General features: G+C 47.3%; 85 protein-coding genes and 1 pseudogene (1 of these 86 running past the window's edge). 45 read left to right on the top strand and 41 right to left on the bottom strand.

What is annotated here, in order from left to right; all coding sequences use genetic code 11:
- Positions 1–204 carry the final stretch of a peroxiredoxin family protein gene (locus tag ACVA6Q_RS00430; RefSeq protein WP_446646078.1) on the top strand. It extends 336 nt beyond the left edge of the window, so only the last 204 of its 540 coding nucleotides appear in the window; its start codon lies off the left edge, out of view; the stop codon is at positions 202–204.
- A gap of 66 nt (positions 205–270) precedes the next feature.
- On the opposite strand, the gene ACVA6Q_RS00425 is transcribed toward ACVA6Q_RS00430, so the two are convergent.
- Positions 271–639 carry a winged helix-turn-helix transcriptional regulator gene (locus tag ACVA6Q_RS00425; RefSeq protein ID WP_446646077.1) on the bottom strand — a complete coding sequence of 123 codons (369 nt, stop codon included), beginning with the start codon at positions 637–639 and terminating at the stop codon, positions 271–273.
- Positions 640–755: 116 nt separating this feature from the next.
- On the opposite strand from ACVA6Q_RS00425, the gene ACVA6Q_RS00420 reads away from it, so the two are divergent.
- A complete protein-coding gene (locus ACVA6Q_RS00420) occupies positions 756–1400 on the top strand; it encodes a DsbA family oxidoreductase (RefSeq protein WP_446646076.1) in 645 nt (214 codons plus the stop codon).
- A gap of 63 nt (positions 1401–1463) precedes the next feature.
- Here the strand turns inward: ACVA6Q_RS00420 and eat are convergent, their stop codons facing one another.
- From eat to ACVA6Q_RS00405, 3 genes are read right to left on the bottom strand one after another with little or no spacing between them, the layout of a single operon-like run.
- Positions 1464–2864 (bottom strand): ethanolamine permease, encoded by a 1401-nt coding sequence (gene eat, locus ACVA6Q_RS00415; protein WP_353500100.1) that lies wholly within the window; start codon positions 2862–2864, stop codon positions 1464–1466.
- 11 nt (positions 2865–2875) lie between these two features.
- Positions 2876–3742, bottom strand: coding sequence for an ethanolamine ammonia-lyase subunit EutC (gene eutC, locus ACVA6Q_RS00410; protein ID WP_446646075.1), 867 nt, complete (start codon positions 3740–3742; stop codon positions 2876–2878).
- 10 nt (positions 3743–3752) lie between these two features.
- On the bottom strand, positions 3753–5147 hold the full coding sequence (locus ACVA6Q_RS00405; RefSeq protein WP_446646074.1) for an ethanolamine ammonia-lyase subunit EutB: 1395 nt from the start codon (positions 5145–5147) through the stop codon (positions 3753–3755).
- 195 nt (positions 5148–5342) lie between these two features.
- Here ACVA6Q_RS00405 and ACVA6Q_RS00400 point away from each other — a divergent pair, with 195 nt between their 5' ends.
- A complete protein-coding gene (locus tag ACVA6Q_RS00400; RefSeq protein ID WP_446646073.1) occupies positions 5343–6284 on the top strand; it encodes a helix-turn-helix domain-containing protein in 942 nt (313 codons plus the stop codon).
- Positions 6285–6401: 117 nt separating this feature from the next.
- Here the strand turns inward: ACVA6Q_RS00400 and ACVA6Q_RS00395 are convergent, their stop codons facing one another.
- The 3 genes from ACVA6Q_RS00395 to ACVA6Q_RS00385 all read right to left on the bottom strand — a co-directional run bounded on the left by ACVA6Q_RS00395 (position 6402) and on the right by ACVA6Q_RS00385 (position 8783).
- Positions 6402–6986: an NAD(P)H-dependent oxidoreductase gene (locus ACVA6Q_RS00395; protein ID WP_446646072.1), complete on the bottom strand. Its 585-nt coding sequence runs from the start codon at positions 6984–6986 to the stop codon at positions 6402–6404.
- A 168-nt stretch (positions 6987–7154) separates the two neighbouring features.
- Positions 7155–8000 carry a phytanoyl-CoA dioxygenase family protein gene (locus ACVA6Q_RS00390; RefSeq protein ID WP_446646071.1) on the bottom strand — a complete coding sequence of 282 codons (846 nt, stop codon included), beginning with the start codon at positions 7998–8000 and terminating at the stop codon, positions 7155–7157.
- Positions 8001–8060: 60 nt separating this feature from the next.
- The gene (locus ACVA6Q_RS00385; protein ID WP_353500109.1) at positions 8061–8783 is read right to left on the bottom strand and encodes a TetR/AcrR family transcriptional regulator; all 723 of its coding nucleotides are present in this window, start codon (positions 8781–8783) and stop codon (positions 8061–8063) included.
- 270 nt (positions 8784–9053) lie between these two features.
- Here ACVA6Q_RS00385 and ACVA6Q_RS00380 point away from each other — a divergent pair, with 270 nt between their 5' ends.
- From ACVA6Q_RS00380 to ACVA6Q_RS00355, 6 genes are all read left to right on the top strand, one after another.
- Positions 9054–10127, top strand: coding sequence for an efflux RND transporter periplasmic adaptor subunit (locus ACVA6Q_RS00380; protein WP_446646070.1), 1074 nt, complete (start codon positions 9054–9056; stop codon positions 10125–10127).
- Positions 10127–11185, top strand: a complete 1059-nt coding sequence (locus ACVA6Q_RS00375) for an efflux RND transporter periplasmic adaptor subunit (RefSeq protein ID WP_446646069.1) — start codon at positions 10127–10129, stop codon at positions 11183–11185. The genes ACVA6Q_RS00380 and ACVA6Q_RS00375 overlap by 1 nt, the downstream gene beginning before the upstream one ends.
- Positions 11185–14241: an efflux RND transporter permease subunit gene (locus tag ACVA6Q_RS00370; RefSeq protein ID WP_446646068.1), complete on the top strand. Its 3057-nt coding sequence runs from the start codon at positions 11185–11187 to the stop codon at positions 14239–14241. The genes ACVA6Q_RS00375 and ACVA6Q_RS00370 overlap by 1 nt, the downstream gene beginning before the upstream one ends.
- Positions 14242–14549: 308 nt before the next feature.
- Positions 14550–14783 carry a hypothetical protein gene (locus ACVA6Q_RS00365; RefSeq protein WP_353500113.1) on the top strand — a complete coding sequence of 78 codons (234 nt, stop codon included), beginning with the start codon at positions 14550–14552 and terminating at the stop codon, positions 14781–14783.
- A gap of 122 nt (positions 14784–14905) precedes the next feature.
- Entirely contained in the window at positions 14906–15391 is a 486-nt protein-coding gene (locus ACVA6Q_RS00360) for an Lrp/AsnC family transcriptional regulator (RefSeq protein WP_042499897.1), read from the top strand.
- A 290-nt stretch (positions 15392–15681) separates the two neighbouring features.
- Entirely contained in the window at positions 15682–35604 is a 19923-nt protein-coding gene (locus ACVA6Q_RS00355) for a VCBS domain-containing protein (protein ID WP_446646067.1), read from the top strand.
- A gap of 63 nt (positions 35605–35667) precedes the next feature.
- Here ACVA6Q_RS00355 and ACVA6Q_RS00350 read toward each other — a convergent pair whose 3' ends face one another.
- The 7 genes from ACVA6Q_RS00350 to ACVA6Q_RS00320 all read right to left on the bottom strand — a co-directional run bounded on the left by ACVA6Q_RS00350 (position 35668) and on the right by ACVA6Q_RS00320 (position 42864).
- Positions 35668–36750, bottom strand: coding sequence for a YjhT family mutarotase (locus ACVA6Q_RS00350; protein WP_446646066.1), 1083 nt, complete (start codon positions 36748–36750; stop codon positions 35668–35670).
- Positions 36751–36762: 12 nt separating this feature from the next.
- On the bottom strand, positions 36763–37914 hold the full coding sequence (locus tag ACVA6Q_RS00345; protein ID WP_446646065.1) for an N-acetylneuraminate epimerase: 1152 nt from the start codon (positions 37912–37914) through the stop codon (positions 36763–36765).
- Between the two features lie 168 nt (positions 37915–38082).
- Positions 38083–38916 carry a MurR/RpiR family transcriptional regulator gene (locus ACVA6Q_RS00340; protein WP_446646064.1) on the bottom strand — a complete coding sequence of 278 codons (834 nt, stop codon included), beginning with the start codon at positions 38914–38916 and terminating at the stop codon, positions 38083–38085.
- 156 nt (positions 38917–39072) lie between these two features.
- A complete protein-coding gene (locus ACVA6Q_RS00335) occupies positions 39073–39963 on the bottom strand; it encodes a dihydrodipicolinate synthase family protein (RefSeq protein ID WP_446646063.1) in 891 nt (296 codons plus the stop codon).
- 54 nt (positions 39964–40017) lie between these two features.
- A complete protein-coding gene (gene siaM, locus ACVA6Q_RS00330) occupies positions 40018–41301 on the bottom strand; it encodes a sialic acid TRAP transporter large permease SiaM (protein ID WP_042500360.1) in 1284 nt (427 codons plus the stop codon).
- Between the two features lie 9 nt (positions 41302–41310).
- Positions 41311–41820 (bottom strand): TRAP transporter small permease, encoded by a 510-nt coding sequence (locus tag ACVA6Q_RS00325; RefSeq protein WP_042500613.1) that lies wholly within the window; start codon positions 41818–41820, stop codon positions 41311–41313.
- A 78-nt stretch (positions 41821–41898) separates the two neighbouring features.
- Entirely contained in the window at positions 41899–42864 is a 966-nt protein-coding gene (locus tag ACVA6Q_RS00320; RefSeq protein ID WP_446646062.1) for a sialic acid TRAP transporter substrate-binding protein SiaP, read from the bottom strand.
- Positions 42865–43113: 249 nt separating this feature from the next.
- Here ACVA6Q_RS00320 and ACVA6Q_RS00315 point away from each other — a divergent pair, with 249 nt between their 5' ends.
- Genes ACVA6Q_RS00315 through nagA form a run of 3 tightly spaced genes read left to right on the top strand, consistent with a single transcriptional unit; the run spans position 43114 to position 45866 of the window.
- On the top strand, positions 43114–43830 hold the full coding sequence (locus tag ACVA6Q_RS00315; RefSeq protein WP_446646061.1) for an N-acetylmannosamine-6-phosphate 2-epimerase: 717 nt from the start codon (positions 43114–43116) through the stop codon (positions 43828–43830).
- Positions 43811–44698, top strand: coding sequence for an N-acetylmannosamine kinase (locus ACVA6Q_RS00310; RefSeq protein ID WP_446646060.1), 888 nt, complete (start codon positions 43811–43813; stop codon positions 44696–44698). Before ACVA6Q_RS00315 ends, ACVA6Q_RS00310 begins: the two co-directional genes overlap by 20 nt.
- A gap of 31 nt (positions 44699–44729) precedes the next feature.
- Positions 44730–45866, top strand: a complete 1137-nt coding sequence (nagA, locus tag ACVA6Q_RS00305; RefSeq protein WP_446646059.1) for an N-acetylglucosamine-6-phosphate deacetylase — start codon at positions 44730–44732, stop codon at positions 45864–45866.
- Between the two features lie 101 nt (positions 45867–45967).
- Here the strand turns inward: nagA and sstT are convergent, their stop codons facing one another.
- The 4 genes from sstT to ACVA6Q_RS00285 form a co-directional block, all read right to left on the bottom strand.
- Positions 45968–47185: a serine/threonine transporter SstT gene (gene sstT / locus ACVA6Q_RS00300; RefSeq protein ID WP_446646058.1), complete on the bottom strand. Its 1218-nt coding sequence runs from the start codon at positions 47183–47185 to the stop codon at positions 45968–45970.
- A gap of 270 nt (positions 47186–47455) precedes the next feature.
- Positions 47456–47854, bottom strand: coding sequence for a MaoC family dehydratase (locus ACVA6Q_RS00295; protein ID WP_353500124.1), 399 nt, complete (start codon positions 47852–47854; stop codon positions 47456–47458).
- Positions 47844–49604, bottom strand: coding sequence for a class I poly(R)-hydroxyalkanoic acid synthase (gene phaC / locus ACVA6Q_RS00290; RefSeq protein WP_446646057.1), 1761 nt, complete (start codon positions 49602–49604; stop codon positions 47844–47846). Before phaC ends, ACVA6Q_RS00295 begins: the two co-directional genes overlap by 11 nt.
- Positions 49605–49759: 155 nt before the next feature.
- Positions 49760–50104 carry a phasin family protein gene (locus ACVA6Q_RS00285; RefSeq protein WP_446646056.1) on the bottom strand — a complete coding sequence of 115 codons (345 nt, stop codon included), beginning with the start codon at positions 50102–50104 and terminating at the stop codon, positions 49760–49762.
- Between the two features lie 698 nt (positions 50105–50802).
- On the opposite strand from ACVA6Q_RS00285, the gene ACVA6Q_RS00280 reads away from it, so the two are divergent.
- The 7 genes from ACVA6Q_RS00280 (at position 50803) to ACVA6Q_RS00250 (ending at position 58167) form a co-directional block, all read left to right on the top strand.
- Positions 50803–51465 (top strand): TetR/AcrR family transcriptional regulator, encoded by a 663-nt coding sequence (locus ACVA6Q_RS00280; protein ID WP_446646055.1) that lies wholly within the window; start codon positions 50803–50805, stop codon positions 51463–51465.
- A gap of 5 nt (positions 51466–51470) precedes the next feature.
- Positions 51471–53759, top strand: a complete 2289-nt coding sequence (locus ACVA6Q_RS00275; RefSeq protein ID WP_446646054.1) for an acyl-CoA dehydrogenase — start codon at positions 51471–51473, stop codon at positions 53757–53759.
- Between the two features lie 79 nt (positions 53760–53838).
- Positions 53839–54276, top strand: coding sequence for a PaaI family thioesterase (locus ACVA6Q_RS00270; protein ID WP_446646053.1), 438 nt, complete (start codon positions 53839–53841; stop codon positions 54274–54276).
- A gap of 184 nt (positions 54277–54460) precedes the next feature.
- Positions 54461–55144 (top strand): spondin domain-containing protein, encoded by a 684-nt coding sequence (locus tag ACVA6Q_RS00265; protein WP_446646052.1) that lies wholly within the window; start codon positions 54461–54463, stop codon positions 55142–55144.
- Between the two features lie 8 nt (positions 55145–55152).
- Positions 55153–55848, top strand: a complete 696-nt coding sequence (locus tag ACVA6Q_RS00260; protein WP_446646051.1) for a spondin domain-containing protein — start codon at positions 55153–55155, stop codon at positions 55846–55848.
- Between the two features lie 65 nt (positions 55849–55913).
- A complete protein-coding gene (locus ACVA6Q_RS00255) occupies positions 55914–56738 on the top strand; it encodes a response regulator transcription factor (protein ID WP_446646050.1) in 825 nt (274 codons plus the stop codon).
- 55 nt (positions 56739–56793) lie between these two features.
- Positions 56794–58167 (top strand): histidine kinase dimerization/phospho-acceptor domain-containing protein, encoded by a 1374-nt coding sequence (locus ACVA6Q_RS00250; RefSeq protein ID WP_446646049.1) that lies wholly within the window; start codon positions 56794–56796, stop codon positions 58165–58167.
- A gap of 71 nt (positions 58168–58238) precedes the next feature.
- Here the strand turns inward: ACVA6Q_RS00250 and rsgA are convergent, their stop codons facing one another.
- The 4 genes from rsgA to ACVA6Q_RS00230 form a co-directional block, all read right to left on the bottom strand.
- A complete protein-coding gene (rsgA, locus tag ACVA6Q_RS00245) occupies positions 58239–59294 on the bottom strand; it encodes a ribosome small subunit-dependent GTPase A (protein WP_446646048.1) in 1056 nt (351 codons plus the stop codon).
- A 283-nt stretch (positions 59295–59577) separates the two neighbouring features.
- Entirely contained in the window at positions 59578–60030 is a 453-nt protein-coding gene (locus ACVA6Q_RS00240) for a copper chaperone PCu(A)C (RefSeq protein WP_042500419.1), read from the bottom strand.
- A 62-nt stretch (positions 60031–60092) separates the two neighbouring features.
- Positions 60093–60704 carry an SCO family protein gene (locus ACVA6Q_RS00235; protein WP_446646047.1) on the bottom strand — a complete coding sequence of 204 codons (612 nt, stop codon included), beginning with the start codon at positions 60702–60704 and terminating at the stop codon, positions 60093–60095.
- Complete coding sequence (locus ACVA6Q_RS00230; RefSeq protein WP_446646046.1) at positions 60701–61162, bottom strand: hypothetical protein; 462 nt, start codon at positions 61160–61162, stop codon at positions 60701–60703. Before ACVA6Q_RS00230 ends, ACVA6Q_RS00235 begins: the two co-directional genes overlap by 4 nt.
- A gap of 255 nt (positions 61163–61417) precedes the next feature.
- Here ACVA6Q_RS00230 and ACVA6Q_RS00225 point away from each other — a divergent pair, with 255 nt between their 5' ends.
- Complete coding sequence (locus tag ACVA6Q_RS00225; RefSeq protein ID WP_446646045.1) at positions 61418–61984, top strand: EndoU domain-containing protein; 567 nt, start codon at positions 61418–61420, stop codon at positions 61982–61984.
- 54 nt (positions 61985–62038) lie between these two features.
- Positions 62039–62359 carry a hypothetical protein gene (locus ACVA6Q_RS00220; protein WP_446646044.1) on the top strand — a complete coding sequence of 107 codons (321 nt, stop codon included), beginning with the start codon at positions 62039–62041 and terminating at the stop codon, positions 62357–62359.
- A gap of 27 nt (positions 62360–62386) precedes the next feature.
- On the opposite strand, the gene sigZ is transcribed toward ACVA6Q_RS00220, so the two are convergent.
- The gene (gene sigZ, locus ACVA6Q_RS00215; RefSeq protein WP_446646043.1) at positions 62387–62932 is read right to left on the bottom strand and encodes an RNA polymerase sigma factor SigZ; all 546 of its coding nucleotides are present in this window, start codon (positions 62930–62932) and stop codon (positions 62387–62389) included.
- Positions 62933–63257: 325 nt separating this feature from the next.
- On the opposite strand from sigZ, the gene ACVA6Q_RS00210 reads away from it, so the two are divergent.
- Positions 63258–64097, top strand: coding sequence for a helix-turn-helix domain-containing protein (locus ACVA6Q_RS00210; RefSeq protein WP_446646042.1), 840 nt, complete (start codon positions 63258–63260; stop codon positions 64095–64097).
- A gap of 69 nt (positions 64098–64166) precedes the next feature.
- Positions 64167–64751: a GNAT family N-acetyltransferase gene (locus tag ACVA6Q_RS00205; RefSeq protein WP_446646041.1), complete on the top strand. Its 585-nt coding sequence runs from the start codon at positions 64167–64169 to the stop codon at positions 64749–64751.
- 163 nt (positions 64752–64914) lie between these two features.
- Here the strand turns inward: ACVA6Q_RS00205 and uvrB are convergent, their stop codons facing one another.
- The 4 genes from uvrB to ACVA6Q_RS00185 form a co-directional block, all read right to left on the bottom strand.
- The gene (uvrB, locus tag ACVA6Q_RS00200; RefSeq protein WP_446646040.1) at positions 64915–66888 is read right to left on the bottom strand and encodes an excinuclease ABC subunit UvrB; all 1974 of its coding nucleotides are present in this window, start codon (positions 66886–66888) and stop codon (positions 64915–64917) included.
- 240 nt (positions 66889–67128) lie between these two features.
- The gene (locus tag ACVA6Q_RS00195) at positions 67129–69402 is read right to left on the bottom strand and encodes an alpha-galactosidase (protein WP_446646039.1); all 2274 of its coding nucleotides are present in this window, start codon (positions 69400–69402) and stop codon (positions 67129–67131) included.
- A 32-nt stretch (positions 69403–69434) separates the two neighbouring features.
- Positions 69435–70433 carry a substrate-binding domain-containing protein gene (locus tag ACVA6Q_RS00190; RefSeq protein WP_353498750.1) on the bottom strand — a complete coding sequence of 333 codons (999 nt, stop codon included), beginning with the start codon at positions 70431–70433 and terminating at the stop codon, positions 69435–69437.
- 138 nt (positions 70434–70571) lie between these two features.
- Positions 70572–71660: an ABC transporter ATP-binding protein gene (locus ACVA6Q_RS00185; protein WP_446646038.1), complete on the bottom strand. Its 1089-nt coding sequence runs from the start codon at positions 71658–71660 to the stop codon at positions 70572–70574.
- A 328-nt stretch (positions 71661–71988) separates the two neighbouring features.
- On the opposite strand from ACVA6Q_RS00185, the gene ACVA6Q_RS00180 reads away from it, so the two are divergent.
- The 7 genes from ACVA6Q_RS00180 (at position 71989) to galM (ending at position 81844) form a co-directional block, all read left to right on the top strand.
- Complete coding sequence (locus ACVA6Q_RS00180) at positions 71989–72909, top strand: carbohydrate ABC transporter permease (protein ID WP_353498752.1); 921 nt, start codon at positions 71989–71991, stop codon at positions 72907–72909.
- On the top strand, positions 72909–73760 hold the full coding sequence (locus ACVA6Q_RS00175; RefSeq protein ID WP_446646037.1) for a carbohydrate ABC transporter permease: 852 nt from the start codon (positions 72909–72911) through the stop codon (positions 73758–73760). The genes ACVA6Q_RS00180 and ACVA6Q_RS00175 overlap by 1 nt, the downstream gene beginning before the upstream one ends.
- 100 nt (positions 73761–73860) lie before the next feature.
- Entirely contained in the window at positions 73861–75090 is a 1230-nt protein-coding gene (locus tag ACVA6Q_RS00170; protein ID WP_353498754.1) for an ABC transporter substrate-binding protein, read from the top strand.
- 101 nt (positions 75091–75191) lie between these two features.
- Entirely contained in the window at positions 75192–78293 is a 3102-nt protein-coding gene (locus tag ACVA6Q_RS00165; protein WP_446646036.1) for a beta-galactosidase, read from the top strand.
- Positions 78294–78499: 206 nt separating this feature from the next.
- On the top strand, positions 78500–79552 hold the full coding sequence (locus tag ACVA6Q_RS00160; RefSeq protein WP_418642656.1) for a UDP-glucose--hexose-1-phosphate uridylyltransferase: 1053 nt from the start codon (positions 78500–78502) through the stop codon (positions 79550–79552).
- A 59-nt stretch (positions 79553–79611) separates the two neighbouring features.
- Positions 79612–80778: a galactokinase gene (gene galK, locus ACVA6Q_RS00155; RefSeq protein WP_446646035.1), complete on the top strand. Its 1167-nt coding sequence runs from the start codon at positions 79612–79614 to the stop codon at positions 80776–80778.
- Positions 80779–80809: 31 nt separating this feature from the next.
- The gene (gene galM, locus ACVA6Q_RS00150; protein ID WP_446646034.1) at positions 80810–81844 is read left to right on the top strand and encodes a galactose-1-epimerase; all 1035 of its coding nucleotides are present in this window, start codon (positions 80810–80812) and stop codon (positions 81842–81844) included.
- A gap of 6 nt (positions 81845–81850) precedes the next feature.
- Here galM and ACVA6Q_RS00145 read toward each other — a convergent pair whose 3' ends face one another.
- Entirely contained in the window at positions 81851–82513 is a 663-nt protein-coding gene (locus ACVA6Q_RS00145; protein ID WP_446646033.1) for a cupin domain-containing protein, read from the bottom strand.
- Positions 82514–82633: 120 nt separating this feature from the next.
- A pseudogene (locus ACVA6Q_RS00140) lies at positions 82634–82891 on the bottom strand (hypothetical protein); the annotation flags it as partial.
- A gap of 151 nt (positions 82892–83042) precedes the next feature.
- Between ACVA6Q_RS00140 and ACVA6Q_RS00135 the strand changes: the two are divergent.
- Positions 83043–83324 carry a hypothetical protein gene (locus ACVA6Q_RS00135; protein WP_446646032.1) on the top strand — a complete coding sequence of 94 codons (282 nt, stop codon included), beginning with the start codon at positions 83043–83045 and terminating at the stop codon, positions 83322–83324.
- 19 nt (positions 83325–83343) lie between these two features.
- Here ACVA6Q_RS00135 and ACVA6Q_RS00130 read toward each other — a convergent pair whose 3' ends face one another.
- Positions 83344–83580, bottom strand: coding sequence for a hypothetical protein (locus ACVA6Q_RS00130; protein ID WP_446646031.1), 237 nt, complete (start codon positions 83578–83580; stop codon positions 83344–83346).
- A gap of 408 nt (positions 83581–83988) precedes the next feature.
- On the opposite strand from ACVA6Q_RS00130, the gene ACVA6Q_RS00125 reads away from it, so the two are divergent.
- Positions 83989–86613, top strand: a complete 2625-nt coding sequence (locus ACVA6Q_RS00125) for a cellulose-binding domain-containing protein (RefSeq protein WP_446646030.1) — start codon at positions 83989–83991, stop codon at positions 86611–86613.
- A gap of 76 nt (positions 86614–86689) precedes the next feature.
- On the opposite strand, the gene ACVA6Q_RS00120 is transcribed toward ACVA6Q_RS00125, so the two are convergent.
- Entirely contained in the window at positions 86690–87565 is an 876-nt protein-coding gene (locus tag ACVA6Q_RS00120; protein ID WP_446646029.1) for a DMT family transporter, read from the bottom strand.
- Positions 87566–87657: 92 nt separating this feature from the next.
- Here ACVA6Q_RS00120 and ACVA6Q_RS00115 point away from each other — a divergent pair, with 92 nt between their 5' ends.
- Complete coding sequence (locus ACVA6Q_RS00115; protein ID WP_446646028.1) at positions 87658–88545, top strand: LysR substrate-binding domain-containing protein; 888 nt, start codon at positions 87658–87660, stop codon at positions 88543–88545.
- Here ACVA6Q_RS00115 and ACVA6Q_RS00110 read toward each other — a convergent pair.
- On the bottom strand, positions 88542–88946 hold the full coding sequence (locus ACVA6Q_RS00110) for a PPC domain-containing DNA-binding protein (RefSeq protein WP_353498769.1): 405 nt from the start codon (positions 88944–88946) through the stop codon (positions 88542–88544). The genes ACVA6Q_RS00115 and ACVA6Q_RS00110 overlap by 4 nt on opposite strands.
- 140 nt (positions 88947–89086) lie before the next feature.
- On the opposite strand from ACVA6Q_RS00110, the gene ACVA6Q_RS00105 reads away from it, so the two are divergent.
- Positions 89087–89659 carry an acyl-CoA thioesterase gene (locus tag ACVA6Q_RS00105; protein ID WP_446646027.1) on the top strand — a complete coding sequence of 191 codons (573 nt, stop codon included), beginning with the start codon at positions 89087–89089 and terminating at the stop codon, positions 89657–89659.
- 47 nt (positions 89660–89706) lie between these two features.
- Here the strand turns inward: ACVA6Q_RS00105 and maiA are convergent, their stop codons facing one another.
- The 6 genes from maiA to ACVA6Q_RS00075 form a co-directional block, all read right to left on the bottom strand.
- Complete coding sequence (gene maiA, locus ACVA6Q_RS00100; RefSeq protein ID WP_446646026.1) at positions 89707–90345, bottom strand: maleylacetoacetate isomerase; 639 nt, start codon at positions 90343–90345, stop codon at positions 89707–89709.
- Between the two features lie 10 nt (positions 90346–90355).
- Complete coding sequence (locus ACVA6Q_RS00095; protein WP_446646025.1) at positions 90356–91366, bottom strand: fumarylacetoacetate hydrolase family protein; 1011 nt, start codon at positions 91364–91366, stop codon at positions 90356–90358.
- A 1-nt stretch (position 91367) separates the two neighbouring features.
- Entirely contained in the window at positions 91368–92501 is a 1134-nt protein-coding gene (locus ACVA6Q_RS00090) for a homogentisate 1,2-dioxygenase (RefSeq protein ID WP_446646024.1), read from the bottom strand.
- Positions 92494–93579 (bottom strand): 4-hydroxyphenylpyruvate dioxygenase, encoded by a 1086-nt coding sequence (gene hppD / locus ACVA6Q_RS00085; RefSeq protein WP_446646023.1) that lies wholly within the window; start codon positions 93577–93579, stop codon positions 92494–92496. Before hppD ends, ACVA6Q_RS00090 begins: the two co-directional genes overlap by 8 nt.
- 403 nt (positions 93580–93982) lie before the next feature.
- Positions 93983–95404: an anaerobic C4-dicarboxylate transporter gene (locus tag ACVA6Q_RS00080; RefSeq protein WP_353498775.1), complete on the bottom strand. Its 1422-nt coding sequence runs from the start codon at positions 95402–95404 to the stop codon at positions 93983–93985.
- Between the two features lie 192 nt (positions 95405–95596).
- Positions 95597–97450, bottom strand: coding sequence for an ABC transporter ATP-binding protein (locus ACVA6Q_RS00075; protein ID WP_446646022.1), 1854 nt, complete (start codon positions 97448–97450; stop codon positions 95597–95599).
- 577 nt (positions 97451–98027) lie between these two features.
- On the opposite strand from ACVA6Q_RS00075, the gene ACVA6Q_RS00070 reads away from it, so the two are divergent.
- Entirely contained in the window at positions 98028–99011 is a 984-nt protein-coding gene (locus ACVA6Q_RS00070) for an arginine deiminase-related protein (protein WP_446646021.1), read from the top strand.
- Positions 99012–99218: 207 nt separating this feature from the next.
- On the top strand, positions 99219–99392 hold the full coding sequence (locus tag ACVA6Q_RS00065) for a hypothetical protein (RefSeq protein WP_446646020.1): 174 nt from the start codon (positions 99219–99221) through the stop codon (positions 99390–99392).
- Between the two features lie 38 nt (positions 99393–99430).
- Here ACVA6Q_RS00065 and ACVA6Q_RS00060 read toward each other — a convergent pair whose 3' ends face one another.
- Positions 99431–100126 carry a pirin family protein gene (locus tag ACVA6Q_RS00060; protein ID WP_446646019.1) on the bottom strand — a complete coding sequence of 232 codons (696 nt, stop codon included), beginning with the start codon at positions 100124–100126 and terminating at the stop codon, positions 99431–99433.
- A gap of 173 nt (positions 100127–100299) precedes the next feature.
- Between ACVA6Q_RS00060 and ACVA6Q_RS00055 the strand changes: the two genes are divergently transcribed.
- From ACVA6Q_RS00055 to ACVA6Q_RS00020, 8 genes are all read left to right on the top strand, one after another.
- Positions 100300–100902 carry a class I SAM-dependent methyltransferase gene (locus ACVA6Q_RS00055; protein ID WP_446646018.1) on the top strand — a complete coding sequence of 201 codons (603 nt, stop codon included), beginning with the start codon at positions 100300–100302 and terminating at the stop codon, positions 100900–100902.
- A gap of 99 nt (positions 100903–101001) precedes the next feature.
- A complete protein-coding gene (locus tag ACVA6Q_RS00050; RefSeq protein WP_446646017.1) occupies positions 101002–102258 on the top strand; it encodes a hypothetical protein in 1257 nt (418 codons plus the stop codon).
- Positions 102259–102532: 274 nt separating this feature from the next.
- Positions 102533–103108: an aspartyl/asparaginyl beta-hydroxylase domain-containing protein gene (locus ACVA6Q_RS00045; protein ID WP_446646016.1), complete on the top strand. Its 576-nt coding sequence runs from the start codon at positions 102533–102535 to the stop codon at positions 103106–103108.
- Positions 103109–103155: 47 nt separating this feature from the next.
- Complete coding sequence (locus ACVA6Q_RS00040) at positions 103156–103686, top strand: GNAT family N-acetyltransferase (RefSeq protein ID WP_446646015.1); 531 nt, start codon at positions 103156–103158, stop codon at positions 103684–103686.
- Positions 103687–103698: 12 nt separating this feature from the next.
- A complete protein-coding gene (locus ACVA6Q_RS00035) occupies positions 103699–104007 on the top strand; it encodes a DUF6916 family protein (RefSeq protein ID WP_446646014.1) in 309 nt (102 codons plus the stop codon).
- Positions 104008–104027: 20 nt separating this feature from the next.
- Positions 104028–104597 (top strand): phage tail protein, encoded by a 570-nt coding sequence (locus ACVA6Q_RS00030; RefSeq protein ID WP_446646013.1) that lies wholly within the window; start codon positions 104028–104030, stop codon positions 104595–104597.
- Positions 104598–104628: 31 nt separating this feature from the next.
- Positions 104629–105141, top strand: a complete 513-nt coding sequence (locus ACVA6Q_RS00025) for a phage tail protein (RefSeq protein ID WP_446646012.1) — start codon at positions 104629–104631, stop codon at positions 105139–105141.
- Positions 105142–105151: 10 nt separating this feature from the next.
- On the top strand, positions 105152–105691 hold the full coding sequence (locus ACVA6Q_RS00020) for a phage tail protein (protein WP_446646011.1): 540 nt from the start codon (positions 105152–105154) through the stop codon (positions 105689–105691).
- Between the two features lie 9 nt (positions 105692–105700).
- On the opposite strand, the gene ACVA6Q_RS00015 is transcribed toward ACVA6Q_RS00020, so the two are convergent.
- The gene (locus ACVA6Q_RS00015) at positions 105701–106771 is read right to left on the bottom strand and encodes a TIGR03032 family protein (protein WP_446646010.1); all 1071 of its coding nucleotides are present in this window, start codon (positions 106769–106771) and stop codon (positions 105701–105703) included.
- A 38-nt stretch (positions 106772–106809) separates the two neighbouring features.
- A complete protein-coding gene (locus ACVA6Q_RS00010) occupies positions 106810–108144 on the bottom strand; it encodes a S8 family peptidase (RefSeq protein ID WP_446646009.1) in 1335 nt (444 codons plus the stop codon).
- 158 nt (positions 108145–108302) lie between these two features.
- Here ACVA6Q_RS00010 and ACVA6Q_RS00005 point away from each other — a divergent pair.
- The coding region (locus ACVA6Q_RS00005; RefSeq protein WP_446646008.1) for a tandem-95 repeat protein at positions 108303–115343 on the top strand (7041 nt) is incomplete at its 3' end.

The raw sequence follows: 115343 nt of genomic DNA, 5'->3' as shown, positions 1-115343 counted from the left end.
TCATTGCCTCGCTCAGAGCAGGAAACTGACCACAATTTTGCAGAGCCTGGGCTTTTTGTGGTGAATGAACACGGTAACTTACATGTTGTCGATATCTCAAACAACCCGTTTGTTAGGCCAGAATTAGGCGCGTTATCTCGCGGCCTCGCTTGGATCCGAGACCCGAATAACCACTATCCAATTCGTGGAACGCTAGACTACTAATTTCCCTGTACGAGAGATGAAACAAAGGGGAGCATCATGCTCCCCTTTGTGGTTCAGGTGTTTGTATTACGAGCGGATTTGAATGTCGTAGGTCTCAGACCATACTCGTAGGTCATCAAGTATTTTCAGCGCAGTGCGGCCAAACTCAGTCAGCTCGTAGCTTACGGCAATGGGCCTGTCACTGATGACCTTACGGTCTACCATGCCTTCGAGTTCAAGCTCTTTCAGTCTCTGGTCGACCATTTTCTTACTGGCACCACCTAAAAGGCGCGTTAGGTCATTGAAGCGCACCGGACCATCTTTGAGATGATAAATAATCGAGCCTTTCCACTTCCCACCAATCAGGCGCATGCCTTTCTCTATTGCACAGGGCTCTGAACAGGCATTTTCAACAGACTTTCGGCCACGATTATCAACTTTGATCTGGCTTTCCATGATAGAGCTCCTAGGTCACCAAATGGTAACTGGTTGAAACAGATATTTAGGTCACCATAATATACCTAGTCACTAAAATTTCAATAAAAGAAAGCATCAACAAAGAGAAAGTCATTATGAGCCAAACAATCAAACTGGATGTAGTATCGGACGTGGTGTGCCCATGGTGCATTATCGGCTACAAGCGCTTGGAACAAGCGATTCGAGAGCTGGGTATTGAGGATCGTATCGAACTTGAATGGCAGCCGTTTGAACTCAATCCCCATATGCCATTGGAAGGTCAAAACCTGCGAGAGCACTTAGCAGAAAAATATGGAACAACGAAAGAAGACAGCATTCGCGCTCGCGAGCAATTGACCCAGTTAGGTCAAGAGGTTGGGTTCACCTTTGACTACAGCGATGAGATGAGAATGCTCAACACCTTTGAGGCGCATATTTTGCTTGAGTATGCGAAAGAGCAAGGTAAACAAACAGACTTGAAACTCCGCCTGTTCAGTGCGTTCTTCGGAGAGGGGAAAGATATCAGCAATCGTGACGTGCTGGCGAATGAACTTGCTGCGGTGGGGCTAGACAGTGGAAGTGCAATTAGACGTCTTGATGAGCCAAGTGCACGCCTTGAAGTCCAGCAAGCGGAAGATACTTGGAAGAATTTGGGAATCAGTTCGGTGCCAACGGTGGTGTTTAATCGTCAAAGTGCATTGACAGGGGCGCAGCCGGTAGAGGTGTATAAGCAGGTATTGCAAGAGTTGCTTGCTCAATAAGTAGCGGGCTAAATGAACTGAAAGGGTCAGGCATTGCGGATGCGATGTCTGACCCTTGTTACATTAACCTACATCAGTATTGAGTTCCTGCTCTGCGACTGACAGCATCGCAAATTCTTCTTCAGCGCTAGAGGCCACCAGGTTGTTGCGGCTATATAGCCCATAGTAAACCCCACCAATGACAAACAGTCCAAATGTCATATAGAACGCCGATGGGTCAAACGCATACACACCTGTAAGTGCGACTAGCGATAAAATGAGTGAAATCGCAGAGGTGACAATCCCGCCTGGAGTTCGATACGGACGCGCAAGTTCAGGCTGTTTCACTCTCAGTAAGATGTGGCTAAGAGACATTAAGGCATAGGACACTGTGGCGCCGACAACGGCCATGGCCAAAATCAAGTCTCCCTCGCCAGTAAGCGACACAGCAAATCCAAAAATGCCCGGGACAATTAAAGCGCGAGATGGCACTTTGTTTTTACTGGTTAAAGATAAGCTTTTCGGCAGGTACCCGGCTCTCGAGAGTGCAAAAACCAAGCGGCTGTAGCCGTAAACAATCGAGAAGAACGAAGCGATAAGGCCAGCAAGTCCGAGCATGTTGACTAAAGTTGCAATCGTTGGGTTGTTCGTCACTTTTAGCGCATCGACCAACGGTACTGCACTCGCGCCAATCAGCTCTGAGCCGGCTGCGCCTGCAAGTAGAAAGACGACTAATGCTGCAGTCACGAGTAAGAAAATCATCGCGCCAATAATACCTTTTGGTACATCTTTCGCTGGGTCTTTGGCTTCTTCTGCGGCGAGAGGTACTCCTTCAACGGCTAAGAACAGCCACATTGCAAAGGGGAGTGCCGCCCAAACACCATACCAACCAAAAGGTAGGAGTTCAGTTGCTTCAGCAGTGGCTGGTGCGATGTCAAATAGGTTACTGGCATCAAAGTGACCTATGAGCGCAACCGCGGTTAGGATGATAGCCAAAACCGCCAGACCGCTGATCACCATCATAACTTTTAACGCCTCGCCGACACCAAACAGATGAATGCCAATAAACGCCGCATAAAACAGGGCATAAACGACAGGACCATCAATACCAATCAGTTCATTCACCGCCGAGCCAATGAAGATGACGATGGCAGCTGGCGCTAGTGCATACTCGATCAAAACCGCCAGCCCAGTGACAAATCCTCCGGTTGGCCCCATGGCTTGTCTTGCGAAACTGTATCCCCCGCCAGCGGCAGGAATGGCTGCGGACATCTCGGCGAGTGATAGCACCAGAGTAATGTACATGACGGCCATGGCAATGGCGGCAATAAGAAATCCAGCCCAGCCGGCTTGCGCGATGCCAAAGTTCCAGCCAGCGAAGTCGCCAGAAATAACGTAAGAGACCCCAAGGCCGGCAAGTAAAATCCACCCTGCGGTGCCTTTTTTTAACTGTCTTTTAGACAGGTACTCCTGATGTTTTGTCATAGTAAATCCTTCTACAAACGGTTGATAAGAAAGTTGTTGGAGCTAGTTTGATTCAGTGTTGAACTGCTTTCATCGTCAATCTCAGAGCGGTCTTTGAGATCGACACCAGATAGGTGCAATCGCCTGGCTTCTTCAAGTAGGTACAGGGTTCGCTGGCAAGCGTCGTCGTAACTCAAGCCGTCAGGCCTGACATTTGAGATACAGTTTCGTTCAGAGTCTTTTGTGCCTCGCCTTGCGCCCCAAGTTAGGTATAAACCCATGCTATCTGGGGAGGATAATCCAGGTCTTTCGCCGATCAATATCAGCGCCATACGAGCGTTAAGGCATTCAGCAACATCATCGGCAATGGCGACTCTCCCTTGCTTGACGATAGTAATAGGTGCAAGGTGCCATGATTTGCTTTTATCCAGTTTTTGAAGAAGTCGCTCTAAAAAGGGAGCCGCGTGATTTTGTATCGCCGTTGATGACAATCCGTCGGCGATGACGATAGCGAGATCGGGTTGGGTTTGAGAGGTGGACGCCTGTTTTTTCAGTTGTGCCCAAGACGCGTCACTGAGCTGTCGACCTAAATCGGGTCTTTGAAGGTACATTAAGCGATCGGTTATTTTGCTTTCGACAACTTGAACTTCACCTGACGCAACGGACTGAAGCATTGGTAACTGTTCAAGCTCGATTTTTAAGGCTTGGATATCTAGTGCGCAGTGCACTGCATCCATCGCTTGGGCGTGATCAAGCTGAAACGACAAGAGAGCGTCGGTCGGAATGCTGTTACCAGTTCTGCCTAGTGCGATTCGTGCTGAGGTCAAACTACGCAGTTGTTGCCAAGGACTGGTCACTACAGAGTTTGATGCTTTGTTAATGTTGACTACCTTTGTCATGTCACTTTCCTTAGCTGACCTGTTTTATGGCTTTGGAGAAGGGAGAGGCGAGTTGGTCGTTTAAACGTACCTTATCGACATCGTTAAAAATCTTCGTTTCTACCAGCCACTGCTCGAATTCGGGAGCAGGTCGTAAGCCAAGCACTTTTCGAGCGTAGAGAGCGTCGTGGAATGATGTGGTTTGATAGTTAAGCATGATGTCGTCAGAGCCAGGAATCCCCATAATGAAGGAGCATTCGGCGACGCCGAGTAAAGTGAGCAGATTGTCCATGTCATTCTGGTCGGCATAGGCATGGTTGGTGTAGCAAATGTCACAGCCCATCGGTAACCCCAGCAGTTTTCCGCAGAAATGATCTTCCAACCCCGCCCTAATAATTTGCTTACCATCAAACAGATATTCCGGGCCGATAAAGCCGACAACGGTGTTGACTAGCAAAGGGTCAAATTGGCGTGCCACCGCATAGGCTCTCGCTTCACACGTTTGCTGATCAACACCATGAAAAGCGTTAGAAGACAGCGCGGTACCCTGACCTGTTTCGAAATACATGACGTTGTTACCAACCGTGCCGCGTTTGAGTGATAGCGCGGCCTGCTGCGCTTGTTCCAAAATAGAAAGATTGATGCCAAACGTGTCATTGGTGCCTTGGGTTCCGCCAATCGACTGAAACACTAAATCGACAGGCGCTCCTAGCTCAATGGCTTCGATGGTATTGGTGACATGAGTTAAAACGCACGACTGAGTCGGTATCTGATATTGCTGGATGACCTCATCCATAAGTTGCATGAGCTTTATCGCCTGAGGAACATTATCCGTTGCCGGATTGATGCCAATGACGGCGTCTCCATTGCCGTACATCAGGCCATCGAAAATACTCGCTGCGATGCCATTGAGTGAATCTGTAGGATGATTAGGCTGAAGGCGAGTGGAAAGGCGGCTCGGCAGTCCAATGGTATTTCGAAAAGCAGTCACAACCTGACACTTCTTAGCCACCAAGATGAGATCTTGATTGCGCATGATTTTGCTCACCGCCGCCACCATTTCTGGCGTAAGCCCCGGCCTTATTTGTGCCAGTGTTTCCGAGTCAGCCTGATCGCTAAGTAGCCAGTTTCTAAAGTCACCTACCGTGAGGTGCTCGATGAGTGAGAAGGCTTGTTTGTCATGGCTATCAATGATCAGTCGGGTAATTTCATCATTCTCGTAGGGGATCACGACGTCATTGAGAAACGTTTTGAGCGGCAAATCCGCAAGCGTCATCTGTGCCACTACGCGTTCTGCAGCAGATTCTGCACACACTCCAGCTAAGGTATCTCCAGAGCGTTCTGGGGTCGCTTTTGCCATTAGTTCCGCAAGTGAACTAAACGTAAATACATGGTTTCCCTGTTGTCGACGATACGTCGCTGTCATGACGACTCCTTCAATGGTTCGATTCTTGCTGCATTTTTTGTTGAACGTGCAGCGCAGCTAATTTATCAACTTGCGAATAGCGTTCCATATGCTTGTCAAAAAATGGCAATTATTAAATGTGTTAATAAACAATGCCTTATAGAGCTCCTGCTCCATAGTTGGGCGCCGAAAATCCCTTTAGAAGGAGTAGTAGTGATGGATGAAATTTGCAAGTTTGCGCCAGAGTTGTGCATCCGTCCCTCTAATGATGCAAATCAACAAGCAGACAACCTGTTGAATTGGATTCAGGCTTATGATCAGATCACCGACGGTGGGTATCATGGACGAATTATTGAGCGTTGTTTTTCCAATGTTCATGTGTTTCGTGAAGAGAGCAATCGCGGTTTAAGGCAGGATTGCCAAGTCACTAAAGGTGGGTTGTGGTTGGGGTTAAGTGCGACCGATAAGTCTCTTTATCTCAATCATCACCAGAAAGGCGCTGACGATATGTTGCTTCGTGCGAGCGGACTGGACTTTGAACTGGTTACGCCGGAAGACTTTTCTATTTACGGCGTGGTGCTGGACCAGCAAGCTTTAGGCTCTATTCTCGACCAGATGGATATCGAGATAGACAGTTTGGCAATGCTCAACCAAGTGGTATCGACGCCTCATGCTTATCAATTGAAAGCCTATCTATCGATATTACTATCGAATCAACCGGTGCGTTGGTCTTGCGATACACATGAATCATTACTTTTGGATTTTGTCGCGGATGTAATTGACTCGTCTAGCGGTGGCAACGATTCAATGGAGCCTTTGTATCAACGCGCCAAAGTCATGAAGCGGGTGAAGCAAACGTTAGAGAGTCGTGATTGGTCTCATCCAATGACCATCAGCGAGCTTTGCAGTGCCGTACATGTGAGCCGCCGAACGTTGCAAAACACGTTTCACTCTTGTTGTGGCATGTCGCCCCACCAATTTCTGTTGCGAGTTAGGTTGAACCAAGCTCGCAGGGCTTTACTCACTAGTGACGGCGAGCTCTCCGTCTATGAGATCGCGTTCAATCATGGCTTCTTTCACTTAGGACTTTTTGCCGGTAATTACAAAAAGCTGTTTGGTGAGAGTCCGTCAATGACGCTCGTACGATGGGATAAGTAGGAATCTAGTTGAGTTGCCACTGCTCCCCAATCTATCGCAGTCTTGTGAAGAACGATAGATCAGAGAAACAGCAGCTTGCTTAACTCAGTATGCCAACTATTATTTGGCTCTTCTTCGTTAGAAGTGCTGATTCAGGTGCGCTTCAAATCGAGCAAAGTCCTTGTCGATATCGCCATTTTTCATCACGTCATAAGCCGCAAAGGTTGGCATGGCTTTCATACCAAAGAAGCGGAAGTTGGCGTGCATGTGGAACATGAGGTCATCAACACTTTTACCTTGGAAAAGGTATTCAGACTCATCATTGAACGACTCTTCCGGTGCGTTAAACGTTAATGACAGCATGTACTTAGAATCAGTTTGCGTGCCACCTGTGCCGTAGTTCTTCTTAGGCTCAGCTTCTGAGCGACCATCAAACAAACACAAGTCACCACCCATACCCGCAGTAAATACGTCGTCCATGTACTTTTTAAAGCTCCAAGGTACGGTCATCCAGTTCACTGGTGATTGAATGATCACTCGATCTGCCCATTTGAAGTTCTCCAATTGTGCCGGTACATCAATTTGTTCTTGCATCGTCACTACGCGAGTCTGGTGGCCTTTCGCCTCCAATAGCGTGACCGCTTTGTCGACCAGAGTGGCGTTAAGTTTGCCCTCAGAGAATGGATAAGGCTGGTGTGCATTGATAATAAGTACATTGCTCATGGGTGTTGACCTCTAAATTTCACTATGGCTTGGGAACTGCCCCTAGCGCCTGAGTGGTATATTAAAGTAACCTGGAATGTGTTTGCAATTAGTATACTTTTAGTAACCTAAAAATAGTGTCAATGGCTCTATCTGAAAACGGCGGGCGTTCCTGAGTTTGGTGACTGTTTAGTCTAACGGTAGCGCAAAGCAGTATTCTGCAGATTCATAACGTACTTGCTGTTTATAGAGGTCTTGTAATTTGCGCTTACTATCTATTGTTGAGGTTGGCGAGTGACTCCAAAGCTGGCAAGCGTAACGGTTTAGCGCTTGGCGTTGTTGTATCCACGATGCGGAGAAAAGTGGGTTGGCTTGGGAGTGCTCAAGAGAGCGAAACTCAAAGTAAACAGTGCGGCGTTGTGTTTGTTCGGTAAGGGGGGATGAGCGATGCATAAGCATAACGTCGTGAATGACGATGTCACCGGCTTTGGCTGTGACTTCGGTACTTGCTATGTCGTTTTGTTGCCAACGACGCGTGATTTCACAAACGGAATCGGAGCTCAGATGCGAGTGTGGGATGACTTGCAATGCACCTTGCTTGCGTTTGGAGTCATCGAGGTACAGACCAACAGTAAAGATTCGAGACTCTCTTTGGTAATTCATGTCTCTGTGCCAATTAATGTTCTGGTTATCACCTTTGTGTTTGATGAGCAGTGATTCGTAGATAGGAATGGCCTCACCTTCAACTAGGGTTTGTACTGTTTGTTGCAGAGTTGGAAGCCCAAGTAGCTGAACGAAGGAAGGTGTATCGAAAGAAAACAAGTTGTTTATTCTGGTGATAAAATTTTGGTCGCCTTGATGGAGAGTGGCAACGTTGTTCACCAAACCATCAAATTGCGCATTCTCCAGTAGCTGTTGCTGCAAGGTGTCGTAGGACTGACGTAAGTCTCGAAGCAGTGAAGTAGGAATGGCATTTTTTAGCACCAAATAACCGCGCTCGTCGAAGGTTGCTACTTGTTTGCTTGAAATGGTCACTGTGATAGTCCTTTAGTGCGTAAAAAAAGCAGCGTTAGGGCTGCTTTTAAAAGGTTCTGTTTACATTGGGCATTCGCCCCAATCGCACTTAACATGGTAGACGAGATCAGACACTTTGCTTGGTTTGAGCCGATCTTGCTCTGTTATTTGTAGCTTGTGTGCGGTCAATTGCTCGAAAAGTTGCCAGTGTTTGAGTAGGCACTCATCATCGACTTGAGTCACTTCCGACCAAGCTTCTTTTAGCATTGGCATCATGCACGCAGAGCCATACGCATAGAGCATCATTTGCCATTTGAGCTCATGCATATTGAACTGCTCGCTTTCACTGCGACCTTGGTTGTATTCACTCACCAATGCCATCACGATACATTCAATTTCCCCTTTGCTATCAATAAAGTAGTCGAAGAACTCGTTTTCTTGACGCATCGCATCGGCGATTAATTGCATTGGCTGGCGGTTGATCAGCAAGTTGGCCAGCATTTCAGTCGCAAATCGATATAGCTTGATGTTCGCTGGTGTATCTTCTGGTAGCTGCGAGAGAAGGTGCATGATGTACTTTTGCATATACGCATGCATATGGTCACTGATGCCATACCAGATCTGCTCTTTGCTGCCAAAGTGGTGGCGAATTAGGCTGTGAGATACCCCTGCGCGATCGCTGATATTGCGAATCGATACGCGTTCGTAACCAAGTTCACAGAACATGTCTGCGGCGACCGTCATGATCAGGTTTTTCGTCTCTTCTGCCGCCATGGCGCTGCGACGACCTTTTTTCTTCTCCACTCGATACCTTTTTAATTAATCATTCCTATACAGGGTACTGAATTACCTACCTATCGACAAGATGCACATCAGTTGGGCCGCATAATGCCGTAAATCTACTGAAACCGGGGTTTGAGGGTTTCTTTATAACCAAAAGTGATGAAGCTCATCGAAAAAATTATACTGCACGCATGTGCAGCATGTATTGATCTCTTTCAAATTATACATATACTGCACAACTGTAAAGTTAATTTACTGCACACCTGTAAAATATAATTTGGGATAAATATTATGAAAACCCATCGTCTATTCAAAACTGCCAGTATGCTGGTTCTGCCCTTGTTGGCAGTCGTCGGCCTTTCTGGTTGTAATCAAGCTCAATCAGAAATCAATGAACCGGTCATTAAGCCCGTCAAAGTGGTTCAGGTACCTGAGCTCAACTTTGCTCCCGTTAGCAGTTACCTAGCACAAGTTGATGCAACAGATCGTGCTCAACTCTCTTTTCAGGTGGCGGGACAGATTTCGTCTTTAGACGTCAAAATGGGTGAAGCCATTAAGAAAGGTGAAATCTTAGCAACGCTCGATCCGACCGACTATCAAGTGGCACTTGACGCCAAGCAAGCAGAATTCGATCTTGCCGAATCCCAGTGGAAGCGAGCAAAGCAGCTGTTTGCTAAAAAGCTTATTAGTGCCGATGAGTTCGATCGCAACGAAACTCAATATAAAGCGGCACAAGCCTCACTCGCACAAGCAAAAGCGGATCTTGGTTACACCCAAATTATCGCCCCATTTGATGGTGTGGTCTCTTTAACCTACCAAAAGCCCTTTGAAGTCGTTGGTGCCAAACAACCCATTTTGAATCTAATTAGCAGTGATGATCTCGATGTCACCTTCACTATCCCTGTAAGAGAAGTGAAAGCGATGACGCTAGAGGAGCTGAAAAATCAGCACTTTTTTGTGACGTTGGATAGCCATCGTAATCAACGTATTGAAGCAAGGTTCCGTGAGATTGCTATGCAGCCAGATCTTGATACCAATAGCTATGCAGCGGCAGTAACAATGGTTAAACCACATAACATCAATGTGTTGTCAGGCATGTCTGGTCTGGTGCATATCCAAAGCGAAGCCAAAGAGCGCGCTTTTTCGCTACCTGCGAGCGCGTGGATAAGTCAGCAAGAGAGCAGTGGCAAAGTTTGGCGTTTTGACCCGATGACAGAGCAAATCAACCAAATCCAACTTTCAACCAATGAAAACGGCGCAGTGACAGCAGGCTTGCAGCAAGGTGACCAAATAGTGGTCGCAGGCGCTGCAAACTTAGTTGAGGGACAGCGAGTAAAACTATGGACACGTGAGGGTGGTATCTAGTGAAAAAGTCAATTATTGCCATCGGTCTCGCATCGCTAGCGTTAACGGGTTGCTACTCGGATATCACCGTTCGTGAACGTGCCCCTTTGATGGTGGAGTCCATTGAGGTATCTAAGCCTGTAGAGCAGCAATATCGTGAGTTTAAAGGTCAAGTTGTGACTGCGGAGCAAACCAAGCTGTCATTTCGCATTCAAGGTGAAATAGCCCATTTGCTTGTAAAACCGGGTCAATCGGTGAAGAAGGGTCAGGTTGTTGCCAAGCTGGATGATGAAAAACTTCAGCAGCAATATCGTGATGCTCTGGCTCAATATGAGCTGGCGACTAAGCAATTGCGTCGAGGTACGGAGCTTTACGCGCGTGACATGATTTCAAACTCTGAATTGGATGAGTTGACTTCAAACCGTCAACTAGCGAAAGCGCAGTACCAAAACATCCAACATCAAATTCAGTACACCAGTCTAAAAGCACCGTTTTCCGGTGTCGTGGCCGAAGTGAGCAAAGAGCGTTTTGAGAACGTTGGTCCAGGTGAAACTGTGGTGTCCATTTATCAGGATGACAAAGTCTATGTGAAGATCAGTCTTTCTGACCACATTCTAGCGTCTATTACCCCACAAGCTCAGCGCAATGCTTATCAGCCGCGTGCTTTTTTCTCTGGGGTTGAAGACAGTTTCATCATGTCTTACCTGGAACATTCTAGCGAGCCCGATGCGCAAAGCCGAGCCTATGAATTGTGGCTGAAAATGCCTCAGCCAAAAGCAAAGATTTTGCCGGGAACCAGCGTGTCTGTTCATGTTGATATGGTGGCTGCTGGTTTGAGCACGATTCAAGGTTATCAACTGCCTATGACGGTGCTAGAAGCAGGCTTTGAGCCGCAACAGTTTTACGTTTGGAAGCATGAAGATGGTGTAGCAATGAAAACACCCGTGCGTGTCGATCAGGTGAATAGCTTTGGCGTGATTGTCGATTCTGGCGTTGCTCAAGGTGATGTTCTAATTAGCTCAAGTTTGAGAAAGCTCAGAGATGGCGAAGCAGTAGCACTCATGGAGAACAATAAGTAATGAGTTTGACCGAGTATTCAATTAAAAACCGCGTCATTAGCTGGCTGTTTCTGGTCATTTTGGCCATTGGTGGTATTCAGTCGTTTAACGATCTAGGTCGTCTTGAAGACCCTGCTTTTACTATCAAAGATGCGATGGTGATTTCGACTTATTCCGGCGCAACATCAACGGAAGTAGAGGAAGAGCTCACGTATCCGCTGGAAAAGGAGATCCGTAAGCTTCCTTATATCAAGAACATTAAGTCGACATCGTCCGCCGGGCTGTCACAAATCATGGTCAGTATGGAAATGGACTATGGCCCAGACGAGCTTCCGCAGATTTGGGACGAAATGCGTCGTAAGATTAATGACTTAAGACCAAACCTGCCATCAGGTGTGAATTCGATTCAGATCATCGATGACTTTGGTGATGTGTTTGGTGTGATGATCATGCTGACTGGTGATGGTTACGACTATGTGGAGCTTAAACGGTATGCTGATTATCTAAGTCGTGAGCTTGAGTTGGTCGATGGCGTTGGCAAGGTGTCGATTGCGGGTGACCAGAAAGAGATGCTGTTTGTGGAGTTATCGCTGGAACGCCTCTCTGCACTTAACCTAGATATGAACACTGTTATGGGACTGCTGAATCAGCAAAATAGCGTGCAGTCTGCCGGTGAAATCATGATCAACGGCGAAAGCTTGGCGATTCGTCCAAACGGTAATCTGGACTCAGTGGAGTCGCTGGAAAATCTGATTATCCACGGCCGCGACACGGGCAACCTGATTCGCTTAAAAGATGTGGCTGAGATTTCCAAAGGTATCCAAGAAAAGCCATCGAACGTGATTACCTTTAACGGTAAGCCTGCTATCAATCTAGCTATCTCATTTGGCGCGGGCGTTAACGTAGTTGAAGTTGGTAAAGCTTTAGATGCACAGCTTCAAGCGCTGGAAAACATTAAGCCTGCAGGCATTAATCTCGACTACTTCTATAACCAGTCGGCGGAAGTGGATAAGTCGGTACAAGACTTTGTTGTCAGTCTTGCTCAAGCTGTGGGTATCGTGATTGTGGTGTTGCTGTTCACCATGGGTATGCGCAGCGGCATCATTATTGGTGCGGTTCTGCTGCTTACGGTGTTTGGTACTTTCATTATGATGAGTATCAACAATATCGAGCTGCACCGTATCTCGCTAGGCGCACTGATTATCGCGCTTGGTATGCTGGTGGACAATGCCATTGTGATCGTCGAAGGCATTCTGGTCGGGCTCAAGCAAGGTCAAACTAAGAAGCAAGCTGCGATGAGTATTGCTAAGCAAACTCAGTGGCCGCTGCTTGGTGCAACGGTGATTGCTATCACAGCGTTTGCGCCAATTGGCTTGTCACAAGACGCGACGGGCGAGTTTATGGGTTCGCTGTTTTGGGTACTGTGTTATTCGTTGTTCCTAAGCTGGATCACGGCACTAACTCTAACGCCGTTCCTAGCCGATATCTTGCTGAAAGAATCGGATAAGAATGACCAAGCCGCTGATGCAGATCCATACAAAGGCGTGCTGTTTACAGTGTTCCGTTGGTCTTTGGAGTTGGCATTGAAACTACGTTGGCTTACGGTCGCGGGTATGATTGCGCTGCTTGTCTCCGCAGTCATGGCGTTTGGTCTGGTAAAACAGTCGTTTTTCCCACCGTCAAATACGCCAATGTTCTTTGTCGATATGTGGATGCCGGAAGGCACTGATATTCGCCAAACGCTCAAGCAAACGGAGCAGGTAGAAGCGTATATCCAAGAGCAGGACAATGTTGAGTTTGTGTCTTCGACCGTTGGACAAGGCCTGCAACGTTTCATGCTGACTTATCAGCCTGAGAAGAGCTATGAAGGCTTTGCGCAGTTGCAAGTGCGCACAACTAGCCGCGATAACATGTTTGGATTGCTCAATAAGCTAGACGCGGAATTGTCTTCTCAATTTGCAGCACCTACGTTCCAACTACGATTGATGGAATTTGGACCGTCGCCAGCGTCTAAGATAGAAGCACGTATTATTGGCCCAGATCCGCAGGTACTGCGTGATATCGCGGTGCAAGTTGAAGATGTATTACTTGCCGATCCTGGTTCGAGAAACGTTCGTCATGACTGGCGTGAGCGTACTAAGCAGTTGGTACCTCAGTTCAACGAGTCAAAGGCGCGCCGCTTGGGTATCTCAAAAGAAGATCTATCAAGCACCCTGCAATTGGCGTTCGGTGGAAACACGATTGGTGTGTTCCGCGATGGTACGCAAATGCTACCAATCGTGACCAGATTAACGGAAGCAGAGCGAGTTGATTACGCGTCGCTACAGAACATCTCCATTTGGAGCCCAATGCTGCAAACGTATGTGCCCGTGGAGCAGGTGATTGATAATGTCACGTTGGAATGGCAAGAACCAATTATTCAACGCCGTGACAGAAAACGTACGCTAACCGTTCTCGCTGACCATGATGTGTTGGGCGACGAGACGGCGGCAAGTTTATTCGCTCGTGTTAAGCCACAGGTAGAATCACTGCCTCTACCTGCTGGCTACACGATCGAATGGGGTGGCGAATATGAGTCATCTAAAGACGCGCAAGAGGCGATGTTTAAGTCGCTTCCGATGGGCTATCTGTTGATGTTCATTATCACTATGCTGCTTTTCAACTCGTTTAAGAAGCCGTTGGTGATTTGGCTCACGGTACCGCTTTCAATCATTGGTGTCGCGTTTGGTTTGTTGGTGTCTAACATGCCGTTCAGCTTTACCGCATTGCTTGGTCTACTTAGCCTTAGTGGCATGATCCTCAAAAACGGTATTGTACTTATGGATCAAATCAACTTGGAACTTGATAGCGGTAAAGACCCTTATGATGCGTTAGTTGAAAGTGCGGTAAGCCGTGTTCGTCCTGTCAGTATGGCGGCACTTACTACTATCTTGGGGATGATACCGCTGGTGTTTGATGCCTTCTTTGGTTCAATGGCGATCACCATTATGGCGGGTCTAGGGTTTGCAACTGTGCTGACCTTAATCGTAGTACCCGTGCTGTTTGCTATTTTCTTTAAGGTAAAACCGACGAAATAACTGAAATCGTAGTAAATATGATCAAAGGCCTGCATTTATTGCAGGCTTTTTGCGTTATTACGAGTGCAAAATTGAACCCGCTTCTCGGAATTTCGCCGCAATTTTGTGATTTTTGCGGACGAGTTCGGTATTCATCGGCTTTAACGAGCGATTTGTAAGTTAATTTCGAAATCTTGATCAAATTTTCGCAAAATAATGACGTTATTTTGGAATACCAACCACATTTTTTGGCATGATCGTTTTGCCAAACGACCAAGATTAAACACAATATGGTCACGAATCATTCAGAACAGATGGAGAGACTTGAAATGCCAACTAACTACTGCACCGCGTGCAAAAAGGATACGGCACACAAAGCAGTGATGCGACGCAGCCACAACGATAACTCATCTATCGTTCAAAATTTCCAAATGTTGATGTCTCAACTGGTTAACGGCAGCGGCTACTACAAGCTAGAGCGCCAGCTTTATTGCCGTGTATGCAATAAGCAGAATCAACAAACAGTGAAGACTGTACTTAGCGGTCAAACGAATCTCGCATAAATTAACACTGTAAACTGATATCGATTGATGGCATTTGTCACAACTTTGTGATCTCACATCTTTTTACATGCATAACCTTTGATTTACAATCGTGGAGTATCCCGTTCACTTGAGTTAAATCAATGGCTTCGCTTGCTTTAGATAAAATCGATTTAGAAATACTGCGCATACTTAGCCGCAAAGGTCGTATGCCAATAGTTGAGTTGGCTAAGCTGGTCAATTTGACGACCTCCCCTTGCTCAGACCGCGTGAAACGTTTGGAAAAAGAAGGTTTCATTGTGGGTTATCACGCTGAACTCAACCCAGAGAAACTGGGGTTGGATGTTCAAGTGTTTATTCATATCCGTCTTGATCAGACGAGTTTCTCTATCTTTGAAAAATTTGCCAAGGCTGTCGAGTTGATGCCTGAAATCGAAGAGTGTTACTCACTCTCTGGTGATTTCGATACCATGATTAAGGTGAGAACCAAAGATATGAAGTCTTATCAATCTTTCATGTCTACCAAACTGGGCACTTTGCCGGGTGTTATACAAACCAGAAGTGAAGTCGTGATAGAAGAGCATAAAACTGGGTTTGGCGTGAATCCGGATCTTCTTGACACGCTGTAGACTCATCTCGACAAACCATTACCAAGTATCCGTTGCATCCCACGGTATCTTCAATGAACCTTCTCATTGGAGATACAGTTCATGTCTTTTTTGAGAATTTGCACGTTTTCTAATCTCTAAGGGTTTAAAAGCCTGATTTTTATTGGTAATTACTTAGTAAAGTAAATTAGAAATCTGCTTTTACAGTCCTACACTGAACATATATAAAACTATCTTATAAACAATGAGTTGCTTCAGTGAATGTGGACAGTTGACTAAGTGTGTTGCGACGGTTGTTCGAGGAGTTCGCCATGAGTATTGCTGCGTTATTGGGTCTAGTCGATTTGTCAGGAACGTTAGTTCTTGATTCAAATGGCAAAATTGTCTTGCTGCCAGAAGGTGCTGAAATGAGACCGGGTGACATAGAACTGTCGCCTGATAACCTAGTTCCTGATGTTGAACTGCGTGAAACATTATTTGCTCAGACTGGCTCCCAAAGTTCGGATGAGGATACCTCAAACATTTCAACCAACGATCTTGATGCCGATGCGATTATCGCTCAAATTGAGGCCGGTGCTGATCCTACTCAAAATGAAGACCAAGCCACAGCAGCAGGTGGCTCATTAAGCTCCAGTATCACCGATGCCGCTACCGTCGAAGCAATTAATCCACAAGTCTTAGCCGCTACGTTTTTTGAAACTCTGGGCCTCAATAGACAAGACCTGACAGAAACACAAACCAATGCACTGTTAGATATCGCAACGAACAGTGCGCCCGTCACTCTATTTGAAGCGCGAAACTATGATGAAGAGTCACAGGACAGTGATTTAGGGTTGACCTTTCCAACGGATACCGATGGTGATGCTCTAACCGTTGCAGTCACAGAGCTTCCTAAACTGGGGCAAGTGACGCTCGCAGATGGCACGCCGATTAGTCTTGGGCAAACCCTGACTCAAGAGGAGTTTGAGAATCTACAGTTTGATGCGCCCCAAGAGTACACGTTTGGTGAAGATGCAGGCCAGTTTACTTATAGCGTTGATGATGGGCAGGGTCAGCCGGACTCCGTGCAAACGGGTGGTGTGTTACTAGAAATCAATCCAATCAATGACATACCGGTTATTGACGAAGTAGGGCAAGGTACCTTAGTTGAGAGTGGTAATCTTGACGATGGCCAAGTTGTAGAAGGTGTGAATACGGCTTCCGGTAGCATTAGTGCCTCTGATAATGATACGGATGCAGTGCTGACTTATGGCGTAGAAAACGATACCAATGAATACGGTCAGCTTAGAGTCGATCCCGAAACGGGCGACTGGGTATTTACTTTGGATAACAGCTCTTCTGCGACGCAAAGCTTAAAAGAAGGCGACTCAATAAACACCACATTTGAGGTAACCGTTACAGACGATAAAGGGGCAGTTACAACTGAAACGTTAACCCTAACTATCAATGGTACTAATGACTTACCGACGTTCGATGCCGGTGGTGATGCTGCTGGTACTGTGACCGAGCAGGGCGATGGGATCGGTAGCGACAATATTGCGAATGGTCTTTTGTCCGCATCTGATGTGGATGCCGATGCCACTCTCAGCTATCAGATTGAATCAGCCCAGACGGAATACGGAACGCTTACTATCGATGAGCAAGGTAAGTGGCAGTTTGAGCTTGATAACGATGCCGATGCAACTCAGTCTTTGGCAGAAGGAGAATCGCAAACAATTAACTATACGGTCTCCGTCACTGATGAGTTTGGCGCAAGCAGTACAGAGACAGTTACAATAACGATACTAGGCACCAATGATTCCTCTGTTGTTGTGAGTGGTGAGTCGGGAGCTGTCATTGAAGACGCGGTAGTCAGTTCCGAAGGGGATCTTGTTGCTATCGACCAGTTAGTGATTACCGATGCCGATGCTGGCGAAAATCTTTTTAACGCTGGTACTGCGGCACCTGTAGGCTCAACGCTTGGCTCGCTTACGATCGCGACGGATGGTACTTGGACTTACAGTGTAGATAACTCTCTAGATGCGGTTCAAGCTCTAGATGTAGGCGATACCATTATTGAGGAGTTTACTGTTACCTCTATCGACGGCACCGAACACACGATTGCCGTCACCATTAACGGCACCGAAGATGAAACCTTCATCACCGGTCCAACGACAGATACGGTGAAAGAAGACACTGATGTGGATGCAGGTCTTCTTATTGCGGGCGACAATCTGTCGCTCACGATTACTGACAACGATGCTGGTGAGAACAAGTTCAGCACCACGGTCACCAGTGTCGCAAACGACAATGGTCAGCTTCCGCTGGGCACCTTAACCATTACTGAAGATGGCGACTGGTCGTATCAAGTTTCCAACGCACTTCAGGAGATCCAATCTCTAGGAGACGGCGATACGCGCGTCGAGCGATTCACTGTTACCTCTATCGATGGCTCTAAAACCGAAACCATTGAAGTCACGATTCAAGGTACCAACGACTTGCCTCTTATTGGCGGCAATGCCGTGGGCAGCGTTACCGAAGATTTTGAAGTACAAACGGGTGACGTCCTTAAAGATAACGGCCAGTTGACTATTTCTGACGCAGATACTGGCGAAGCCAAGTTCCAAACGGTCGTGACGCCAGTAGGAAGCGTTCTTGGAACGCTCACCATCACCGAAACCGGTGCGTGGAACTACGAAGTTGATAACACCAATCCAACGGTTCAAGGATTAGGCGAGGGCGACTCACTCTCCGAGACATTCCAGGTCTTGAGTGAAGACGGCACCCCGCAAAACATCGTCATCACTATTAATGGTGTTAACGATGTGCCGACTATCACGTCGGGCGACTCTGTTCTTGCTCAAGAAGACGTCTTGGTGGATGGCGACGGCAACATTGTTGCGACCAATACCTTAGTGATTTCCGATGATGATGCTGGTGAGGAAGTGTTTAATGCTGGCGCAGCGACTCCGGTTGGCACAACACTTGGCACCTTAACCATAGATGCGGCGGGCGTCTGGACCTACAAAGTCGATAATTCCCTACCGCAAATCCAAGCATTGGATGTCGGCACGAGCCTGACAGAATCCTTTACTGTCACGTCTGCTGATGGCACCGAGCATCAAATCGATGTTACGGTTAACGGTGCTGAAGATCCAACCATTATCAGTAACTATCAGCCTGGCGCTGTCACTGAAGATACGGCGGGTATTCTCACCGATTCAGGCAGTCTAACGATTACAGACCTCGATGCGGGTGAAGCGCTATTTAATACCACGGTCACCAAACTCAATAATGGTGATGGTCAATCGCCTCTAGGCAATCTCACCATTGATGCCAATGGTAACTGGACCTACACGGTCGATAACTCCCTCACTGGTGTGCAAGAGCTGGGTGATGGTATTACTCGCGATGAAGTGTTCCAAGTGACCTCAATTGATGGCTCTGTGAGCCAAACCATCGTAGTGACCATTACCGGTGTGAATGGTGCACCGTCGATTGTCAGCGGCGAATCGGGAGCTGTGACTGAGGATGCAGCTGTCACACCTAGCGATACGTTAGTGGCTACGGATAAGCTAGTTATCGCTGATGAAGATGCCGGTGAGAACGTCTTTGATGCAGGTACCGCAACGCCAGTGGGCACCACGCTAGGTTCGCTCACCATCACGGCTGATGGTACTTGGACCTACACGCTGGATAATACACTTACTGCGGTTCAAGCACTGGATGATGGCGACCAAGTCATTGAAGAGTTCACAGTGACGTCTGCTGATGGCACCGAGCACACCATCGCAGTGACTATCAGCGGCACCGAAGATGAAACCATCATCACCGGCCCAACGACCGACACAGTGAAAGAAGACACCGATGTAGATGCAGGTCTTCTGATTGCGGGCGATAATCTGTCGCTCACCATTACCGACAATGACGCTGGCGAGAATAAATTCAGTACCACAGTGACCAGCGTTGTTAATGACAATGGTCAGCTTCCACTAGGCACTTTAACCATCACCGAAGATGGCGACTGGTCTTATCAAGTCTCGAATGCACTTCAGGAGATCCAATCTCTCGGCGACGGTGATACTCGCGTAGAGCGCTTTACTGTTACCTCTATTGATGGCTCAAAAACGGAAACTATCGAAGTGACCATCCAGGGCACCAACGACTTGCCTCTCATTGGTGGTAATGCCGTAGGCAGTGTGACTGAAGACTTCGAAATCCAAACAGGTGACCTACTCAAAGACAACGGTCAGCTGACTATTTCTGATGCGGACACGGGCGAGGCCAAGTTCCAAACCGTGGTCACGCCGATTGGCTCTGTACTTGGCACGCTCACCATCACTGAAACGGGTGCTTGGAGCTATGAAGTTGATAACACCAATCCAACGGTTCAAGGATTAGGTGAAGGCGACTCACTCACTGAGACATTCCAGGTCTTGAGTGAAGACGGCACCCCGCAAAACATCGTCATCACTATTAATGGTGTTAACGATGTACCGACTATTGTGTCGGGCGACTCTGTTCTTGCTCAAGAAGATGTCGCGGTGGATGGCGACGGCAACATTGTTGCGACCAATACCTTAGTGATTTCCGATGATGATGCTGGTGAGGAAGTGTTTAATGCTGGCACAGCGACTCCGGTTGGCACAACACTTGGCACCTTAACCATAGATGCGGCGGGCGTCTGGACCTACAAAGTCGATAATTCCCTACCGCAAATCCAAGCATTGGATGTCGGCACGAGCCTGACAGAATCCTTTACTGTCACGTCTGCCGATGGCACCGAACATCAAATCGATGTCACGGTTAACGGCACCGAAGATCCAACCATTATCAGTAACTATCAGCCTGGTGCAGTGACTGAAGATACCGCCGGTATCCTCACCGATTCAGGCAGCCTGAGTATTACCGACCTTGATGCGGGTGAAGCTCTATTCAACACCACCGTCACCAAGCTCAATAATGGCGATGGTCAATCGCCTCTAGGCAATCTCATCATAGACGCTAATGGTAACTGGACCTACACCGTCGATAACTCCCTCACTGGCGTGCAAGAGCTGGGTGACGGTATTACTCGCGATGAAGTGTTCCAAGTGACTTCCATTGATGGCTCTGTGAGTCAAACCATCGTGGTCACGATTACGGGTGTTGATGGCGCGCCGTCCATTGTCAGCGGAGAGTCTGGGGCGGTAACCGAAGACGCCGTTGTAGCTCCTAGCGATACCTTAGTGGCCACAGATAAGCTAGTGATTACCGATGAAGATGCCGGTGAGAACGTCTTTGATGCCGGTACCGCAACGCCAGTGGGCACCACGCTAGGTTCGCTCACCATTACGGCCGACGGCACTTGGACTTACACGCTGGATAACACACTCTCAGCCGTTCAGGCGTTGGATGATGGCGACAAAGTCATAGAAGAGTTCACCGTCACGTCTGCTGATGGCACCGAACACACGATTGCCGTCACCATCAACGGCACCGAAGATGAAACCTTCATCACCGGTCCAACGACAGATACGGTGAAAGAAGACACTGATGTGGATGCAGGTCTTCTGATTGCGGGCGACAATCTGTCGCTCACCATTACTGACAACGATGCTGGCGAGAATAAATTCAGTACCACAGTGACCAGTGTCGCGAACGACAATGGTCAGCTTCCGCTTGGTACCTTAACCATTACTGAAGATGGTGACTGGTCGTATCAAGTTTCCAATGCACTGCAAGAGATCCAGTCCCTCGGCGACGGCGATACGCGCGTCGAGCGATTCACTGTGACGTCTATCGATGGTTCAAAAACGGAAACCATTGAAGTCACGATTCAAGGTACCAACGACTTGCCTCTTATTGGCGGCAATGCCGTGGGCAGCGTTACCGAAGATTTTGAAGTACAAACGGGTGACGTCCTTAAAGATAACGGCCAGTTGACTATTTCTGACGCAGATACTGGCGAAGCCAAGTTCCAAACGGTCGTGACGCCAGTAGGAAGCGTTCTTGGAACGCTCACCATCACCGAAACCGGTGCGTGGAACTACGAAGTTGATAACACTAATCCAACGGTTCAGGGATTAGGCGAGGGTGACTCACTCACCGAGACATTCCAAGTATTGAGTGAAGACGGCACCCCGCAAAACATCGTCATCACTATTAATGGTGTTAACGATATTCCAACCATTGTTTCAGGCGACTCTGTTCTTGCTCAAGAAGACGTCTTGGTGGATGGCGACGGCAACATCGTCGCGACTAATACCCTTGTGATTTCAGATGATGATACCGGCGAAGAGGTGTTTAATGCAGGCGCCGCAACGCCGGTCGGCACAACGCTTGGCACCTTGACCATAGATGCAGCTGGCGTTTGGACGTACAAGGTCGATAATTCCCTACCGCAAATTCAAGCTCTTGATGTCGGTACTAGCCTAACTGAGTCGTTTACGGTGACATCCGCCGATGGCACTGAACATCAAATCGATGTCACGGTTAATGGTACTGAAGACCCGACGATCATCAGTAATTACCAGCCAGGTGCAGTGACTGAAGATGCGGCGGGTGTCCTCACCGACTCAGGCAGTCTAACGATTACTGACCTTGATTCCGGTGAAGCCCTGTTCAACACCACCGTCACTCAGCTCAACAATGGTGATGGTCAATCGCCGCTAGGCAATCTCACCATAGACGCCAATGGTAACTGGACCTACACGGTCGATAACTCCCTCACTGGCGTGCAAGAGCTGGGTGACGGTATTACTCGCGATGAAGTGTTCCAAGTGACTTCCATTGATGGCTCTGTGAGTCAAACCATAGTAGTGACGATTACGGGTGTTGATGGCGCGCCGTCGATCGTCAACGGAGAATCGGGAGATGTCACCGAAGACGCCGTTGTAGCTCCAAGCGATACCTTAGTGGCCACAGATAAGCTAGTGATTACCGATGAAGATGCCGGTGAGAACGTCTTTGATGCCGGAGCCGCAACGCCAGTGGGTACCACGCTAGGTTCGCTCACCATTACGGCCGATGGCACTTGGACTTATACGCTGGATAACACGTTAACCGCCGTTCAAGCGTTGGATGATGGTGATAAAGTCATTGAAGAGTTCACCGTCACGTCTGCTGATGGCACTGAACACACGATTGCCGTCACCATCAACGGCACCGAAGATGAAACCTTCATCACAGGTCCAACGGTAGACACAGTGAAAGAAGACACAGATGTGGATGCCGGTCTTCTTGTTGCTGGCGATAATCTGTCGCTCACCATTACTGACAACGATGCTGGTGAGAACAAGTTCAGTACTTCAGTGACCAGTGTCGCGAACGACAATGGTCAGCTTCCGCTTGGTACCTTAACCATTACTGAAGATGGTGATTGGTCGTATCAAGTTTCCAATGCACTGCAAGAGATCCAATCCCTCGGCGATGGCGATACGCGTGTCGAGCGATTCACTGTAACGTCTATTGATGGCTCTAAAACCGAAACCATTGAAGTCACGATTCAAGGTACCAACGACTTGCCTCTTATTGGCGGCAATGCCGTGGGCAGCGTTACCGAAGATTTTGAAGTACAAACGGGTGACGTCCTTAAAGATAACGGCCAGTTGACTATTTCTGACGCAGATACTGGCGAAGCCAAGTTCCAAACGGTCGTGACGCCAGTAGGAAGCGTTCTTGGAACGCTCACCATCACCGAAACCGGTGCGTGGAACTACGAAGTTGATAACACTAATCCAACGGTTCAGGGATTAGGCGAGGGTGACTCACTCACCGAGACATTCCAAGTATTGAGTGAAGACGGCACCCCACAAAATATCGTCATTACCATCAATGGTGTTAACGATGTGCCGACTATCACGTCGGGCGATTCTGTTATCGCTCAAGAAGACGTCTTGGTGGATGGCGACGGCAACATCGTCGCGACTAATACCCTTGTGATTTCTGATGATGATACCGGTGAAGAAGTGTTCAATGCGGGCACGGCAACGCCGGTCGGCACAACGCTTGGCACCTTGACCATTGATGCAGCTGGCGTTTGGACTTATAAAGTCGATAACTCACTGCCGCAAATTCAAGCTCTTGATGTCGGTACTAGCCTAACTGAGTCGTTTACGGTGACATCCGCCGATGGCACTGAACATCAAATCGATGTCACAGTTAACGGCACTGAAGACCCGACGATCATCAGTAATTACCAGCCAGGTGCTGTCACTGAAGATACCGCCGGTATCCTCACCGATTCAGGCAGCCTGAGTATTGCCGACCTTGATGCGGGTGAAGCTCTATTCAACACCACCGTCACCCAGCTCAATAATGGCGATGGTCAATCGCCTCTAGGCAATCTCACCATAGATGGCAATGGTAACTGGACCTACACCGTCGATAACTCCCTCACTGGCGTGCAAGAGCTGGGTGACGGTATTACTCGCGATGAAGTGTTCCAAGTGACTTCTATTGATGGTTCCGTGAGTCAAACCATAGTAGTGACGATTACGGGTGTTGATGGCGCGCCGTCCATTGTCAGCGGAGAGTCTGGGGCGGTAACCGAAGACGCCGTTGTAGCTCCAAGCGATACCTTAGTGGCCACAGATAAGCTAGTGATTACCGATGAAGATGCCGGTGAGAACGTCTTTAATGCAGGTACCGCAACGCCAGTGGGCACCACGCTAGGTTCGCTCACCATTACGGCCGACGGCACTTGGACTTATACGCTGGATAACACGTTAACCGCCGTTCAAGCGTTGGATGATGGTGATAAAGTCATAGAAGAGTTCACTGTCACGTCTGCTGATGGCACTGAACACACGATTGCCGTCACCATCAACGGCACCGAAGATGAAACCTTCATCACCGGTCCAACGACAGATACGGTGAAAGAGGACAATGATGTAGATGCTGGTCTTCTCACTGCTGGCGATAATCTTTCGCTCACCATTACCGATAATGATGCTGGCGAGAATAAATTCAGCACTACAGTCACTAGTGTCGCGAACGACAACGGTCAGCTTCCGCTTGGCACCTTAACCATCACCGAAGATGGCGACTGGTCTTATCAAGTCTCCAACGCACTTCAGGAGATCCAATCTCTAGGAGACGGCGATACGCGCGTCAATCGATTCACTGTTACCTCTATCGATGGCTCTAAAACCGAAACCATCGAAGTGACCATTCAAGGCACCAATGACCTGCCTGTTATAGATGGCGATGCAGTAGGCTTAGTTATTGAAGACATCAATGTTCAGCCTGGCGGCCTTCTTAAAGATAATGGTCAGCTTACTATTTCTGATGTGGATACAGGCGAAGCTAAGTTCCAAACCACTGTCACGCCAGTGACTGTAGGGGGCATCACACCTATTGGTACTCTCACCATTACAGCGACCGGTGCTTGGAGTTATGAAGTCGATAATACCGCCACTGAAGTTCAGCAACTTGGTGCGGGCGATACCAGAACAGAGACTTTCCAAGTTCTCAGTGAAGATGGCACTCCCCACAATGTTGTCGTTACCATCAATGGCACCAATGACGCCCCTCAGATCGGCGGTCTGTCGTATATAGAACTTACTGAAGACCAAGCAACGCAAATAGATGCGAACGGAGATTTGAATTTCACATCACAGGCGACGATAAGTGATGTCGACCTTGGAGAGGGAGCTTTCGTTCCTGCTACCTTGACCGCAGCAGCTGGAAACTTTACCGACGGGGCGTTAACCATAGACTCTGCGGGTAATTGGACGTACAAAATTCCAAACGGCAGCGCTAATGTGCAAGGGCTCGCTGCGGGTGAGCGTGCAACTCAAACCTTTACCGTTGAAACCGACAATAACACCACACACAGCATTACGGTCGATATCGTCGGTGTTAATGACGGTTCCGTGCTGATCAGTGATCCATCTGAATCTATAGGCAGCGTCACCGAAGATGACACCCAAGTCACACTGTCAGACAGTGGCGTGCTGGAATTGTCTGATGTCGATGGTACGAATGAAGAGGTCTTCAATACCAATCCGAATACCTTTACATCAACCAGTACCGTTGAAGGCGCTGCGGCAGATCAAGCGCTTGGTACATTGACTATTACCACCAATGGAGCGTGGAATTACCAAATACCGAACGCCAATGTTGAGTATTTGGGGCAGGGTGAAACGGCAACTGAAACATTCACTGTCTTGTCTGAAGATGGCACTCCGCACACCATAACGGTGACCATTATTGGTACGAATGATGCGCCAGTCATTGCGGGTACGAGTGATCCTGATGGAACCGTGGTGGAATCTGGACATGAAGATACAGGGGGTGTTGTCCTAGGTACGCCAAGTATCGAAGGCCAGATTGTAGCTAGCGATATCGACCTACCCGATAACGACGTTTTGGATTACTCCGTAGCGAATGCCACTAACCCTTACGGCACCGCTACAGTTGATCAAAATGGTGTGTGGAAATTTGAGCTAAGCAATGGTGCAGATGCAACTCAAGCGTTAGAAGAAAATGAGACCGCTACGGTGACGTTTGATGTTGTGGTAACCGATGATCAGAACGCCACTGCAACCCAGCAGGTCACCATTACCATTCAGGGCACCAACGACAAACCGTACCTAACGTCCGGAGGGGTATTTGCCGATTCAGTCAAAGAATCTGGACTGAACGAAGCGGGCGATCAACGAGCTGACGGACAAATTAACGCTGATGATTATGATCTCGCGGATAATGCGCAGTTGAGCTATGCCTTTGATTCTAATGACAGCACGGCAACCAGCGTTGAAAATCAATACGGTACCTTTACCATCAACAGTGATGGTTCATGGTCGTTTGAACTGGATAACACAAAACCTGCCACCCAAGCACTAAGAGCTGGAGAGTCGACAACGGTAGATATTGATGCCTTCATAATCGATGACCGAGATGCCTACATTAGCCAAACTCTCACGGTGACCATCAATGGTACCAATGATCAGCCAACGATCTCTGGTACCAATACTGGTGATGTGGTTGAAGACAGAAATGTCACGCGAGAAAATGGTGTTCGTTATATCACCAGTGAAGGGTCACTTCGTGTCGATGACGTTGATACCGGAGAGAGCATCTTCAACACTACCGTTGAACCAGTCGGTTCCCCTCTCGGTACTTTAACTATTGATGCTCTTGGTGACTGGGATTATCAAGTGAACACTCGCGAGAGCGCGATTCAGCGCCTTGGTGTGGATGAAACCATGGAAGAGTCGTTTCGTGTTTACTCTGTTGATGGCACGTCCTTTGAAACCATCACTATCACGATTACTGGTACTAATGATCGTCCCAATATCCGTGGTAAGAGCTCCGACTCTATTACTGAGAATGTCGAAGGAGATGATAGCGAAGTTAAAGCAACTGGCGATCTCAACCCAAGAGATGCGGATGCGACTGATGTGCATACCTGGTCTGTCGTTGGCAGTTCAGACGGACAGTATGGCTCGTTCTCAATCAATGCCTCTACGGGCACTTGGGAGTACATTCTCGATAACGACAAAGCCGATTCGTTGCAAAAAGATGAGCTCGTTACGGAGACCTTTACGGTTCTTGTCGACGATGGCAACGGCGGTACTCGCACCAAAGACGTCACGATTAATATTACTGGTACCAATGATGCGTTGGTATTGACGGGTGATGATAGCGCGACAGTCGTTGAAGACCTCAACATTACCGAAGATGGTGTCATTGACGTTAGCGATCTCGATACTTTGGACACGTTTGAGTTTGAAGTGTTGAATCCCGTTGGTGTGCTTGGCGATTTAACTATCGATCAGAATGGTAAGTGGACTTACACGCTTGTTCCAAATCGTGCGGAGCATTTAGAGGATAACGTTACCTATCCAGCGGATTCTCAATTTGGTGAGCAAATATTCCAGGTCAGTGTCACAGATGGCACGGCAACTAAGGTGTTCGAAGTCAGCATTGACGTTATTGGTACCAATGACGCTCCAGACATTGATGGTGTGCGTACTGGCGTACTGTATGAAGTGAATGGGTATGGTCAAACCGTTGGCGCTGACTTAGGCGCGAACGATCCGGATCTCAATGAAACTGAAGCGTGGCAGATTAACGACACCAATGCGGGTGTAGGTACCTATGGTACCTTGACGCTGAATCCAACGACCGGTGAGTGGGAGTATACGATGGGCGTGAGTGATGGCCAAAAAGCCTCTGTAGATGCCCTTGCTCACGACAGTGTCGTTACTGAAACATTCTCAGTGAGCGTCACCGACAAATACAACGCGGTGAGCACCAAAACCATCACCATTACTGTTAACGGCGACAACGATCGTCCAGTGATTGGCGGAACCTTAGCCGGTGAAGTGACGGAAGATGTACATCCTGATGATAACCCTGCCAACCCAATCACCACATCGGGTACGCTGACGGACGGCGATGTCGATATTGGTGATGACCACACTTGGTCAATCAACTCGACCAAAGGGCAATACGGTAATATTTCCATCGATCCACAAACTGGCGAGTGGGTATACACCCTCAACAATAGCAACCCGACCGTTCAGGGTTTGAAAGGCGTTGATAGTGAGACGTTAACCGATACCTTTACCGTTACTGTGAAAGATGATTCGGGTCAAAGCGACAGCACCGCAACCCAAACAATTACTGTGACGATTAAAGGCACCAATGATGCACCAGATGTTAAAGGTGATACATCTGGCAGTGTGATTGAAGCGACGAACGCACGCTCAAGTGCGACAGGTGCGCTTACGGTCAGTGACATTGATACTACGGACTCTCATACCTGGACAGTCGAAAACGAAGATCAGGCGACAGGCCAAGCAAGCGGTACCTACGGCTATATGTCGGTTGACGACAATGGTCGATGGACGTATCAGTTGCAAAGTGACTGGGATGCCACCCGAAAGATCCCGCCGGGTGAAAGCCGTGTCGACAGTTTCGAAATCATTGTCACTGACGAAGGCGGCCTGACTGACACCATTACCGTTAACGTCACCATTGCCGGTACCAATACCGATCCAGAAATCTCAGTGCAGCCGAGTTACACCGTTATTGAAGATGGAGCCAACCTAAGTGGCACCATCATCGCAGGCGTGCCAAATCAAGGTCAGCTCGATAGCAACGTGATTGGCGGCGGTGATCCTGATCTCAATGAAGTAGTGACTTGGAGCGTTTTGGACGGCGGTCAATACGGTACATTTAGTATCGATGAAGCGTCGGGCACTTGGCAGTATGTACTTAATAATAACGCTCTGGCCGTGGATTCACTTGATAAGGGTGACACGCTGGAAGACACCGTGCGTATTCGAGTGCTGGACAAGTTTGGTCATGAGTCGATTCAAGACATCACCATCAATATCGTCGGTGAAAATGATGCGCCAAATATTCGTGGTGCTCAGACTCGTACAATACAAGAAGATGACATTGAAGCGGGCAACTACGTAGAGTCGGGTCAGCTTAATCCTGGCGATGTCGATGCTGACGATACTCATCTATGGGAAATCACTGATGACAATAACGGCCGCGGCGAGTACGGTACGCTGACAATCGCTTCCGATGGACGCTGGACGTTCACTTACGACCAGCCAAGCAAGCTGGCGGAAATCAAAGCCCTAAAACCGGGTGAAATTGTCACCGACACTTTTGAAGTCACAGTGACTGATATCCACGGAGCGACTTCCACTGAGCAGGTCACCATACGCATTGAAGGGCAAAATGACGCGCCGACAGTGACAGGTGACGTGACGGGACGCTTCATAGAAGATAACGATACGCCAGATGATCCATCTGATGACAACACGGTGGTTTCTGGTCAGGCGATTCTCAATGATGTTGACAACGATGACTTCGCGGAATTTGTTATCGATGCAGGTCAAACGCACAACGTCTATAACGGTCTGCGTGGTGATTTGTCGATAGACAAAGACGGCAATTGGGAGTTCACGCCAAACAACGACATCTTACAAGCGTTAGCTGATGGTGAAACACAAACCGAAGTGTTTACCGTTCTGGCTCAAGACCAAAATGGGTCAACCATTACGCAAGACATCACCATTACTCTCGAAGGTCGCAATGACAATCCTGATGTTTCCGGTGACAACGAAGGTACTGTAGTTGAAGATGGTACAGCCGATATCTTTGGGGTCGACTTAACTCGTGCAGAAGGACAATTGGCCGCCTCAGATGTTGATAACAACAGCAGTATCAAAGCGTGGTCGATTGAAGGCACAGGCTTAGGTCAATACGGAACATTGACCGTCGATAACAATGGTAAGTGGACCTATGTTATTGATAATTCATTGAGTACGACGCAGGCGTTGGCTGCAGGTCAAACGGAAACCGAAACCTTCTACGTGGTGGCGACTGACAATGAAGGTGGTGTCTCTGAGCGCTACCCTGTCGTTATCAATGTGATCGGTCAAAACGATCCAAGTGGCGGTGGTGGCGGTGGTTCATTAGTTGATGTATCGCAGTTGGATGTCATTGAAGACGACAAGCTAACCGATACCGACAACGATGATGATGCTTCAACTCCTTTAGTGGGCGATTTAACCACGTCTCCAATCACTGGTGGCATCTACGGTAATTTGGTGGCTAGCAATGGCAGCTGGACCTATCAATTAGACAACGACTCGCCGCTGACTCAAGGCCTTGAAGATGGGCAAACCGCAACAGAAACTTGGCGCGTGACTGATGAGAACGGCAATTACGTCAATGTCACAGTAACTATTGAAGGTAAAGCGGACAAACCAGAAATTACCGTCGATTCAGATAGCGGTAACTTTGAAAATGGCACCATAGATCTTGGCGAAGCTAAAGAAGATGTGACGACGTCGATAAGCGGTAGTCTCAGTGTGTACGATCCAGATTTTGGAGAAACACATGAATGGTCTGTGATTAATGGTCAAGGCTCATATGGCGATTTTTCTATAGACCCAGCAACAGGTGAGTGGGTCTATGTCCTAGATCCTGGTGTAGAGCTTCCTGCTGAAGAGGAAGTGTTTGATAGCTTCTTTGTAAGAGTAACCGATACCGACCCGAGTGAGTCATTGACGACAAAAACCGACATTCGTGAAGTTAAAGTGAAAATTGTCGGCTCAGCAGAAGATGCCAATAACCCCAATCCAGGCGATGAAAAAATCATTATCGAAACGGTGACAGCGAATGAAGATAATGACGACTCATCGGAAACAGGAACCGGCGCTGCCGACATTATCATCACTTCAGCGGATTCAGGCGGCTCGTTAGAGCTTGACCCTGCACTTGGCCTTGGTGATCAAATCACTTGGACGTTGATTGATGGCAGTGGCACTTACGGCAGCATTAATGTTTATCCTGATGGTTCATGGGTCTTTACGCTCGACAACGACAGCAATGCCGTTCAGTCGCTGCAAGAAGGTGAAACACGACAAGATGTGTTTGAAGTGTATGCCGTAGACCAATACGGTAAAACTGTCGTTGATGATAATGGCCTGCCGCAAACGTTGGAAATTGTAGTCAACGTTAATGGTCAGAACGACGCTCCGACTCTTCAGGCCAATGTGGAAAAAACCATTGTTGCTGACGATGCTGACCAAACGATAGCTGGTCAGTTAACGGTTTCTGATGTTGATACTCAAGATCAAGGCTTACACACTTGGACTGCAACGCCAAACGGTAACGTCAACAATGACTACGGTACACTTACCTTCAACAATGATGGATCCTGGTCTTATGTCGTTAACCCTGACAACAATGACATCATTGCACTAGGAGCCGGAGTCAATGATTTCATTCAACAAAGCTGGGAAGTCACCGTTACTGATCCAAGTGGTTTGACTGAGACTCAAACTCTCACCATTAAAATTCAAGGTGAAAATCAGCCGCCAACGATGTCGACGCAAGATGGTGCCGTCATCGAAGATGATATTGGTGGTGCTGGTGTGGTTTCGGTCAGCAAAGACATTGTCTTAGACGATGTGGATACGAATGATACCGTGACCTTAACCGCTGCCGATTTGAACGGTACCTATGGTCACTTTGTCGTCGACCCAAATACAAACACATGGACGTATGAGCTTTACAATGATGCAGCACACGTACAAGCATTAGGTGAGGGGGTCTCTGTCACTGAAGAGTTTACGATTCGAGCAACAGACAACTTTGGCGCAGAGGTGACTCAAACCGTTGAAGTGACAGTGACAGGCTCCAATGATAGACCAACATTATCCGGTGCGGTTACGGGTTCCGTTAGTGACACCATAGGTAGCACGGCAAGCGGAAAAGTGACGGTTGCCGATGTCGATGTGGGTGATACTCACTCCTTCTCGGTTAAACAAGACACCGACTTCGGTAACTTCACGATTGATAGCAATGGCAAATGGCAGTTTGAAGTAGACCCGGATAACGCAGAAATCAATGCTCTCGCGAAAGGTCAGACTAAGACCATTGAAGTGAGCGTGGTGGCCACGGATGACTCAGGTGTTGCCGCGACAAACGAATCCAATGAACACCTGATTTCAATCACAATCGTTGGCACCAATGATGCACCGAAAATCGTCGATATCGGTCAGCAGATGGCCACTGAAAACACCAATACTCAGCTATCAGGCGTGTTTGATGATGGTGATGTGGATACGGTGAATATTGCCGATGATCATCTTTGGGAAGTCGTCTCCGGTGACCCGCGTGGTGACTTGAGTGTTGACCCTACAACGGGGGCATGGACGTTTGATCTTACCGGCGATTTTGAGTACTTGTCTGAAGGCGAAACGCTACCGTCACCATTGACTTATGAGGTCAAAGTGACCGATGAGCATGGTGCAAGTAATACCATTACGGTTGAGTTCCAAGTTACGGGTACAAACGATGCACCAACGGTGGTTGCCGGTGATACCGTCGCGACAGGTACTGTATTTGAAGATCCAACAGGTGCCGAATCGGGTACGGCAACGGGTGAAGTGAAAATTGCCGATGTCGACCAAAGTGATACGCATAGCTATAGCCTGAGCGGCACTGGGATGGTGACCGAAATCGTCGGCACATACGGCACGTTGAAACTCATCGACGGCGATACAGACGATACGGTGAAGTGGGAGTACGTGATCGATCAGGCTAAAGTTGATTCACTTAACGATGGTCCAGTCAGCGAAAGCTTTGATTTATATATTGAGAGCTTAGTTGGCGGCGCAGCCCAAGGTGATGCGATCACTCAATCGATTGATATTACTGTGCAAGGTCGTAATGATGCTGCCATTGTTAGCCCAGACTCTCAGACTCTGGATGAGACCAATGCGGCGCTGACATTGTCTGGCAACCTAGATTCGACCGATGTTGATAACCCTGATGATACCTTTACGGTGCAAACCGATGTTCAGGGTACTTATGGTAAGTTCAGCGTGCAAGCGGATGGTCAGTGGACATTCGTTGCAGACGAAGCGTATGACTCGCTTAACGTTGGACAAAGTGTTTCGGAAACATTCCAAGTGACCACCATTGATGGTACGCCAACGTCAGTAACGGTGAAAATCGAAGGGACCAATGATGCTGCACAGGTCAGTGTAGGCTCTGTTGTCACCGATGAAACCGATGCAGCGTTAACCATCAGTGATACCTTGACGGCGTCGGATGTGGATAATCCGGACAACACTTTCACCCCATCAAGTGAAGTAGGAACCTACGGCAGCTTCTCCATCGACGCTAACGGCGTTTGGACGTTCGTTGCGAATGACTCCTTCGATAACTTGAATGTGGGTGAGCATGTCAAAGAGACCTTTAATGTTACTTCGGTAGACGGCACTCCTTCCACGGTAACGGTACAGATCAACGGTACCAATGATGCCTCGACTATAAGCGCTGCGAGCCAAGAGCTAACAGAGACTGACAGCGTTCTAACGGCTGGTGGTACGCTAACCTCTGTTGATCCAGATAATCCAGATAACAGTTTTATCGCCCAAAGCAGCACGGTTGGCACGTTAGGTACCTTTACGCTGAGCGCATCGGGCGTGTGGACGTTTGAGGCCAACAGCGCCTTTGATAACCTTGCAGATGGTGTACGCGTTGAAGAGGTGTTTGATGTGTTCTCTATCGACGGCACCCAGTCGCAAGTAACCATCGGTATTACGGGTAGCAACGACGCAGCAACGGTTGATTCGGCGGATGTCAGTCTGCAAGAGAGCGACATTGCATTGACGACCGGTGGCACGTTGACGGCAACAGATGTCGATAATCCAGATAATACGTTCATCCCACAGAACAACGTGGCTGGCACCAATGGTACTTTCTCAATTGATGCCAACGGTGTATGGAGCTATACCGCAAATCAAGCCTTTGATGGCCTCAATAGTGGCGAATCAGTATCCGACACCTTTATCGTTAAGTCGGCGGATGGGACTGAGTCGAGTGTCAAAGTGACCATCAATGGCACCAATGATGCCGCGACTATTAGTGCTGTCGACCGAGTGATCGCTGAAACCGATGCTGCGTTAAGTACCGGAGGCACATTAACGTCGAGCGACCCAGATAACTTGGATAACAAGTTCTTGGCACAAGCCAGTATTGCTGGCGCTCATGGCGTATTTAGCATCGATGAAGATGGCGTGTGGAGCTATGATGCTAACGAGGCATTCGATAGTCTCAACGTTGGTGACTCAGTGGTTGATTCGTTCAATGTACAGTCGATTGATGGCACGGTATCGACGGTGAAAGTGACCATTCAAGGGACGAACGATGCCGCTGTCGTAAGCTCTGCTGATATCACCCTGGTTGAATCAGATTCGGTATTGTCGACAGGTGGTGTGCTCACTGCGACCGACGTAGACAATACCGATAATCAATTTATCGACCAGACGGATACCCAAGGGACATACGGCCGCTTCTCCATCGATGTAAATGGTAATTGGACGTTCACCGCAAACGATGCGCTTAACTCGCTCGCTGATGGAGTGGTTGCGGTGGATACCTTCAACGTGAAATCAGTGGATGGCACAGCCTCAACGGTCACAGTGAGAATTCAGGGGACGAACGATGCCCCTGTAATTGGTGGCACTGTGTCTGCTGGCGTTCAGGAAGGTGTGACCGACTCAGCGACAGGAACCGTCACCGCGTTGGACGTGGACAGCACAGTTACCCGTTCTCTACGTGGCGGTACTTTAGTGGGGGATGTTTATACTGCAACAGGGACATACGGTACCTTGACCTTTAACATTGCCACCGGCATCTGGGCCTATGTGCTGATTGCTGGAAATAGCAACGCGCTCGCTGCGGGCGATACTGACACCGATAACTTTATTATCGATGTGAGTGATGGCCTAACGTCGCTTGAGCAACCAATCACCATTACGGTAACGGGCAATCAAGGATTGCGTGGTGACAGTGCGCTAGATGACATCTTAGTCGCAACGTCAGACGATGAATGGATGTTTGGTAATACCATCCCGGCTGGTGGCGGTATTAGTAGCGATAATGACTCGCAAGACACCTTCCGTTGGGAAACTGCGAACCTGGCCGGCACGGACACCATCAAAGACTTTGATGTACGTGACTTCACAACCAGTGATCCAAACATTAAACACGATGTCGTCGATTTAACGGCGGTCGCATTTAAAGATGATCAGTTGCTCACCGAACAGCTCAGCGTGTCAGAGCAAAGTGGCAATACGGTGTTCGAGATTTCCGACAATGGCGTCGTGTTGCAATCCATCGTTCTTGAAGGCATCGCACTGCATACCCTGCTTGGTGTAACGCCAAGTGAGGTGAGTGATTTCACGCCAACAGAAGTCTTGGTTGCGCTGTATCAATCTGAACAGTTAACCCTGCCAGATCAGATAAAGATTGGTACGGACTCTGCGACTACGGAAACCATTGTGGGTACCGATGACAGTGACATCCTATTTGGCGGTGGCGGTAATGACATCCTCACCGGTGGGGATGGTCATGACTTGTTTTTGTTTACCGAAGATGCGGCGGGGACGACTGCAGATCCTGCAGAACAGACCGTTACTGACTTTAGTGTTGGCAGCGATATCTTGGACATTTCTGATCTATTACCAGTGCACGACAACATTGGCGACTTACTTGGAAATATCAGCATTTCTGTAACTGATGACCCTGCAGATGCCATGGACAACGCGACAACGGTAATTAGCGTCACCAACAATGGTGAACAAACAGACATTACCTTAGAAGGTGTTGGATGGAATGAGCTTGGGATCTCGGATGCTAGCGTGATCAATGATCCGGGTAATCATCAAACAGAGTTACTCAATCAACTTGATACCATGAACGTGATTAAGGTTGATCCGTAATAACTCGCTGAAGTGAAAGGGGCTGGGGGATACCCTAGCCCCTTTTTTATTAGGATTTTAGGTTTAACACACCGAGCTTTCGCGGCTGGTATCGGAGATGGCCAAGCAGCGGTCACTAGCGCAGCCGCTGGCTAGCTCTCCGCCAATCACTATCAAGCTGTCGTCAACCATGATACTGACGCCGTAAGCGCACCCTTCTGGCATTTTTGCCGCTTCTTTCCATCCATCATCGCTATCCAGCTGCCATATGCTCTCACTGTAATGCTTAGTGAGCCCCTGATGGCTGTAGTTTTGACCTTGAGCGAAATTGGATTGGCTACCAATAAAATATGCGCCCCCTACTAGTGTGATCGTGTCGTTGATGAGGCCGGAATAAGCTCCAGCGATACCTTCGTGACCATCATATTGGTCGACTATCCGTGGTAGAGCCTGCGTGGATAGCTTTTGTCCTCCTTGGAAGTGATAACCTGTGGTCTTAAGGCTTCTCAGCCCTGGCTTGATTTCGCCTTCGATCAAAATAAACTGATGCTTGTGTTTGACCAGACTCGCCCCACAAGTTGCACCGTTGGGGTTATCGCCATAGAGGTGCCAATTCGGATTGGCGATATCAAATTGCCAAATGTCTTGGTTCCAGCCATAGCGGTCAATAGGCTGAGACATGAACGCTTCCAAAGTGCGCTGCTTCTCTGTGGCTCCTGTACAACTGGCGAGCTCGGCAAATAGGCGATCGAATACTTCTTTGCAATACCCGCCAAAGAACAGCAAGTTATTCTCATCAACAAAGTCAGCACTAGCGCCCAGTAATCCTACGGGGAGCCTAGTGTCGATTTTCTGCCAAGTTTCGGTTTTTAATGAAAATACATAGCCATCCATAAGTACGGTAAGTGGATCCTCTGGGTTGAGTTTTCCAGCACCGGAGAAAATGTACATCTCACGGCCATTGGATGCACAAACCGCATCATTCCTCGCGACACCAGGAAAAGAGGGAGCAGGCTTCCAGCAAAGCGGCTGCTTATCGACATCCAAATAAAAAAAGCGCGTCCCTGCACTGCCAAGGCCAGCGTAGAGGCGGCGGCCAAGCAGTCCTCCAACACCGTTTTTTATTGGGACAGGAAATGAAGGTAAATGAGAAAGTTGAATCGCCATACTTAAGGCTCCCTAGTCTTGAATATCGACACTCTTTCCGTTCCAGCTCAGCAGATATACCTTATTGCTCGCGGAGCGATCTGTCTGTTCTCCCCCTGCTATCAACACACCAGACTTAGTGGTAAACGACGCACCGTAAGCTAAGCCAGTGGGTAGGTTATTTGCTTGTTGCCACAAATTATCGACAAGTACATAGATCTCAGGGTTAAAGGCTTTGCTAAATCCATTGTGTGCAAATAGCTTCCCTTGCTCGAAGGCCTTTGTCGCCCCATGGAAGTTTGCTCCGCCGGCAACGATCATCGCACCATTGCTCATGCCACTATAGGCACCGGCTACCCCTTCCTGACGGGTTGAATCGCTCGGTGCTGGAAGTGCATAAAGGCTTGTCCAAGGCTGTGGTTTACCATATTGGTATTGCTTCACCTCTGCCGTTCTCAAACCAGGTTTGATTTCTCCGCTGATTAAGGTGGCGATAGCATTGTTGGCAACGAGTGCAGAGCCGCAATTTGGAATGTAAGGGTTGGTGCCCTCAGTCTTCCATGTGTTGGTACTTGGCGAATAACTAATGACAAGATCGTTCCAGTTGTAATCGCGAGGTGCCATGCCCATGTATCGATCGACAATGGACTGCCATTTGTCAGGCTGTGCTTTTTTATCGGTAGTATTAATGTCCGAGAGGTACTGATCAAAAAATCGCTTGTTGTAACCACCAAAGAAAATCACCTGATTGCCATTAGGCGAGTATGAAGCAGCGCCGAGCAGACCAACAGGGCTTTGAGTCTCTACCATACTCCAACGGTCTGAAAGGGAATCAAACTGGTAAACTGTATCAAAAAGGACAGGAGATAGGGCATCAGGGCTGGTTTTTCCTGCTCCGCCGAATACGTAGATCTTCGAGCCGATGACGGTCGCTGTCGCGCCATTTCGAGCCGGACCGATAAAGTCGCTAAGTTGTTGCCAACCTAGTTCAGGTTTAGTGGTATCTAGCATGTAAAATGCCTGTCCTGAGGAGCCTAGCCCTGCATACAGCTTGTTACCAATCTGCGCACTCACGCCACTTTTTATGCCTTGTGGTAGATCTGGCCATGCATCTTTGGCTGTTGCCACTGCTGAAACAAGCAAAGTCGAAAGTCCCACCAAAGTGACCATTTTCCTAATGTTCATATTTCTTCCTTTATCGAAGGTACTACTTGGTTAAAAAGTAACCTCATTATCGATCTTTGGAGATAATATTCTTTGATCTTCGTTGCAATAAAAATAATTTTTATTATATTTTGAGTGGGTAATAAAAAAGCCCATCAAAAGATGAGCTTGTTGATAGGAAACTGGCCTTTATGACATGAGTGGAACGACCACCTCAGCGGTCTCCATGACCGACTCGCTGTATTCAGGATACTCCTCAAGCAAAGAGTTGATTAACACATCAACCAATAGTAATGCCCCGACTTTGGAAGCAAAAGCGCCGCCTGTTAACGGCCCTTCTGGTCTCGCTGCAACGAGCATCTCTGTAGAAATAGCAGACAGTGGACTGTGGTTAATGTTGGTCAAAGCAACAACCGGCACGTTTTGGTTGAATGCCTGTCTAGCGGCATGAACCACCTCTTTGGTTGAGCCTGAACTGGATACCGAGAACCAAAGATCCCCCTCGCTAAAGCGACGCGCATTCATCGCGGCGAGGTGCGTATCTTCATACATAATGGCTTTTTTGCCGATTCGGATAAGCCGATAGGCAAGGTAGCGACCCACAATACTGGATGCGCCCACACCGACACAGCCGATAAACGAGGCATCATGAACCAGCGCGCAAATTCTATCGAGCGATTTACGGTCAATGAGCTTAGCAGTGTCTTGAAGGCTATCAATGGCGCTGCTAGCAGAGATGTCACAGATATCGCCTTCGTGATCCGATTTTGGCTTACTGCCACTTTGGCTCAAATCGACAGCAAGCGCCATACGAAAATCGGAATAGCCTTTATAGCCCATGTCTCGACATAATCGGACGACCGTAGCTTCACTGGTTTGGGTGTTCCGAGCAAGATCAGTAATAGTCTGAAATTGCACATCTTGAGCATTGTCCAAGATGTAATCGGCAACCTGCCTTAATTTTTTGCTGAGTGGTTCCATATTGGATCTCAAACGAACCAGCAAATTGCTTGGTGAGCCCACGGCATCCCCTTATCTTTTGTGTCGTAACTAGAAAGTATCAGACTCCCGAATAGTTTTACACTGACATTTGTGTTGTTCTCGGGAAATCTCAAAAATTCGCTTGTCGCTGTTTCAAAGTCGTTGGCAAAGCGGCGCCAACGACTGAGATCAAGACGATTAAACGAAGTTGATGTCGCGCATTTTCGCGACGACATCGGCTTTTTGTGCTGATGTTAGCGCTCGGATCGGTGTTCTCGGATCGCCAGCGTCAATGCCATGTATCTCCATCGCGGCTTTGCCAGCTGCGACTCCACCATATTCCACAAGAATTCGAATGATGGCGATAACTTTGTCCATCAGTGAAGTAACCTGCGCTTGGTCTCCTCGTTTAAAGGCCTCAATAATAGCAAGGTATAACGGGGCTGCGTAGTTGTATGTGCTGCCCACCGCACCGATGGCACCTACAGCAAGACCTGCAGGCAAGAATTCATCCACACCAAATGGCAAGTCAAACTTGCCATCAGCAACGCGCAAACAGCGTTGATACTCGTAGAGATCCGCATTGTTGAACTTAGCACCAGACAGGTTTGGGATCCGTTCGTTCCCTTTAATTAAGAATTGCTCCAGGTCGAGGCTGACCCCAGACATACCCGAATGGTAATAGTAAAAGCCTTTCGATGGCGCAGCACTCGCGATTGAGGCGCAATAGTCAACAAGGTCATCAACGGAACCTGGTTTGAAAAAACAAGGACCAATCGCCGATGTGGCAAGAATGTCGAGTGTTTCGGCGTGTTCTGTAAGGGAAATTGAATCGACGATACTGAGGGCGCCAGTGTGGATGATCAAATCCAGTTTTCCATCAGCTGCCTGTACCCAGCGCTCAGCAATGGCTTTGCGTTCTTCTACAGAGCAGTGAATGCCTTCACCTGTAGTGCCACAGACATAGGCTCCCGTTACGCCTTGCTCAATAAGTAGCGCAGCAATCTGATCGATGGCACTAAAGTTAACTTGATTGTTGCGGTCAAAGGGGGTGTGCGGTGCGGCAATGAGGCCGGTTAACTTATTCATTTTTAACATCCTATAGTAAGTTCGTTCTGAGCCAAATAATGGCTCAGAACTTAATTATTTCCCGTAGCCGAGGAATAGTTCTGGTAAGAACAAGGTGAACTGAGGGAACACAGCAACGAGTGCAAGTACAATAAACAGCGGCACTAATAGAGGAATAACACCACGAGTCAAAACATGGAATGGAATGTCACCAACTCGAGATACAACGTAGAGTGCCATGCCCATTGGCGGCGTTAGAATGCCAATCATTAGGTTTAGAATCGCCATGACACCAAAGTGCACAGGGTCGATGCCTACCGCGCCGGCAACAGGAACCAAGAATGGAACCAGAAGTAATAGCAGTGCGAGTGACTCAATAAAGGTGCCAAGGAACAACAGCAGCAAGTTGATAAGAAGCAGTAGCACCAGTGGGTTATCGCTAATGGTTAGGAAATAGTCAGCCAGCATTTGAGGAAGCTGCTCACGAGCCACGATCCACCCAAAGACGGTGACACCCATCACCATGAGCGCGACAACGGCCGTGGTGTTCACGGTTTCTTTTAGAATGTCGATGAAACCAACAAAGGTCAGTTGCTTGTAAACCACAGTACCAAGAAATAGCGCATATAGTGATGAAACAACAGCCGCTTCCGTTGGTGTGAATTTGCCAGAAAAGATGCCGCCGATGATGATGACTGGCGTCATTAATGATAAAAACGCTTCTTTAAAGGACTTAAATTGGTCTTTGCGTGTGGCTTTTGGCAGCGTCATGTAGCCGCGTTTTTTACAAATAAAATAGCTCATGACCATGAGTGCGCCGCAGCATAGAATGCCTGGTACCGCACCCGCTAAGAAGAGCGCGCCAATCGAAGTGTTTGATACGACCCCGTAGATCACCAGTGGCACCGAAGGAGGAACCAATGGCCCAATAATACAAGAGGCTGCGGTTAAACCACCGGCGAAGTCGTCGTGGTATTTGGCGTCACGCATCGATTTGATTTCAAGTTGGCCAAGCCCACCTGCGTCGGCCAGTGCAGAGCCAGACATGCCTGAGAAAAGTAGGCTAGCCATGATATTTACGTGGCCTAGGCTACCCGTAACATGACCCACCATCGATTTCGCGAAGTTGAAAATACGCTCAGTGATACCAGCGCTATTCATCAAATGTCCGGTAAGCACGAAAAAGGGTACCGCGAGCAAGGTGAAATTGTCGATTCCGCCAAGCATTTGCTGGGCGGCAAAGTTGATGCCTGTGCTGTTGGTGAGGATTAAGAACAATAAGGCTACAAAAATAAGTGAGAAGCCAACGGGCATGCCTGCAAACAGTAATGCGAGCCAGCCAAAAATAGAACCTGCCATGAGAACTCCTTACCTCTCAGCAACTTGTGAAGAACTAGGCGTGTCTGCCTTACTTGCTTGTTTAAACTCGATGCCAATGGCGATGAGTTTCTCGATTTGTCGAATGACCATGAATACACCGCCTAGTGGTAGGCTGTAGTTCATCCATGCACTGGATACACCCAATGTAATGAGCTCGAAGAAAGCGGTTCGCTGAACGTGCTGGTATCCAAGGTAAATGATCGCGAAAATTGAGACTAATACCGCCAACTCGAGTGCGATGACGAGAGAGTAACGAAGGGTTTGCGGCAGCTTGTCTGAGAAAAAGGTGATGTTAACGTGCGTGCCTCTTTTGATTGCGATGGCGCAGCCAATGAGAGACATGTACATAAATAAGACTCGCGCGAGCTCCTCACTCCACAGTGATGGGTCATTGAGCAACCAGCGTGTTCCGATTTGCCAAGTCAAGACAACAAGCAGTGCTGCCATGAGAGGAACCGTGATAATTTCTTCAATATTTTTAAATAGTTTGCTTATCATTTTCTGCTCCAAGGCTGGCCAATGTGGCCAGCCAAGATGTCAATTTCAATTCTTTACTTCACGAATTGATAGCTGCCTTTACATCGCTGCTAGCTTTTTAACGATAGGCTCACCAATTTTCGCCTCGAACTCTGAGTACAATGGCTGCATTGCTTCGCGGAAAGGCGCAAGTTCAGGGTAAGTTACGGTGACACCTTCAGCCTCAAAGAAAGAGATGAGCTCCGCTTCTTGTTTTTTCACCGATGCGGTATGCGCTTCACCCGCTTTCAAAACGGCGTCTTGAACAATTTTTCTCTCTGACTCAGAGAGTTTTTTCCATGTAGAGTCTGAGATGATCACCATCTGATCGTTGACGATATGATTGGTGATCGCGAGGTTGTCTTGAACCTCATAGAACTTCATGGTTTTGATGGTTGGTAATGGGTTCTCTTGGCCGTCTACAGCGTTAGTTTGCAGGGCTAAGTAAACCTCTGAAAACGCCATTGGAGTTGGCGAAGCACCAGACAATTTAGCGTAGTTGAGGTTAGGCTTCGCGTTAGGAACACGAAGTTTGAGTCCTTTGAAATCTTCAATAGAATTGAGTGGACGGTTTGATGTGGTTTCTCGAGTACCGTTGTACCAAGTATCGAGTGCACGCCAGTTGAACTTAGTCAGCATTTCTTCTCGCACACCCTGACCGAACTCGGAATCAAACATGCGGCGTAGATGCTCGTAATCTTTAGCAACATACGGCAGTGTCACCGCTTCCGCTCGTGGTATCCACAAGCCCATTCGGCCAAATTCTGCATAAGTGATGTCCAGATCACCTAAAGTTAGCTGTTGTAACATGGCACGATCGTCACCGAGCTGCGCGCTAGGATACAGAGCAATCTTGATCTCGCCTTTACTCATCTCTTCCACTGTATCAGCCAGTAGTTTCGCGGAGGTGTATTCCACAGAGCCAACAGACGCTTGCATCCCCATTTTTAGTGTTGTAGCCGCTTGTACTGATAATGCACACCCTACTGTCAGCATAGCGATAGTGATTTTGTTTATGGCTTTCATAATGTTCCCTTTTGTCCATTCGTTTTATGAGATCTAACCACTTCAAAAAAAAATTTTATTTTGTTTGAAAAAAATCTTCGTTATGGATTATTATGGTCGTGAAGATTATTTTCAAATCAACTTTTCATAAACTGTGATCGCGGACAAAATTTAACCAAGTCTAGTTATTGATGGATGACTTTATGTAGATTTTGACTGGATATGTTATGCCGGTATCCGTAGATTTTATTGAAGGACGAGAGGCTCGATGTGAGAGATAAAAGTCTAAAAATCAGAGAATTAAAAGAGCAGTTACGAGGACAAACAGTGGTGTCTATCCAACCTGTTGTCGGCAGTCCATTGGAAAATACAGAGTTTATTGTGGCCATGGCACTGGCGGCGCAAACTGCTGGTGCTAAAGCGCTTCGCATTGAGGGTATCGCGAACGTAGCCGCCGTCGCAGAGAAGGTCACTATACCAATTATTGGCATAGTGAAACGTGACCTTATTGACAGTCCGGTCAGAATTACGCCGTACATAAAAGATGTGGAGCAGCTTGAGATAGCAGGCGCATCCATCATTGCGTTTGACGCGACAGATAGGGTTCGTCCAGAGACTCGTGAGGCTATCGCTGATGCGATCAAAGACTCAGAATGTTTTGCAATGGCCGATTGTTCATGTTTTCAAGATGGACGCTGGGCGGCTGAGTATGGGGTCGACATTATTGGTTCGACGCTCTCAGGTTATGTAGGAGAAGTTGAACCGACGGAACCCGATCTGCTGCTTGTTCGACAGTTTGCAGACGCAGGTTTCTTTACAATGGCTGAAGGTCGGTATAACACGCCCGAACTTGCTGCTAAAGCCATCGCGAATGGGGCAACCGCAGTGACAGTCGGGTCTGCACTCACAAGGTTGGAAGTCGTTACTCAATGGTTCAATACGGCAACTCGCGCAGAGGTGAAGCAAAATGAGCACGTTAGCTATTGATATTGGTGGCACCAAAGTCGCTTTGGGCTTGGTCGAAAACGGAAAGCTCATTGAGCGAACTCAAATAGCAACGCCATCGACGGTTGATGTACGGGAGTTTGCCAATCATATCCTTTCTCCATGCTCTACGTGGCTAGAAAAAGCTCTGAACATTGGAATATCGACAACAGGCTGGGTAACCCCTGAAGGGATAACATCCATTAACCCAGACACATTACCATTTCCGCAGCCGTTTGCACTTCATCGCGAAGTTGAACGTATTAGTCAAAAGCCGGTGGCTATGCTCAATGATGCCCAAGCAGCGGCCTGTTTCGAGTTTAAATCACATGCAAACCTTGTCAAAAACATGGCGTATGTGACGGTTTCAACGGGTGTCGGTGGAGGCATCATCATTGATGGTAAGCTGCATAAAGGCTCAAGTTGGCTAGCGGGTCATATTGGTCATACCGTAATAGATATCAACGGTCCCAGTTGTGGTTGTGGGCAAAATGGCTGTGTTGAGGCTATTGCCTCAGGTACGGCCATCAACAAAGTCGCCCGAGCAACCATCAACCCGATTATTTCCAATATCGAACTGTTTGAGCTTGCCCGTTATGACGCGAGCGCAATGGCTATAATAAAGCGAAGCGCACATGCGATAGCGGTACTGTGTGCAAATTTAAAGGCAACCTACGATCTCGATCTTGTCGTATTGGGCGGTGGGGTAGGATTGGCGAGCCACTATATGGAACTTGTCGACGAGTATATACAGCAAAAGCCCGCGGCATTTAGAGTTCCAATCACCAAAGCATCCGGGGATTATGATGCTTGTTTACGTGGGGCAGCAGAACAGTTTTCTTTACCGCTGGATGCTAACACTCAGCACTGATTGATGATTATTTTAGGGATGACACAAGGCTATGACATTACGCGGCATTTCGGCACACAGAATATTTGATGGTACGACGTTTCATTTCGACTCTGTACTTGTGTATAGAGATGACATTGTCGTCGATATCCTTCCTAAAGCAGAGGTGCCTGCGGAGCTTTCCTATGACGACTATCAAGATAAGATCATAGTTCCGGGCTTTATCGACATTCAGGTCAATGGTGGCGGTGAAGTGATGTTCAACAACACGATGACCGTTGAGGGTATCGATACGATATGTAAAGCGCATCGTAAACACGGTACGGCTTATTTGCTTCCTACTTTGATCAGTGCCACTACAACGGACATGACCAACGCATTGAACGCCGTAGCCAGTGCCATGGAGAAATGCATCCCTGGTGTGGCGGGCATCCATTTAGAAGGTCCTTGGCTTAACGCTAATAAGAAAGGAGCTCATGATGCGGGTAAGTTCTACGCCCCAAGTGTTTCTGAACTTGAATCGTTTCCTTGGTTAGCGGTGGGCACTACGTTGGTCACCTTGGCGCCAGAGTGCGTAGATACCGAGGTCTTGGCCTGGTTAAAGAACAATGACGTGGTGGTTTCCTGTGGACACAGCAATGCATCAAGTCATGAGTTATCTGGTGAAAAGTTGCCATTGATCGACGGATTTACTCATCTGTTTAACGCGATGTCTCCGTTGGAAGGGCGAGAACCCGGTGTTGTAGGAACCGCTTTAATGGCCGATCATGCTTGGTGTTCTATCATCGTTGATGACATTCACGTGGACTCGGCGAACGTAATGCTGGCGAAGCGTCTCAAACCTCAGCAGCAACTATTGATCGTCACCGATGCGATGGCGAGCGTAGGTAGCATCAGCAATAGCTTTGTTCTTGACGGTGAACAGATCAGTGTACAAAACGGTCGACTGGTTAACGCGCAAGGAGCACTCGCTGGGGCACATATCGGTATGGATCAATCTGTTGCCAACGTCATTCAATGGGGAATCGAAGAGGCTGAAGCATTCCGCATGGCTTCGATGTACCCTGCACGAGCGATAAATCGTCCCGATTTAGGCACTCTAAAGTCGGGCAGTAAAGCCTCTGTCACCATTCTCAACTCGGACTATCGTGCTTCACACGTGATGGTGGATGGCCAACTTCTTAGCTAAGTAGCATGGGCACGTCTTTAATCATTGAGATATCTGAATGCGAGATAGAAAAAGGGCTGTGTCGATGACACAGCCCTTTGAAGTTTGGATGCTAGCGGATATTAACCCTGCTTGTTCTGCTCTGCTTTGCAAACGGCCGCAGTAAATACCACGTCAGTTGAGCTGTTCAGCGCTGTCTCGGCAGAATCTTGAATCACACCAATGATAAAGCCAACCGCAACAACCTGCATGGCGACATCGTTTGAGATGCCAAACAGACCACACGCTAGAGGAATAAGGAGCAGCGAACCGCCAGCGACGCCTGATGCACCACAAGCAGATACCGCAGCAACAATGCTAAGTAGTAGTGCGGTAAAGATATCGATTTCGATGCCCATGGTATGCACAGCCGCTAGAGTCAGCACCGTAATGGTGATCGCTGCACCTGCCATATTGATGGTCGCGCCTAGCGGGATAGAAACAGAATAAGTGTCTTCATCTAAATCCAGCTTCTCACACAGTGTCATGTTCACTGGGATGTTAGCCGCACTTGAGCGTGTGAAGAACGCCGTCACACCACTTTCACGTAGGCATTGGAACACAAGCGGGTATGGGTTTTCTTTGGTCTTCACGTAGACAATGATTGGGTTTACAACCAGCGCAATGATTGCCATAGCAAGCAGCAGAACGAACAGAAGTTGTGCGTAGCCAGCAAGTGCAGAAAAACCAGTTGTTGCGAAGGTGTTCGCCACTAGGCCAAAAATACCAAATGGGGCTAGACGAATGATAAAACGTACGATTTGTGACACGCCGTGGCTCAGATCTTCAAATACCGCCTTGGTGGTGTCAGAGGCATGGTGCAGGGCTAAACCCAGACCAATTGCCCACGCCAAAATACCGATGTAGTTGGCGTTCATCAGCGCACTAACTGGGTTATCGACCAGCTTAAACAGCAGTGTGTGTAGAACTTCGCCAATACCTTGCGGTGGCGTTGCTCCTTCCGCGCCGGCAACCAAGGTAAGCTCGGTTGGGAAAAGGAAGCTAAGCAAAACTGCAGTAAGCGCCGCCGAGAATGTACCAATGAGGTACAGCACAACGATTGGACGCATATGCGTGGTTTGGTTTTTCTTTTGGTTGGCAATAGAAGCTGCGACAAGAATGAAAACTAAAATTGGGGCGACAGCTTTAAGTGCTCCGACAAACAAGCTACCAAGCATTCCGAAGCTTTGAGCAGTTGTTGGAGACGCGACAGCGAGGATAACACCAAAAACGATACCCGCGAGGATCTGCAGAACCAGATTACCATTCGCATAACGGGCAAGGATGCTAGAACTTTGCATTTTTATATCCCTGTATAGATTCTGCACTGAGTCGCGATGGTCTTAGACAGCACCATTCCGCTAGTGCAGTTATTATGTAATAAAGTGTGTTTGCGTTCGGTATCTTAGCAAGACAGGATGATGTGTCTACAAATAATTCAATTGTTGAATGATTTAGTTGTTATTGTTGAGTTTAATGGTTGTAAATGTTGGGTAATTTAGTGTTTGTGACACGAAAAAGGCAGCGTTAGCTGCCTTTTGGGGATCGAGAACGATTTTTTTGACTCAGTTTTAGCCTTGAAGCATGACCGTCGCTTCGCCTTTGATGGCGACTTTTCCTTGCTCATTAAGTACTTGAGTTAGCAGTTTAGCGATGGGTTTATCCTCTCGCACTTCAGTGACCTCTACGCGAGCGGTCACAGTCTCTCCTACGCGTATCGGGCAGGTAAACTGCAATGTCTGCCCAAGGTAAATAGCACCAGGCCCCGGAATTTTTGATGCCAGCAGCCCAGACACTAAACTCGCGCCTAACATTCCGTGCACAATCGGCACTTCAAACGGCGTCATGGCGGCAAAGGCTTCATCCAAATGAACCGGGTTATAATCTTCCGCTAACGAGGCAAACTGTTCTACGGCGGCTTTATCGAGTGTTTTACTCAGGCTCGCGTATTGTCCTACTTCAAGCGACATGGCAGCTCTCCTCTAGCGTGTTTAGTACGTCTTCAATGCGTTGTTTTACATAATTTCCCGGTGCGTCAAGCTCACCTTCAAGCACGCGAGCCTCAATTTTCTGTGAGAAATTACGCGCATCAAGCCACTGTTGCCAATGCCCCCACCAAGAGCCAGTGTGCTTATCTGCTTTCTCAAGCCACGTGTCGGCGTCGGTATCGACATTGTCGTTCGTCCAATAGCCATACTTAGTCGAATCCGCATGATTCATCGGACCGGCAATATGTCCGCTTTCCGCTAGTACAAAAGTGTTTTGACCGCTTAGCAGATCCGTGCCCTTAAAGGTGCCTTTCCAAAGCGCGATATGATCTTCGATAGCGGAAAGGAAGAAAGTTGGCGATTTCACTTTAGTAAGGTCAATACCAATACCGTCGATCTCAATGCCATTTGGCTGGCTGAGTTTGTTCTCCAGATAAAACTGGCGCAGCATCTGGTTGTGGCAACCTGCTGGCACATTAGTGTTATCGCTGTTCCAATGCAGTAGATCGAACGCGACGGGCTTTTCACCTTTTAGGTAATTGGTGATGTAGTAGTTCCAGTAGAGGCTGTTTTCACGAAGCAGACTGAATGACACCGCCATTTGGCGTCCATCCATATAACCTTGGTGGTTGTTTTGGCTTTCAATGGCCGAAATCATTGGATCATTGATAAAGATACCAAGTTCACCAGGCTGTTGGAAATCTAGAATCGTGGTAAGCAGGGTTGCTGACTTAATGCGCTGCTTGCGACGTTTACCGGCCAGATATGCCATCGCTGCGGTAAGAAGCGTTCCGCCAATACAGTAGCCTAGACCATTGACTTCACGCTCACCTGTTTGAGCTTCAATGGCATCCAGCGCTGGGATGATGCCATCTGTCACGTAATGACCAAAGTCGGTATCACGGAAAGATGCATCTGGATTGACCCAAGAGATCATAAAGACCGTGTGACCTTGATCGACCAGCCATTTCACAAATGACTTACGCTGATTCAAGTCCATGATGTAGTACTTGTTCACAAATGGCGGGACTAACATCATCGGGCGCTTATACACTTCCTCTGTTGTTGCTTGATACTGGATAAGCTCGAACAGATGATTTTGAAATACGACTTTACCCTCTGTCGCCGCCACATTCTCGCCAACCACAAATGCTTCATTGTCGGTCATACGGATATTGAGCATGTCTACGCTTTTGCTCATATCTTTCTGCAATTGGTCGAGGCCTTTAACGAGGTTTTCGCCGTTGGACTCGAGCGTCAGCTTCATAATCTCTGGGTTGGTGCTAATGAAGTTACTTGGCGACATCGCATTGAGAAACTGGCGCGCAAAGAACTCGAGGCGCTCTTTTGCTTCCGGTTCGATATCTTGGGTATTGCCAATCGTGTCGAGTACCGATTTACAGACCAGTTTATAGCTCTCTTTGATGTAGCTATACATCGGGTTTTCGGACCAGCTTTCATCTCGAAAACGAGGATCTGTCTCTTTTTCGGTAGATTCGCTGGTCGATAAAATACAGTCATTGAACAGGTTTATCTGTTGGTTCCACCATGTCATTTGCTGCTCTAGGATACTGGTAGGGTTGCTAGTGACAGATTGTGCAAGCTGACTCCAGTCTTCGACTTGAGATTTGAAGATGGTGGATTGAGTAGGCTTTTGAAACGCATCAAACCAACCTTGGGTGGCTTGAAAGTAACTATCGATGACATCTTGGAATGGGGGCTTATTTTCCATCTTCTCATCCTTTATTGCATAGAAAATAGAGGGCGACACCATGTTTAGAAACGTATGTTTAGAAACTCATGCTCGGAAACTGATGTTTACAAACGGATTCTTATAAACTGATAGTTACTAACAAGGTACGCCCATCTCAAAGAGCGGAGCCAAGATTACTTGTTTGGCGTAATTGAGCTTGCCGAAATTTCATCTACAGCGGCTTTAAACTCGTTACCAATCAGGCTTAGCTTTTGACCGTCTTCAAGCAGGCGCTGGCTTACTTTAGTAATGATTTCGAGTTGCTTGCTGCCGTGGTTCATCAGATCTTGTGGTTGTTTCACCGATACAAGGCTTTGCAGATTTTCGTTGGTCAACTCACTGTAGGCAGTCAAAGTTTCAATCTGCATTTTTGATAGTGTTTCTACATTCTTCGCAACCAGTTGGCTGAAGTTAGCAAATGGGTTAAGAACAGATTGTAGTTGAGCATTTACAGCTTCTAGAGCGGCTTGATTTTGCATGGTTAGCTTCCTTTTAAACGTCTTTTTGATGAACAACGCGTCTCTAATATCGAGTTACCTGTTCGCTTGTTGATTTAAGTCATGGAATTCAAACGCGTGTTTGAATACGGATATGATGAAGAATGCTTAACCCTTTGTCACTAGCCTCAAAAGACATAATTCATAGGCAAACAGCTCTAAAAATAGTGTTCAGCGTTTAATTGTCCTTTGAGTTTGATTGCATAAGTGCCCAATTTAATTACTGTTAATGACTTGTTGTTATTTGATATGCGTTTGAATCTTGATTTCACTATACGGTTATTAATTGCCAAAATTGAAATGTAGATCACAAAAATACCGCTACTCATCTGAAGTGAAAGGTAATTGACCTATTCGGTTGTCTTTATTTATGCATGCCCAACCATTCGATTTTGTGATTGATTGTGGGGTTGGGCATGTATTTTTTGTGTGAATGCTTTGTCTGAGATTTATTTCCATACCATAGGGTGGTGTTGGTAACTAGTTGTATTTAAAGGCTTTGATTCCTTTTTTCTTACGATTTTAGTCTAACCTAAAAATATTTCCTCATTAGTTTCATGAGCTTAGATGTATATGCGTCCTGCAATGGATGTTAATTTTAAAAAGTTGATGTTAATCACTTGTTGAATTAAATTTTGCTGGATATATTAAACAAGCGTTTGATACGGGCGTTTTAAATTATGAAAGTAAAATCTGGAACAAAAGAAAAGATATTTAATACTGCTCAAGCTCTATTTATAGAGCGGGGTTATAACAATACATCGCTACGAGATATCACTCAAAGAGCCGATGTGAATCTAGCCGCCGTCAATTATCACTTTGGAGATAAAAACTCTTTAGTACAGGCGATTCTGGATGACTACCTCGTTCACTTAATGCCACAAGTGCATGGGCAATTAGAACAATTGAATCTCAGAGCGAGCTATAGCGTTGAGGATGTGTTGAACACAATAAAGTCGCCGCTATTGGGTTTAAATAAGTTACACCCAAATGGCATGGCTAGCTTTTTATTGCTCATTGCTAGCGGTTATAGCGATGTTCAAGGACATTTGCGATGGTTCATTGTTAATCATTACGGGAAAACGTTAGAGCTATTCAAACTATCCATGCTCAAAGCTAACCCAAGTATTGATGAAGAGTCTTTGTTTTGGCGATTGCATTTTGCCCTTGGGGCGTTCGTGTTTGCCACCGTGTCATCTAAGGCATTAAACGAGATCGCCGCAAGCCAGTTCGATCGAGACAGTGACTTTTTAAATATTATCGAGCAAGCCATACCCTACATTTCGGCTGGCTTAGAAACCGACAACAAGCAAGATAATTGCGAAACTCAACAAAAGGATTAATGGATATGAGTGTCATTACAAAGAAGTTGATCAGCCAGCCAGCATTTAATCTGTTTAAGAAAGTGCTGCCACCTCTGTCAGCCACTGAACGTGAGGCCATGGAAGCGGGCGGAGTATGGTGGGATGGCGAATTGTTTTCTGGTAATCCAGATTTTAATACTCTTCACAATTATCCCCAGCCGACGCTGACTGCGGAAGAACAGCACTTTATAGAAAATCAGCTCGAAACCTTGTTGTCGATGCTCGATGATCACAAAATCGTCAAAGAAGATCGCGATCTACCACCAGAAGTCTGGGAGTATTTAAAGAAAGAGCGCTTCTTCTCACTGATCATTTCCAAGGAATACGGCGGGCGCGCTTTCTCTGCGCTGGCCAACTCAACGATAGTGTCCAAAATCGCGACTCGTAGCATGAGCGCGGCGATTACGGTCATGGTGCCTAACTCCTTAGGCCCTGGCGAACTGCTTTCACACTATGGTACTCAAGCACAAAAAGACTATTGGTTGCCTCGACTCGCTGATGGTACAGACACACCATGTTTTGCCCTCACGGGGCCTGAAGCAGGCTCTGATGCGGGTGGTATACCGGATACCGGCGTTGTTTGTTATGGCGAACACCAAGGTGAGAAAGTGTTAGGTATCCGACTTAATTGGAACAAACGCTATATCACCTTGGCACCCATAGCAACCGTAATGGGGCTGGCGTTTAAGATGCTAGATCCTGAAGGTTTACTTGGCGATAACAAGAACGTCGGCATTACGTGTGCATTGATTCCAACCGATCACCCTGGCGTTGTGATAGGTGAAAGACATGACCCTCTTCATCTAGCCTTCATGAATGGCACGATACAAGGTCAGGATGTATTTATCCCGATGGACTGGCTCATTGGCGGCGCTAACTATGCGGGTAAGGGCTGGCGTATGTTAGTGGAATGTCTGTCAGCAGGTCGCGGTATTTCACTGCCCGCACTAGGCACCGCTATTGGCCATTTGACGGCGAGAACGACAGGTGCGTACGCCTATGTTCGTAAGCAGTTTGGTATGTCGATTGGTAAATTTGAAGGGGTGGCCGAAGCACTAGGTCGTATTGGCGGTTTGAACTACTTGCTGGAAGCGAGCCGCACCCTAACAACGACGTCGCTTGATATGGGTCAAAAGCCAGGTATTGTCACCGCCATTGCCAAATATCACATGACAGAAATCTCACGTACCATCTTGAATGACTCGATGGATATCCACGCAGGGCGTGCTATCCAATGCGGTCCAATGAACTACTTGTCTTCGGCGTATTTGGGTGTGCCGGTTGCTATCACGGTAGAAGGTGCGAACATTCTAACGCGTAACCTTATGATTTTTGGTCAGGGTGCCACACGTTGCCATCCATACGTATTCCAAGAAATGGAAGCAGCGGCAAATCCAGATCATCAAGCGGGTCTTGAGGCGTTTGATAATTTGCTGTTTAAACATATCGGTCATGCGACGAAAAATTCTATTGGCGGCTTGTTTGCTGCACTGACAGGCTCTGCGCTAACCTCGTCGCCGGTAAGTGGTGAAACAGCTCGTCACTATAAAAATTTGAAGCGCTTGAGCAAGGCTCTTGCGGTGAGTGCTGACTTTGCCATGTTGACGCTGGGTGGTGAGCTGAAACGCAAAGAGCTGATTTCTGCGCGCCTGGGTGATGGTCTTGCATACCTGTATTTGGCATCAGCAGTATTGAAGAAATACCAAGATGAGGGCAGCCGAGCAGAAGAGCGTGACTTTGTTGATTATGCAGTCGATTACTGTTTCCACCATGCGGCGAAGTCATTGAACGAAGCTTACCGCAACTTCCCAAGCGGATTCGCAGGTAAGACACTAAAAACACTGCTATTCCCAATTGGTAACCATTTCAAATTACCAAGCGATGATGTCACCTTGCGCATCGCAAACAAGCTGATGGTACCTGGTGAGATGCGCGATCGCTTGACGCATTTGTGCTATGTCGGATCTGCTGAAGACGACAATGTCGGACTGATGGATCGCGCCTTTGTTGCCATGTATGGTGTTCGAGACTTAGAGAAGAAGCTTCTTTCAGGCGTTAAAGCAGGCAAGGTTGCTCGCAAGGGTCTATTGGCTGACCGTTTGGCACAAGCATTAAAAGAAAATGTCTTGAGCCAAGAGGAAGTCGATAAAATTCTAGAGGCGGATGCGCTTCGATACCGCGCGATTCAGGTTGACCACTTCAGCCATGATATGAGAACCACGCTAACGAACGGTGCTCCTCAAAAACAAAAGGCGCTAGCCAACGCAAGCTAGCATTAAAAGCCTGTCTACTTCGGTAGGCAGGCTTTTTTGTATAACGATAACAAAAGATTAGGTCTCAACGAGGAACAACATGGAAAGTCCCCAGCACTATCAAGCGCTAGAAAGCATGTACTTGGCAGCGCCAATTAACGAGTTCTACTTACCTCGAATTAAGATCCAGGAAGCTCAGGCGGATATTGAAATTGAGCTACACAAAAAATACTTTCACACTGCAGGCGCAGTGCACGGCTCGGTCTACTTTAAAATGCTCGATGATGCCGCCTTTTTTGCCGCTGCAAGCCTAGAGAAAGAGTACTTTGTCCTCACGACCTCTTTTACCACCTATATCACTCGACCTGTTTCCAAGGGACGTATGAAAGCGGTAGGTAAAGTCGTCAACATCAACAGCAGTCAGTTTATTGTTGAGTCGGTGGTCTACGACGGTGAAGATCGCGAGATAGGACGAGGCAATGGGTTGTTTGTTCGCAGTAAAATGTTGCTGCGAGATGTACCTGGTTATCAGCCCTAAGGGATTGAATTTACAGAGGGAAGAATTTTCAGAGCCAATTGAGAGATATTTGTGAGAAATCGGTGAGGCTGCTGCAAACCTTGACCTGCATGCTTTAACACATGGAAACGCGCAACAACCTTAACTTGTGCATTGTGCGTTTAATACATGGTGTCCTTAGGGACAGTTAAAGGATGGAATCACAATGAAAAAACGTACTCAACTTGGACTTGCTATAACGTCTGCATCACTACTTCTCGGAGCCGGCTCCGTCAATGCCGCTGAGCTTGAAATCACCATCACTAATGCCACCAAGGGCATCTACTTCACGCCGCTCATCGTTGCTGCGCACAATTCAGATTTGGTAATGTTTCGCACTGGACAAGCGGCTTCTGCCGAGTTAGAGGCGATGGCTGAAGGCGGGGATATCTCTGGCTTGGCTAACGTGATCGGTAACGCTGGTGGTGTGGTGGTAGAAAACCCAGCGACTGGCATTTTAAATCCAGGTGTCGCGACGACCTTTTCAATGGATAGCGGAAGCTTTAGCTACCTCTCTCTAAGTGCGATGTTACTGCCAACCAATGACGGCTTTGTTGGCCTAGATAGCTGGAAAATCCCATATGAACCAGGTACTTATAAAGCGACGTTGCGCGGCTACGATGCGGGCACCGAAGCCAATGATGAGCTTGCTGGAAGCATGCCGAATCCTCCTTTTCTTACCTTTGGTGCTGGTGGTAGCGGTGTTGAAACCACAGTAACCAATACCACCGTTCATGTTCACCCAGGTAATTTGGGCGATAGTGATCCCGCTGGTGGCATTAGTGACCTAGACAATACCAGTCACCGCTGGTTAAACCCAGTTGCAACGATCACTGTTGTAGTGAAATAGGAGGTCACATGAAGACACGAATTTTACTATTGGCCAGCGCTGTTGCGGTGATTGCAGGGTGCGGTCACAACGATGATGGCAGCCCAGCGGCTCAAAACTACCGCTATACGGTGAGCGTTCAAAATTTGTCGGCGAATCAGCCATTGAGCCCACTTGCGATACTTGCTCACAATAGTGGCTTTAGCATGTTTGAAGTAGGGCAGAGCGCATCTGTTGAGCTAGAACATTTGGCTGAAGGTGGCAGTAATGCTGAGTTGCTTGCGTTGAGTGGCAGTGACGATAATGTTTACACCAGCACATCAGGGAAAGGGCTCATCATGCCTGGTGCAAGTGACTCTATCACTTTGACCTTGTCACCAGAGCAAGCCAAGTATCTGTCGGTCGCGTCTATGTTTGTGAACACTAATGATGCGTTTGTCGGTGAAACCGGATTGTCCATTGGTAGCCTCACATCTGGCGAAACCTTTGTCATGAACATGAATGTTTGGGATTCAGGAACCGAAGGGAATGATGAACTAGCGGCAACCATACCTGGGCCTGCTGGCGGTGGCGAAGGCTTTAACGCCAATCGGAATGATGACGACAAAGTCACTTTTCATCCGGGAATTGTGAGTAAAGACGATGGGTTAGCTACATCTGCATTGTCAGCGAATCACAGGTTCTTAAACCCAGGGGCAAGAATTACCATTACACGAATTGAATAATGAAAGTTATTACTACCTGCTCCGGTCATGTGCTAGGTCTACGGAATTGGAGCAGGTATCGTGATATGGCAAGTCAACCAAACCGCAGGTCGTTTACTGCAAGTGCGCCCCAAGCTTCCACTGCGGTGTATAAAGCCGCCAATATATTATTGGTAGAAGACGACGATGATCTCGCTGATCTAGTTCAGATGCATCTTAAATTTCAGGGTCATCAGGTCACGAGAGTGAGTCTGTGTGGGGAAGCGCGCCAACACTACAGCACTCAGCCTTTTGATCTTGTGATTCTCGATAGAGGTCTGCCGGATGGTGACGGCATCGATGTATGCCACTCGCTGCGACGGGTAGAAGATTGGACGCCAGTTCTTATGTTGACTGCACGCGACAGTGAAATGGACAAAGTCGACGGTTTGGAAGCGGGTGTCGACGACTACATTACCAAGCCTTTTAGCGTCTTAGAGTTTCAGGCTAGAGTTCGGAATATTCTACGCCGCCAAACAAGACCTGGCTCCTCAGCGCAAGAGAGCGAACACAATGAACTGGTATTTGGGCCGCTGACAATTAGCCCAGAGCAGCACACGGTGTCATTACATGGTAAAACCATTGCACTTACCGCTACTGAATTTACATTGCTGCACTTTTTGGCCTCAAGACCTGGCAGGGTCTATAGCAAGGATGAACTGCTAGAGCATGTTTGGCACACCAACCACACCGGTTATCACCATACAGTGTGTAGCACCATCAACAGGCTGCGCACTAAGCTGACGGTGCCCGATTCTACCCAGATGAGCGCCGACACTGAGGCTTCCGATAATTCACAACCAAGTAATCAACAAAGCTTTGTTCAGACGGTGTGGGGCGTTGGTTATAAGTTTCAATCGATTCGCGTGTGACGGATTGGATGTGATGAGTTTGATGTGATGGAAGCGAAGTCTAAAAGGAGGTGGTATGAGTTTCAAAATGCGCTTAGTGATTTTTACCAGTCTCTGGTTCTGCCTTATGACGGTGATCATTGCCGTGACGTATCATTGGCAGCGACAAACCATTGAGTACCGTACGACCCAAAGTCTGCATAAAGACTTAGCGGTACATATGCGCGATGACAATCCACTGATGATTGGCACCGAATACAACCCCAAAGCGCTGAAATCAATATTTCATACCTTAATGCTCATCGGCCCTGATTTTGAGATCTATTTTCTTGATGCCCAAGGGAATATTACCACTCATGCAGCGCCAGAAGGGGCTGAGATCATGGGTAGTATTGATATCGAACCGATACGGCGTTTTCTGTCAAATCAACCGTTTCCGATCCTCGGGCAAGACCCACGTCATCCAGGGGAAGACACGGTATTCTCAGTCGCCGCGATAGAGGAGTTTGGCTCTACCATCGGTTACTTGTATGTGGTCATTGGCAGCACCAAGCATTCAGCGATTGCCAAAGCACAAGTGGATACGCCCTACATTGCCTTAACGGGGTTGACGCTGCTGTCGATTCTTGGGTTTGCGATAGGCGCTTATTGGTTAGTGAAACGCAGCCTGCTCACCCCTATTGAAAAAGTGACCATGAACTTGGAGCAGCAGGCCGAACAAGACTTTCGCTTAAAGCCGGATTTTACCAAGCAGGTACCCGAGTTAGTGCCGATCGCGCATTCGTATCAGAAAATGGCCAAGCAGATTCAGCAGCAGTTTCTTCAACTTGAATACCAAGCAAGTAGTCGCCGTGACACACTCGTGCAGCTCAGCCATGATTTAAAAACGCCACTCTCTAGCGTTCTGGGGTATTTGGAAACCTGGAAATTGCAACACCCGGGTTCTGACCCCTTGATTGAAGTGGCGTATCGCAATTGCGGTAAGCTGTCGGAGCAGCTCTATTCACTGCTCGAAACCGCTAAAGCGGATTCTCATTTACCCAGTTATGAGTATCAGCCTGTTGAACTCAGTTCTTTGGTGACAGAGTGTGCCGAAACTATGTTGAGTCAATTTCAAAGACGGCAGATAACACTCAATGTCGAGGTGGATAAAGATATTAAAACCATAGGGGATAGAGGACTGCTGGAGCGATTGGTGCTTAACTTGCTAGAGAATGCGTTGCGTCACAGTCCATCCGGTGCCAGCGTTGATTGCCAAGCCCATACTTCGCCAGATGGCCAAAGCATTCAGTTTGTGTTTATTAATAGAGTAGAAGCCAGCGCGCCGAGCGGGTCATTGGGGATAGGAACGAGGATCGTTCAATCGATTTTAATGTTGCATCACAGCTACTTAGAAACCAGTGCTACGGATACTTTGTATCAGCAGCGATTTGCGCTAAGAGTGCTGTAAACCTAAGAGTGCTGTAAAAAGGCTCCGAGCGTACTCGGAGCCATGTTTGTTTGGGCTTAATGTCTAATCCGTTAGTAGCCTTTTTTACGATGGCGACTTTCAGATTGCACCGACTTGATGAACTTACCAAACTCTTTGGATTTGCTGCGTTTTTCCGCAAGTGATGCACTGTTTCTCGCTTGCTCGCGCTGCAGTTTGAAGTAGTTCTCCATTCGTCTCTCATCAAGCTCACCGGCTTCCAATGCTTTGCGCACTGCGCAGCCTGGCTCGTTGGTGTGCTGACAATCACTAAAGCGGCATTGGTTTATCAGCGCTTCAACATCACTAAAGGTTTCGGCTAGGCCTTCTTCACTGGCCGTGAGCTGAATTTCGCGCATGCCCGGTGTATCTAGCAGCAATCCACCCTTTGGCATCTTGTGCATTGAGCGAGACGTTGTGGTGTGGCGACCTTTACTGTCGTCTTCACGAATGCCGCCTGTCGTCTGAGTTTGCGTTTGCATCAGTGTATTCACCAATGTCGATTTACCGACCCCTGATGATCCCATAAACGCCACGGTTTGCCCTGTTCCGCACCATGATTGCAGTCCTTGTAGCGACTCCACATCAAGCGAATTAACCGTTTCTATCATCAAAAATGGGTCAAGGGATTGCACTTGCTGGCGCTTGTCTTCGACATCGTCACACAAGTCGGCTTTGGTGAGTACGATAACCGCTTCTGCTTTGGCTTCATTCACTAACGTTAGGTAGCGCTCGATGCGACTAAGATTAAAGTCAAAGTTGAGCGAGCAGACGATGAACACCGTATCGACGTTCGCAGCAATGTACTGCTCTTCGATTTTTGAGCCCGGCGCCTTGCGGCTGAACAGTGACTTTCGCTCCAGCAAGCGAACAAGCCCCTGTTGCTCGTCAAGGAGTAGCCAGTCTCCCACCGTCATTGCTGGGTAGCTAATGTGGTGTTCAAGGTGAAACTCTTGTTGCTCAGTACAAACGATATAACCGCTGCGATGATGAGCAATCACTCGGCCGAAAATAATGCCGTCATACTCTTCTAGCGTGAGCTGTTGTTGAAAATAGGTTTTCCAGCCAAGTTCGTTGATCGCGATTGGATGGGTAAAAATAGAATGCATTGTTAGTACCTAAAATTTGGTCTTATTTTTATAAGGGTCAGGTACTTACCGATGTAAGTGTGTGCAGGTTGCACAAGACCCCGGTTATGAACACCGGGTAAAGAAGGGGAGGGGTTAGGAAACAGTATCTTTTGTTGTGCTTCGCTCAACCGTTAGTTTTAGCCAACTTTACCGGGTGGGTATGAATAACAATCATGAAAATCCTCCAATGTAGTGAGTGAAAACAGGCTAATAATAGCAGCGCAGCGCTGATTGTACAGCGCTGCGATATAGAGCATTGAGATTAGTGATGTTTATGATGCTTCATACCCGACATGACTTTTTTCACTGGCACGGTCAGGACTTTCACTTCACCATTGGCAAAGTTTAGCTCAACGTTAATGGTGTCCCCTTCTTTCATAGGCGCTTTTACATCCAATAGCATCACATGCAGGCTGCCAGGCTTAAGGATGGTTTTACCATTGGCTGGAATGTCGATGGTGTTCACTTGACGCATCTTCATGACATCACCTTCTTTGATGACATCGTGAAGCTCAACCACGCTTGACGCTTGTGAGCTTGCGCTAACGATAGTACGAACTTCATTGCCGGTATTTTCAATGGTGCCGAATACCGCGCTGGTTGTTGCATTTGGTGGTGTTGCGCGAGCGTACACATCATTCACATCGATAGCGGCGTGTGCCATCGAAAGAGGAGCTAGGGCGATTGCAGATAGAAGGAGTTTGTTGAGCTTCATGGTTCATTCCATTGTTATAGGTGCATCGTTATAAGTGCATCGTTTATAAAGTATAGTGTTGCTTATCCTTGCTTATTAACGCGATGAATCGCCTCAATAATCGGAGCAGGATTGAGCGTGTGCGGCACTTTTTCAATAAGCGTGCCGTCCGGGCTTAGGAAATAGAAATACGAACTGTGGTCGAGGGTATAGCCAAGCTTGGAGTCCTCAAGTTCTGTCTTACGGAAGATAACGCCATACTTGTGAGCAAGCGGCTTGGTGACTTCCAACGGTGCAGATAAGCCTTCAATCATTGGGTGAAAATAGTGGGCGTATTCAGCCGAGGCTTCTGCGGCATCGCGCTCTGGGTCGAGAGAAACAAACATAGGTCTTAATGTGGCTTTGGTTTCATCATCGACCTGATTCAACGCGCCAGCTAGCATCGCCAATGAGGTTGGGCAGACATCGGGGCAGCGGGTAAACCCAAAGTAGACCACACGGGTGCGAGGGTCAGCTTGATCAAAAATCGCTACAGCTTGCCCATTCTCGCCATACAGTACCGATTCGGAGACCGCTTGCAGTTTGGCAAGCTCTTCGGCCTGCTGTTGCTTTTGTTGTTGGTTGTCGAGATAGAGGTTGCTGCCTATGCCAAGGCCAAACGCAACCGCTAGAAGTCCTATCCATTTTTTGTTCATCGAGCACTCATCCTCAAGGCTGCTTTAATGTCGGTCTCACCATCAGAAACCTTACCATACCAAGTCATACGTTGCTCGGCACAAACTGGTAAGATAATTTCACCTTGATAGACGTCGGGTTTGATCATCTCAAGCTGATACTTGGCGACGCCCATGTCCATCTCTTTACCTTGAAGAGAAACGGTTAAAAACTCCGCACTAGCATTAGGCCAAAATACATCGACCTTGATTGGCGTCAGCGGTGTGACACGGCGTGTGTCGAGCTTAACTTTCACGCCTTGCTGCTCGCAAACCTCGTCAGAGAGCACGCAATAGTCAGTCAAATCTATCTCTGCGTTTGGCGCCTGTTTAAACGCCGATGGCAAATAAAAGCCAGCGCCTAGCGCTGCCGCAACAAGGAGAATTTTTAATTTGCTGTTCAAGGTGATGTTAACCCATAGAAGAATTGGTAACCGCATCCTAACATATTCCATATCGGCATCTGTGCGGTAGTCCAAATTTTTGCTGCTTGTTAAATGACTTAGCGAGACGCAAATGGGCCTGTGTGTTTGAAGGAGGCTGAAATTTTGAAAATTGTCATTTACATCAAGATTATCTTTGAGTCACAACTTACCCTACTTTAGCAGTGCTTTACTCGCGTGTTCCTTCAAGCGTGTCTAGAGTCCAAACTGATTAGTACAACATATCGTCAGGCTAGAACAGGAACTATTAACATGAAAACGACTTCAAAATGGGCTTTGTCACTTTATGTATTGTGTGGCTCAGCCCTGTCCAGCCAAGCCTTTGCTATCAATTGCAACACATTGGATGAATGGAGCCCAACCATTGATGGCAAACAAGTGAATTTGCACCATGTATTTTGCGGAGAACCGTCGAAAAACGACCGCGCGAAAGGATTTCATGCCTTTCCCAAGGGCGTGAAACCGAGTAACTTTCAGTCGGCACAACCTACTGATGCACCCAACACAGCAGGCGTGTTTACTCTAAGGCAGATTAAGCTAGAGTTTAACGGCAAGGTGTACACTAAGTCGTTTAGCTCTATGTTTCCAGAGCATTGCAGTGCAGACCAAATTACCGCCAGCATTGTGTACTCCAATACCACGTCAACCGGCAATTGCAGTAACCCAAGTTGGGCACAGTGTGGCATGAGTGCCCCCGCTACCGATGCGACCGATGGCTACTGCAACGGCAACGATGGTAAGCCGTTCCAAGTTGCCAGTGCGCTGCTTTACGATGACAATAGTAAGATAAACACGGGCTTTCCTATTTACCAACCATAGTGGCAAAGATGGAAGTCGGGTAAGCGTTGAACTTTTAAAGGTGTATAGAGAATCATGACAAAACACGAAGCGTTTCAATGGCCTGATTTTGATGAGGCCAACCTATCTCATTGCACCTTGAAGGACTTTTTTGCTTCCGATATCCAATACTCAGCACTAATTGGTAAAGAGATCCTTCAGGGTATTCGTGATTACCTCTCTGGTGAGCGTGACAGCTACGACGGTGGTGGTAATGGCTATGAGTTTTGGTGTGCGCAGGAAGGGTTTTATTTGCAAGGCATCTACTCCGGTGGCGATGAAGCCGAGGTGTGCGTGAGCTACCCAGTCGTGTTCGCGGGTCTTGAAGCGTGGTTGGTTTGGATAGAACAAGGTTAGCCGCGACATAGGGTTAACCTATGACGATCAGCAGCGATTACAATTGCCGGATTTAGACGCGTATTCCATAAGATTTCCCTGCGAATCAACAGAAAAGTCACAGCAGCTATGAAATACATCCAATAGTTTTTTACGGCTTTGCTTAACTCGCGACTTGAGCGTGGAGTAATTGATGCCCTTGTTCATTGCGTAATCTTTTTGCGACACTGCGTCGATTTCTATTGCGATGAGTAGCTCGGCATCTTGCTCTGGTAGCTGCTTGATAAATGGCAACAAGCAGTGGGAGAGCTCGCTGATAAGCTGCGCTTCATCTTGCTCCTGGTGCCACAAATCATCCGATGTCACTTCCTGTCTTTTACTGTTTTTTCGGTAAAAGTCGATAATGGTATTGTTGGCAATCTGGAACAGCCAGGGTTTGATTTTGCTCTCGTCGGTCACCGCTTGAAAGCCATTGTGAGTTTTAATCAAAACCTCTTGAAGTAGGTCTTCGACATCTGCTGGATTGGCGATTTTACTGTGTAGAAACGCTTTTAGGCTGGATTGATAGGCTAACCAGATTGGCTCAAGTTTCATAGGGTTTGTTTACCTCTTAGTGATCGACTTAACTTTACTAGTAAGGATGTCTGTTCGCCAGTATCTAGCGCTAATCAGCTTAACCTTAGTATTGCTCAAAATCGGCCATTTACTTTTTCACTGCCAATAAGACGAGCAAACTTTAGAAAAGACGAGAAATTTTTTAGATTGTTTCCAAGAGATTTTCCCTCAATCAACATGCGTCTTTGCAATCATCCATTACCGGTGAAGTATCTTTATGCAGTGCTGCAGTATTTACTAATACCGGCTCTTATTAATCTAACTTACAATTAAGACCAAAGCCTCAATCAAGAACACAGCCTCAATGATCACCTGGAAGCATTCCCTTGAAGGATTTGAATGGTTAATTCATCAAGTTTGGTACCTAGAAGTTAACCCAAATGAAGTGATTCGTTTTCCACCCCAACTGATACCTAACCCTAGAGCTCATTTGCTATTTACACCGCCAGAGCAGCGCTATCATTATGACAATGGTGAGCAAATCATGAGTGGAAAGGGGAGCCATTTACTTTCAGCTTCTGAAAATCTGTTGATCATGGATGATGTTGCTCCGTTGAAACGTATTGGCATCACTTTCCAACCAGGTGCACTTTATTTACTGAATCCACAATCATCAGCATTACTGAATCAATGTGGTTGGTATGACTGGCTGGCGTCATACTTCAGTCCATCTTTTCAAGAGTCGTTGCTTAGCTGTCAGTCTCAGGAAGAGGTCGTTAATTGTATTGGTAAAAATCTCAATAGCTTAGGGATAAGCTCTCAACAAGATAAAGCTTACTCATTGGTTTCAAAAGCGCTCTTAGCAATTACTGAGCAACTCGACAGAGATGAGGCTAGCGAGGTAGATGTAGAGCAACTGGCACTTGATTGTCATTGCACTCGGCGCACACTCGAACGCCATTTTCGGCGAGTGATGGGGCTAAGTATAAAGAAATACCAATTGATGCTAAAACTAGAGAAAATGGTGCTCGCACTATACCAAGAAGCTGGGTCTGTGAATTGGGCAGAGTTTTCTCAACGATTTGGATTTAGCGACCAATCACACCTCATAAAGCAACTCAAACAGCAGATTAAACGAACCCCTAATCGCTACTTAAGCCAGCGCGATCTCACCATAGACATTTATGGGGATTTTGAGATGTAATTTGTCGCAAATGTACAATTCGTTTTAAGAAAAGCTCACTACCATGGGCAGCAAATAACGAGGTAACAAATGTCATATTCAAAATTAAAACACGGTGAGTCAGTACCATTTAATGAGACGCTATCTATCCAATTGATCCGCCAGAAGGATCTCATCGATATCTTCAACATGTTTGATGACGAAAAAGTGAATCAATATCTATTCTTTGCACCAGCAGACGAAGCACTATATCAGGGATTCTTTGGTCCCATTGTTGAAGATACCGAAAATGCCTTGCAAGAGCAGCGTTGGCCTGACAATCCAACTTTTGTCATTCGAGACAGTCAAGGGCGATACATGGGAATGACCGCTATAACCCAAGTTATGTTCCTGGAGGGTAACCGCGAGGTTGGTTATCAGCTTCCTAGGCATGCTTGGGGACAAGGAATTGCTACACGCGCTTGTCAATTGATGACTGAACTAGCGTTCAATGAACTAGACAGTCATAAAGTGTGTGCCGATTGCTATGGCCAAAATGTAGGTTCATATAGAACACTGGAAAAGTGTGGTTATGTCAAAGAGGGTGAGCACGCTGACTATTACAAAACAGCGAAAGGATCTGACTCTAAGTTGTTTTATGGCATCACGAAACAGCAGTATCGAGACAACATTTAACGAGCTTTGTTTTGAAGGCGCATAACCAATCAAACCAAACCAACGACAATAGTCGAAACGCTTTGTTATTCGAGTTAGGTTGAATAGCGGATATATCGCTTTTCAACCTTCCTGAGGCAGTAAGGACTAGGTCTTCGATGGCTGTTTCGTCGTGGCCTTACCCTTACATAAAGATGAACTGCCTATAAAGGCTGTCTAGCTCTGAGCGAATTTGTTGAATCTGAGCGTCATCTTTAGTGTCTACGGCTTCGAACAGCATTTTTTCCCTTAGAGTGATTTGCTGACACAAGCTCTTAAGATCATCACAAAACCCCACATGGTGATGGGCTTTTTGTCTGGCGGTATCTACCGCGGACGCAATCTTTCTACGAGAACTCATAGGTATCACGTTGTTAGTTTGATTGTAGGCCTGTTGTCGTGTACGTCGCTGCAATGATTCATCTATTGCTTGCTTCATTGCTGGAGTGACTTTGTCTGCGTAAAGAATGGCTTTGCCATTGACGTTGCGTGCTGCTCGGCCAATGATTTGAATTAGAGCTTCTACTGAGCGTAAAAAACCTGCATGGTCAGCATCCAAAATAGCAACCAACGAAGCCTCGGGAATATCTAATCCCTCACGCAGTAAGTTGATACCGATTAATACATCAAATTCACCGGCTCTTAGATCATTGATGATCTCCACTCTATCGGAAGTTTTGACGTCAGAATGCAGATAGCGAGCTCGAATACCTTGCTCATTAAAGAACTCATTCAGCGTTTCGGCGCTGCGCTTGGTTAATGTTGTTACGAGCGTCCGTTCGTTTTGTGCTGAGCGTTCACGTATCTCTTCTAACAAATTATCCATGCAGCTTGCAGAGGGGCGAACTTCAACTTCAGGATCCAATAACCCTGTCGGGCGGATAATTTGCTCGATGACGACATCATTTGAGCGTTTAACCTCGTACTTACCTGGTGTCGCTGAAACGAAGATGGTTTGAGGTTTTACTTTTTCAAACTCGCTAAAGGTTAGCGGGCGATTATTGAGTGCGGAGGGTAAGCGGAATCCATAGTCAATTAAGGTGTCTTTGCGGCTGCGGTCTGATTTTGACATCGCGCTAATCTGAGGCACCATTACGTGGGATTCATCAATAAAGACGAGGCCGTCTTTAGATAAGTAATCCATGAGAGTAGTTGGTGGCAAAGCAGGATCTCTGTCATTCAGATAGCAGGCGTAGTTCTCAATTCCTCCGCAGTAGCCTAATTGCTGCATCATTTCAATATCGTGCATGCAGCGCTCATACAAACGAGCGGCTTCGGTCACTCGATTTTCAGCACTGAGCTCTGCAACTCTGCTCTCCATTTCAAGTCTAATTTGCTCACTAGCTTCACGTACCTTCTCTGCAGAAGAGGCGTAGAGGGTTTTTGGTGATACTTTGTATTCGCTGCAAGGTGCTAGCACGACTCCTGTCGCTGGATCTATCCAGCTCAGACGATGAATCGTCCCTTTGTTTAACTCTACACGAATTCCATCTTTCTCAGAGTCTGCTGGAAAGATATCGATTATATTGTTTTGCACCTTATAGCCTGCGCGTGAAAGCTTTGGCTGAGTAGGTGTGTATTGTAAGCGCGCTAGACGCTTTAACAGGTCGTCTAGATTTAACTGAGCTCCAACCGCTAAAGGGATTTGTAAATCACGATACGCCTGCGGGTCTCCTAATCCATAAACAGACGACACCGACGCGACAACCACGACATCACGCCTCTCAATCAGAGATTTCGTGGTGGATAAACGTAACCGTTCTAGTTGTTCGTTTATTGCTGAATCTTTACGGATAAAACGGTCGCTTCCTGGGATGTAGACCTCTGGCTGAAAATAATCGTAATAAGAAACAAAATACTCAACGGCATTTTCTGGAAAGAATCGCTGCATCTCACTATACAGCTGAGCGGCCAGTGTTTTGTTGTGAGCCAAAATTAACGTAGGACGCTGCAGGCGATGAATGATATTCGCCATGGTAAAAGTCTTGCCAGACCCGGTCACTCCTTTGAGTGTTTGGTGGGTTTTGCCGCTATTGATGCCTTCAATCAATCTCGCAATGGCTTCGGGTTGGTCACCAGAGGGTGGATACTCAGAATGAAGAATAAATGTGTTTTTCATTAGGCATATTCCTTATGAGTGAGCCACCAAAGTATAGTCAGGATCAGGTATTTATCGAGTTGTTGCGGGGAGCGACGGGCTGACTTTCATCAAGTGACATCTTGGTGAACCTGACATTTGGCAAGGTCTATATCTAATGTTGGTAAAGAAGGTGACAGAGGGGCGCTGAGTAGGCAACACAGATGTTGCCCCGATATTCAGCGTTGATCACTATTGAAGTTGGCGTTCAGCATCCCAGGCTTAATCACCCTCGGCCATAATATGATAAATCCGAGACCCAAAATCACCGATATACCGAGTATGCTCGGTAATTTCTACTCCCATAAACTGATTGTTGAGCGGTAGGCCAACATTGGCTAGTTGGTCACCATAGAGCTGATACAGCTCGCTGTTAACAAGCGTGCCGGTGGTTTCAATCTCTTCGCTATACTGCGCTCTAGAGCGGACGGTAAATGCCAGCTCCGGGTTCAGCGCAGGCAGTTTGATGGTTTCTAGCTCGCCACTGCTTTGCTGCAGTTTTTGGTAGTAGCCGAGTAGGGCTTCGCTGCCGTCATCATTGACCACCAACCAGGTGGTAATGTTGCCTTCAAATGGGGAAGACAGACGGTAAAAGCGGCCAAATTGAAGCAGTTGTCGGTGCTGCTTATAGAATGCGATTTGCTCCACCACCGCTTGGGTTTCTTGCTCGGTAAGTTGAGTGATGTCGAGTTGGTAGCCAAAGTTTCCAAAGGCAGCGACATTAAAGCGCGTTTCAAGCGGTGTGCGGCGCAGAACTTGGTGCGATGGCTTTGCGGCGAGGTGGGCGCTCATGGCCGACAACGGATAACACAAAGAGGTACCGTGCTGGATGTTCAAGCGCTCAATGGCATCGGTGTTATCACTCGTCCAGGTTTGCGGCATGTAGCTGAGCATGCCGAGATCAAAGCGATTACCGCCGCTAGAACAAGACTCAAACAAAATATTCGGGAAGGTCTTGGTTAGTCGCGTGAGTAAGTCATACAGTCCCAGAACGTAGCGGTGATTAAATGAAGCTTGTTCCTTTGCTGACAAGGAATGAGCGTAGCTATCACTGAAGTTTCGGTTGTGATCCCATTTCACGTAATCGACTCGGGCGCGGGAGAACACGTCACTGAGCTTCTCAAACAAATAGTCAATCACTTCAGGGTTGGCCATATCGAGTACGAGCTGATTTCGACCTAATGATGGTGTGCGTTCGGGGTGAGTAATCGCCCATTCAGGGTGGGCGCGAAATAGCTCGCTGTCAGGCGAGACCATTTCTGGCTCGACCCAAATACCAAATTTGAGTCCATAATCTTTCACGGTCTCACTGATGCGTGCGATACCACCGACAAGTTTTGGGTTGTCAAAATAGTCGCCGAGGCTGGTGGTGTCGTCATCGCGTTTGCCAAACCAGCCATCATCAAGCACGAATAGCTCGACACCAATAGACTTGGCTTTTTGTGCGATGGCATCCAGTTTGTCGTAATCAAAATCGAAGTAGGTTGCTTCCCAGTTGTTCACTTGGATAGGACGTTCTATATTGCGCCACTGCTCTGAAATAACATGCTGGTTGATGAACTGATGCAGTTGCTGGCTCATGCGGTTCAAGCCGCTCGCGGAGTAGGTGAGCGCAATTTCTGGTGTGGTAAAACGCTCGCCTGATTCCAGCTCCCAACGGAAATCAAAGTCATTAATGCCGGTCATGACCCGCGTTTGGTTGTTCGGCGAGACCTCAGCCACTGATAGGTGGTTGCCGCTGTACATAAGCCCAAACCCGTAACAGGCACCAAGATGTTCATTGGTCTCTTTTCTCGCTAGGGCAATGAACGGGTTGTGATTGGCGCTGCTCACCCCCTTTTTGGAGTCTATTTGAACAGTGCCCTTTTCAAGGCTTTGGCGCGCGATTTGTGCCTCTTTGATCCATTTGCCTTGCAGGTGAATCAGATCCCAGCTTTCGTCAGCAAAATCGACGCAGCTACTGAGTGCGCGAAGAAGTTGTACTGGTCGACTGGCATGATTTCGCACCACTAAATGGCGAGTGATGACGTCGGATTGGCTAAAGACTGAGTAGTGGACATCCACTTCAAGTTTGGTCACGGGATCGGCTAAGGTAATCACTAGGTGCTGACTATCTCGCTCAGCACTGGCAGACGGTAAGCCTTCAAGCGAAGGTTTGCTGTCTAGAAGTTGGTGTGATTGGTAGAGTAAATCGGTGACACGTGAGCCATCGGTATATTCAACATGCAAAAGTGGGCTTCGATAATCCCCTTTGCCAAAGGTAGGTACTTCGAGCCTGAAGGTGTTTAGAGTTTGCCCAGGTATGTCTGCATAGTCTGTCGAGGAGCCCATCTTGTCATGATAAAGATGCTCAAGGGCATTGAACTGAGGTCGATGGGTGAGCCTATCTCCATAGTGAAGATGAACAAGGTGGCCGGTGCTCGTGACTTTAATCAGGTAGCTAGAACGTTTGGTTTGAAGGTGAAACTCTAACCCTTGGTCATTAATCGAAATCATTCAACCACCTATTTATGCAGGGCGCGCTTTGGCTAGCGCGCGAATACAGATTTACGTTGGACAAGTGTTGGCGTGAACACAATCGGGTCATCTTCGATGGCCTCACCGCGAGACAGCAGTAATGCTAATCGAGCGGCACGTTCGGCCATCATTGCGATTGGGTAGCGCACGGTTGTGAGATGTGGGTGCACAAAGCGGGCGATTAGGCCGTCATCGAAACCGATAACAGAGATGTCTTTAGGTACCGAAATGGCATTATTTTCAAGCGCTTGAATTGCTCCAGCGGCCATATAATCGTTGTAGGTGACCACCGCAGTAATATCTAACGATTTAGACAGTAAATTGGTCATGGCGAGTTCGCCGCCATCGCTGCTTGGTGCACCCGCTTCAATGTAGTTTTTGGAAAGCAGAATACCGTGATCTTCCAGAGCAGTTCGATAGCCCTTAATGCGCTGATGGGTATCTTCAATGTCTTGGGAAGAAGCAATGCAGGCAATGTTGCGATGACCGGACTTAATTAAATGCAACGTAGCAAGATAAGCGCCGCGCTCGTTGTCGAGCGAAATACAACGTGATTCGATTTGTGGAATAAAGCGGTTAATGATTACCAGCCCTTTCACTTCTTTGGCATAGTTGATGAGCTCTTCATCACTGAGCCCTTTTGCGTGCAGAATAATTGCCTCACAGCGGCTATTAATGAGTAGCTCCAAGGCGTGGCGCTCGTCATCTGCATTGTGATAGCCATTGCCAATAAGGATATGCTTGCCCGCTTCTCTGGCGACTTGATCCACTGATTTGATTAAGGTGCCAAAAAACGGATCCGACACATCAGAAACCACGACGCCGATGGTATTGGTACTTTGGCTGACCAGCGCTCTTGCTGCCGCATTGGGGCGATAGCCCAACTTTTTCATCGCCGCAGACACTGAGTCGATGGAAGACTGGCTGGCTTTGGGCGATTTATTAATAACACGAGACACTGTGGCGACAGAGACTCCTGCTTCTTTCGCGACATCTTTTATGGTTGCCATGGGGCACCTTTTGCATTGGAACTATTACGATTGCGAGTATTAGAACTCGTTTCATATAAGAGTTCAATTTGTATGTTTAACAGTATGTTGTAAGCATTTGAATCGGGTTTTATTTTCAAAGCTCACTCGCATTATTTGCTATAAAGTCACTCGTTGACCGTCGACATCAAACAGATGCACATCGTCATAGCTGCAGCTAATGGCGACTTCCTCAAATTTGTTTACAGCCTGATCGCCCGGTAGGTGCACCTTGAAGCCATCGACCCCAGAAGCTTGGCCGAACAAATACGTACTGTTGCCTAGCCTTTCGACGACTTCACTTTGGAATTCGAATCTAACCGGATTGTCGTGATTAAGCGTAAGGTGCTCTGGTCTGACGCCTAGGGTAAGCGCATCACCGGCTTTTGGTGCTTGCTCCGCAGTTCTTGGCAATGTGAACTGCTCACCTTTCGCGGTTTTAACAGTAATCTCTTGTTCGTTCACTTGCTCAACATGAGCTGGAATGAAGTTCATTTTTGGCGATCCGATGAAGCCTGCTACGAACTCATTTTGTGGTGAGTGATACAGCTCCAGTGGACTACCCACTTGCTCAACTCGGCCATCTCTTAGCACTACAATTTTATCGGCCAGTGTCATCGCTTCCACTTGGTCGTGAGTGACGTAAATCATGGTGTTGGCAAGGTCTTGGTGCAGCTTAGCGATCTGCAAACGCATATCGACGCGAAGCTCGGCATCGAGGTTGGAAAGTGGCTCATCGAACAAAAAGACCTTTGGATTACGTACTATCGCACGACCAATCGCGACTCGCTGCCTTTGACCACCAGAGAGTTCTTTGGGTTTGCGCTTGAGAAGCTGCTCAAGTTGCAGTGTCTTGGCGGCATTTTGCACCTGTTTATGGACGTACTCTTTAGGGTGGTTATTCATTTTAAGGCCAAAGCCCATGTTCTCTTCAACTGTCATGTGTGGGTAGAGAGCGTAGGACTGAAACACCATAGCCACCCCGCGTTCAGCAGGATCGACATCGTTTACCTTTTCATCATTGATAAAGATCTCACCGTCACTGATCTCTTCTAAACCGGCGACTAGGCGCAGCAATGTCGACTTGCCGCAGCCCGATGGACCAACAAACACCACAAATTCGCCATCGTTAATGTCGAGATCGACGCCGTGAATGGTTTGTACCTTGCCATAGCGTTTGATGACTTGGTTTAAGCGGATGTCAGCCATAAGAACTCCTCGTTATGCAGACAAGTGGCAGCATGAATATGCGTGAATGCCAGTTTTTTTGAATACCATGACCATACGCGCTAATTGACAATTTGTTAGCTGTCAAACCGAGAATAGTTGATCGTGATCATAAATTGTTAACGACTTTGAGTGAAAATTGTGGAAACGTTTACAGTTTTCATTTTGAGCAGTACAACATTTCACCATGTTGGCTAATATTCGAGTGTATTTTCACTAAAACCCATCTAAAACAGTACTTATTGTTGATATTTTCAGAAATTAATGACTGTTAACAGTATGTTGCGGTGGGGTAGGGAGTCACCTTGAAATGGAACAATCTGTGAAAACGGTATACCCACAAAATCAGCTACCGTCACAGCGACGCAAAAGTCGTATTAATACCCAAGTCGCGCCATGGATATTTTTGGCGCCAGCGATCCTAATTTTTTCTGTTTACGTCATCTATCCAATTTTGGACAGTATCTGGCTGAGCTTTTATGAATGGGATGGATTGGGTGAAAAAACTTGGGTGGGTCTCGACAACTATCGAGAGCTTTTTGACTCAGAAGCCTTCTATACCTCACTTAAAAATAACTTTTTGTGGTTGGTGTTCTTTATGTTGGCACCACCTATTGGATTGGCTATTGCGCTCTTTCTCAATCAACAAGTAAGAGGGATTCGCGTAGTTAAATCACTGTTTTTCTTTCCTTTTGTCATCTCTCAAGTGGTGGTGGGTCTCGTCTTTGCGTGGTTCTATGACCCTTCTTTTGGTCTATTTAACATCGTACTTGGCTTTTTCGATATTGAAGCCATTGCGATTTTGTCCAACGAAGATTACGTGACCTACGGGATCATTGCCGCCGGTCTGTGGCCGCAGATTTCCTATTGCATGATCTTATATCTCACTGGTTTGAATAACTTGGATCCAGAGCAGTTGGAAGCTGCGCGCCTTGATGGTGCCAAGAAACTGCGCATGCTTTGGTATGTGGTGTTGCCTCAGCTTCGTCCAGCGACGTTTATTGCTATCGTGGTTACGGTTATCGGCGCACTTCGCTCGTTTGACCTAGTGGCGACCATGACAGCGGGTGGCCCGTGGGGGAGCTCATCCGTGCTCGCTTATCAAATGTACGAAGAATCAATTTTCAACTACCGCATGGGTTATGGCGCCTCGGTGTCGGTTGTTCTGTTTTTGATTATGGATATCTACATCGCTTACTTCTTGTGGCGAATGCTAAGGAGTGAAAAATAATGTTCCCACAACCGATAGAAAAATCTGGACGCTTTACCAATATCAGCTATCGAGTGGCGCTGCCGATTTCGATTGTGATGTGGCTGCTGCCGCTAATCGCGGTGATGATGACGTCGATCCGTTCAATGGAAGACATCAACAAAGGTAATTACTGGGGCTGGCCGAGTGATATTCAGTTTGTTGAAAACTACACGCAAGTGTTTACGGCAACGCCGATGGGCCAGTATTTGCTGAACAGTTTGATCATTACTTTACCGGCAGTGGCTGGCGCGGTGGCGCTGTCTACGTTGGCAGGATTTGCGCTCGCGAAGTATAACTTCAAGGCCAATATTTGGATCTTTGCGATGTTCATTGCTGGTAACTTTGTACCGTTCCAAATCCTGATGATTCCAGTGCGCGATCTCACCATTACCTTTGGTCTCTATGATACGCATTGGGCGCTTATCTTCTTCCACGTCGCCTTCCAAGCCGGCTTTTGTACCCTGTTTATGCGCAACTTTATTGTCGGCATCCCCGATGCATTGATTGAGGCGGCACGCGTTGAAGGCGTGAGTGAAATGAAAATCTTCTGGCACGTAGTATTGCCGCTTGTCAGGCCGGCACTAGCCGCACTGTCTGTGTTGGTGTTTACCTTTATTTGGAATGATTACTTTTGGGCGCTGGTTTTAGTGCAAAGCGATGAAGTGCGCCCCGTAACGGCAGGATTGAGTGCATTGAAAGGGCAGTGGTTGGCGTCATGGCAGTTTATTTCTGCTGGTGCCGTCGTCGCTGCAATTCCTCCAGTGGTGCTGTTCTTTACCATGCAGCGTCACTTTATTGCTGGTCTAACGTTGGGAGCAACCAAAGGTTAATCCCGATTTAGCCGCACAATCAGTGCTGGTTGGCGACGACCAGCAAGCTATAACGATAACAATGGAGCCTGAGCGCAAGCTCGACAATAAGGATCTTACTATGAAAATTGTGAAACACCTCGCTGCTACCGCCATACTTGGCGCGTCCCTCTCAACAACCGCTTGGGCGGGCGAGTTAGTGATTAACTCGGATCAAGCAGACCCTGCACCAAAAGAAGCGTGGGCTGAAATCGTGAAACGATTTGAAGCTGAAAACCCAGACATTACGGTGAAGTACAACTTGTATGATAAAGAAGCGTACAAGACGACGATTCGTAACTGGCTGGTCACCTCTCCGCCGGATGTTGTGTTCTGGTATGCGGGTAACCGAATGAAAACATTCGTTGATCGTGGACTATTGGAAGATGTAAGTGACATTTGGGCTGACAACAACATGGCTCAAGACTTTAAATCGGCAGCACCAGCAATGACGGTGAATGGTAAGCAATATGGTGTGCCTTACACCTACTATCAATGGGGTGTGTACTACCGTAAAGACATCTTTGAGAAGTATGGTATCGCTGAACCAAAAACGTGGGATGAGCTAAAAGCGGCCGCTGCGACACTGAAGAAGAATGAAGTGGCGCCTTTTGCTATCGGTACCAAATACCTATGGACTGCAGCAGGTTGGTTCGACTACATCAACCTACGTACCAACGGTCTTGATTTCCATATCGACTTGATGGACGGCAAAGTACCTTACACTGATGATCGAGTGAAGAAGACCTTTGCAAACTGGGCTGAGCTAGTGGAACCAGGCTACTACCTAGACAACCACGCGTCATACTCTTGGCAGGAAGCGCAGCCGTTCTTGTACAACGGTGAAGCGGCTATGTACCTGATTGGTAACTTTATTGCTCCTAACTTCCCAGCTGAACTTGATGGCAAGATGGGCTTCTTCCAATTCCCAGTTATCGATCCTGCTGTGCCTATCGCAGAAGATGCACCAATGGATACCATTCATATCCCAACCAAAGCGAAGAACAAAGAAGATGCACGTAAGTTCCTAGCGTTTGTTGCCAAACCAGAGATCCAGCAGCTGGTAAATGATGTCCTACTGCAAATCCCAACCAACAGCAAAGCCAAACCTGCGGATGATGAGTTCCTAAACATCGGTGTGGAAATGTTGGCAGAGGCGAGTGGTACGGCGCAGTTCTATGACCGCGATACTGATCCTGCGATGGCGAAAGAAGGCATGAAAGGGTTCCAAGAGTTCATGGTGAAACCTGAGCGTGTGGATCAAATCCTAAAACGTCTTGAAAAAGTACGTCAACGCACGTTTAAGAACTAATCTGTAAAGCGTTTAAATAACGATACCAATGAGCGTTTCCAAACCATTGGAGCGCTCTTTTTGTTTCAAAGAAGTTGTTAATGGAACCATAGGAAGTAGAGATGAGAACTTTTGCCCAAGTGATGGCGGCACGAGAGTGGGAAAATCAACATGTTGTCCAGCGCAACGTCCTCACCGCTCACGCGCCTTTGCATGCCTACAGCAGTATTGAGCAAGCTCGAGTTGGTCAAGCATCAGACAATCAAACCTCACTCAATGGGCACTGGCAGTTTACCTTGCTGACCGCGCCAGAGGCTATGTCCGAAGCCTTTATTGAACCAGATTTTGATGATGCAGACTGGCACTCTCTTCCTGTTCCAAGCAACTGGCAATTACACGGTTTTGATAAACCAATCTACACCAATGTGAAGTACCCATTTGTCGATAATCCCCCTTACGTTCCAGAGCAGAACCCGACAGGGGTGTATCGTAAAAGCTTTGATTATTCACCACGAGAAAATACGTCCACCACGATAACTTTTGATGGTGTTAACAGTGCATTCCATCTGTGGTGCAACGGACATTGGGTCGGGTATTCACAAGACTCTCGACTGCCGGCTGAGTTTGACCTCAGTCAGTATCTGATATCGGGTCGTAACCAACTAACAGTAATGGTGCTGAGATGGTCTGACGGCTCTTATCTTGAAGATCAAGACATGTGGTGGCTCAGTGGCATCTTCCGTGATGTTACTTTGCGCACTAAACCCATAAAGCATATAGCGGATGTGGAGACTGTGGCCAGCTTGCAATCTGGCTATCGAGATGGCCTGTTAACGGTGACGACGACGGTATCCTCGCCGAGCGACAAATTTAACGTCAACGTGGCGCTATTTGATGTAGCGGGTAATGAAGTAGCCGCGCAAAACCAAGCATTTGGCATCGAATTTGTTGATGAAAAAGGTGCGTGGGACAACAAAGCGACTCATCGCTTGTCGATAGCCGATGTGAAAGCTTGGAGCGCCGAAGCGCCGCATTTGTATCGCGTTGTGGTGTCACTCATCGATGACCAAAATCAACTCATCGACTGCGAAGCCTATTCGGTTGGCTTTCGAAATGTCGAGATCTTAAATGGTCAGCTCTGCGTCAACGACAAGCCACTTCTGATCCGCGGCGTCAATCGTCATGAGCATCACCCAGAGCTTGGCCATGTCATGACTCGTGAGGCGATGATAGAAGACATCAAACTCCTCAAGCAAAATAATTTTAACGCGGTACGTACCGCGCACTATCCCAACCATCCGATGTGGTATCAACTGTGTGATGAGTTTGGGCTGTATTTAGTCGATGAAGCCAACATAGAGACCCATGGGCAAGTGCCGATGTGCCGTTTGTCTGATGACAGCGAATGGCTGAACGCTTATATGCGACGTATGGTGAATTTGGTCGAGCGAGATAAAAACCACCCGTCTGTGATTGTATGGTCGCTTGGCAATGAATCGGGCATCGGTGGCAATCATCATGCAATGTATCAATGGGTTAAACAGCGTGACCCATCGAGGCCAGTGCAGTATGAAGGCGGCGGTGCGATGACGGCGGCGACGGACATAATTTGTCCCATGTACGCGCGCGTAAATTGGGACTTGCCTGTGGTTGGGCATCAGCCAGAAGTGACTCCGCGTATCGGCATCAAAAAGGCCATAGCACTACCAAATGAATCACGGCCGCTAATCCTATGCGAGTACGCCCATGCGATGGGCAACAGTTTGGGAAGCTTTGTCGACTATTGGCAAGCGTTTCGCGACCACCCAAGATTGCAAGGTGGTTTTATTTGGGATTGGGTCGATCAAGGCCTGAGTAAAGTGGATGATAAAGGGCGTCACTACTGGGCGTACGGTGGCGATTTTGGTGATGAAATTAACGATCGCCAGTTCTGTATCAACGGTTTGATATTCCCTGATAGAACAGTGCATCCCGCCTTATTTGAAGTAAAAAAAGCGCAGCAATATTATCAGTTTAAGCTGGTTAGTGAGCAGCCACTCACTATTGAAGTAGAAAATGAGAATCTGTTTGTTGCCAGTGACAATGAAATGCTTTGCTGGCAACTGCTCCAAGATGGCACGCCGATTACCTCTGGCAAGTTAGCCATAGCAATTCTGCCTGGGCAGAAACAGCAGATTACCTTATGTGAGGTTATCGATAAGCAGCCAGGCTCCGAGTACCACCTCAACCTAGAAACCAGATTGATTGAAGAGACGCCGTGGGCAGAGGCGGGACATGTCACTGCGATAGAGCAAATAGAATTGCAAACCTTGCCGATGCTTTTGGTGCCTCAAACGCCACTTATCGCTCAGTTAGCAGTTGTGAAAGCGGAGCAGCGTCTCTCGGTGGTGAGCGATGATATCGCTTTTGAGTTTGATAGTGCCGCCGGCTATCTTGTGAGCTGTAAGGTTCGCGGCGTGGAGAAGCTAACGCAGCCGATTAAAGACAACTTTTGTCGAGCGCCTATCGACAACGATATCGGCACCAGTGAAGCCAATAAACTTGATCCCAACTCTTGGTTTGCCCGCTGGCAAACTGCAGGCTTGGCGAACCTAACTCGTGGGTGCCATTCCTTCGACTATGACGAGGCTGAGGGTGGTGTCAATGTCACCTGTGTTGCCCTCTACAGCAACGATCAGGCGCCAATCATTTCCAGCACTTGGCGTTACCACATTGATACTGAAGGTCAACTGACAGTGGATGTGGATGTTGCGTTCGCCAAAGGCTTACCACCAATGCCAAGAGTGGGGTTGGAGCTCGGGCTATGTCATCAGACACAAGAAAACACCCTAGTGGAGTGGCTTGGACGCGGGCCGCATGAAAACTACCCTGACCGAATTGGGTCAGCGCACTTCGGTCGTTATCAACAGCCACTGCCTAGCATGCACACTGATTATATTTTCCCATCGGAAAATGGTCTGCGTTGTGATAGTCGTGAGTTAAAGGTTGGCAGTTTGACAGTGAAGGGCAAGTTTCATTTTTCTGTCAGCGAGTTCAGTCAACATAGTTTAGCTGATGCTAAGCACACCAACGAGCTTGAAAAAGATGACTGCTTGTATGTGCGCGTCGATGGTTACCACATGGGGGTAGGAGGCGATGACTCTTGGACACCAAGCGTTCACAAGGCTTATCAACTTCGCGAACAACGTTATCGATATGAGGTAACACTAAGATTTGATGCCTAAGTTGAAGGTGTGTAACCGTTATCAATAACTTCACGGATTCACCATTAGTATCAAGGTAGCAATGCCTTAATACAATGTATTTATTAGTGAGGTTTGATGATCATTTTGTGTAAACGTTTTCATTGTCGCGAATTGGATCACGGATCGAGCGAGACAAGGCTTGATAAGATGTTTAGCGGCGGGCAATTAACCTATTGAGAGAAGCTATGACCGACATTCAGTTTGACCCAGTGGATCATCCACATCGTCGTTACAACCCATTGACCGGGCAGTGGATCTTAGTATCACCACATCGCGCTAAGCGTCCTTGGAGTGGTCAAGACGAAAAGCCTGCTACTCAAGCGCTGCCGAGCTTTGATGAAAACTGCTTCTTGTGTCCAGCTAACGCTCGCATTTCAGGAGATGTGAACCCGGATTACCAAGGCACTTATGTGTTCAGCAATGACTTCGCGGCACTAATGCCGGATTCACCCGATGCGCCGCAATCCGACAACCCCTTATTCAGAACTCAAGGGGTACGCGGTTTAAGCCGAGTGATTTGCTTCTCTCCTGATCACAGTAAAACCTTGCCCGAGCTCAGCGTCAGTAAAATCAGAGGCGTTATCGATACCTGGAATGAGCAAATTGAAGAGCTCGGCAAAGAATACATTTGGGTGCAAGCGTTTGAGAATAAAGGCGAAACTATGGGCTGCTCACAGCCGCATCCTCATGGCCAGATTTGGGCGAACAGCTTTTTGCCAAACGAAATCGAGCGCAAAGATAAGCACTTACGAGAGTATTTTGAGCAGTATGGCTCAAATCTGTTGGTCGATTACGTAGAGGCCGAGCGACAAGACGGTTCACGAACTGTAGTTGAAACGGAGCATTGGCTTGCCGTTGTGCCTTACTGGGCAGCGTGGCCGTTTGAAACCATGTTGCTACCAAAAACGCATGTTCGCCGCATGAGCGAACTCAGCGACGAGCAGCGAGATGATTTGGCTGTTGCCATGAAAAAACTGACCAGCCGCTATGACAACTTATTCCAGTGTTCTTTCCCATATTCCATGGGTTGGCACTTCGCACCGTTCTTTGAAGCTAGTGAGGATATTGAGCATTGGCAGTTGCATGCCTTGTTTTATCCTCCCCTGCTGCGTAGCGCAACAGTGAGAAAGTTTATGGTGGGTTATGAAATGCTCGCCGAATCGCAGCGTGACTTAACGGCAGAGCAAGCGGCTGAGCGACTAAGAGCGTTGAGTGATGTGCATTACAAAGAGCAGTAACCACCCTATTTTAAACGGCGGCGACGCCGCCGTGATTAGCCAAGGATTGAGGGCGTATTATGTCTGAATTAATAACTAACGTGAAAAGCGTGTTTAAACAGGTATTGGACTATCAACCGACCCATATTATTCAAGCGCCAGGTCGAGTGAACCTAATTGGCGAACATACTGATTATAACGATGGCTTTGTGTTGCCCTGTGCCATTAACTACCAAACGGTCGTCGCTGCTGCAAAGCGCGAAGACAGCTTCATTCGTTTGGTGTCGGTCGATTATGGCAATGATACCGATGAATTTGACCTATCTAAACCAATAGAGTTTTTGCCCGGGAAAATGTGGGCAAATTACATTCGCGGCGTGGTGAAATTCTTGCTAGCCCGAGGCTATACGTTTAAAGGTGCGGATATTTGTGTCACAGGCAATGTCCCTCAAGGTGCGGGGCTGAGCTCTTCTGCAGCGTTGGAAGTGGTGATTGGGCAGACCTTTAAAACGCTTTACGATCTCGATATCAGCCAAGCGGAAATCGCGCTCAATGGCCAGCAAGCTGAAAATGAGTTTGTGGGTTGCAACTGCGGCATTATGGATCAAATGATTTCCGCCAAAGGCGAGCAAAATCATGCCATGTTGCTTGATTGCCGAACTTTAGAGTCGCAAGCGGTATCGATGCCTGAAGCAATGGCTGTGGTCATCATTAATTCCAACAAGCAGCGCGGTCTTGTTGACAGCGAGTACAACACACGGCGATTGCAGTGCGAACAAGCCGCTCAGATTTTTGGCGTCAAAGCGCTGCGTGATGTGAGTATTGAAGAGTTCAATCAAAACCAACAAAACTTAGACGATGTAGTCGCGAAGAGAGCACGCCACGTTATCACGGAAAATGACCGAACCCTTGAGGCTGCGAAGGCATTGCGAGCTCAAGACATGAAACGATTGGGCGAGCTTATGGCTGAATCACACGCTTCAATGCGCGATGATTTTGAGATCACCGTGAGCGAGATAGATTGCTTAGTCGACATTGTCAAAGATGTGATTGGCGACCAAGGTGGCGTGCGAATGACAGGCGGCGGCTTTGGCGGCTGTATCGTCGCACTAATCCCGCCAAGCCTAACCGATGCAGTCAAACATGCAGTGACCGAGAAGTATCAGCTAGCCACTGGTTTACAAGCCTCGATTTATGTATGCCAAGCAACGGCTGGAGCCGGTGTTGTAGAAGTACTTGAGTTTTGAGAATGACTTACTTTGAGATAAGAGGATTGCGATGACAGCCATAATGAGTGGACTTGCAGCGGACGGCAAGCCGCCTTCACTGTACACGCTGTCGAATACTTCTGGCATGGAAGTGACAGTGATGGATATTGGCGCGACATGGCTTAGTTGCAAGCTCCCTGTCGGCGATGAAAAACGAGAGGTGCTACTGGGCGTTGAAACGATGGAAGACTTTGCACGTCAAAAAGTCTTCTTAGGCGCGACAGTAGGCCGCTTTGCCAATCGAATTGCTGGTGGAAGATTTGAGCTTGATGGCAAAGAGTGTCAAGTTGCGACCAACCAATCAGGCAACTGCTTACATGGCGGTTTGGAAGGCTTTGATAAGCGACGTTGGAGTCTGGTTGATACGAGTGATAGTAGCGTTGAGCTCAGTTTAGTTTCAGCCGATGGTGATCAAGGTTTCCCCGGCGAGCTAACGGTGAGTGTTCGCTATAGTCTTAGCGAACAAAATCAGGTGATTATTGACTACAGTGCGACAACAACCGCGGCAACGCCGGTGAACTTAACCAATCATGCTTACTTTAATCTTTTAGGTGCTGAGTCTGAAGAGGATGTGTTAGGTCATAGCTTACAAATTCGTGCTGCGCATTATTTGCCAACCCAAGCTGATGGCATTCCTTTTCAAGAAGCGGAGGCTGTCGCGGGAACCAGTTTCGATTTCAATTTAGCGAAACCTATTTCAACTCACTTATTGGCTGATGCGCAGCAACAGCAAGCAAATGGGTACGATCATTGTTACCTTTTAGAAAGCCAAGATAACGAACCTATTGCGCGTCTTATTTCTCCAGATAGTCGTGTTGAAATGAGCGTATTTACGACGAAACCGGGAATGCAGCTGTATACGGGTAACTGGCTAGCGAATACACCCAACCGTCTAGGTGGGTTGTACAAAGATTATCAAGGGGTTGCGTTGGAGACTCAGTTTTATCCCGACTCGCCCAATCGCAATTGGAAAGAGTCAGATGCGATTCTTCGACCTGGCAATCAGTATAAGCACAGTACAAGTTACGAGTTTGCCATCAAATAAACTCGACTATAAATGCCCAGTCTTGACGTAAATAAGCGCACCATCTTCTTTGGTGAAGGGGGTGTGCTTGCTAAGGTGAGGACTACGGATCCAAGTGCCTTTAGGGTATTCACCATGCTCGTCATAAAAGGTGCCTTCCAGTACCAATATTTCTTCTCCGCCCCAATGCTGGTGGGCATTGAACTGGGTATTGGGCGCCCATTTCACTAACGCAACATGCTCCGCTTCAAACTCATGCAAAGGCATCACGGTGAGTCCATCGACCAATCCTCGATACCATGATTGCTTTAATGTATTGATGCAAAACTGGGCTTGGTCTTGCTCATTGAACTGGTGAAGTTTGACAAAAATAGTCGCACCATCAGAGCCAATTTTCGGCGTATGTGCGCTGCCAATGGGATTACGCACATAGCTGCCTGCCGGGTAGTCGCCGTGCTCATCGGAAAAGGTGCCTTCCAAAACGTAAAACTCTTCACCGCCGCTGTGGGTGTGCGCTGAAAACGCGCTGTTTGGTTCATAGTGTACGATGGAAGTCACCCGTCCCACTTCATCACCAATGCGGTCTAAACGCATGCGACTAACGCCCGGCATAGGAGAGTCAACCCACTGGTAGTCACTGGGTCGTATCACTACGCGCTGGTCAAAATCGGCGTTGATTAGAGTTTCCATGTTTTGCTTTGTCCTTAGTAAGTTGCCATGAGTGGTACGGATGTCGCCGTTTGTATCGATCACATCATATCGTCATATCTATGATAGTTTGAAACTGAAAAGAGCACGAATTCGTGCTCTCAGCCCGTAGCGCGCGGCTGCTAGGCGTTTAATATCAATGGTGACATAACGGCCGCCAGCTACTCGTTCGGCATAGATTGAAACGGTGCCCGCGATGTCATTAAGAATGGGCTCAAGGTTGGCACCAATCTCCCCAATCACACTAAGCTCAGGCCCTGCGATCTTAATCCCTATAGGGGTCTTGATACCCGTTGCAAGCATGTCAATACGGGTTTTGATTGGCATCACCCAAGCGTTCGTTAGTCCCGGAAACTGAACTTTTTTGCGTTATCTGTTCAATAGTTTTTCAAAATATAACGCACATTAGTGCAGAGTTCGGTGGTGGGGGGGGGGACAACAAACAAACTCGACATTGCGTAGGTATTTTCTAATCTGTTTGAAGTACTGGTTCACAAATGAGGATGTTGGCATGCGACGAGTTGTGATGGGATGTTTGTCTATAGCGGCCTTTACCGCGTATGCTGGGTTAGACCCTGACGTGAGTAATGAAACGCTCGAGTCTGCGAAGATTTCAATGCAAAAACATTTGGAACAAGAAGGACTCACAATTGATGACGCTAAGTTGTCTCTCGCCTATAAAGATGGTCGTAACAAGAGTACAGTCTATTTTGAAGTTGCTGAGCATGATGGCGGCGCAGAAATCTACAAGGTCGTTTGCTCTGATGAAAAGTGCCACCTACAGTACCGTTAACTCCTAATGCTTATTGATTTTATTTTGATAGGCGTGAAATCAACGTTTCGCGCCTCAGCTCCAATATCTCTTCAATCAACTTTTCTTGTGCATTGATGCCAAAATGTTCAGCATAGCGTTTTACCTTCTGAATTTGGCTCGGGTCGAGCTGATAGACTTCGCGTTTAAGCCTTGAGCGCGCCTCACTTTTTATCAAGCCTTGTGATTGCATCAGACGCACGATAGTGGCGTCCATAGGGTGTCTGTGTTGTTGCATAACGTTTAATTAACTGACCGATTGACGTTGGTTTCGTTTGATTGTTGCGATGCAAGATAGTGACAAAGTGTGACAGCTTTATTGCAAGGTGTTTAATAAGCGTTTGAGTTTTTGCAAGGAATTCTGAGTTGTGATAACGCGCTAAGGTAAGCAAAAATGAGCGGAAAATTAGTATTCAACAGAGCTTTGTTCAATACTTGAACTTATTTCCAATTAATAATTAACTCATTATAAATTTGCATTTATTTTGTGAAATCTCCCGCATCTGATCATTATTATTGACCTATTTCCTGATAACCTGCCTTTGTGCTGCTAGCATATTTTTAGCTATTAAATAACGAAATGGTTTCTATTCGCTCTTTTTTGGCTCGTGAAACAGAAAGATATTCTCTTTAGAAAGGTATAAATATGTTTAGGATGAACAAGGTCGCGCTCTCTATAGCGTGCCTAGTGTTTAGCAGCCATGTGTTTGCTGCTGAACCTTATGATGCCACTCAGACGTATTCTGGTGGTAGCCAAGTAACGGTGGATGGTACCACCTACGAAGCTAAATGGTGGGTTGGGGCAGGTCAAAGCCCGACGGACATTTATGCAAATGAATGGGATTCTCCATGGAAAGTAGTCAGTGGTGCTAATCCGTCACCGGAGCCTTCACCAGAACCAACCCCTGATCCTTCTCCTGAACCAACACCGGATCCTTCTCCTGAACCAACACCGGATCCAACGCCTGAACCGACACCGGATCCAGGCACGACTCCATCGAGCGGTGCTTGTGCCGACTTTAATGTTTATCCAGATTGGACGCAAAGCAACCACGCTACGGCTGGCGACATCATGGTTAACGAGAATGTAGCGTATAAGGCTAACTGGTGGACGTCTTCTATTCCAGGCAGCGATAGCAGCTGGGCAACGCATCTGGATTGTGGTGGAGCTTCTTCTGAGCCCAGCGCGAAGCTTGCTCTGCCAAACCCTCTTGATCCGGTAAGGTTAGAAGTAGCGGGATGGCCAAGTCATTTGGTGGTGGCAAGTCCTGCCACACTTGATGCGCCTGCTAGCCAATACTTTGCAACGAATAGTAGCCAAGATCTGGCTGACGTTACTAAGTTGACCAATATCTTTGTCGCACTCATTCAAACCGCTGAAGCGGCGGGTAGCAGTTCGATTGTACTCACATCTGATGTCCTTGATATAGCGACTGCCGATAAAGGGCAAGCGCTTGGTACAGTGGCGGTCAAACAAGCGTTAACGGCCGCAGTGGCTTCAACCGCAAGTGCGATTGAAGCGAGTGCCATTAATGCACTGACTGATGATGTTAATGGCTGGGCGCAGGCTCATAACCTTATTATTTCCACTTTAGCGCCTCAGGCGACCTTTGGCTGGACATTAACTATTGGTGACTTTGCTTTCAATCCTCATTCCGGTAAGCGAGCTGTTTGGAATGCTGCCTCTTCATCTTCTGCAGATCTGCTCTCAAGTTTTGCACTTTATGACGCAGGTTCGACAACCAGAGCCGATTTCATCGCCTTTACTAAATCGACGGATACGGCGGCATTATCTGATGAGCAGTGGTACTACGCCCTAGAATATGTGAAGCAAATCTCCGATCACATTCGTACCCCTGCACTGCTAACCTCGATGCCAACGTCGCAAACGGTCAGCTACTTCATGGGGGATTTGTCTAAGCAAGGTCAGTTGCGTAAAGCTGCTCACAGCAATGTATTTGCGATTTTGTTTGATAGTGAAACTGTAGAGCTCACCAATAAGATTGAGCAGTACCAAACCGCTAAGTTACCACTCTACTACGTAGGAGAGAGCATCACTAACGGTCCTCTTACGCGTATCGCTGCACTTAACGGCGAGCTGGCGAGTGCGGAAAATGCAATGAATAATCAAGCATTCCTGTATGAAGTCTCGCAAGGCAACTGGGCACCGTCGACTGTGTATAAATGGGCAGATTTCTTAGCTGGCCTTAACTCTATGCACAACGTGGGTGTTGCTGGAAATACGTTCTGGCTATTGGATGAGACCGTAGACGATGCCACCAATGCTAAGTACGCAAAAGTAGCGATTGCTGCTTTCCTATCACAAAGCATGCAAGAGACCATTCGCTATAATGCCTGTGACGAGAACAACTGGTCAGAAGTAAGATACGGCGCGGCGGTTAACTACCCAATGACAGCGAGTTGTGGTCAGTTGGGTCAGAAGTACGCAGATTATGGCATGGATCCAGTGACAGGTGTTGATCATCCATATTCGTGTCCGCGCGATCCGAAAATGGAAGTGAGCGCTTTGACCAATGCTAAATGGTACGGCGCACCGGCTCCGATTTTTGCAGCGCCAGACTCCGTGCTTGCAGAGAAAGGACTCCTCGTGAATGGGAATGTTGGCCGCTGGACCAACGATGGTCACTGTATGGAAGTCCCATCGACTGTCGACAGTTCACAACAAGTATGGGAGCGTGCCGACTGTAAAGTGTACGAAGGTCAAAAGGCCGGTAAGTTTATTTGGGATGGAAGCGATACGACTGGAACGGTTGAAGGCTGTGGTTGGTGGGGACGTGGTGTTATTCAAACGACTGGTCGCCAAAACTTCGGTACTCTAAACCACTTTATGGGACGTTCGCATGTTGACCCAGATACCGTAGGCACTACTGTGAATGGTGTGGTGGTGGAAGCACCTCCGGCCAACCCTCTATATGCTGATTTGGATTTCTGTTCAAATCCAGGCTTGATCTGTAGCTCTGAGGAGAATCGCGAAATCAAATGGATTGCGGGTCTGTTCTATTGGGTTTCTTCGGTTCAAACCTACAATGACGAAGGTGGTCCATACGCGGCTTGGAACTATCATACTGAGCTTAAGAAATATGTAGACGGTGGAATGCAAGGCACTGAGTTTATCGATGCGGTGTCAGGTATTGTTAATCGTGGCTGTCCAGATAGTACGTGTCCGGTGAGTGGTAAAGTTCACGCTGTTAAGGAGCGACAGGACAACTTTAAGTTAGTGTTGCAAACACTTGGACTGAATCCTCAATAACTCTTTCTCTGAGAAATATAATAAAGGCTTCCAGTTTTGGAAGCCTTTGTTTTTAGAATCAGCGACAACAAAAAGCTTAGGTTGTCGGTGATTTACAATCCAGTTTGCGCTGTTTCCGTTCGTGTTTGGTTAGCCAGATTATGGGCACTACAATCATCAAAGTGCCTATAGCCATATAGATATCTGGCATTTCACCAAACCACACTAAACCCACTGCTACCGCACCAATCAAGCCACTGTATTCTGCGCTGGCGATTTTGTTACTATCGACTGCACGGTAGGTCAAAACACACGTGGCTGCGTAGATCAATATAAACATGCTAGATAAGGCGGCAGTAGGGAAAGCGCTCCAGTCCCACGGTTGCCCTTCTATAGCAACTAAACACAAAGAAGCTGGGATCCCTACTAAATTAGTGACCAACAAAGTTTGGACTACGGATTGCTGCTTAGGCAATTTGCGAATCAAAAGGTTATTAACGGCTATGGATAACGCTACAACTAAAGCGGCCAAGGCGGCAAAGTCGATTTGGTCGGGACGAATGATCACGATTACACCAATGAATCCCATTATTGCAGCGGCAATGGTTTGTGAAGAGAGCTTCTCGCCAAAAAATAACGACGCTAGAGGCAACATCATTAGTGGAGCTGCGTAAAAAATAGCGTTTGCGGTCGCCAGCGGCATTGCTGAGATAGCGTAGACCATAAAAATCGCCCCGAAAAGCCAGACATGAGCGCGGACAGCGTGCCATTTTATGCCCTCGTACACGTTATGTGGTCGTGACCAAAGGAAAAAGGGTAGTAAAATCAATACCGCAGATAGCTGTCTAAAAAACACAAACTGAAACACCGCAACCTCGTTACCAACGCTTTTAATGAGGGCATCGGACAGGATCGCAATTTGGTTTCCAAAAACTAGCAGCAACATTGCTACTCCGACAGACATTGGTTTCATGATTTACTCCTGATGAACTTTACCAGAGCATAGGTGATGACATAGGATGAAGTGAAATGATAAATATTTTCTTACTATGAGATATTTAGATAATGAAACTTCCTCCTTTGCGATCAGTACACTGCTTTGAATCCGTTGCCAGAAACTTAAGTTTCTCTGAGGCAGCACAGGAGCTCAATGTGACTCAAAGTGCCATAAGTCATCAAATCCGTGTTCTCGAAGAGTACTTGGGTGAGAGTCTATTTCTACGGCGAGGACGAAAACTGTCTTTAACTGAGACAGGTGAGCGATACCTTGAAGAGATCAGTCCTGCCATTGCAGCCATCGCTAAAGCGAGCCAAAAGGTTCGGGAGGGAGAGCAAGGCTCGATTCGTTTAGCTCTCTATAGCACACTTGCGGTTAAGTGGTTGATCCCAAGGCTTTCAGACTTTAAACGGCGCCATCCCGAGATAGAATTAACGCTCAATATGGTCACCGAAGATCCTAAGCTGTCGGATAGCGTAGGGGATTGCTTTATTACATTAGAGGCTCCTAAAAGCCAATTTGTCGCTAAGTTTTTGTACAGTGAAACGCTTTACCCTGTCTGTAGTCATCGTATTTGGAAAGCGATCCAAGGTGCACCTTTGCCTGATGCTTTATGGGAATACCCCATCCTTTCAACAGACTCAGTCTTTCGTGAAAGAGGAAAAGACTGGGTGAAATGGTGTGAAGTGGGGGGCTTTGAATTACCAAACAATCTAGACATACAGCACTTTAGTCATATTTTACTTGCGGTAGAGGCGGCGAAGTATGACCAAGGGATCACCTTCGCTAATGACTACATGATGACGGAAAAAGATAAACAAGATCTTATGGTTATCCCCACACATGGTTTGGAAACTGGAGATAGTTTCTACTTAGTGTATAAAGAAAGTCGTGCAAGACAACCTGAGTTAATTAAATTTGCACAGTGGCTCGCCGAGCAATGCCAGCATGATTAGCGATTTTGAGGAATCACAAGTTCACTGAAACCTGTGGTGGGGTCGTACTCACGAGTAAATACGTTATCGGTGTAGTTGTGGATAATTAGTTCTACTGTCGTGTCGACAATACACCCTTCTAAAAGATGGCCTCCGAGCACCTCACCAGTACGAGTAGCGACTGAGAGGTGTACATGTTGATGTGAAGCCGTGAGCGTCCCCATCACTGATACAATCTCGAAAGAACCCTCTAAAGTGATAGTTTCCTCCGCTCCAGCAAGTCTAAGGGTCGCTTTTGTTAAACAACCGACACAAGAGGCAATGGTACCTGCATTCAGTTCTAGTTGATCGACGACGTCTCTAATAGCCAGCTTTAGATCTGTTCCACGCTGGAGTCGTACTGCAAACGGTAATACTGACATTTTGTTGGATTCCAATTCTAGTGAAAGCTCTATTCTCCGATATCAATGTTAATCTTACATCACAAAATTCATTTCAATTAGAGTAAAAATTCAATCTCCGGTCTATGGTTACAGATCAGCATTCAAAGATGAGTAATAACATGTACCCTTTTTTAAGACTGGCCAAGACCATTTTTCAATCTAATAAGAAGCCAGCCATCAGTTATACCCAACAAGATGAAATCGAATTTCGTTGTCATCCATGGGACATCGATATGTTCATGGAAATGAACAACGGTCGCATTCTTACTCTTTATGACTTGGGACGTACGGCGTTATCGGTCAAGTGTGGATTGATGCGTACTCTCAAACAAAACCGTTGGGGTTTAGTGGTCGCCGGAAGTTCGGTTCGCTATCGCAAGCGCGTGCGTATGTTCGACAAGATCACCATGAAAACCCTGTGTGTCGCTACCGATGATAAATGGTTCTATCTTGAGCAGTCGATGTGGGTAAAAGGACACCCTTGTTCTTCGGTTCTGATTCGCGCAGGCGTCACCTCGAAAAACGGTATTGTGCCCCCTCAGCAAGTGATTGATGCTGCGGGCGAGCAGCCAATGACAAGTGATATTCCAATGTGGGTGCAAGAGTGGATAGATTCGGAGCAGCATCGCCCGTGGCCGCCAACTGCGAGCGAAAGCCCCGGAAATGCTCAAATTCAAGTGAGCGAACAATAAAGGCCAGTACTCTGGCCTTTTCTCGTATCTACTTGATGTCGTGTTAGCTAAGCAGCGTCGCTTTGATTCTCTGGCTTGGCGAGTTGAAAAGCTTCGAGGCCGTTAAGTCTATGGGCTATCCCAGCAATGTTTGGGTAGCCAGACAGGTCAACACCAAAGCGTAGCGCGTTGTACACCTGCGGCACCAAGCACACATCGACAAGACTCACTTCGTCACCAACACAATAGGTACCACAAACTGGTGCCAGCTTTTGCTCAAGTGCTGTGAAGCCTGTATTGATCCAATGCTGCATCCAATGTACTTTCTCTTGCTCATCGATTTCAAAGCGCTGATTTAAGTGCTGGATGACCCTTAAGTTGTTGATTGGATGAATGTCGACAGCAATATCTTGCGCCAGCGCTTTAATCAAGTAACGCTTCTCTCCCTCGCTCGGTGTCAGTTTGTGCTCTGGATAACGCTCATCCAAGTAATCGATGATGGTCAGCGATTGATTGAGTGTTATTTCACCATCAACTAACACTGGCACCAGTTCATTCGGGTTGAGTGCAGCGTACTCGGGTGAATGCTGCTGCCCCCCCTCCTTGATGAGGTTTATCGGTACGGACTGAAACGAAATACCTTTAAGGTGTAACGCTACCCTTACCCGATAGGCAGCCGATGACCGCCAGTAGTCATATAGAATCAAATCATGACCCTCAATGCTTCTCGACCGTTTGCTCAATCGCACCGAAGATGGATTGCCCGCTTTCGTCCAGCATTTCTATTTTGATGCTATCGCCAAAGCGCATGAACGATGTCGTTGGCTGACCATCGCGAATGGTTTCAATCATCCGTCTCTCTGCAATGCATGAATATCCGACGCCACCTTCTTCAATGGATGTGCCGTATTCGGTGCCTTGCTTGTTCGAGACTGTGCCTGAGCCGACGATGCAACCTGCCGACAGCGGTCTAGTTTTCGCAGCATGGGCAACGAGCTCTGCAAAATCGAAGGTCATATCAACACCCGCATTTGGGTGCCCGAATGGTTCGCGGTTGTAGTGCGAAATCAGCGGTAAGTGGACTTTGCTACCGTGCCATGATTTGCCAAGTTCGTCGGGAGTAACGGCGACTGGAGAAAAGGCTGATGAAGGCTTGGATTGAAAGAAGCCGAATCCTTTAGCAAGCTCTCCTGGAATGAGTCCGCGCAGCGATACGTCATTGACTAACATGAGCAGTCGAATGGCGCTGTGCGCTTGCTCTGGGCTTGCTCCCATCGGGACATCATCAGTAATGACCGCGACTTCGCCCTCAAAGTCGATGCCCCACTGTTCGCTTGCCATTACAATAGGTGCGTGTGGTGCCAAGAAGGTGTCTGAGCCACCTTGGTACATGAGTGGGTCGGTCCAAAAGCTCTCTGGTATTTCTGCGCCGCGCGCTTTGCGAACCAGTTCTACGTGATTGACATAAGCCGAGCCATCCGCCCATTGGTAAGCGCGTGGGAGAGGAGACTCACATTGCGACTGCTCAAACGGCATCGCTTGTAGCAAAATGCCTTGGTTAAGGCCAAGGTAAACTTCGTTGAGAAGAGGCTCAAGTTGCTGCCAATTATCGAGAGCCGCTTGAAGCGTTGGAGCAATTTCAGGCACGGCAATGCATTGGCTGAGATCGCGACTGACGACAACCAATTGACCATCACGGGTGTTATTGTTAAGTGTGGCTAATTTCATATCAACTCCCTGCTTTCCAACTGTAAACGTATTCGCGGTTTTCCACCGCCTCGGCTTCGACACTGTGCTCAAGCGCATTGCGCGTATCTATCATTACCGCGACCTCGTCAGTAAAGGTTTTCTTGGCTTCCAGCCCGGCTTTGAATGCTTTTGGGTGAGGGCCGTGTGTGAAGCCGGCGGGGTGGAACGTCATCATGCCCGCTTCGATGTTATCTCGACTGAAGAAGTCCCCTGCGTGGTAAAACAGCACTTCATCGTAGTCATCATTGTTGTGGTAGAACGGAACTTTCAGTGCACCGGGATCGCTCTCAATAGGTCTTGGTACAAAGGTACAGACCACAAACCCATTGCCGACGAACGTGGTATGCGCTGACGGTGGTAGGTGATAGCGATGAGACATCAATGGTCTGATGTCCCGCCAGTTAAGCTTGAGTACCGATAAGTCGCCGTGCCAGCCAATCGCATCCAGCGGGTTAAACGGATAAGTGATGGTGTTGATTTTGTTACCGCGCTTGAGTGAGACCGTGGTTTGCTCCTCACTGTATTGTGCTTTAAAACGCTCATTAATCGCTGGAGGTTCAAGCACAGCAGGGTCAAACACCGCGTGTTGGCCAACAATGCCTTTTTCTGGCAGGGCAAACGCGGCGCCTGTGTTTTCAATCATTAAGATGAACATCGGCGCCTTGGGTTCTAGCCGCCAGTTGGTTGAACGAGGGATCAGCACATAATCGCCTTCTTCAACTTCAAGATGGCCATAGTCACAATAGAGGTCAGCGCTGCCTTGATGAATAAACAGCAGTTCATCACCGTCACCGTTACGAGCAAGACCTGACATTTTTTCCGCTAGCTTCCAGACTCGCACTTTACATTCGCGGTTCTCAAGGATGCTAGGGGCAGACCAAGGTGACGCTTGGTGAGCAGATTCAACATGATTGAGGTTAAACGCACGAGGCTTGAGTTCACCCTCCCATTCAGACCACCCGGTTGGCGCATGCTGGTGGTGAAAGTGACTGGCAGGACCAAAGAAGCCTTCTCGACCTGCTTCACGCTCATAAATCGCCTCGTCTGGAAAGTCGGCATGAGCCTGCTTAGAATAAGTCCCCTCACGATGAGGGAACGTTGGCCATTTACGCATTATCGGTTACCTCGTTTAAGACGCCGCGACGGATTTGATCTTCTTCAATCGATTCAAACAGCGCTTTAAAGTTACCTTCGCCGAAGCCTTCGTTGCCTTTGCGTTGAATGATTTCAAAGAACACTGGACCAATAACGGTTTGGGTGAAGATTTGAAGTAAGATGCCATCTTTCATCGGTGCACCATCGACAAGAATCCGCAGTTCTTGTAGACGGCTTACGTCCTCACCATGACCTTTGACTCGAGAATCGACTTTTTCATAGTAGGTGTCTGGTGTTGGCATAAAGTCCATGCCGCGATCGCGTAGTGTTTGCACCGTCTGATAGATATCGTCCGTGGTCAGTGCGATGTGCTGGATACCTTCGCCGTTATACTCACGAATGAACTCTTCGATCTGCGATTTATCGTCAGAAGATTCGTTGATAGGGATGCGGATTTTGCCACAAGGTGCTGTCATCGCACGGCTCACCAGCCCAGTGAGCTTACCTTCAATATCGAAGTAGCGGATTTCTCGGAAGTTACCGATACGTTCGTAAAAACCGGACCAGACATCCATGTTGCCCTGCTTAACGTTGTGAGTCAGGTGATCAAGCTCGTAGAGACCCACATCTTGCTCGGCTAGGCGTTTTTGCGCATCTGGGTAGAACTTAAAATCCACATCATAAATACTGCCGCTTCCGTAGCGGTCGACAAAGTAAAGTAGGCTCTCACCAATGCCGTAAATAGCGGGAATGCTTAATTCCATAGGTCCTATCTCGGTGACATACTGCTCGCCACCATTTTCTAACGCATGTACCATCGCTTTGGCCGCATCCTCTACGCGAAACGCCATACCACACACAGATGGACCGTGAATGCGCGCGAACTCTTCTGCTTGGCTGTGTGGCTGCGCGTTGACGATAAAGTTGATGTCTCCTTGACGATATAACCAAGCTTCTTTTGAGCGGTGCTTAGCAATCTCAGCGAACCCTAACGAGTCGAATAGGCGTTTCAGATCGTTAATACCGTCGTCAGTCGCTGCTGTGTATTCAACGAATTCAAAGCCATCGGTTCCAAGAGGGTTGAAGTTGATAGTCATGGTCATTTCCTTTTGATAGTCAATCGGTCTCCTTCGTTGGAAGACCTTGTTGTAGGGTGTTGACTTAAATTTGAGCAAAATTGAGGGAAAAGGGAATAGGGTCAGTGCGTTAGATAAAAACACAGTTGGCGAATTGGCTGTGTAACAAATTTGCTACAAATCGTTTGGTGTGATCGGGGGTGGGTGTTTTTGTTAATTAAGATATTGAAATAAAAGGTAAATTAAAGGCTCTGTGAAGAGGGGGTAGAAGAATGGGGTGTAAATGAAGTGTTAAAAAGGTAAAGCCCGTTGTACACCGAAGCCGTTAAGAGGGAACCTTATAAAACTAAGAGCAAGCGCCGAAGGAACAAAAAGTGGAGCCGTTTGTTTGGCTCCACTCCTTTTGTGCTGTTTGTTTGAGTCTCTACGCTAATTTAAGCGCTTCACTGCTCATACGATTCATATAGCTGTTTACCGCAAACGCCAGTCCAGCAACGGCAATCGCCCACAACCAGATAGGTAGCACACCCGTAGATATCGCATAACCAATAGCTGTCGCCGTGATCACGCCAATGAAGCCAGGGATCAGGAAGCTGTGGTTAAGGATATATTTACCAATCTTAGTGGTACCAGAGCGGTCAAAGGTAATCGCTGCCAGATCTGATGGGTAGAATGGAAAGAAGTAGTAAGCGTAACAAGCTGGAAGTACACCAATTAGGACTTCTGCGGGAATGCCTAGTGCAAAACCTAGAGGGAGCATAATGGTCAGCACCGCTGCTTGGCTCTTAAGGAACACAGATGAAACGTACATCGCGATCGCGAAGGTCCAAGGGTGAGATTTCACTACGTCTTCAACTAAGCTGATAATGTAAGGCTTGTTGTAAGCAATGATGGTGTCACTCATCCAAGCAATACCAAAGATGATGATGACCGCACTCATACCAGCGATGAACACGTTGGTGTTGACGATTTTTTTAGGGTCAACATTGGTGGTCAGTAAGATGATAGCACCGACAGAGAGCATCAAGAACTGCAAAGCGGTCGACGTTTTCACGCCATCAGGCAGTAGGCCCAGATCTTTACCAAACATAGCAACGCAAATGACAGTCAAAATACCGAGTAAGAATACGGTTAGGCCCCGTTTTGCAGTTTGACTCTCTTTGATGCCAGCATCACCTGTGCTCGCTTCACTTGTGTCGATAAGTTGCGCTTTGAATTGTGGGTCTTTCATACGCTCCAGAAACTCTGGATCGTCATTCAAATCTTTACCACGCTTTAAGCTCCAAGTCGCAGCAATCAATACGCCCGTTAATGTCGCTGGAATAGTGACCATTAACACTTGACCCAAAGAGATGTCTAGGTGGTTGGTCGCTGCCGTGGCCATGACTACAGCGGCAGCGGCAGCGATAGGGCTAGCTGTGATACCCATTTGAGATGCGACTGTCGCAATAGCCATAGGACGCTCAGGGCGAATACCACGCTTAATACTGACGTCATAAATAACAGGAAGCAGTGGATACACCGAGTGTCCCGTGCCGACCATCACAGTGAGTGAATAGGTACACAATGGTCCTAGGAAGACCACTTTAGATGGGTGCTTACGAAGCAACTTTTCAGCGTATTGGACGAGTAGTTTTAGACCGCCTGTTGCTTCAAGTGTTGCTGATGCCGCAACCACCGCAAGAATAATGAGCATAACGCCAATGGGCGGCGTTCCGGGAGCAATACCAAAGAAGAAACTAAGAATAGAAACGCCGAGACCGCCTAACAAACCGAAGGCGATACCGCCGTAGCGAATACCTACAAAAATGACTGCCAGAAGCAGTAGCATGTGAACATAAAACATAACAACTCCTTTTTATAGCGACAGAGTTATTATTCGTCCGTATGCAGTTCGAAATACTGATCTAGATACGGAAAAGCTTGTAAACTTGAATGGGTGTGTAAAATTGTACACAGGGTCACATTGTTGCGAGTGAGATCAATATGTGACTGAAATGAAACAAAAAAGCGGAGCATTTCTGCTCCGCTTTGTGCTTTAGGCTACGCTATCTTTATCGGTATCTTCGGCACCAATAAAGCCGCCAGTTTGGTGCGCCCAGAGCTGAGCATAGACTCCGCCGTGAGCAACCAACTCTTTGTGGCTGCCTTGCTCGATGACTTCACCTTTATCGAGAACAATCAGGCGATCCATAGCCGCTATGGTTGATAGTCGGTGCGCGATGGCGATAACCGTTTTACCTTCCATCAGCTCATTTAAGCTCTCTTGAATCGCGGCCTCTACTTCTGAATCCAGCGCTGATGTTGCTTCATCAAGGATCAGGATAGGGGCGTTTTTCAACAGCACTCGTGAGATGGCAATACGTTGACGCTGTCCACCGGAGAGCTTGACACCGCGCTCGCCGACTTGCGCATCGTAACCCTTATTACCGAACGGGTCGGTCAAGGTTTCGATAAACTCATGAGCATGCGCCTGCTTGGTTGCAGCAAGTAACTCTTCTTCGGTGGCATCTGGCTTACCATAGAGGATGTTGTCACGAATTGAGCGATGCAGCAGAGAGGTATCCTGTGTCACCATACCGATTTTACTGCGTAGCGAGTCTTGAGTGACTTTCGAGATGGATTGACCATCAATTCGAATGTTACCGCCCTCAACATCGTGAAAACGCAGCAGTAGATTCACTAGTGTTGATTTACCTGCACCTGAACGTCCGACCAGACCAACTTTCTCGCCCGGTTTGATGTTGAGATTCAAGTTACTGATGACCCCTTTGTTTTCACCATAGTGGAAGCTCACGTCATCAAAATCAATGCTGCCTTTTTCAACGACAATTGGCTTGGCATCTTTTTCATCTTTGATATCAATAGGCTTAGAAAGAGTCTTCATACCATCAACAACGGTACCCATGTTTTCAAACAGGGCACCGACTTCCCACATGATCCACATCGACATACCGTTGATACGCAATGCAAGACCAATGGCAATCGCGATAGCGCCGACAGTAATCGCGCCATCCATCCACAAGTAGATAGAGATAGAAGTGACGGTAAACAGCAACACGTAGTTGGTAAATTCAACCGCGACATCAAAACCTGTCACAAGGCGCATTTGGCGATAAACCGTATCCAAGAATCCCTTCATGCCTTTCTCTGCATACTCGGTTTCACGATCGGTGTGAGAGAACAGCTTTACGGTAGAGATATTGGTGTAGCTATCCACAATGCGCCCGGTCATCGTAGAGCGTGCGTCCGCTTGTTCTGTCGCGACTTTCTTCAGTTTTGGTACGAAGTAAATCTGAATGCCAATATAAGCACATAACCAAACCAGCATTGGCATCATCAAACGCCAATCAGCAGCAGCTAGCATCACCAAAATTGAGGTGAAGTACACTAAGACGTATACGAACACGTCTGCTGTTTTCATCACCGTTTCACGCACCGCTAAAGACGTTTGCATCACCTTGGTCGCGATACGCCCAGCAAAATCATCTTGATAGAAAGAGAGACTCTGCTTGAGTAAATAGCGGTGTGCCTGCCAGCGGATGGCCATTGGGTAGTTGCCAAGAAGCGTTTGGTGCACGAGCAGTGAAGCTATCAACAATATGGTTGGCAACACCACCAGTACACAAAATCCTACCCAAAACAGGGTGTGGCCGTTTTCGGATAAAAAGGTTTGGGGATCGCTGGCCGTTAGCCAGTCGACGATTTGTCCCATAAATCCGAACAACATCACCTCTGCGATAGCGATAACGGTCGAAAATAGTGACATTAAAATGATCGGCTTTTCAAAGCCGCGAGTGTAGTAGCGGCAGAAAGCGAGTATGCCCTCTGGCGGCTTCTCCGGATCTTGCTTTGGAAAAGCTTCTGTAAATTTTTCAAAGCGTTTGTACATGGTTCACCTAACAACGTTGGAAAGACTCTTTGTAATCAATTGACTGCATATTTGGTCGTGTTTCAAAGAGTCAAAAAATCCTCCTATCCAAAGATAAGAGTAGATGTTCACAAGTAGCGGTTAACGAGTTGGTTTGCAACTACGCGGAGGATACTTGCGAGTCAGAGTTATGATTTTGATTTTACATGGCGAATGTTCCGTTTCGCGGGATAGAACGTGTGCAAGAGATCTGATGAATCAGACTTAGTAAGTGTATAGCTTTTAACCAATACTCACAACTGCTGCCATACATAACCCCGTGATTTTATTGAACTGTCGGAATAATAATCCACAAAATGGTGCAATTTTTTCATTGTTGCGTAGTTTTTGTGCAGGAAAACTTACTGAATTACTGTCATCAATCAGTCAATTTTACGGTTTAATCTGTGATTAAATCCTGCATTCAGTAAATTAATATTTAACACACTATTTACAATTTAAGAACCTAAGCAAGATAACAAACAAAACAACAATACGTTGCTAACAACGATGACTTTCAAGCGATAACTAGTGAAGTGGGATGCTTATGAATCATGGAATGACTGCATCTGTCGAGACGACGATTTCTGCTCGTGTCGGCCGTTCGATTCAAAATGCCAATTGTGTGGTGATGGTGCCGCCAAAAGAGTTCGGTTTTAATGCAGAAACTGCGGCCGATAATGAATTTCAGCACCAAGTTGCTCTTGACGCCAGAGCTGTCAAAGCCAAAGCGATGGCGGAGTTTAAGGCAATGGTTGCTGGCCTGCGTAAATCCGGTGTGCAGGTTATCGAGTTTGATAACCCGCTAGATGGTGAAGAAACGCCAGACGCCGTATTTCCCAATAACTGGTTTAGTACCACCCATGATGGGGCGTTTTACACCTTTCCGATGGCATGTAAAAACCGCCAGAGAGAAGTACGCCCACAAGCCTTGATTGATAGCCTCAATGCCGCAGGGCGTCATGTGGTTGCCACTGACAATTTGCTGAGCTACGTGGAGCAAGGGGCATTTTTGGAAAGTACTGGTGTGATGGTCAAAGATCACATCAATAAGACCATTTATGCCGCATTATCGCAGCGGTGTGAGCGCGAAGCGTTGGAAGATTATGCCAAGCGAATTGGTTATCACCGTGTGGTCTCATTCCAGACCGCTTTGCCTTCGGGTCACCCGATCTACCATACCAACGTCATGATGGCGATAGGGGAACATTTTTCGGTTATTTGCTCAGAAGTGATCCCTGAATATGAACGTCGCTTTGTTATCAAGTCACTCGCAAATAGTAAGCAAGTGATTGATATCAGTTTAGATCAGGTGAATCACTTTTGTGGCAACATTTTACAGCTGGAGACGGTGAATGGCGGCAAAGTGATCGCGATGTCGAAATCGGCATTTGATGCCTTTACTCCCGCTCAAAAGCAACAACTTGCAACACATGGGAAATTACTGCCATTTGATGTTTCTACCATAGAAAGTATTGGCGGTGGCAGCGTGCGATGTATGCTGGGAGAAGTGTTTTTACCAACACGAACGACTGAGCTTTAAGCAAAAGCAAGCAGCCCGCCTAATTGGGTTGTTTGCTACCTCATCTTTTCAATGTTCTGACCAGTTAACCAAAGCGATACTGGTTGACGGTCTTTACTCTCTTATTGAGTCGGAACTCAGAAACATTGGACTTTTTCTACTTAACTTTTAGACTGCTAATTATGTTAGCGAAAGGGCAGGATGCCCATAAAAAGTTAAGGATATCAATTGAGTAAACTTATCGCTTACCTAGTCGTTATACTTGGGGTTCTGATAGCAAGCTATCACCCCAAAGAAGTGGAAGCTATTATCGGCTTCGATGCTTTTCATAATGTACGCATTGTGATGCGTGAAATGGAAGCGGGCTTTGAGCGTGTGATAAGAGCGCTACAGTCGTTATGATGGCAAGCTTGTCGATCATGTAGCGCTTTATTTGTGAATTACGGTAGGTCGAATACCAAAGCAGTAGCCGGCGTTTGGTGTTCGTTTTTAAATTCAACGAAGTCTTGCGACTCAATGCTTGCGCCATCGCCCTCGCCAAGTCGCGTTCCGCTGACCTGAAGCTTCCCTTTTACTTGGTGTATATAAAGCTTACGGCCAGGCTTTATCTCATACTTGAGCGAAGAGTTAGGTTCCAAAATGAGCTGATGAAGCTCAGCGTTTTGTTTTATGTGCAAGCTTCCCGCACGGCCATTTGGTGTGGCAATTGGAGTTAATCCACTCTCTTGTCCGAAATCTTTCTGCTGATAACCCGGCTTTTTACCAAACTCATTCGGCTGTATCCATATTTGTAAAAAGCGTAATGTCTCTGAGTTTGAGCCGTTGTATTCACTATGATAGATACCGCTTCCCGCCGACATCAATTGGAACTCTCCTGCCGGTAGCGTTTGCACGTTACCTTCGCTATCTTTGTGCTCAATGGTTCCCTCAAGCACATAACTGATGATTTCCATATCACGGTGACCATGTGTGTCGAAACCTGCGCTGGCTTGCACAACATCATCGTTAATCACACGCAAGGCAGAGAAACCCATATACTCAGGGTCATAGTAGCTGCCAAATGAAAAGCTATGCTTGCTATCTAGCCAGCCAAAATCGGCTCGACCTCGGTCTTGTGAATGTCTGACAGTGATCATAGTGAGTCTCCCTTGCTTCTAATTCTTTATGTTTTCGACTTTCGAGCTGCTTACTCTGTGTCGTTGAGGTTTAGTTTAGGCGGGCGATAGCCAGCAATGAATAGGAGTAATTTGAATGGGTCGGTCAACTATTTTGAAGAACGACATCGAACGAAAAAGAAGGATAGTTAGGAATGAAACCACGTCAGATAGGACAGGCTTACGATACGATCACTCATATGTGGCAAAGCGAGGGCTTCAATCGCGAGAATGGTATTTCAGCCCACAAGCGCGCTCTTGATTTTGCTAAGGCAAAAGGTCGTGCATTGGATATTGGCTGTGGTTGTACCGGGCGATTTATCGATTTACTTGAGGAAAATGGATTCGTACCAGAAGGTCTAGATATCTCGACCAAGATGATCGCGCTTGCCAAAGAACGTCATCCGGATGCGACTTTTCATTACCAAGACATATGCGAAGGTAAGCTGCCTTCCAAGTACGATTTTATTACCGCTTGGGATAGCATTTGGCATATCCCTTTGGAGCAACAAGTTCCAGTGTTGACCAAAATCGTAGATAGTCTGAATGCTGGTGGCGTGTTTATCTTTTCATTCGGTGGTACTAACGAGGCTGGCGAGCATACCGATGATTTTATGGGGCCTGAGGTTTACTACTCTTCTTTAGGGACAAATGGATTCTTAAAATTGTTTATGGAGCTGGGCTGTATCATTCGTCATTTAGAGTTTGATCAGCATCCAGAGTTGCATACTTATCTGGTCATCGAAAAAAGTGCCTAGAACGCTGCGAGCTGTTTTCTAGAGCGGATTGACTTTGAAATTTGCTGATATGCAACTATATGTTATTAGGTATTTGATTGATGCCAATAGGTGAAAACAGTGACTTCTCCCCAAGCCGTTCGCCCGCTAACAGCAAAAGCCAATATTATCGCCAATACTCGACTATTACTTAATCGAGACAACGACATGGGAAACAACCATGGAATCACTAAGGAACTCGCAAAGGTATTTGCAGAGGTGGGTGGTGTTTCTGCGGATGAGGATATCAATGATTGGTGTAATGCAGACTTAGGTTCAGGTGTCGCTATCTCCCCTATTCTAGCGGCGAAGTGTTTAAAAGAAACGCTTAGAACTCAAGTCTTCATCAAGGGGCTTTATGCTTGTCTGTCCGAAATGGTGAAGGTTAAAAAGTCAATTAACATTGTTTATGCCGGTACAGGTCCATATGGGTGCTTACTATTACCTTTACTCACTCTTTTTCCTCAAGCGCCCATACGTGTATGGCTAATCGATATACACCAAGAAAATATCGACTCTATCGAGAAAATCGTGCGAGAGCTAGAGGTCGAAGATCAGATAGCGGCAATTGAAAAGTGTGATGCGACCAAGTGGCATCCTAGTGAAAATGTTAAATTTGATCTCATCCTTTCCGAAACTATGACTGCGCTACTTGGCAAAGAACCGCAAGTAGCAATATTCGCGCATTTACAGCAGTTTCTCTCTAATGATGGAGTTCTTGTTCCACAAAGCATTGTTTTATCGGCAAAATTGATGCCATTTGAGAGTAGTAAAAAGCAAGTTCAATCACTGGGGGATTTCTTTTGTTTGAATAAGAAAACGGCAGGTGAAATTGCTGACGGTGATTTCTCATGCTTACAAGGTCACATTACTCTGCCGAACCCACTCTCAAGTTTTGACTATCAAACAATCTCTTTTTTCACAGATATTCATGTATTTGGCAGCCACCAACTGTCTCAGCACCAATGTAGTCTCAACACACCCGTTAGCTATAGTGGTTTGAAGCTAGAGCCAGGCGGGCTAGTTCACTTTCACTATCTATTCAATGCACTACCCAAGTTTGAGTTTACTTTTCCTATCGAAACAATGGTTGAACACATACCTAGTACCGAAGAGCTAGGAAGCATTGAGCTCCCTGGAGTCAAACGATTTTGGCACAAAACAAGGCTTGTTGGTGAAGGTCGTCATGATCGCATAACAACAGAAAAGGAGCTATCGCTTGAGATGGATATGTTGTCGCACTTCGGCAAAAGATATCAAGATGCGCTCTATTATATTTGTCATTTCAAGCCAGAGTTTAATGAGTTTGAACGTTGGTTATTGTCTGAAAACGAGTAGAACTCGATCCATCTGTGTCCCTTTTGCACTCTATAGATAAGCGTACTCACTCAAACGTGGGTAGGGTCATTTCTTGACGCTGCTATTCCGTAGAACAGAAACCAACAAATTCTAGTCAAATGATCAGAATAGTTCACAGATCCAGAGTGCTGTCACAAGTTCATTGATCGGACTCGACATTCAGTGATGTGCAACTAGTTTTAATTGAACTCGTTTATTGGCTGTCTGTAAATACCTGACACTATGCTTGCTAATGGTCATCTGGGGAGACTGTATGATGGATAAAGTTCTGTTTTCTCCCGTATGCGTTGGTTATAACGCTGAACAAGTAATACAAGAATGCCTCTCTCTACAGTGCTTAAATTGGACTCAACATGTCAACAATAAGGCTTACAACGGTTGCTGGGATGTATTGCCTTTACGTGTCCCTCGAATACACACCAATAGCCACGAAGTGTTGCAAAGTTTCGCTATTGAGAACTGCCAGGATTGGCAGAATCTTGACTGTTTGAACGACTTAGTGGCGACCAAAGCGCTACTGGACGCATTATGTGCACCGATTCATTCAGTTCGTTTAATGAGATTACACCCTGGTTCGCGCATCTTACCGCATCGAGATAAAGGCCTCTCCCTTGAGCATGGCTATGCTCGCTTACATCTTCCGATTATTTTTTCAAGTGATGTCACTTTTCAGGTGGCCAACCGGCGTGTGCCGATGGAATTGGGACAGCTCTGGTACATCGACGCTAACGAGTTACATGAGGTGCTCAATGATGGTTCTGACGAGCGAATCAATTTGGTTGTTGACTGCGAAGCTACCGCAGAGCTAACCAAAATGATTTCTCGTTAGAGAGGTTATGAAAGGGTACTTATCAAGAAAATATGGAGAGCAACAAAATGATAGGAGTCAATATTCCTGAAGGGCTGAGGGTTAGGCCTGCAAAACAAAGTGATGCGCCCTTTTTGGAAAGGCTTCATCACGCTCAACGTACTGATTTGCAGTGGATAGACGGTGAGCAAGACTTTATCGAGTCGATTGTAGAAATGCAGCTTCATGCCCAGCGAAAAGGGTATGGGGAGCAGTTTCCAAATGCAATGTACTTTGTCGTGGAGAAGCACCATGAGCTAATTGGCAAGGCAACCGTCGATTTTGGTCACAATGAAGCACACCTTATCGACCTAGCATTTATCCCCAAAGCTAGAGGTCTTGGCTTTGGAAAAGCTGTACTGCAATCGTTGCAGCAAGCCGCTGCTCAATCTGGCGTGCCTATGAGCCTTTGTGTATTACAAAGCAACGTAATGGCAAAGCGCTTATATCAATCATTAGGGTTTGTCGTCGAAGGCAATCGACCTCCTTATGAAGAAATGAGGTGGTATCCCAGTGGCAGAAAGCCGATTTTTGAGTGGAGTTCATCGTTATCACAATAAAGGAGGTGGCGGATGAAAAGTAAATTTGAGTTCACGGTACTAAAGACGATTATTGGCGAAAAAGTACAGGTATTAAGTGCTGATGGTCATGCGGTTTTGACTGAGTTGACTGTCGTTAATGTCGAGCGTGGTCAGTCACATGGTAAACGTTTTGATTCGTTTAATGTCGATTTGGATGGTGTGGCAGAGGAGCATTGCCCAGCGGATAACTACATATTTCAACATCCCAAGTTTGGTAGTGAAACGCTTTATATTTCACCCAATGCAATCGATCAATACCAAATTTGTGTGTCTAGAATTCGCAATGAACCATCGGTCTAATGGACGATAAGGAAAGTAATATGAGTGATTATTTTTTAGGGGAAATTCGACAAGTGGCGTTTAGCTTTGCGCCCCAAAACTGGTCTGACTGCGGGGGGGCTGAGCTTGAAATTTCGCAAAATGCTTCATTGTTCGCGCTGGTTGGGGACAAATTTGGTGGTAATGGAGTTTCGAACTTTCAGTTGCCAGATTTGAGGGGGCGAGCTCCTGTTGGATTTGGGCAGAGGGAGAAAATTACAGCATTTGGAAGAACAGGCATTGAAGTTGTAGCAAATGTTGGCGTCATTCAAGGTGTTGAACAAGTGACTCTGAATCAAGGTCATTTGCCACCTCATCGTCATACGCTCCATGCGAGTGTAGAGACAGCAGACGAAAAATCTCCCGTTCGGAGACAGGAAAGCAATATGTTTGCTGTCAGTCAGTCTACGACAGGAGAGGGGTTGTATTCGACAAGTACTGACAAACAGGTGAGTTTGGATTCGAGTTCCGTTACGAGCTATGGAGCAGGACAGTCATTTTCTATTGTCCAACCAACAGCCGTGATGCGTTTTATTATTGCGATTGATGGATTGTTCCCTTCTCGCAACTAGATACTTGTACAAGTTATATTAAGGAGGTTTTATGGCGACGTCATTTCAGGGAGAAGTGATTGCCTTTGGCGGCAACTTTGCCATGGTCAATTATTCCATGTGCAATGGGAACTTAATTGGTATTTCACAGAATGAATCACTCTTTAGTTTGCTCGGAACAGCTTATGGCGGGGATGGAAGAGTCAGCTTTGGTTTACCAGAGTTAAGAGGCAGAGTTCAGGTTAACCAAGGACAAGGGCCAGGGTTAACTCCTCGTATACAGGGACAAATGTTCGGTGTTCAAACTCTGGCTCTGAATCAGGCGAGCACGCCAAGCCATAATCACTCTTTTAATGTTCAAAATAGTGATCCGACAACCAATGCCCCCGCCAATAATCTAGTCGGAAAGCTAACGCAATTTTCAAACCAGCTAACTGGCACCAATAACATGAATGCCAATAGTATTGGGAATGTTGGGGATGGTGACCGCTTTTCAATTTCTCAACCAACGGTGGCACTGAATTTCTTAATAGCGATTCAGGGTATTTACCCATCAAGAAACTAGGAGCTAAATAATGAATGCCTTTACAGGACAGATAACGATATTTTCTTTTGATTTTGCCCCTAGGTTTTGGTCGCTATGTCGAGGTCAAATGGTACCGATTAGTCAGAACGTAGAGTTGTTCAGTGTAATTGGAGATATTTATGGCGGTGATGCCAGGACCTCAATGGGTTTGCCAGATCTACGTATGCGCAGCCCTATTCATTATGGTCGGGGGCCGGGTCTTTCGGATTATCGATTAGGTGAGCAAAACGGTACTGACTCACAAATTCTAAACGTATCCAATTTACCTCCTCACAATCATAAACTGATGGCGGGTATGACTACAGCAGACAAGACCGATGACTCGCCTGACAGCAGCAAGACACTAGTGTTGCCTAGGGGAACCTCGACATTGTCATATATTGATACACCTGATATTGAGGGAGAGCTAAGCATGGGGTCAACGGCTATCGGTTCTGCGGGAGCTGGCCAAGATTTTTCAGTCACACAACCCACGCTAGCGCTCAATTTTTCAATATGTCTTAGCGGTAACTACCCTACCAGGAACTGAATCTAGTGGTTACATCGCAGGGAAGTTGAACACCCTTGAAACCATCTCTTCATCGACTTGGAGTACCTCGGTAAAAGGTAAGTCGATGACGGCAACATCATAGATTTGAACCATGTCGCCAGAGAAATGAAGGTTAGCAACAATTTCCATGTCATCAAGATCAATAACGTAGATCCCACAATAGGTCTCACTTTCAGCGATTGGGGGAGGCTGGTTATTCTTGGATTCTCTTGATTGACTGAGTCCGACAAACATCAGGTTTTGATGAAACCCTATGCCGCGAGTAAAACCAGGCAGTTCAAGCTCTACGACTACTTGTCCCGATGTAAAATCATAGCTACATAGCTGTCCGTAACCGGAATTACAAAAATAGAGCTTATCCCGATAGTATCGGGGACTGTGAGGCATATAGAGTTCGTCAGCGAGTATTTCGTTGTGATTAACATCAATAAGCAGCCCTCGATGCGCGACTCTGTTTCTCCAGTTTTTATTTTCATTGCTATCGTTGAAGCATGTCACGTAGGCAGGTGCACCATCTCTTAATGCCATCCCATTTAAGTGGCAGCGATCTTCAGGAACCAGCTCACTGATAAACCAAGGTTTCCATTTAGGAACAAAACTATTGCCGCTTTGAATCAGGCATAGACATGAAAAGTTGGAGTTGACAGCCCAAAGCCCGTCATCGCCCCAAGCGATATCATGAATATTAATCATGCCTGTAAAGTGACTGCTACTGGGGGAAAAGCAGTGTTTAACCAGTCCCATTGGTTCCAGTGAAGAGGCAACAGCGTCACAGCGCTGAAAGTCAAACACTTGTGAGTGAACACCGAGTACGATTCTTTGCTTGTCAACGGCAAGTCCCATCGGTCTAGGAAAAGCCTTAACACTGATATACAGCTCATCGTCATCAGCGTTAATGAGTATCAGGCGGTTCGCCTGATAAGATGTCAGCATGAGAGTGAGGCCGAGTTTAGAGAGCAAGTAGCCAAAGGACTCACTCGATTCACAGCTAAAGTCAGCAATACTCGGAGTCTCTTCCTTCTCTTCGTGTGCATCCGCCGGTAATAGGTTTTCTTCCATGTAATAGATTCCAATGTATTGAATTTAAATGGTGTGTTCTATGCTTTGCAATGATATTCGAGCCGTTGCCAAAATCGCTGTATATCAACTTCACCAGCACCGACATGTTGTTGATAGGCAGGATCGACTTTAGCAGCCGTTTTATATAAATGAGTTTGGAATTCATCATTGGTCAGTGATGGGCAGCGCGCTAAAGCCAATGCTGCTAGCCCGCTGACGAACACAGTAGCAGCGGACGACCCGCTGAATTTGAATGTTGAGTTCACATTGACTGGGTGGTTAGTGAGAAATGATGAAGGGGCACCTATGTCGATATAATCGCCGTAAGCCATCATTGGCTTACTGTTTCTTGTTCTTATACCGTTGACAACAATAATAGATTCAATGCCTGCCAGTGATAGCACCCCTTTAAACTCGGGTAACGTATTGCCAGCAGCCGCGACAATAATGACCCCTTTGTTTTGCCTGCCATGAATGGAGAGATCCTCGATTACCGCTGTTAGCGGCTGTGTGATCAGCGGTAAAGCCCAACTTAGATTGATGATATCTACGTGATTGGACTTGGCGGCGGCGAACAGCTCAATCAGATCACTGGTATAGGTTTGGCCAAGTGGAATTGGCACAAACTGAGCGTTCGGTGCTATTCCAAATTGAAACGGTGCTTGGTGTAAAGAGAACAAACTGGTTGCCACCAGCGTTCCGTGATGACGCTCGTTTGATGACTTTTGTGACGTTATTTGTTGCCGCTGTGGTTGGCGTTGTGGCCTTAGACTCGGATGGGCTAGGTTAAAGCCATCGTCGATAACGGCAACCGCAACGCCTTCCCCTTTACTGCTTTTCCAAAGCTTACTGAAATAGTGACTTAAAGGACGTCTAGAGGTTGAATTGCGCTCCGCCAGTGACTCTTCGCTTTCAGAACTTAACTTCTCAATAAATGCGATATCTGGGACGACATTTTGCGGGGCAAACACTTGCTGTAGTTTTTTGTAGTTCAATATCCAACGCTTGCTCTCTGGCTTGAGGTTTGGGAAAGACACAACCCATAAATCAAACGTTTCGGCATGATAAAGGTGTGTCAGAGCGTACTGGTCTGAGGCACTGAATATTTCCGAAACGGATTGCTCTAGCGACGCCATCGACCTATTTTCGGTAGTGATAATAAACTTATGGTTGATGCATGCCACAAACTCGCCAAAGAGCGCTTCAATGGAGCTGAAGTGGGCAAGCGGCACCATACCACCCCAGCTTGTTTTTAGGGCTGCGACAACCTTCCCATCGTTGGTTTTTATAAGGCCTGTGGTTTCAAAACACGACTGAGATTTCACAGCTGTTGATATCACGAGTAACAGCAGAACAATCCATATTCGTATCAAAGCGCTTTCCTAATTTTTTTATGATATGCGATGCAGTATAAAAACATTTTCGGTGTGTTCTATGAATTACCTACTACTATAGTTTATTGAAACTTATTGCACTACAAAGGGTTGCTACTTGTGTGTGATTGATAACTAGAATCTATGGAATGGGCTCAATGAAAAACGACAAGAATGAACGAGACGACAACGTTATCAAAACATCAAAAATTGCGAAAAAAGTGCTGGTGCCAGCGGCGCTGATGCTGGGTGGGCTGAATGGATGCGCCGTATCAAGTCATAGAAGTAGCGCCAAGCGTAACCTGACGAGTAGTAAGCAACGTCCTCAAAACGTATGGATTCAATCCACAGAGGCTAATCCAGATTCTACAACGGTATTCAACGCGTTTGGTGGTACGAACGCCAAGCCCGGTCAGCTCAACAACAGTTCAAGTAGTGATGCTAAGCATGGCATTGGTCAGTTCATTAATGATATCAAGCAGAGTCGACGCGCGTTGAACAAAATGACCCGTAGTGAGCGTGTCGTGGGGGATGTGTCGTTATCCAAACAAAGCTCTGAGGTGATGCCTGGCAGTATGGTGGTTGTGGGGAAAGCGATGGGGGTGAATTTCGTGTCGGGCGGAGGCTGTAGTTGGACTTATTCGCGTTCTTGTATCGACTCTGGCACAACGGGAGGTGGAGGTGCTTGCTCATGGACGGGCGTTGGCAATCAATCTGGTACGCAATATTGTGTTCCTGCTTCAGCAAGTGATACCACGCCCCCTGTTGTTAACTCAATTACCCTCAAGAATAGCCCGTCTCCCAGCGCTGATTCCATACAGTTTGAAGTGATCTTTGACGAAAGTGTTAATGGTGTAGATAAAGACGACTTTGAGTTAACAGGCACAGGATCAGCCAGCGGCTCCGTTGCATCGGTATCTTCATCTTCGGGATCCACCATTGATGTGACAGTAAATAACATATCGGGACAGGGCACGCTTAGGTTAGATCTCAAGGGTTCAACCAATATTACCGATGATGATAACAATGGTAATGGCACCAATGGTTATGTCGCCGCATACACCGGTGGTACGACCCACACAGTAGATATGGTTGCCCCCAATGTAACTTCAATTACACCCAAGAATAGCCCGTCTCCCAGCGCTGATTCCATACAGTTTTCAGTGATCTTTGACGAAAGTGCTAATGATGTATCAATCGATGACTTTATTTTAACAAGCACCGACTCTGCCAGCGGCTCCATCAACGCAGTCTCTTCATCTTCGGGCTCTGCTATTGATGTGACTGTAAATAGCATATCGGGACAGGGCACGCTTAGGTTAGATCTCAAGGGTTCGGCCAATATTACCGATGATGATGGCAATGGGAATGGCACCAATGGTTATGTCGCCGCATACACCGGTGGCACAGCACATACCGTTGACAGGATAGCGCCTGACGTATCGACGATTGTTCGCAAGACGCCAAGTGTTGCCGATACAAACAGTGATACATTGGTTTGGACGGTCAGTTTCTCCAAATCGGTATCGACCATTACCACGGGCGATTTTGAGGTATCGGGCACCACAGCTTCGGTAACCTCTGTTTCGGCAACTTCTGGTTCTTCTGTGGACGTCACTGTCTCAGGAGGTGACCTTGCCGGTTATAGTGGTGGTGTCGCTTTAAGTCTTGCTGCTGGCAACAGTTTACAAGACAGCAGCGGTAATAGTCTCTCTTCAACCATGCCAACTGGCACAGCTGAGTCTTATACCCTCGACAATGGCGCACCTTCATTTTTATCGGTGTCGGATTCGAGTGATAGCAACTATAAGGCAGGAGAAACGGTAACTATTACCGTTGACCTTGGTGAAACAGGGCTCAACGTTACCGCAAATTTATCCGTATTAGACAGCGATTTTAGTACGACTCAAGCGTTAACGGACAACAACGACGATACCTATAGTTTCCAAACTCCAGCACTTGATGCGGGAGGAAATATGCAAGAGGGCACGTTTGCCATCACTGTTACCGCGACAGATGCTGTGGGTAACGAGAATACGGATAATTCACTGTCTCTCACGTTGGACAAAACGCCTCCTACCTTCTCAAGTGCGGATTCTGTTCCTACAGATAATGCCTTTGGCATAGCTTCAAACAGTAACCTGGTATTGGACTTTAGCGAAAACGTCGAGCTGGTCAGCGGAAAAACGTTCGCAATCTATGACCTGACTAATGGTGCTGTACTTGAAACCTATACCGCGAGCTCGACTACGGCGGCGACTGGCTCTTCTTCAGGAGCGGCGACGTTAAGTGGGGACAAGCTAACCATTAGTCCATCTTCAGATTTTTCTTTAGGTAATCGCTACGCAGTAACCATCGATTCTACGACGTTACAAGATCCATCCGGCAATGTGTTTGCAGGAATTAGTGATTACATCACGTATAACTTTGCGGTACAGCCAGAACTCAAATTAACGGTAGCGGACTCAAATATAGCGGAGAACAGTGGTTCAACAACCTATACCGTGGCTTTGATTGATGGTAATGGCAATGCGTACAGCGCAGATGAGAATATTACTGTGGAAATGGCGCTGTCAGGAACGGCGGTATCAGCGAGTGATTACTCAGTTAGTGGTCTTGACGGGTCGAATCAAATCACGATTGCCACAGGTGACGCTACAAATACCTTTACCGTGACCAGTAATAGTGACGCCAGTGACGATGACGGTGAAATCATTATCATTGGTATGAACTCTGTGGCCACAGGGGCAGCGACGATTGGGTCTGTTGCCAGTCAAACGGTAACCATTAACCAAAATGATCAGCCTGTCATAGCAGGGCTTGATGCGACACCGCTGTTTTCTGAGGGGGGTAGCGCGGTCGTTATTGATAGTGACGTTACGGTGTCAGATACGGAGCTGGATGCCCTAAACAGTGCTCAAGGTAACTACGATGGGGCTAGTATCACGATTGTTCGCGCTGGTGGTGCACAAAGTGGTGATGTTTATGGAAGTAATGGTTCTTTGAGTGCTTTGGTTGAGTCGGGAAATGTTACTTACAATGGCACTGTGGTTGGTACGGTTACCACCAATAGTGCGGGTACATTAACGCTTACTTTCAATTCGAACGCGACAACGGCCGTTGTTAACTCTGTGCTTCAGAATATAACGTACGAGAATACGAACGATGATCCTGCTAGCACTGTGTCGTTGAGCTTTGTGTTCAATGACGGAATAGAGAACAGCAGTGCCGTTCAAGTAACAGCGTCAATCACCGCGGTCAACGATGTGCCAACACTCTCAGCCACAGGCAGTTCTCCAACCTTTGTAGAGGGTGGGGCGGCTGCGGTGCTGTTCTCTAGTGCTGCGGTAAGCACTGTCGAGGCGAGCCAAACGTTAGCGGGTTTAATGATTACCGTGACGAATGTGGCGGATGCGACGAATGAGAAGCTCACTATCGATGGAACTTCCATTACTTTAACAGCGGGGCAGTCTGGCAGTACATCAAACTTTAGCTATGCCGTGTCGGTTTTAAGTACAACAGCAACAGTGACACTAACGGGTGGCACATTAACAGAAGCTCAGATGCAGTCAGTTATCGATGCGATAAGCTATCAAAATGACAGTGATGATCCAACAACGGCAAGCAGCCGTGTTGTTACCATTGCCAGTATTAGTGAAACTGGGTCAGCAAATACGGTAGGCACCACCGCAATATCTTCAACGGTTTCGGTTGGTGGTATTGATGATGAACCTGTGGTGAGCGCGAATGGAGTGAGTCCTACTTATATCGAAGGAGCGACGGCTAGCAACGTATACTCCTCTGCCTCTGTGGATGCAGTGGAGAGCTCGCAAAGCATTGCAGGTGCGACATTGACGATAAGTGGCCTACAAGATGGCAATCAAGAAGTATTAGTTGTCGATGAAACGGAAATTACGTTAGTTCAAGGTACCACGGGAACGACGAGCACGCTTTTCGCTATCGATTATTCGGTATCTGTTTCAGGCAATGTTGCAACTGTTACGTTATCCAATATTGGAGCTACTGCTCAATCAACAGAGCAATTACTCAATAGCGTCGGCTACCTTCATAAAGGTGACGATCCTACCGAAGGCAATCGAGTAGTAACCTTAACCCAAGTGTCGGACAATGGATTGGATAGTGGCGGCAACGATAACCTTAACGATACCCTCACTATCGCTTCTACGGTATCCGTTAGTGCTGTTGATGATGCGCCAGCACTAAACGCTTCTGCTCTCAACCCAATATTTACAGAAAATGGCTCGTCAGTGAGCATTTTCTCTTCTGCTGCAGTCGATACGGTAGAAGCGTCACAGTTAATAGAATCAATCACTTGGCAGGTAAGTGGCGTCACTAATAGTGGAGGAGAGTATTTAGTCGTTGATGGAACAGATGTGAGTTTAGTTGATGGAGTCAGCGGCACCTCATCTGCAAACAGTTTTGCTTATCAAGTTTCTGTGGTTTCTAGCGGCGTATTTTCTGTCAGTGTGTCCAAGCAGGATACCGCGTCTAACTACCAAACACTTATCGATGGGATCGCCTATAAGAATACGGCTGAAAATATCGTCACAGGCTCCCGTACTATATCCATCACGAATCTAGTGGATAGCGGCGGCAGTGATGGAAGCAACCTAAATAGCAATTCGTCTTTAAGTCTAACGTCTACCTTGCCAATAGTGGGTGTTAACGATGACCCGTCTATTACCATTGGTAATCAGTTGTCGACTGACGAAGACAACAACCAAACGTTGAGCTTTAACTTTAGCGATGTGGATGGCGATACAGTCACGGCGACCGAGAAATCGGCGCCAAGTCATGGTGAGGTAGCGATCAGTGGCACTGACATTGTCTATACGCCAACCGCTAACTACAACGGCAGTGACAGCTTCACCATCACTTTGACCGATGGTAACGGCTACACGGTGGACAAAACCATCAACGTCACCGTCTCCAGCGTCAATGATGAGCCGAGCATTACAATTGCGTCGACCTTGACCACAGACGAAGATAACAACCAAACGTTGAGCTTTAACTTTAGCGATGTGGATGGCGATACGGTCACGGCGACCGAGAAATCTGCACCAAGTCATGGTCAAATAGCCATCAGTGGTACGGACATCGTCTATACGCCAACAGGCAACTACAACGGCAGTGATAGCTTCACCATTACACTGACCGATGGTAACGGCTACACAGTAGATAAAACCATCACCGTCACCGTCTCCAGCGTCAATGATGAGCCAAGCATTACGATTGCCTCGACCTTGACCACAGACGAAGACAACAACCAAACGTTGAGTTTCAACTTTAGCGATGTGGATGGCGATACGGTCACGGCAACAGAGAAATCGGCGCCAAGTCATGGTGAGATAGCCATCAGTGGTACGGACATCGTCTACACCCCAACGGCGAATTACAACGGTAGTGATAGCTTCACCATTACCTTGACCGATGGTAACGGCTACACAGTAGACAAAACCATTAACGTCACCGTCTCCAGCGTCAATGATGAGCCAAGCATTACGATAGCGTCGACCTTGACCACAGACGAAGACAACAACCAAACGTTGAGCTTTAACTTTAGCGATGTGGATGGCGATACAGTCACGGCGACCGAGAAATCGGCGCCAAGTCATGGTGAGGTAGCGATCAGTGGCACTGACATTGTCTATACGCCAACCGCTAACTACAACGGCAGTGACAGCTTCACCATCACTTTGACCGATGGTAACGGCTACACGGTGGACAAAACCATCAACGTCACCGTCTCCAGCGTCAATGATGAGCCGAGCATTACAATTGCGTCGACCTTGACCACAGACGAAGATAACAACCAAACGTTGAGCTTTAACTTTAGCGATGTGGATGGCGATACGGTGACAGCAACGGAGAAATCCGCACCGAGTCATGGTCAGATAGTTATTAACGGCACGGACATCGTTTATACGCCAACCGCCAACTACAACGGCAGTGACAGCTTCACCATTACTTTGACCGACGGCAATGGCTATACGGTAGACAAAACCATCACCGTCACCGTCTCCAGCGTCAATGATGAGCCGAGCATTACGATCGCCTCGACCTTGACTACAGATGAAGACAACAACCAAACGTTGAGTTTCAACTTTAGCGATGCGGATGGCGATACCGTGACTGCGACAGAGAAATCGGCGCCAAGTCATGGTCAAATAGACATCAGTGGCACGGACATCGTCTATACGCCAAACGCCAACTACAACGGCAGTGACAGCTTCACCATTACACTGACCGATGGCAACGGCTACACAGTAGACAAAACCATCAACGTCACCGTCTCCAGCGTCAATGATGAGCCGAGCATTACAATTGCGTCGACCTTGACCACAGACGAAGACAACAACCAAACGTTGAGCTTTAACTTTAGCGATGTGGATGGCGATACGGTCACGGCGACAGAGAAATCGGCACCAAGTCATGGTCAAATAGCCATTAATGGCACGGACATCGTCTACACGCCAACCGACAACTACAACGGCAGTGACAGCTTCACCATTACACTGACCGATGGCAACGGCTACACAGTAGACAAAACCATCAACGTCACCGTCTCCAGCGTCAATGATGAGCCGAGCATTACAATTGCGTCGACCTTGACCACAGACGAAGATAACAATCAAACGTTGAGCTTTAACTTTAGCGATGTGGATGGCGATACAGTCACGGCGACCGAGAAATCGGCGCCAAGTCATGGTCAAATAGCCATCAGTGGTACGGACATCGTCTATACGCCAACAGGCAACTACAACGGCAGTGATAGCTTCACCATTACACTGACCGATGGTAATGGCTACACAGTAGACAAAACCATCAACGTCACCGTCTCCAGCGTCAATGATGAGCCAAGCATTACGATTGCCTCGACCTTGAGCACAGACGAAGACAACAACAAAACGTTGAGCTTCAACTTTAGCGATGTGGATGGCGATACGGTGACAGCAACGGAGAAATCCGCACCGAGTCATGGTCAGATAGTTATTAACGGCACGGACATCGTCTACACGCCAACCGCCAACTACAACGGCAGTGACAGCTTCACCATTATACTGACCGATGGTAACGGCTACACAGTAGACAAAACCGTCAACGTCACCGTCTCCAGCGTCAATGATGAGCCAAGCATTACGATTGCCTCGACCTTGAGCACAGACGAAGACAACAAC

It is taken from the genome of Vibrio sp. DNB22_10_4, from assembly GCF_052879755.1.
This window is presented reverse-complemented; position numbering and strand designations above follow the sequence as displayed.

Coding starts and splice junctions, on each gene's coding strand:
- ACVA6Q_RS00380 (WP_446646070.1), top strand. CDS start 9,054: ATGAAAACCCATCGTCTATTCAAAACTGCCAGTATGCTGGTTCTGCCC.
- ACVA6Q_RS00210 (WP_446646042.1), top strand. CDS start 63,258: ATGATCACCTGGAAGCATTCCCTTGAAGGATTTGAATGGTTAATTCAT.
- ACVA6Q_RS00425 (WP_446646077.1), bottom strand. CDS start 639: ATGGAAAGCCAGATCAAAGTTGATAATCGTGGCCGAAAGTCTGTTGAA.
- uvrB (WP_446646040.1), bottom strand. CDS start 66,888: ATGAAAAACACATTTATTCTTCATTCTGAGTATCCACCCTCTGGTGAC.
- ACVA6Q_RS00015 (WP_446646010.1), bottom strand. CDS start 106,771: ATGGAAGAAAACCTATTACCGGCGGATGCACACGAAGAGAAGGAAGAG.
- ACVA6Q_RS00025 (WP_446646012.1), top strand. CDS start 104,629: ATGGCGACGTCATTTCAGGGAGAAGTGATTGCCTTTGGCGGCAACTTT.
- ACVA6Q_RS00195 (WP_446646039.1), bottom strand. CDS start 69,402: ATGATTTCGATTAATGACCAAGGGTTAGAGTTTCACCTTCAAACCAAA.
- ACVA6Q_RS00120 (WP_446646029.1), bottom strand. CDS start 87,565: ATGAAACCAATGTCTGTCGGAGTAGCAATGTTGCTGCTAGTTTTTGGA.
- ACVA6Q_RS00345 (WP_446646065.1), bottom strand. CDS start 37,914: ATGAACATTAGGAAAATGGTCACTTTGGTGGGACTTTCGACTTTGCTT.
- ACVA6Q_RS00365 (WP_353500113.1), top strand. CDS start 14,550: ATGCCAACTAACTACTGCACCGCGTGCAAAAAGGATACGGCACACAAA.
- rsgA (WP_446646048.1), bottom strand. CDS start 59,294: ATGCATTCTATTTTTACCCATCCAATCGCGATCAACGAACTTGGCTGG.
- ACVA6Q_RS00135 (WP_446646032.1), top strand. CDS start 83,043: ATGCGACGAGTTGTGATGGGATGTTTGTCTATAGCGGCCTTTACCGCG.
- ACVA6Q_RS00355 (WP_446646067.1), top strand. CDS start 15,682: ATGAGTATTGCTGCGTTATTGGGTCTAGTCGATTTGTCAGGAACGTTA.
- ACVA6Q_RS00070 (WP_446646021.1), top strand. CDS start 98,028: ATGACTGCATCTGTCGAGACGACGATTTCTGCTCGTGTCGGCCGTTCG.
- ACVA6Q_RS00320 (WP_446646062.1), bottom strand. CDS start 42,864: ATGAAAGCCATAAACAAAATCACTATCGCTATGCTGACAGTAGGGTGT.
- ACVA6Q_RS00225 (WP_446646045.1), top strand. CDS start 61,418: ATGAAAACGACTTCAAAATGGGCTTTGTCACTTTATGTATTGTGTGGC.
- ACVA6Q_RS00060 (WP_446646019.1), bottom strand. CDS start 100,126: ATGATCACTGTCAGACATTCACAAGACCGAGGTCGAGCCGATTTTGGC.
- ACVA6Q_RS00040 (WP_446646015.1), top strand. CDS start 103,156: ATGATAGGAGTCAATATTCCTGAAGGGCTGAGGGTTAGGCCTGCAAAA.
- ACVA6Q_RS00350 (WP_446646066.1), bottom strand. CDS start 36,750: ATGGCGATTCAACTTTCTCATTTACCTTCATTTCCTGTCCCAATAAAA.
- ACVA6Q_RS00250 (WP_446646049.1), top strand. CDS start 56,794: ATGAGTTTCAAAATGCGCTTAGTGATTTTTACCAGTCTCTGGTTCTGC.
- ACVA6Q_RS00295 (WP_353500124.1), bottom strand. CDS start 47,854: ATGTCGCTTGAAGTAGGACAATACGCGAGCCTGAGTAAAACACTCGAT.
- sstT (WP_446646058.1), bottom strand. CDS start 47,185: ATGCAAAGTTCTAGCATCCTTGCCCGTTATGCGAATGGTAATCTGGTT.
- ACVA6Q_RS00160 (WP_418642656.1), top strand. CDS start 78,500: ATGACCGACATTCAGTTTGACCCAGTGGATCATCCACATCGTCGTTAC.
- ACVA6Q_RS00125 (WP_446646030.1), top strand. CDS start 83,989: ATGTTTAGGATGAACAAGGTCGCGCTCTCTATAGCGTGCCTAGTGTTT.
- phaC (WP_446646057.1), bottom strand. CDS start 49,604: ATGGAAAATAAGCCCCCATTCCAAGATGTCATCGATAGTTACTTTCAA.
- eat (WP_353500100.1), bottom strand. CDS start 2,864: ATGACAAAACATCAGGAGTACCTGTCTAAAAGACAGTTAAAAAAAGGC.
- galM (WP_446646034.1), top strand. CDS start 80,810: ATGACAGCCATAATGAGTGGACTTGCAGCGGACGGCAAGCCGCCTTCA.
- ACVA6Q_RS00180 (WP_353498752.1), top strand. CDS start 71,989: ATGGAACAATCTGTGAAAACGGTATACCCACAAAATCAGCTACCGTCA.
- ACVA6Q_RS00090 (WP_446646024.1), bottom strand. CDS start 92,501: ATGCGTAAATGGCCAACGTTCCCTCATCGTGAGGGGACTTATTCTAAG.
- ACVA6Q_RS00360 (WP_042499897.1), top strand. CDS start 14,906: ATGGCTTCGCTTGCTTTAGATAAAATCGATTTAGAAATACTGCGCATA.
- ACVA6Q_RS00400 (WP_446646073.1), top strand. CDS start 5,343: ATGGATGAAATTTGCAAGTTTGCGCCAGAGTTGTGCATCCGTCCCTCT.
- ACVA6Q_RS00230 (WP_446646046.1), bottom strand. CDS start 61,162: ATGCGGTTACCAATTCTTCTATGGGTTAACATCACCTTGAACAGCAAA.
- ACVA6Q_RS00175 (WP_446646037.1), top strand. CDS start 72,909: ATGTTCCCACAACCGATAGAAAAATCTGGACGCTTTACCAATATCAGC.
- ACVA6Q_RS00020 (WP_446646011.1), top strand. CDS start 105,152: ATGAATGCCTTTACAGGACAGATAACGATATTTTCTTTTGATTTTGCC.
- ACVA6Q_RS00270 (WP_446646053.1), top strand. CDS start 53,839: ATGGAAAGTCCCCAGCACTATCAAGCGCTAGAAAGCATGTACTTGGCA.
- ACVA6Q_RS00170 (WP_353498754.1), top strand. CDS start 73,861: ATGAAAATTGTGAAACACCTCGCTGCTACCGCCATACTTGGCGCGTCC.
- ACVA6Q_RS00255 (WP_446646050.1), top strand. CDS start 55,914: ATGGCAAGTCAACCAAACCGCAGGTCGTTTACTGCAAGTGCGCCCCAA.
- ACVA6Q_RS00280 (WP_446646055.1), top strand. CDS start 50,803: ATGAAAGTAAAATCTGGAACAAAAGAAAAGATATTTAATACTGCTCAA.
- ACVA6Q_RS00395 (WP_446646072.1), bottom strand. CDS start 6,986: ATGAGCAATGTACTTATTATCAATGCACACCAGCCTTATCCATTCTCT.
- ACVA6Q_RS00185 (WP_446646038.1), bottom strand. CDS start 71,660: ATGGCTGACATCCGCTTAAACCAAGTCATCAAACGCTATGGCAAGGTA.
- ACVA6Q_RS00240 (WP_042500419.1), bottom strand. CDS start 60,030: ATGAAGCTCAACAAACTCCTTCTATCTGCAATCGCCCTAGCTCCTCTT.
- ACVA6Q_RS00095 (WP_446646025.1), bottom strand. CDS start 91,366: ATGAAATTAGCCACACTTAACAATAACACCCGTGATGGTCAATTGGTT.
- galK (WP_446646035.1), top strand. CDS start 79,612: ATGTCTGAATTAATAACTAACGTGAAAAGCGTGTTTAAACAGGTATTG.
- nagA (WP_446646059.1), top strand. CDS start 44,730: ATGACATTACGCGGCATTTCGGCACACAGAATATTTGATGGTACGACG.
- hppD (WP_446646023.1), bottom strand. CDS start 93,579: ATGACTATCAACTTCAACCCTCTTGGAACCGATGGCTTTGAATTCGTT.
- ACVA6Q_RS00405 (WP_446646074.1), bottom strand. CDS start 5,147: ATGACAGCGACGTATCGTCGACAACAGGGAAACCATGTATTTACGTTT.
- ACVA6Q_RS00235 (WP_446646047.1), bottom strand. CDS start 60,704: ATGAACAAAAAATGGATAGGACTTCTAGCGGTTGCGTTTGGCCTTGGC.
- ACVA6Q_RS00165 (WP_446646036.1), top strand. CDS start 75,192: ATGAGAACTTTTGCCCAAGTGATGGCGGCACGAGAGTGGGAAAATCAA.
- ACVA6Q_RS00260 (WP_446646051.1), top strand. CDS start 55,153: ATGAAGACACGAATTTTACTATTGGCCAGCGCTGTTGCGGTGATTGCA.
- ACVA6Q_RS00105 (WP_446646027.1), top strand. CDS start 89,087: ATGTACCCTTTTTTAAGACTGGCCAAGACCATTTTTCAATCTAATAAG.
- ACVA6Q_RS00310 (WP_446646060.1), top strand. CDS start 43,811: ATGAGCACGTTAGCTATTGATATTGGTGGCACCAAAGTCGCTTTGGGC.
- ACVA6Q_RS00035 (WP_446646014.1), top strand. CDS start 103,699: ATGAAAAGTAAATTTGAGTTCACGGTACTAAAGACGATTATTGGCGAA.
- ACVA6Q_RS00335 (WP_446646063.1), bottom strand. CDS start 39,963: ATGAATAAGTTAACCGGCCTCATTGCCGCACCGCACACCCCCTTTGAC.
- ACVA6Q_RS00190 (WP_353498750.1), bottom strand. CDS start 70,433: ATGGCAACCATAAAAGATGTCGCGAAAGAAGCAGGAGTCTCTGTCGCC.
- siaM (WP_042500360.1), bottom strand. CDS start 41,301: ATGGCAGGTTCTATTTTTGGCTGGCTCGCATTACTGTTTGCAGGCATG.
- ACVA6Q_RS00075 (WP_446646022.1), bottom strand. CDS start 97,450: ATGTACAAACGCTTTGAAAAATTTACAGAAGCTTTTCCAAAGCAAGAT.
- sigZ (WP_446646043.1), bottom strand. CDS start 62,932: ATGAAACTTGAGCCAATCTGGTTAGCCTATCAATCCAGCCTAAAAGCG.
- ACVA6Q_RS00080 (WP_353498775.1), bottom strand. CDS start 95,404: ATGTTTTATGTTCACATGCTACTGCTTCTGGCAGTCATTTTTGTAGGT.
- ACVA6Q_RS00325 (WP_042500613.1), bottom strand. CDS start 41,820: ATGATAAGCAAACTATTTAAAAATATTGAAGAAATTATCACGGTTCCT.
- ACVA6Q_RS00420 (WP_446646076.1), top strand. CDS start 756: ATGAGCCAAACAATCAAACTGGATGTAGTATCGGACGTGGTGTGCCCA.
- ACVA6Q_RS00115 (WP_446646028.1), top strand. CDS start 87,658: ATGAAACTTCCTCCTTTGCGATCAGTACACTGCTTTGAATCCGTTGCC.
- ACVA6Q_RS00370 (WP_446646068.1), top strand. CDS start 11,185: ATGAGTTTGACCGAGTATTCAATTAAAAACCGCGTCATTAGCTGGCTG.
- ACVA6Q_RS00030 (WP_446646013.1), top strand. CDS start 104,028: ATGAGTGATTATTTTTTAGGGGAAATTCGACAAGTGGCGTTTAGCTTT.
- ACVA6Q_RS00045 (WP_446646016.1), top strand. CDS start 102,533: ATGATGGATAAAGTTCTGTTTTCTCCCGTATGCGTTGGTTATAACGCT.
- ACVA6Q_RS00205 (WP_446646041.1), top strand. CDS start 64,167: ATGTCATATTCAAAATTAAAACACGGTGAGTCAGTACCATTTAATGAG.
- ACVA6Q_RS00130 (WP_446646031.1), bottom strand. CDS start 83,580: ATGCAACAACACAGACACCCTATGGACGCCACTATCGTGCGTCTGATG.
- ACVA6Q_RS00285 (WP_446646056.1), bottom strand. CDS start 50,104: ATGCAAAATCAAGCCGCTCTAGAAGCTGTAAATGCTCAACTACAATCT.
- ACVA6Q_RS00265 (WP_446646052.1), top strand. CDS start 54,461: ATGAAAAAACGTACTCAACTTGGACTTGCTATAACGTCTGCATCACTA.
- ACVA6Q_RS00110 (WP_353498769.1), bottom strand. CDS start 88,946: ATGTCAGTATTACCGTTTGCAGTACGACTCCAGCGTGGAACAGATCTA.
- ACVA6Q_RS00275 (WP_446646054.1), top strand. CDS start 51,471: ATGAGTGTCATTACAAAGAAGTTGATCAGCCAGCCAGCATTTAATCTG.
- ACVA6Q_RS00055 (WP_446646018.1), top strand. CDS start 100,300: ATGAAACCACGTCAGATAGGACAGGCTTACGATACGATCACTCATATG.
- eutC (WP_446646075.1), bottom strand. CDS start 3,742: ATGACAAAGGTAGTCAACATTAACAAAGCATCAAACTCTGTAGTGACC.
- ACVA6Q_RS00145 (WP_446646033.1), bottom strand. CDS start 82,513: ATGGAAACTCTAATCAACGCCGATTTTGACCAGCGCGTAGTGATACGA.
- ACVA6Q_RS00220 (WP_446646044.1), top strand. CDS start 62,039: ATGACAAAACACGAAGCGTTTCAATGGCCTGATTTTGATGAGGCCAAC.